Raw genomic sequence first — 115,343 nt, 5'->3', positions numbered from 1 at the left:
GAATTGGTGAATCGGAAGGATTTTTGCATATTTATCCTCATATATCTGATTGATATCATGAAAATAATATATATCTGAAGGTGTTTTTATTACGGGGCAGGATTGAAGAATGGAAAGGCTATTAGACGCGTACAAACGGATATTACAGGAAGTTGACGCCCGGTCATTTAACCTGAATGAAGATAAATACTCAGGCGTCTTTTTACCCGTGCCGTTTGAAGAATACTGGCATTCACCGATAAAAATCATGCTGGTTGGACGTGAAACCGCAGGCTGGAATACGCTGAATGGTAAGAATACGATATCACGGGTGTTGGGACTTATGCCTGACGTCACCATCGGGCAAGTGGTTGAAGAAGCTGTAGATCGTTACAGGAAACATCTTCCGGTACAAAATTATGGCACCACCAACCTCAAATCACGTAGCCGCTTCACGCAATATCATTTCAGGCTGGCCCGGGAGCTTAATATTCCTCCCCAGGCAATCGTGTATGCTAATCTACTGGCGTGGGATTACGACGGACTGACCCCTCTCAATCGCCCTCAAAATGAAGTGCAGGAAGTCATATTAGCCTCGCTAAAGCTGCTGGCGGTACAAATTAAACACCTTGAGCCTGATTTCATCATCTTTGCATCCGGAGCCCGGAGAACAGACTACATCATAAAACAGGTGCTTACTGAGCTAGGCGGCTATGAGACTTCTTCAGTCATTCCGGGGAAGCTGTGGGAGTTCAAAACAGGTAATACAATCTGTTTCAGAATTGCCCATCCAAGAGCTATGCACGGACACCAGAAGTACAGAGATGAGGTGGTTGCACGAATTAAGCAACTTTGTAGTAAGGGCGGCTAGAGCATTACAGCTTGCTCAGCAGGCCCCCTTCCCGGAAGAGTACCGGAAAACAGGCAAAGCGGCCTGGTTCTCTATGCTGGAGGCGACACGTTCGATTCGGCATTGCCAGGCTGGAGATTGCAGCTCATTGCACCCCGTGAGCACAGGATATGCACAGGGCGTGAATTTCAGGCACAAAAAAACCACCCGTAGGTGGTTTCACGACACTGCTTATTGCTTTGATTATTCTGCTTTTTCCCATGGTAGCCGGAGTGGGACTTGAACCCACACAGCGCGAACGCCGAGGGATTTTAAATCCCTTGTGTCTACCGATTCCACCATCCGGCCAGGGAAGAAAGTGGAGGCGCGTTCCGGAGTCGAACCGGACTAGACGGATTTGCAATCCGCTACATAACCGCTTTGCTAACGCGCCGTAAATCTTCTGTCTTTCGACCTGCACCCGCGATTGCCGATGCATTTTATCTGGAGCGGGAAACGAGACTCGAACTCGCGACCCCGACCTTGGCAAGGTCGTGCTCTACCAACTGAGCTATTCCCGCATGTCATCAAGTTGATATCTAACCACTTGATTTCATTATCGTCCGGCAAACCGTGCCGCCGTTCGATGCGTTGCATTCTACTGATATGACGTGGTGAGTCAACGTTATTTTTGCATCTCAGGATCGTTTGCTGAAAATTGCGCCGAAACGATCACTGTTCAAGCAAATCACCGCGTGCAGCGTTCAGATATTGCAGCATCGACCACAGCGTCAGCACAGCTGCAACCCACAGCAGACCGATTCCTGCCCACTCAACCCAGGCATTCGGACGCCACAACATCCATACCAGCGCAGCCATTTGCGCAGTGGTTTTGACTTTACCGATCCAGGAGACCGCCACGCTGCTGCGTTTACCCAATTCCGCCATCCACTCGCGCAGCGCGGAGATGATGATCTCGCGGCCAATCATTGTTGCCGCCGGCAGCGTTACCCACCAGGTGTGATAATGCTCAGCCACCAGCACCATCGCGATTGCAACCATCACTTTATCGGCGACCGGATCGAGGAAGGCGCCAAACCGCGTGCTCTGGTTCCAGCGACGCGCCAGATAACCGTCAAACCAGTCCGTGACCGCCGCCACGAGGAAGATGAGCGCACAGGCAAACGGTGCCCATACCACCGGCAGGTAAAATGCCAGCACAAAGAACGGGATAAGTACGACGCGAAAAAGGGTGAGCAACGTAGGGATATTAAATCGCATAATGACGGTAACTGTCTGTTGTCAGTAAAATTTAGCTCTATGTTGCTACAGAGCCCTCAATGTTTCAACGAGTAGTAGATCTTTTCTGCCAGCCCTTGCGAAATACCCGGCACTTTTGCAATTTCTTCCATGCTGGCATTGAGTAATCCTTGCAATCCGCCCATATACTTCAGCAGCATCTGACGACGCTTTGGCCCAACGCCCTCAATGGTTTCAAGGGTACTGGTGTTTTTAACCTTCGCTCTTTTCTTACGGTGCCCGCTGATCGCGTGATCGTGTGATTCATCGCGGATATGCTGGATCACGTGCAGCGCAGGAGAATCCGGCGGCAGGCTGAAGCCCTCTCCTTCAGGCTCAAAGAACAGCGTCTCCAGCCCGGCTTTGCGGTCCGCCCCTTTCGCCACGCCCAACAGCAGCGGATGGTTTTTGTCCCACTCCACATCGAGCGATTCAAATACCGCCTTCGCCTGGCCGAGCTGCCCTTTCCCGCCGTCGATCAGAATAACGTCCGGGATTTTGCTCTCTTCGATGGCTTTGCCGTAGCGCCGACGCAGTACCTGGTTCATCGCCGCATAGTCATCGCCCGGGGTGATCCCGGTAATATTATAGCGGCGATACTCTGCCCGCAGCGGACCATTTGCATCAAATACCACGCAGGAGGCGACCGTCTGTTCACCCATCGTATGGCTGATATCGAAACACTCCATACGTTTGATTTCCGGCAGCTTCAACTGCGTCGCCAGCGCGGTTAAACGCTGATGAACCGTCGACTGCTGAGAAAGTTTGGTCGTCAGGGCGGTGGCCGCATTGGTTCGGGCGAGCTTCAGATAACGCGCACGGTCGCCGCGCGGCCTGGTCTGAACGTTAACCCGACGTCCGGCGAGACTGGAAAGCGACTCTGAGAGCAGCGTTTTATCGTCCAGGTTAAAGTCGAGCAGGATCTCCGAGGGCAGCGTTCGCATCTGACTTCCCTGCAGGTAGAACTGACCAACAAACGTCTCGACCACTTCCCCCATCTCTGTACCGCCCGGTACCTTCGGGAAATAGCTTCGGCTGCCCAGCACTTTACCCTGACGTATAAAGAGCACGTGCACGCAGGCCAGACCGGCATCATAAGCAACGCCAATCACGTCGAGGTCGTCACCGGTGTTGGAGACAAACTGTTTCTCGGTGACGCGGCGTACGGCCTGAATTTGATCGCGGATGCGCCCCGCCTCTTCAAACTCCAGCGCGCCGCTGGCTTTTTCCATGCGCGCAATAAGCTGCGTCAGAACCTGATCGTCCTTCCCGGCTAAAAACAGACGTACGTATTCAACCTGCTGGGCATACTCTTCTTCACTGACCAGCCCCTCAACGCACGGCCCCAGGCAGCGACCAATCTGGTACTGCAGGCACGGGCGCGAACGGTTACGGTAGACGCTGTTCTCACACTGGCGGATAGGGAAGATTTTTTGCAGCAGTGCCAGCGTTTCGCGCACCGCATAGCCGTTAGGAAATGGCCCAAAATATTCACCCTTCGCATGTTTGGCACCACGGTGCATCGCCAGACGTGGGTGAGTGTCTCCGCTCAGGAAGATAAACGGATAGGACTTATCATCGCGCAGCAGGACGTTATAGCGCGGCTGATAAAGCTTAATGTAGTTGTGTTCAAGCAGCAGCGCTTCGGTCTCCGTATGGGTCACGGTGACATCAATATTATGTATTAATGCGACCAGCGCTTCGGTCTTACGGGAGGCAAGATTGCTTCGAAAGTAGCTGGAAAGGCGTTTTTTGAGGTCTTTTGCCTTACCCACATAAATAACCGTGCCGCCAGCGTCATACATACGATAGACGCCAGGCTGGCTCGTAACGGTTTTTAGAAATGATTTTGAATCGAACGCTTCATTCACTGACTTACTAACGACTCCGCATTGCACAGACCATGACGAATGGCCAGGTGAGTCAATTCGACATCACCATGAATGTTCAGTTTACTGAACATTCTATAGCGGTAGCTGTTGACCGTTTTCGGGCTGAGATTCAGTTGCTCGGAAATCTCATTCACCTTCTGACCTTTAGTGATCATTAGCATAATCTGCAATTCGCGCTCAGACAAACAGGCAAAGGGCGATGCCGTTTTTTCCGGTTCAATCTGACTCAACGCCATTTGTTGTGCAATGTCCGACGCGATGTAACGCTGCCCGGCATAAACAGAACGGATAGCATTGACCACTTCCTGAGGTGCGGCGCCTTTACTCAGGTATCCGGCAGCTCCCGCCTGCATCACTTTGGCAGGAAGCGGGTTTTCCGTATGCACGGTCAGCATGATGACTTTGGTATCAACAAAGGTGCGGGCAATTTTGCGCGTGGCCTCAAGCCCACCGATACCGGGCATGTTCATATCCATCAGCACAACGTCTGCCGAGTTAGCGCGGCACCATTTTACCGCGTCTTCGCCACAGCAGGCCTCACCGGCCACTTTGATGCCTTTTATATCTTCAAGAATGCGTCGTATCCCTGCGCGCACCAGTTCGTGGTCATCAACAAGAAGGACGTTGATCAAAGGAAATGTCTCCAGAATAGGGATAACGCTACTGACTGCTTATTGCCTTTATATTAACGGTTTTCCTCGCAAGATTAAATCGTTAAAAAAGCGGCTATTCGATTACGCTCTCGTTTTTGGAAATTAGCTTGTACAGCACGTGGAAAGCGAACCCGCATGGAATGGGCTTTTAAGACTATTTTTAAGCATCTGTATTCAAAAGGTTACAAAAAATTCGTGAATAACTTTCGCCCAAAAACAGTTCTTAACTTTTTGTAACAACAATTAACGACAGTCGAACCGGCGCTAAACAATTAATTGTCTTACGCGGATGGCCAGATTACTGCGACGTTCTGTTTACGCAAATAAACAAAATGCGGAAAAGTACAAAAAACAACCACTGCTTTTTTTGTCTCAGCTTGTGATATACTCCGGCGCCATAACTTTCATCGTCGCGCTCGCGCGCTGTTTTATATTGAGGAAAATAAATGAGCACACCTGAATTTGCCACTGCGGAGAATAACCAGGAACTGGCACAGGAAGTAAACTGTCTGAAATCGCTGCTGACGCTTATGCTACAGGCCATGGGTCAGGCGGACGCGGGACGTGTGATCATTAAAATGGAAAAACAGATCGCGCAGATGGAAGATCAGGCAGAGTCAGAGGTGTTTGCCAATACGGTTAAGCAGATCAAACAGGCTTACCGTCAGTAATAAAAAACGGCTGGATGCAAAGCATTCAGCCGTTGTCTTGTCTGCCACGCAGAACGTTTTTTCAGTCAAATCAGTCCTGTCGCCGCCGCGTAGCAAGCAATCTGCGTTTTGTTCGGCGCGTTGAATTTCTTCTGCATGTTCTTTTGATGGAAATTAACCGTGTTCTCCGAAATCGAGAGAATGATGGCTATTTCCGCCGAGGTTTTCCCTTCCGCTGTCCACTTCAGGATTTCACGCTCGCGCTTGCTGAATTTCATTTCGGGCGGCATGACCGTCTCATGTTCGAACCTCAGCAACGACGTCAGCGCCATTTGCACCAGCATTTGCAGTCGCAGTTCGATCTCTTCATGGTGGATCGCATTTTCGCGCAGGCTGGTTCGGGAGACCGAAAGGAACCCGAGCGCATGATTCGGCAGCATCAGACATTGCGTTATGCCTTTGCGAATGCCGTGGTCCTGCGCCCCGCCCCATAATTCCTGGGCATCCGCGAATAATTCATCGGTCCAGGGTAAATGGCCCTGGATAAAGTTCTCCGGTTTAAGCACCGGATCGACCGCGAAATAATTCTCAGACTTATATTGCGCCATCCACCGATCGGGATAACTGGAATGTACAGAAATCTTCGGGCGCGTAAACGGCACCGGATGTCGAACGCAGAGTGAGAAGTAATCAAATTCGAGCGCCTGTGTTTGCTGCTGAAGTTCTTGATAAACCTCGTCAGCACAGGTCAACTCCTGAAAGCGAAGGAAGCATTTCCGTCGCCACGTGAAAAAGTCTGAATCCCTCATACTTACTTAATGAAGCCCCTGATAAAGATAATCATTCTTATGGTGAATATAAACTACCACATAAATCTTATTTATAACTGCAAAATATCGGCAAATTCGCAATTACCTTCAGCTTTAATACGGTTTAACCGAACTGAATGGTATAAAAAAGTTTGCCGGGAGAGGTCAGTGGAGAATAATTTGCTCCAGCGGAAAATTCTGGAGCAAATTAGTGCAATATGCTACTGCATGAGGAACTTTTCCAGGAACTGCCGGGTTCGCGGCTGCTGAGGGTCAGCAAATAAGCGCTTAGCTGGCCCCTGCTCAACGATGCGGCCCTGATCCATAAAGATGGCCCGGTCGGCTACGTCACGCGCAAAGCTCATTTCATGCGTAACGATCACCATTGTGCGCTTCTCTTGTGCCAGCTGACGGATAGTATTCAGCACCTCCCCCACCAGTTCCGGGTCGAGCGCGGAAGTAGGTTCGTCGAATAATATCACCTCAGGGCGCATCGCCAGCGCACGGGCAATGGCCACGCGCTGCTGTTGTCCGCCGGACAAACGTCGCGGGTAGCTGGTCTCTTTTCCTGCCAGCCCCACTTTTGCCAGCAGCTCACGCGCGCGGGCTATGGCTTCTTCCTTCGGCTCGCCCTTCACAATGACCGGGCCTTCAATGATGTTCTCCAGCACCGTGCGGTGCGGGAAAAGATTGAAGCTTTGAAACACAAAACCCACATGCTGTCGCAAACGGCGGATCAACCCTTTCTGCTGCGCAAAAGATTTCCCGGTATCGATGGTGATATCACCCACGCGGATCGTCCCCCCTTCCGGCTGTTCGAGTAAATTAATACTGCGCAACAGCGTGGTTTTCCCTGAACCGCTGGGGCCGACGAACGCCACCACTTCACCCTCCTCCACTTCCAGGTCGATGCCATGAAGCACCGTCTGACCGTGGAATTTTTTCACCAGGTTTTTAACGTCGATAGCACTCATTTCGGATCTCGCTCCTGGCGGTTAAGCTGGTTTTCAAAGTAGTTCTGCAGCGCGGAGAGCACGGTCGCCATCACCCAGTAAATCAGCGAGGCCGCAAGATACATGGTGAAGACCTCCAGCGTGCGCGACGTAATGAGCTGCGCCTGACGAAACAGTTCCGGCACCTGGATCGTCGCGGCAAGCGAAGTATCTTTTACCAGGCTGATAAAACTGTTGCTGAGCGGAGGCAAGGCCACCCGCGCCGCCTGCGGTAGGATCGCCCTTCGCAGCGTCTGCCAGGGCGTCATCCCGATACTGGCAGCGGCTTCCCACTGTCCTTTATCGATGGACGAGATGGCCGCCCGCAGGGTTTCGGAGGTGTATGCCGCAGTGTTAAGCGACAGGCCAATCATCGCTGCGGGGATCGGATCAAGCTCGATACCGAACTGGGGCAAACCGTAGTAAATCATAAACAGCTGCGCGATAAGCGGCGTACCGCGAAACACGGAGATGTAGAACCGTGCCAGCCAGCGAATCGGCAGGACATGAGACATGCGCATCAATGCCAGCACAAACCCGAGCACCAGGCCGAAGAACATCCCGCCGATGCTGAGCTGGAGGGTAAACACCGCCCCCTTCAGCAGAAAGGGCAGTGAATCAATAACCAGTTGAATACTTTCTTGCATTATTATTTTTCGACCTGATTTTTAAACATGCGGATGATAGGCAAACAGCGCGGGCGCTCCGCCCGTGTGTACGAATAAAATCGGGCCTTCATCCTTAAAGCGCTTGCGGGTAATGCCGTCAATCAGGCCTGCCATCGCCTTGCCCGTGTAGACCGGGTCAAGCAGGATACCTTCCAGACGCGCCAGCAGTTTGACCGCTTCCATACCCTCTTCGTTTGGCGTGCCATAGCCCGGTGCAAAATAGTCATCCCACAGCAGGATCTCGGCTTTTGCCTTCAGCTCTAGCTGCTCAGCCACCGCCTGCTGTAATGTGACGACCTTCGGTTTTTGCTCGGCCACGCTACGGGACACCGTCACGCCAATCAGTTCAACGTCCGGCATCAGTTGTTCAAGCCCGACCGCCAGCCCGGCATGCGTGCCCGCGCTGCCGGAGGCAACCACCACCGAGGATAAGCTCACTGCGCCTTCACACTGCTGCGCGATTTCCAGCGCGCTCTCCACATAACCCAGCGCCCCCAGCGCATTCGAACCGCCGACCGGGATCACATAGGGCCGAAACCCCTGAGCTTCCAGCCGCGTGGCCAGTTCCTCGAGCTGCGCATTCGGATCGTTCAACGCATCGACCATTTCAACCTGCACGTTGAACAGATCCAGCAGCAGCCGGTTGCCGTTGGTCAGGTAGTTTTCCGCCTGCGTTCCGATAGGATTTTCCAGCAGTGCCACGCAGTGCAGCCCCAGCTTCGCCGCCACTGCGGCCGTCTGGCGAACGTGGTTCGACTGAATGGCCCCGGCGGTGATCAGCGTATCCGCCCCTTCGCGCAGGGCATCGGCGGCGAGGAATTCCAGCTTGCGCAGCTTGTTGCCGCCCATCGCCATTGGCGTCACGTCATCCCGTTTGATGAAAATATCGCGTCCTAAATAGTCAGAAAAACGCGGCAGGTACTCCAGCGGCGTGGGTGCCCCAATAAATTCCAGGCGGGGGAAGCGCGTTACATTCTGCAGTGACATGGGTTCTCCGTTAACGCATACAAGATTTGATATTTTTATTATGCACGTAGTCACGTCATAAATAAAAAAGGCGCTTTTAAAAGCGCCTTTTTTTGTCACACAAAGCTTATTTGGTCACGTCGGCGCCGAACCACTTCTCAGACAGCGCCTTCAGGCTGCCGTCTTTTTGCATCTCTGAAATCGCGCCATCGATGGCTTTCAGCAGATCGTCGTTACCTTTACGCACCGCCACACCAGACTCCTGACGAGAGAACGCATCACCCGCAACGGCCAGGGTATTGTTGGTTTTCTTCACCAGATCCAGCGCGGCCAGACGGTCTACCAGAATGGCATCGATACGGCCTACGCGGAGATCCTGATATTTCGTCGGATCGTCATCATAGGTACGGATATCCACGCCCTGAACGTTCTGACGCAGCCACTCTTCGTAGTTGGTCCCCAGACCGACGCCGACTTTTTTCCCTTTCAGGTCAGCCGCGGACTTGATGGTCCCTTCGTTGCCCTTCTTCACCAGCGCCTGGATACCCGACACGGTGTACGGCGTGGAGAAATCATATTTCTTCTTACGCTCATCAGAAATGGTCACCTGATTGATCACCACATCGATGCGTTTAGAGTCCAGCGAGGCCAGCATCCCGTCCCATTTGGTTGGCTTGAGGGAGGCTTTGACGCCCAGGTGCTTCGCCAGCTCTTCGGCAAACTCGACTTCAAAACCGGTCAGTTTACCGTCGTCACCCTGGAAGCTGAACGGAGGATAGGTCCCTTCCAGCCCAACCAGCAGCGTGCCGCGCTCTTTGACTTTATTCAGCAGATTTTCCGCCGCGAACGTTTTCACGCTCATCCCTGCGACCAGCGCAACGGCCATCACACCCATCAGCGCCTGACGACCCAGAAGTGCTAATTTCATATATACCCCGATACAGTGGAATTTTTGAGTAGTGTAGAGAAATCGCCTGCAAGGTCAAAGGCGACTGCGCTACATCTTATTCATTTTTAATATATATCAGAAGTTGTCTCGGCGTGGACTTTCTGCTGTAACGCCACCGGCATTTGTACCTTATATTGCGCGTACTTGCGCAGCGCAATGCGGTAGTTGTTGGTGCTGGTGGCAGGCAACCATGGTTCCAGATTCTCATCCAGATAACCGGTCTTCAGCAGATCAGGGGAAAGGTTCTGCAGAGTGAGATGCTGACCAAGACGGCGCAGGCGCACCACATATTCACGCACGGTGCCGTGGCTCATCTCGGTCTGCTCAAACAGGAACTGTTTGAAGCCGATGATATCAAAGAAGTCGCTTTGCTCTTTGCAATGGAGATCGCCACAGAAACGGCAAAGCGCTACCCACTCTTTTTGCTCTTCGCGCCAGGCGGCTTCATCCAGTAAGGTATCGAGGCGAGAGATCGCAATTTTATTCACGATTTCACCGCGACGTACCAGCGTGATACGGTCGAGTAGCTTGTTACAGTGGGCGCAATGCGTCTGGCTGTGTTTAAAGTCTTTCAGGTAGCGGCTTAGAGGCCGTCTTTTAGCGTGCTGCACCGTCATGATAACTCCTGGTTGTCAATACGTTGTGCGGCATTTTCAGGTGAATGAATCACCTACAACTTACCCAGTTTTGTCCGTAAGCGTTTTATGGCCTGGCTGTGCAGCTGGCTAACCCGCGACTCCCCTACTTCCAGCACCGCGCCAATCTCCTTGAGATTAAGCTCTTCCTGGTAATAAAGGGTCAACACCAGCTGTTCACGTTCTGGTAACGCTTCAATCGCTTCCATCACGCGCTGGCGTAAGTTACCTTCCATTAAATGGTGTAACGGGTTTTCTTGCTGATGCTCATCCGTCACCAGCTCGATACTGTCGCCATGCTCTTCGCGCCACTCGTCGTAAGAGAAGAGTTGGCTATTATTGGTATCGAGCAACATCTGACGATAGTCTTCAACAGCAATCCCCAGACGCTCCGCCACTTCCGTTTCCGTCGCGTTGCGCCCCAGTTCCTGTTCCAGCTGTCCCATTGCATGAGCCACTTCGCGCGCGTTGCGGCGAACGCTGCGCGGCACCCAATCGCGGCTGCGCAACTCGTCCAGCATCGCACCACGAATACGCTGAACTGCGTAAGTCGTAAATGCCGTTCCTTGCAGAGCGTCGTATCGGTCAACTGCATTTAATAACCCGATACCGCCCGCCTGTAGCAGATCGTCCAGTTCCACGCTCGCCGGCAACCGCACCTGGAGGCGCAATGCTTCGTGACGCACCAGCGGGACATAACGCTGCCACAGCGAGTGTTTATCCATTACACCTTCAGCGGTATAGAGTGAATTCACGATAAACAGCCCTGCGTTAGTTGAGTTATCGGCATGATTATCCGATTCTGGAGGGGTTTTAATCGGGTGAATAAGGGAACAAAAAGTGGGTTATTTGGCTAACGCCAGGGTAAGCGCCAGACAATTCGGGGCTAACCATCTAAAAAAGCGGGGGTTAAATTGCCATTAACATAAAACATGGCAGCATATGAGCAGGACTAAAACTCAAGCCGTTCCGTCTGACCCGAACGAAATAGTGTGTCCTTCGCGTGCAGATTTTCGCTGCACGCCAGGAACGCTCAAAACACATTGCAGCGCATTTAACAGGCCTGGTAAATGCGCTAACACCCCGTCTTAGCTATCAACTCGACGGAAAATATAGAAATCAGCAAACGACGTATTGTTTTGATCGTTAGCATCAAACTGATATTTATTAGGTATGTACTTATGTAACTCCCAGGATTCGCCTCTGTTTTTCAAGACCCAATCCGTGAATTTTCGATGATACACGTGCTGGGCATATTTCGAGATAGAAACGTTATATTCCTCATTGTTCGAGGCATAAACGATGACAAATCTCGATGCCGCAGAGAAAAGCGTCTGCATATACTTTTCAAAAATTTCATCTTCAATGAGATGATAAATCACGTCCAGGGAGAGGGTTAATTCTGCCTGCTGCCCTGTCCAGTCACCTACCGGATAAAAATCTTTTGTCGGGTCGTTGCTAAACCGATTCCGGCAGAGCTGTATCGCATGGTCAGAAACATCAAAACCCGTATAGCGAGGATAGTCAGCGAGAGACAACTGGTTACCATCACCGCAGCCGAACTCCATCACAGAACTCACCTGCTCCTCTTTCACGAACGCGTTAATAACCTCGGCCTTAAAGTCAGCCAGGCGACCATAAGAGCCCGCTCCGGAGTTGCCTTTTAAGCGGTAACGATCGTCCCAGTACTGGCCCGACTGACGGAAGGCCAGGGATTCTTTCTGAGAGTCGCGGTTATCAGCGGACTTCGTCGCAGAACGATCGATAACCGCTTTCGCCTCCGGCGCAAAGCCATAATGGGCAATCATGTTCTTAATATACTTGTCGTTCTCACCCTGCAGCAGGTTAGTTTGCCACAGACCATCTTCTGAGGTTCCTTTCCATTCCTCGGATTCCATATGTTCAGGAACAACGTTAAATTTCACTCCGTTCATACGACACATCCAGAACAGCCAGACATCGTCAGCGCCAGGCGCTAATTTCACAAAAATCTCTTTTTTGAGCACATCAGCATGGAAGCATTTTGGTGGATAAAGCGCACCGAATCCCGTGGTCGGAAAAATAAGGTTAGAAAGATCCGCGGTGACGGAGTAATTCCATTTCCACTCTTTATAAGGAACAGGTGTGTTATCGCTGCCAAGACGGATTTTATGTGCCCGGTGCGCAACCACCGTTTTATAATCCCCATCCCAACCGGCAATAAGTTTTTCCAGCCATTGCGGCTGATAGGCTAAATCATCATCGGCCGTCACGATGAAGGCATTCGGTTCCTCAATTAACGTCGGGACAATTTTCTTGTAAGAGCGAATATCGTCGCAATATTTTATCTCAATACCCTTAGACGCAAAGGCAAGGACGTTTTCTGGAACGAGATGGCGCTCCGACTCGGCAAGCCACAAAATAATACGATCCGCTTTAACGGTCTGTTTCAATAAACGTTGAAGGGTGTATTGCAGCGTAGCAAAACGCTTATGCCAGGAGGTTAAGCTGACAACAAGCTTTTGCGGTAAACCGTGTTTCCGCTGTTTTGCAGTAGTGAGCTGGTGGGGAAATAAAATCTCATTAATATAAGCCTCTGCACGCCCGGACGAGTGCGCCTGCAACAGCGTGGCCGCAACGTCATGCAGGCCATAAACCACATGCATAATAAAGGCTAATTTTTCATGCTGCGCACTACTGAGATTGCACAGCCTGTGCTCGCCCGGAATAAATATCGCTTTAGCCGACACCATCTGCGTTGAGGCCAGAGGCTCAGCGTTAGCAAAGACTTTTGGCGCACCGTACTCAACGTCCGTAAAGCTGTGGAAGTTAAAGCCGGAGTGCGCGAGTACGCTGCCAATCGCGTCCAGGGACATCTGGCCCTGATGAGTATTCGCAAAGGTAATTTTGACTTCGACGGTCAGACACTCTTGCAGAATGCGCGACCCATACTGGAAGACGGGTGCCAGATCGAATTTGTTGTCCAGCACCAACAGATCGACCTTTTCCAGCCCATGAATATTATCAAGCTGCGATGACTGAGATTTCAGCTCGACGAGAACTTCTGCGCCAGCGGCGTTCATCGTGTTCAGAGGTTTTAGCGTACTGCTCAGCCGATTATCCAAACACATATACACCGGCGTGAGTTCGCCGTTGCCTAAGGTGTGCAGTTTGATGTGCTGCATCGATTTTTTGCGCGGCGGCAGGTGTTTGTCTTCGACGATCCCGAGGGTATCCATAATGATAAAGAAGAATGAATCCAGCTCGGTCAGGCTGATAAATTTCTTACCCGTTGTGAAGCTGCCGCCAAAGTCCATGGTGATGACCTTACCCGCCAGTGCGAAGGAGAAGTCTTCACTTTCGATTCGCTTCGCGGCAACGTCAACCTCTGCCGGCATCTTCAGTTCGACCGGCTGGTTATCATCCAGGAAATAAGGCGCCTCGTCGCAGCGCAGGGTCAGCGCTTCGGGTTTTTTACCTTCACAATAACGCTGCCAGACGGCGCGCATTGCCTGCGAGAAATGTTTCGCAAAGCGCTGGCCGTCGCATACCGGCGAGGCCAGTAAAATCTCGCGCATGTTGCCGCGGATAATCTCCAGGCTGTTGAGGTCCTGAGTCAGGCCGACGGTAATATCAATAAAGTTCTGCCAGTCGCGGGCCACCAGTTCCTGCAGGCCCGCGTTAACCAGGTGAGAGGCGGAGTGACGCCCCGCAAAGGTTGGGCCCGGCAAGGTCACGACAGGCACGCCCATCGCCAGGGCTTCACAGGTGGTCAGCCCACCGGAGTACGGCCAGGGATCGAGGGCAATATCAACCTCGTTATAGCAGGCCAGTAGCTCCTGATGCGGTGCCATCCCTTCGATACGCACGCGTTCGCGCGCGATGCCGTGGCCTTCCAGGGTCGTCAATACACGCTCTTTTAAGTTCTCGTTATCAAAGTTGAAGCTTTTCAGGAACAGCCTGGAATCCGGCACGCTGTGCAATAGCACCGCCCACTGGTTTAATAAAAAATCATTGATTTTAGAGGCGTTATTAAAACAGCCGAAGGTGAAGTAGCCTTTGGTTTTAACCGGCATTTCGCTCACCGCCGGGAGGTAGAACGGCGGATCGTAGCAAATATAGTCATCCGGCATACGGATCAACTTTTCGGTATACAGCGAGTCCGCCCATTCAGGCGTTTCGATGGCGTCGCTGAGCAGGTAGTCCATGCCGGCCAACCCGGTGCTGCTGATTAACCCCCCTACCCACTTGATTTGAATCGGCGCGGGCTGCAGCTGGAAGGTTTGCATACGGCTGTTGGCGTTATAGCCGCAGAGGTCGAACAGAATATCAATCTCGTCTTCGCGGACAATCTTATCAAGCTCAGCAGCGCCAATATGCTCAACGACCCGCCAGCTGGCACACATGCGCTTTAAGCGGTGAGTCAGGTGATCTTCCTGGTAGTTGGTGCTGTAGGCGTAGAATTCAATCTGTGAGGCGGGAATGTGCTCCAGCCCCATCACAATCATCTGCCCGACCGGATGCAAGCGCAAGCCATCCGAGACAAGACCAATACGCAGGCACTTGTCTGGTGCTTTATTTTTGGCAACCGCACGCTTAACCGAGCGCGGGGGGAAATTTTCCTGCCAGCTTTTACACAGTTTAAGAATGTCTTCGGCGCTGCGCTCCGGATTATAGTGCGCACCAACGATACGGTTAAAATAGGGCGTAGGGTTATCTTTTGAGACTTCACAGCTGTGCTGGTACGCCTCATCCATCTCGTTGAACTGGCTCAGGTCTTGTTGGACCATCCCCAGATTATTCCAGTAGAGCCAGTTACCTGGCATTTCAGCGGTTAACTGTTTATAAAGCGCCTGCGCCTCTTCATATTTTTTCGATTTCTGTAAGACCGTAGCAAGAAGAAGTCGCAGCGGATTGGCCGCGTTTTTTTCAACCTGATGAATCGCCGTGGACAGATATTCTTCTGCTTCTGCTAAACGGTCGCTGCGATATAAAAGGTCCGATTTCGCGTAGATGGCTTCAACGTTATTTGAATCAATTTTAAGCGCTTTATCAACGCATTCGCCAGCCTGGAAAAACTGTCCCAACCTCTGATGTGCGCGTGCAGCAATAACCCAGAGCAGGTAGTTAGTAGCGTTTTCAACGAGTAATTCGTTAGCTACATTGAGTGATTTTTCTGGCTGAGTAGACAGCCATTCAACAGCAAGACGCATTTTTTCTTTGATCGAATGATCAATGGGTTGCTGACTGTTCTGAAAAGACTTGGCGGGTGATTTTTTCATAAAAGCACATTAATCCAGGTTTAACCGTCTGGCTGAGATTGGGCATTCAGTATAAAAAGCACAAAAAAAAATAACGGGTGAAATACCCGTTATTTTTTAGCTTAATTAGACAGATTGTAACTGAGCGATTAACGCAGCAGGGACAGAACGGTCTGAGGAACCTGGTTAGCCTGAGACAGTACAGAAGTACCAGCCTGCTGCAGGATCTGTGCGCGGCTCATGTTGGATACTTCGGTCGCGTAGTCAGCATCTTCAATGCGGCTCTTCGCAGCGGTGATGTTGGTCACGGTGCTGTTCAGGTTGTTAACGGTAGATTCGAAACGGTTCTGGCTCGCACCCAGGCTTGAACGCAGGGAGTCAACGTCAGAGATCGCTTTGTCGATTTCAGCCAGCAGGCCAGAAGCAACGGTTGCAGTCGCAGCGGTAGCAGCAGTCGCGCCGCTTGCAGCAGTACCTGCAGAGTAAGATGCCAGGATACCAACGGAACCTTTACCGGTGGTACCTTCGGTGATACCAGACATTTTGGCGTTGCCAGCGAACAGGGTAGAAGAGTCAATTTTCTTCAGGGAGATGCCGATAGTTTCGGAATCGTTCGCGCCAACCTGGATGTTCAGAGTCTGAGCGGTAGACAGAACCTTCACGCCGTTGAAGCTAGTCTGGCCAGCAACACGGTTGATCTCTTTCATACGGTCAACAACTTCGTTGTTGATGGAAACCAGGTCATCCGCAGAGTTAGTACCGTTCTGAGCCTGTACGGTCAGTTCACGGATACGCTGTAAGTTGGTGTTGATTTCGTTCAGTGCGCCTTCAGTAGTCTGTGCAACAGAGATACCGTCGTTTGCGTTACGTGCTGCCTGAGTCAGACCTTTAACTTGTGCAGTCATACGGTTGGCAATCGCCTGGCCAGCAGCGTCATCTTTCGCGCTGTTGATACGCAGACCAGAGGACAGACGCTCGATCGCAGTTCCCAGGGAAGACTGAGATTTGTTCAGGTTGTTCTGAGTAGTCAGGGACAACAGGTTAGTATTGATAACTGCCATAATTTTAATTCCTTCAAAAATGGGTTTAGGTTTCGGTGCCTAACACTCACGGCGTCTCTCACCGTCATCAAGGTTATCGACGCGTCCCAAAAAGACTTTAGAATCAATTTAGAAAAAAAATCATTTTATTGATTTATAAGCAATTATTTATCAAACCTGCTTTACAGTGACGCCTCCCAAAAGCAAATCCCCTCCTCTGTCAGTGCTTATTTACGCCTTCTCTTTCATGGCCGTAAGTAGCCCTTTTATTTACCTCAATGTGTAATCCAGCTATTAGCCCACGCCTCTGGTGGCTATTCCAGGGATTATTTTTTTGTCTCTGGCGTAAACTTTTCCACCAATGCGCCGATAAAGAGTCCTGATCTACCAACGCATTTAAGGAAAACAGTTATGGCTACTATCACTAACCTCGGGATAGGTTCTGCAGGACTCGGGGATTTGTATAATCAGTTAGATACAGCAGAAAGAACGAAGCTGAAAACCATTACAACCCAGCAGACGACCTATAACGCGCAATTAAGTGCGTACGGTAAGCTGCAGAGCGCCATGACAAATCTGCAAACTGCGACGGCTGCGCTGGCTAAACCTGCGACCTGGAACTCCACATCTGTCAGCAGTACGAATACCGCGTTTACGGCGACAACCTCGACCGAAGCGTCTACCGGCACGTTTACAGTCAACGTGAACCAAATGGCCAAAGCGCAGGTCCTGACCAGCGGCTCTATTTCCAGTAATACTGAAAAATTGGGTGAAGTAACGGGGGCTAAACGTACCATTACGATTACCCAGCCTGGTACGAAAAAGCCGCTGGAAGTTGAGCTCTCTGACGCAGACACGTCCCTGAGCGGTATCGCCAGCGCGATTAACAAAGCGAACGGCAACGTCACCGCCAGCGTCATCAAAGCTAAAGATGGCGATTACCGTCTGATGCTGACGTCGAAATCAACGGGTACCGACGGCCAGATGAGCATTAATGTCACCGGCGACGATACCTTACAGGCCGCGATCGGTTATGACTCTGCAAGCGCTACGGGTGCACTGACCGTACAGACGAAAGCGCAAAACGCCGTCCTGGTGGTGAATGACATCACCATCGAGCGTCAGAGCAACACGATTTCGGATGCGCTGCCGGGCGTGACCTTTACGGTCAAAGCGGAGAGTAAAGCAGACGAAACGCTGGATATTACCCGTGCAACCGATGCAAACCAGAAAGCAATCTCTGACTGGGTAACGGCGTATAACTCGCTGCAGTCCACCATCAACAGCGTTACCAAATATGTGGCTGTAGAAGCGGGTGAAGATCAGTCTGCCAGCAACGGGGCGTTAGTGGGTGACGGTAATGTCCGTGGGATCCAGGCGCAGCTGCGTAGCATGTTGACGGATGTTCAGAGCGGCTCCGTACAGATTATGGCGCAGTTAGGTATTACTCAGGACCCGGCGAAAGGTAGCGATGGCACCATGGGTAACCTGAAAATTGACAGTGATAAACTGAAAAAAGCACTTACAGACAACCCTGCCGGCGTACAGCAATACTTTATCGGCGACGGAAAAACCACCGGGCTCGCCACCCAAATGAGCAGCACGCTGGATTCTATGCTGAGTACCAGTGCCGGTAAAACCGGGGTCATCCAGAATGCCAAAGACGGTATCAATAAAACACTTAAGAGTCTGAGTGAGCGCTACGATGATATGGAAGCGTCTATCGATGCAACGATGGCGCGATACAAAACCCAGTTTACCCAGCTGGACGTACTGATGACGAAAATGACCAATACGGCGAACTATCTGACTCAGCAGTTCACGAAATCATCATAAATACAGGAGTAAGTATGTATAACACCTCTGGTGTCCAGTCCTATCAAAATATAGGAGTGGAAAGCGCGGTGATGAATGCCAGCCCTCACCAGTTGATTGTCATGCTCTTCGATGGGGCGCACAGCGCCCTTGTCCGAGCGCGCTTGTTTCTTGATGCAGGACAGCTTGCAGAGAAAGGCCTGGCGCTTTCAAAAGCAATCAATATCATCGACAACGGATTGAAAGCAGCGCTGAACATGGAGGCGGGGGGAGAACTGTCAGATAATCTGGCGTCTTTATATGAATATATGGTTCGGCGGTTATTAATTGCGAATTTGCATAACGACGTTGAGGCAATTGTTGAGGTTGAAAACCTGTTAAACAATATTGCGGATGCGTGGAAGCAAATTGGCCCCAATGCGTCCTCTATCTCAGGATAATTTTAATGAATATTCCCAGCGCAGCGCTTAGTCACTGGCACGCTTTACATGCTCAAAGCATAGCGATGCTAAATCTTGCTCATACCGGTAAGTGGGATGAGCTCATTGAGCAAGAGATGCATTACGTTCAACTGGTGGAAAGTATTTCCAGTAATCCCATTACGTCGTGCCCTCCTGCTCAAGTAGAGCAAGCGCGTTTCCTGTTGAAAAAGATCCTCGAAAATGAGAACGAACTTAAAGCACTGCTTCAGTCCCGAATGGATGAACTGCGCAATCTCATCGGCCAGACAGGCAAACAGCAATCCATAACATCAACCTATGGAAAGCTATCAGGGAATATTCTTTATCCGGAAAGTTTGACCCGCGACACACAATTATGATTTCTTCATCCATACTCCAGAAGTCAGCCAAACGGCTTCTGGAGCACGGACGATGAAAAACCCCACCCTATTACAATGTTTTCACTGGTACTACCCTACTGGCGGCGAGTTATGGCCCGAGGTCACGGCGTTAGCCCCAAATCTGAATGAAATTGGCATCAATATGGTCTGGCTGCCTCCGGCGTATAAAGGCGCATCCGGCGGCTATTCCGTGGGCTACGACTCGTATGATCTGTTCGACCTTGGCGAGTTTGACCAGAAAGGCAGCGTGGCCACGAAATATGGTGACAAGGCCCAGCTGCTTGAGGCCATCAGCGCCCTGAAAAGCAACGACATTGCGGTGCTGCTGGACGTGGTGGTTAACCACAAAATGGGGGCGGACGAGAAAGAGCCTGTTCGCGTGCAGCGCGTGAATCAGGAGGATCGCACGCAGATTGACGATGAAATCATCGAGTGTGAGGCCTGGACCCGCTACAGCTTCCCCGTTCGCGCGGGGCAGTATTCGCAGTTCGTCTGGGACTATAAATGTTTCAGCGGCATTGACCATATCGAAAACCCCAACGAAGACGGCATCTTTAAAATCGTTAACGATTACACCGGCGATGGCTGGAACGATCAGGTCGATAATGAGATGGGTAATTTCGACTACCTGATGGGCGAAAACATCGATTTTCGCAATCGTGCCGTTACCGAAGAGATCAAATACTGGGCACGCTGGGTGATGGAACAGACGCAGTGCGATGGCTTCCGTCTGGATGCGGTTAAGCACATTCCCGCCTGGTTCTATAAAGACTGGATTGAACACGTTCAGGAAGTGTCGGAAAAACCGCTGTTCGTGGTGGCAGAATACTGGTCACACGACGTCGACGCGCTGAAGAACTATATCGATCAGGTCGAAGGCAAAACCATGCTATTCGATGCCCCGCTGCAGATGAAATTCCACGAAGCGTCGCGCATGGGCCGCGAGTATGACATGAGCCAGATCTTTACCGGCACCCTGGTTGAAACGGATCCGTTCCACGCCGTCACCCTGGTGGCTAACCACGACACCCAGCCGCTGCAGGCGCTGGAAGCGCCGGTAGAAGCCTGGTTCAAACCGCTGGCGTATGCGCTTATTCTGCTGCGCGAGAACGGCGTTCCGAGCGTGTTCTATCCCGATTTGTTCGGTGCGACCTACGACGACACCGGCGGTGACGGCGAGACGTATCACATTGAGATGCCGGTCATTGAACAGCTTCACGAGCTGATCCTCGCCCGCCAGCGTTTTGCCCACGGGGTACAAACCCTGTTCTTCGATCATCCCAACTGCATTGCGTTTAGCCGCAGTGGAACCGAAGACGACCCCGGCTGCGTGGTGGTCCTTTCCAATGGCGATGACGGCGAGAAGACGATCTGCCTTGGCGAGAACTACGGCAACAAAACCTGGCGTGATTTTCTTGGCAATCGGGAAGAGACGGTGACTACCGCAGCGGATGGTGAAGGCACCTTTACCTGCAATGGCGGAAGCGTCAGCGTGTGGGTGATTGAGGACGCGTTGTAAATGCTTGCCAGGTGGCGCTAAGACCTTCCGGGCAAGGGTTTTGTGGGCCGGGTAAGGCGCAGCCGCCACCCGGCTAAAAACGCTAAGGAAGCTGACTCTCCAGCGGATGTTTGCTGAGGAAGTCAGCGCACTCGACCGTTGGACGGTCAACCCGGTGAAGCTCCATGCCGTCATACTCCAGCACGCCATCGTCAAGCTCAAGCGGATACACATCGCGCTTTTGGGTCACGTTATAGTAGTCATCCGAACGGAGCATCAGTTTGCCCGGCACCGCCAGAACGCGCTGCCACTGGCGGCAATCCAGCGTATCGCCCTCCTGCGTCACCACCAGCGTGGCAATCGCCTCCGGGCTTACCATGCTGCTTTGCGGCCCTTTTGACTGCCAGTACCCCGTCAGCTGCGCCGGAGCAGGATGCTTAATCACGTCCTGGTAATTCTCGACCTGTACACATCCGGTCAACGCCAGCAGTGCGCCAGCAAATGCTATTTTTTTCATCATCTTTCCCGCGTGCGAAGAAAAAAATATTGTGGCATTAAAGCGTTGAGGCCGCCAGCGTAAGATGCGTTGGTGCTACACCTGCATCGACATGACGTCCTGATAGGCCGAGATCAGCTTGTTACGTACCTGGATCCCCATCTGCAGGGAGACCGATGCTTTTTGCAAATCGGTCATCACATCGTTCAGCGCCACGCCCGGCTCGCCGAGGCTAAATTTCTCGGCCTGGGTACGCGCCGCCGTCTGGGTCTCGCTGATGCGGTCAAGCGCGGCGTGCAGTTGCCCCGCAAAACTGATGCCCGGCTGTTGTTCCGCCACGTTCTGACTGCGTGCCGACACCGCCGTCGCCTGCAGTTGACTGAGTACCCCTTCAATGCCCTGAATAGCCATGACTCTCCCCTGGATGGTTTTTTACGGGGTCAAGACTAACAGCTTGTCAATAAGATAATGGCGGTAAATAACGTGAAAAAACCAGGTTATTTGACGCATAGAAAATCCCGAATCATCAAATAATGGCAGTGCCATCAATATGGAACTTTTGTCGTGTTTGCCGACCCGGGAGTCAGTTTTGTTTCTCTACACGAATAACGTAAACCACCAGGATTTAAGAGGTGCGCAATGAGTGCAGCAGCATCGACAGCGCCACAAAATAAATCACTTGAGTGGATGAACCGCCTTCGCGCGAACCCTAAAATCCCGTTGATCGTGGCAGGCGCTGCCGCAATTGCGATCCTGGTAGCAATGGTCTTATGGGCGAAAAGCCCGGATTACCGCACCCTTTACAGTAACCTTTCCGATCAGGATGGCGGTGCCATCGTCACCCAGCTTACCCAGATGAATATCCCTTATCGCTTTGCCGATAACGGCGGCGCGCTGGAAGTGCCCGCAGATAAGGTGCATGAGCTTCGTCTGCGTCTGGCGCAGCAAGGGCTGCCGAAAGGCGGCGCGGTCGGTTTTGAACTGCTGGACCAGGAAAAATTCGGTATCAGTCAGTTCAGCGAGCAGGTGAACTACCAGCGCGCGCTGGAAGGCGAACTGGCCCGCACCATTGAAACCTTAGGTCCGGTCAAGAGTGCCCGCGTGCACCTGGCGATGCCGAAACCGTCCCTGTTCGTGCGTGAACAAAAGTCCCCTTCCGCTTCCGTGACCGTTAATCTCGAGCCGGGCCGCGCGCTCGACGAAGGACAAATCAGCGCCGTGACCCACCTGGTGTCCAGCGCGGTTGCCGGTCTGCCGCCGGGTAACGTTACTCTGGTCGATCAGAGCGGCCACCTGCTGACCCAGTCCAATAGCGCCGGTCGCGATCTGAACGACGCGCAGCTGAAATACGCCGCGGACGTCGAAGGCCGCCTCCAGCGTCGTATCGAAGCGATCCTTGGCCCGGTTGTGGGCAGCAGCAACGTGCACGCTCAGGTCACCGCGCAGATCGACTTCGCCAATAAAGAACAGACCGAAGAGCAGTACAGCCCGAACGGTAACCCGTCTCAGGCGGTGATGCGTTCGCGCCAGGTTAATGAGAATGAGCAGGTCGGCGGACCTTACCCTGGCGGCGTGCCGGGCGCACTCTCAAACCAGCCTGCACCGGCTAACGCAGCGCCGATTACTACGCCTGCGGCGAACCAGCAGAACGGCCAGCAAAACAACGCGCAAACCACCTCAACGGCGGCCAGTTCAGGCCCGCGCACCAGCAGCCGTAACGAAACCACCAACTATGAAGTCGACCGTACTATCCGCCACACCAAGCTGAACGTGGGCGATGTGCAGCGCCTGTCGGTTGCCGTGGTGGTGAACTATAAAACGCTGCCGGACGGCAAGCCGCTGCCGCTCACCACCGAGCAAATGAAGCAGATTGAAGATCTGACCCGTGAAGCCATGGGGTATTCAGAGAAGCGTGGCGACACCCTCAACGTGGTGAACTCGCCGTTCAGCTCGGTGGATGAAACCGGTGGTGAACTGCCGTTCTGGCAACAGCAGGCGTTTATCGACCAGCTGATGTCCGCAGGCCGCTGGCTGCTGGTGCTGATTGTCGCCTGGCTGCTGTGGCGTAAGGGCGTGCGTCCACAGCTCCAGCGCCGTGCAGAAGCCGAGAAGGCCGCGCAAGAGCAGCAGGTCACGCGTCAGGATACGGAAGAAGCCGTTGAAGTTCGCCTCAGCAAAGACGAACAGATCCAGCAGCGTCGCGCTAATCAGCGTATGGGTGCCGAGGTGATGAGCCAGCGCATTCGCGAAATGTCAGACAACGATCCGCGCGTCGTCGCGCTGGTCATCCGTCAGTGGATGGGTAACGAACATGAGTAATACGCTTACGGGCACCGATAAAAGCGTCATCCTGCTGATGACCATTGGCGAAGACCGCGCGGCGGAGGTGTTTAAACACCTCTCCCAGCGCGAAGTGCAGATCCTCAGCGCCGCGATGGCGAACGTGCGTCAGATCTCCAACAAGCAGCTGACCGAAGTGCTGGCGGAGTTTGAGCAGGAAGCCGAGCAGTTTGCGGCGCTCAACATCAACGCCAACGATTACCTGCGCTCCGTGCTGGTTAAAGCGCTCGGCGAAGAGCGTGCCGCCAGCCTGCTGGAAGATATTCTTGAAACCCGCGATACCGCCAGCGGCATCGAGACGCTCAACTTTATGGAGCCGCAGAGTGCCGCCGACCTTATTCGCGACGAGCACCCGCAGATTATCGCCACCATCCTGGTACACCTCAAACGGGGTCAGGCAGCCGATATTCTGGCGCTGTTCGACGAACGTCTGCGCCACGACGTGATGCTGCGTATCGCCACCTTCGGCGGCGTGCAGCCTGCCGCGCTGGCGGAACTGACGGAAGTGCTGAACAACCTGCTCGACGGTCAGAACCTCAAGCGCAGCAAAATGGGCGGCGTGAGAACCGCAGCCGAGATCATCAACCTGATGAAAACCCAGCAGGAAGAGGCGGTCATTACCGCGGTTCGCGAGTTCGATGGCGAGCTGGCGCAAAAGATCATCGACGAGATGTTCCTGTTCGAAAACCTGGTCGAAGTGGACGATCGCAGCATCCAGCGCCTGCTTCAGGAAGTGGACTCCGAATCGCTGCTTATCGCCCTCAAGGGTGCCGAACAGCCGCTGCGCGAGAAGTTCCTGCGCAACATGTCGCAGCGTGCAGCCGATATCCTGCGCGACGATCTGGCCAACCGTGGCCCGGTCCGTCTGTCTCAGGTGGAAAACGAACAGAAAGCCATCCTGCTTATCGTTCGCCGTCTGGCAGAGACCGGCGAGATGGTGATCGGCAGCGGAGACGACACCTATGTCTAATGAGCTGTCGTGGAAGCCCTGGACGCCAGACGATCTGGCCCCGCCTGTGGCGGAGTTCAGACCCGCTATGGCCGCGCCCGACGAGGATGATGCCGGGGCAGATGTCCCGGAACTGAGCGAAGAAGAGCAGCGGGCGCAAATGCTGGCCCAGCTGCAAATGCAGGCGCACGAACAGGGTTTTAACGCGGGCATGAACGAAGGCCGACAGAAAGGCCACGAACAGGGCTACCAGGAAGGGCTGGCGAAAGGCCTGGAAGCAGGTCAGGAGCAGGCGCGCCAGCAGCAGGCGCCGCTTCATGCCCGGATGCAGCAGCTGGTAAGCGAGTTCCAGCACACCCTGGACGCACTGGACAGCGTGATCGCCTCGCGCCTGATGCAGATGGCGCTGGAAGCCGCCCGCCAGGTCATTGGCCAGACGCCGGTGGTGGATAACTCGGCGCTGATTAAACAGATCCAGGGTCTGCTCCAGCAGGAGCCATTGTTCAGCGGCAAACCGCAGCTGCGCGTACACCCCGATGATTTACAGCGCGTTGAAGAGAGCCTCGGCGCGACCCTCAGCCTGCACGGCTGGCGTCTGCGCGGCGACCCTTCCCTGCATCACGGGGGCTGCAAAGTCTCTGCAGATGAAGGCGATCTGGATGCCAGCGTGGCGACGCGCTGGCAGGAACTGTGCCGTCTGGCGGCACCGGGAGTCGTCTGATGACCGCACGCCTCACCCGCTGGCTGAACACGCTCGATAACTTCGAGACAAAGATGACGCAACTCCCCTCGGTGCGTCGCTATGGCCGCTTAACGCGCGCCACCGGACTAGTGCTTGAGGCAACGGGCCTGCAGCTTCCGCTCGGTGCCACCTGCGTGATTGAGCGTCAGGACGGGCCGGAGATGCGTGAAGTGGAAAGCGAAGTGGTCGGCTTCAACGGCCAGCGCCTGTTCCTGATGCCGCTTGAAGAGGTGGAAGGCATTCTGCCCGGCGCGCGGGTTTACGCCAAAAATATGAGCGGCGACGGATTACAGAGCGGCAAACAGCTGCCGCTTGGCCCGGCGCTGCTGGGCCGCGTGCTGGACGGCGGCGGCAAACCGCTCGACGGCCTCCCCTCCCCGGATACCACGGAAACCGGCGCGCTGATCACCCAGCCGTTTAACCCCCTGCAACGTACCGCCATTGAACATGTTCTCGATACGGGCGTTCGCCCCATCAACGCCCTGCTGACCGTCGGTCGCGGTCAGCGTATGGGGCTTTTCGCCGGTTCCGGCGTGGGGAAATCGGTCCTGCTCGGCATGATGGCGCGCTATACCCAGGCCGACGTGATCGTGGTGGGCCTGATCGGCGAACGTGGTCGCGAGGTCAAAGACTTCATCGAGAACATCCTCGGCGCAGAGGGCCGCGCGCGCTCGGTGGTGATTGCCGCCCCGGCGGATGTCTCCCCGCTGCTGCGTATGCAGGGTGCCGCGTATGCCACCCGCATTGCGGAAGATTTTCGCGACCGCGGGCAGCACGTCCTGCTGATCATGGACTCCCTGACCCGTTATGCCATGGCGCAGCGTGAAATCGCGCTGGCCATCGGTGAACCCCCGGCGACCAAGGGCTACCCGCCCTCGGTGTTTGCCAAACTGCCCGCGCTGGTTGAACGCGCGGGGAACGGAATTACGGGCGGCGGCTCCATTACCGCGTTTTATACGGTGCTGACCGAAGGCGATGACCAGCAGGATCCGATTGCCGACTCCGCGCGCGCGATCCTCGACGGCCACATTGTGTTATCGCGCCGTCTCGCCGAAGCCGGGCACTATCCGGCTATCGATATTGAAGCATCCATCAGCCGTGCAATGACGGCCCTGATAACCGAGAAGCACTACGCCCGCGTGCGTAACTTCAAACAACTGCTCTCCAGCTTCCAGCGTAACCGCGATCTGGTCAGCGTCGGGGCGTATGCCAAAGGCAGCGACCCGATGCTCGATAAAGCGATTACCCTCTGGCCACAGCTGGAGGCGTTTCTGCAACAAGGTATTTTTGAACGCGCCGACTGGGAAGACTCGCTTCAGGCTCTGGAGCTGATTTTCCCGCAGGTGTAACACAGGTGGAGGGCGAAGGTCATGGCGCAAAACAGCGCGTTATCAACGCTAAAAGATCTGGCTGAAAAAGAAGTTGATGATGCCGCACTGCAGCTTGGCGCAATGCGGCGCGGATGTCAGCAGGCTGAAGAACAGTTGAAGATGTTAATCGACTATCAGCACGAGTATCGCACCAACCTTAATACCGACATGACGCAGGGCATCGGCAGCCAGCGCTGGATCAACTACCAGCAGTTTATTCAGACCCTGGAAAAAGCGATTGAACAGCATCGTCAGCAGCTTTTTCAGTGGACGGAAAAAGTCGACATCGCGCTCAACTTCTGGCGCGAGAAAAAACAACGACTGCAGGCCTGGCAAACCTTACAGGACCGGCAGATCGCCGCATCGACCCTGGCGGAGAACCGTCTGGATCAGAAAAAAATGGATGAGTTTGCCCAGCGCGCATCAATGAGGAAACCGGAATGATCACACTGCAACAACTGCTGATGACCGACAGCGACCTGTCAGGCGGCACGCAGACGGGGAAAGGCACCGAGGGTGCACAGGATTTTCTCTCCCTGCTGGCGGGCGCGCTGACGGAAACCGGCGGTCAGGGCAAAGATGCGCCGCTAACCCTGGCAGACCTGAATGCCGCCGGCAGCACGCTGTCGAAAGACGCGGCGAAAGGGGATAACACCCCGCTACAGGCAAAACTTGCCGACCTTCTTGCCCGCCAGGAGACTCTGGTCGAGGAGGACGCGCCGCACGCTACCGCGTTGCAAACCCTGGTGGCCGGTCTTGCGCCTGCGGCCCACGGTGACGCGCTGAAGTCGTTAACCACGGCGGCAGCGAAAGAAGAGACGAAAACCTCGCTCACTGACGAGGAGCTGGCCGGGCTTAGCGCGTTAATGGCCATGCTGCCGCACCAGCAGACGGCGGTTGCCGCGCAACCGAAGAGCGCCGAAGGCCTGAGCGCCCGCGCGTCCCTTCCCTCCGCCGCCCTGACGCCGTCCACTGCCGGGCGGCACGCGTTGACCGCTGACCTGCCGGGTCGCGATGAGGGCAAAACCGCCTCGCCATACCAGCCCCTTGCGCAAGGTGCTGACGCCTCTGTGCCCGTCGCGCCGGTCGCGAACGGCGTAGCGGAGAAACAGGATATCGCGGCGGCCTCGACGTCTACCGCCACCGCGCCAACCGCCACGCTTGCGCCGATGGTGACTACCCCTGCGCCTTCACAGCCTGCGGCAACCGTTGCGACGGCCCCGGTGTTGAGCCAGCCGCTCGGTACACCGGAATGGCAGCAAACGCTGAGCCAGCACATCACGCTGTTCACGAAGCAGGGACAACAGTCAGCGGAGCTGCGTCTGCATCCGGAAGATCTCGGTCAGGTACAGATTTCCCTTAAGCTCGATGATAACCAGGCGCAGCTGCAGCTGGTGTCGCCGCACAGCCACGTTCGCGCGGCGCTGGAAGCCGCGCTGCCAATGCTGCGCACCCAGCTTGCTGAAAACGGTATTCAGCTTTCCCAGAGCAGCGTCAGCAGCGAGAGTTTTGCCGGGCAGCAACAGTCTTCCTCTGAGCAGCAACAGCATGCCTCCCGCTCCGGCCAGCAGGGGGGCTTCAATGAAGAGAGTGACGACCTGCTTATTGCTCCCGCGTCCCTGCAATCCGCCGCGCGCGGTAACGGCGCGGTAGACATCTTCGCCTAAACGCCAGAGGTAACGTGATTATCCCCGTCTTTTCCACGCTTTGACCTAAGCCGGACACGGGATAATCACCGTATTAAGCTGTACCGAAACAGGAAGCTCGTATCAGATGACTGACTCCGCTATCACCAAAAAAAGTAAGCGTTCCATCTGGATCCCGCTGCTGGTGTTGATCACGCTCGCCGCCTGCGCCACCGCAGGCTACAGTTACTGGCGTATGCAGCAGGAACCGACCGGCGCTGCCGCCAAAGCAGAAGCACCGCCGCCACCGGCACCGGTCTTCTTCCCGCTGGATACGTTTACCGTGAACCTGGGCGATGCGGACCGCGTGCTGTACATCGGCATTACGCTGCGCCTGAAAGACGAAGCCACGCGCGCCCGTCTCAACGATTATCTGCCTGAAGTGCGCAGCCGCCTGCTGCTGCTGTTCTCGCGTCAGGACGCCTCGGCGCTGGCCTCCGATGACGGCAAGCAAAAGCTGGTCGATGCCATCAAGCAGACGCTGGCGACACCGCTGGTCCATGGTCAACCTAAGCAGGAAGTCACCGACGTTCTGTATACAGCTTTCATTTTGCGGTAACGACATGGGCGATAGCATTCTTTCTCAGGCAGAAATCGACGCGCTGCTTAACGGCGATAGCGATAAAAACGATGAGCCAAAGCCGGGTCTGGCCGGTGACGATAACATTCGTCCCTACGACCCGAATACCCAGCGTCGCGTGGTGCGCGAGCGTCTTCAGGCGCTGGAGATCATCAACGAACGTTTTGCGCGTCAGTTCCGTATGGGGCTGTTCAACCTGCTGCGTCGTAGCCCGGACATCACCGTTGGCGCGATCCGCATTCAGCCCTATCATGAGTTTGCCCGCAACCTGCCGGTGCCGACCAACCTTAACCTGATCCACCTCAAGCCGCTGCGCGGTACCGGTCTGGTGGTGTTTTCGCCAAGCCTGGTGTTTATCGCGGTTGATAACCTGTTTGGCGGCGATGGCCGCTTCCCGACGAAGGTGGAAGGTCGTGAATTTACCCACACCGAGCAGCGCGTAATCAACCGCATGCTGAAGCTGGCGCTGGAATCCTACAGCGACGCGTGGAAAGCGATTAACCCGCTGGAAGTGGAGTACGTGCGTTCCGAGATGCAGGTGAAGTTCACCAACATCACCACCTCGCCGAACGATATCGTGGTGAATACCCCGTTCCATGTGGAAATTGGCAACCTGACCGGCGAGTTCAATATCTGCCTGCCGTTCAGCATGATCGAGCCGCTTCGCGAGCTGCTGGTCAACCCGCCGCTGGAAAACTCACGCCATGAAGATCAGAACTGGCGCGAAAATCTGGTGCGTCAGGTTCAGCATTCGCAGCTGGAGCTGGTGGCTAACTTCGCCGACGTGTCGATGCGCTTATCCCAGATCCTGAAATTACAACCCGGCGATGTTCTGCCGATAGACAAACCCGACCGCATTATTGCCCATGTGGATGGCGTACCCGTGCTGACAAGCCAGTACGGCACGATAAACGGCCAGTATGCGCTACGCGTTGAGCACTTGATCAACCCGATTTTGAATTCGCTGAATGAGGAACAGCCCAAATGAGTGACATGAACAATCCGTCCGATGAAAACAGCGGAGCACTGGACGATCTGTGGGCTGATGCGTTGAACGAGCAAAAAACCACCCCGGGCAAAAGCGCGGCGGATGCCGTGTTCCAGCAGTTAGGCGGCGGTGACGTCAGCGGTACGCTGCAGGATATCGACCTGATCATGGATATCCCGGTCAAACTGACCGTGGAGCTGGGACGCACCCGGATGACCATTAAAGAGCTGCTGCGCCTGACGCAGGGTTCGGTTGTTGCCCTTGACGGCCTGGCCGGCGAGCCGCTGGATATTCTGATTAACGGTTATCTGATTGCCCAGGGGGAAGTGGTGGTCGTGGCGGATAAATACGGCGTGCGTATTACCGACATCATTACCCCGTCCGAACGTATGCGTCGTCTGAGCCGCTAACGATGAAAACCCAGGCAACAGTATCCCAACCCACAGCGGTACCGGGTTCGCCGCTGCTTCAGGTGAGCGGCGCCCTGTTCGGTATTATTGCCTTTATTCTTATTGCCGCATGGCTGGCAAAGCGCTTTGGCGTGGCGGGTAAAACCGCCGCCGGACGCGGTCTGAAGGTCAGTGCCAGCACCACGCTTGGGCCACGCGAGCGCGTGGTCATTGTTGACGTTGAAGATGCGCGCCTGGTTCTTGGCGTGACCGCCACGACGATCAACGTGCTCCATAAACTGCCTCCTGCGCCCGTCGCAGATGACGTGACGACAGACGCCCCGGCGGATTTTCAGTCCATCATGAAGAGTTTGCTTAAGCGTTCCGGGAGATCCTGATGCGCCGTTTGTTATCCCTTACGCTTGCTGGCCTTGGCCTGTTTGCCCCTGCCGTTTACGCCCAGCTGCCGGGCCTGATCTCCACCCCGATGGCGGGTGGCGGACAAAGCTGGTCCCTGCCGGTGCAGACGCTGGTGTTTATCACCTCGCTGACGTTTATTCCTGCAATCCTGCTGATGATGACCAGCTTCACCCGAATCATCATCGTCTTTGGTCTGCTGCGAAACGCCCTCGGCACGCCGTCCGCACCGCCTAACCAGGTGCTGCTCGGGCTGGCGCTGTTCCTGACCTTTTTCATTATGTCGCCGGTGATCGATAAAATTTACACCGACGCCTATCAGCCGTTCAGCGAAGATAAGATCTCGATGGAGGTCGCGCTGGAAAAAGGCGCTCAGCCATTGCGCGAATTTATGCTGCGCCAGACGCGTGAAGCGGATCTGGCACTGTTCGCCCGCCTGGCCAACACCGGCGAATTGCAGGGGCCGGAAGCCGTTCCAATGCGCATTCTGCTGCCAGCGTACGTGACCAGCGAGCTGAAAACGGCATTCCAGATTGGCTTTACGATCTTCATTCCGTTCCTGATCATCGACCTGGTGATCGCCAGCGTGCTGATGGCGCTGGGTATGATGATGGTTCCCCCCGCTACCATTGCCCTGCCCTTCAAAATCATGCTTTTTGTCCTGGTCGACGGCTGGCAGTTGCTGGTCAGTTCCCTCGCGCAAAGTTTCTACAGTTGAGGATCGCGCAATGACGCCAGAATCGGTCATGATGATGGGCACGGAGGCAATGCGCGTGGCGATTGCCGTAGCCGCGCCGCTGCTGCTGGTGGCGCTGGTCACCGGTCTGGTCATCAGTATCCTGCAGGCCGCGACGCAGATTAACGAAATGACGCTGTCCTTTATCCCGAAAATCATCGCGGTATTTGTGGCGATCATCGTGGCCGGGCCGTGGATGCTGAATCTGCTGCTGGATTACATGCGCACCCTGTTTACCAACCTTCCCTACATCATCGGCTGATAACAGGATGCTGCACTTTACCAGCGACCAGTGGATGCAGTGGCTTGGCCTCTATTTTTGGCCGATGCTGCGCGTTCTGGCGCTGATTTCCACCGCCCCTATCCTCAGCGAACGCACCATTCCCAAGCGCGTAAAGGTCGGGCTGGGCATTATTATCACCATTATTATTGCCCCTTCGCTGCCGCCGGTTGATATCCCGATTTTTTCCGCAAAAGCAGTCTGGGTGGCGCTGCAGCAGATCATGATTGGCGTGGCCGTCGGGTTTACCATGCAACTGGCGTTTGCCGCCGTGCGTACCGCCGGTGAGCTGATTGGCCTGCAGATGGGGCTCTCTTTCGCGACCTTCATCGACCCCGGCTCCCATCTGAATATGCCGGTGCTGGCGCGCATTATCGATATGCTGGCGATGCTGCTGTTCCTCACCTTCAACGGCCATCTGTGGTTGATCTCCATGCTGGTCGACACCTTTCACACGCTGCCGATAGGCGATAATCCCGTCAACAGCAACGCGTTTCTGGCGCTCACGCGGGCAGCGGGCCTGATCTTCCTTAACGGGCTGATGCTGGCGCTGCCGATCATCACCCTGCTGCTGACCGTCAACCTTTCGCTGGGGTTACTCAACAGAATGGCCCCGCAGCTCTCCGTATTTGTGATTGGTTTTCCGGTGACCCTGACCGTCGGTATTTTATTAATGTCATTGCTAATGCCACTTATCGCTCCGTTCTGCGAACATTTATTCAGCGAACTATTCAACCTGTTAGCGGATATTGTCAGCGAATTGCCACGAAAGTAATAACCCGCCTAACCGCAATGTCTTTCTGAGGATATTCCTAAAATAAAACTCGAAAAACATCTACCAGGATATATCTGACGCGGTTTAATTGTTTCTAACCACCTCACAATACTTAATATTTACTTTACTTTAAGAAGATTCCTGGCAAATTATACGTAACTTTACGGGATAGTGAGTCCGCCTGAAAGTCTTTGTGATGCTCACAGGTTTTATTACGTTTTTTCCATCCCGTATGGCTGTTTATGAGCTCTCAGGCAGATGGTGAATTATCGTTACGCATTGAGTGAGGGTATGCCATGTCAACGATCATTATGGATTTATGCAGTTACACCCGGCTAGGGTTAACCGGGTATCTGGCAAGCAGAGGGGTAAGAAAGAGAGACATCAACGATGCACACACCGTTGACGACCTTGCAGCCGCTTGTGACCAACACAGGCCCGGCGTGGTGTTTATTAATGAGGACTGTTTCATACACGATCCAGCCAACAGTCAGAAAATTAAGCTAATCATTAATCAGCATCCTAAGACTCTGTTTATTGTTTTTATGGCGATCGCGAATATTCACTTCGACGAATATTTGTTGGTTCGAAAAAATTTATTGATCAGTTCTAAGTCAATTAAACCCGAGTCGCTGGATGACATTTTGGGTGACTATTTGAATAAAGAAGTAAAAGATGTAGGCGCGGTTAACTTACCCACGCTTTCATTAAGCAGAACTGAATCGAGCATGTTAAGAATGTGGATGGCTGGGCAAGGGACAATTCAAATCTCAGACCAGATGAATATCAAAGCCAAAACCGTTTCGTCACATAAGGGAAATATTAAAAGGAAGATTAAAACGCATAATAAGCAAGTGATCTATCACGTCGTACGCCTGACGGATAATGTGACAAATGGAATTTTCGTCAATATGCGCTAACCCCTTTCAACATCTACTGTACCCTACCTTCGATCTCTGGCCTGGCCAGAGATTTTTGCGTTAAAGCAGCAAAGTCGGGCGCGTTGCCCGACGCCGCGTTATTCTGCCGTTTCCACAAAGATGCCATCCGGATGACCCAGTTCATTAAAGAACCAGATGCCGAGCGGGTAGTCTTCCAGTGACACCAGGTACATGGTGCCTTCGTTGAACTCCTCTATCGCCAGCACCACACCCGGGCGGCGCGGCCCACCGTCCGTTTTGACGGTTACCCGATCGTTGACCTTCATACATTCCTCCTGTGGTTTTGAGCCAGTGTAGAACAAAACGCATAAGCTGACATCGCTGGCGGATGCGAATGCCGTTTTTGTGTGCGGTCTATACTTAACTGTGGACACGTTTATATGAGGTACCCCGTAATGAAGACCAACAAAGAGTATAGCGACACCATCAAACGCGAAGTCGAAGTGGATGTCGATGCCCTGCTGGCCGCCATCAATGAGATCAGTGAGTCCGAAGTACGTCGTGCAGAGGATGATTCCGAAAGGGTGATGGTAAACGGGAGGGATTACCATACCTACCGCGAGCTGGCCGAAGCGTTCGAGCTGGATATTCATGACTTTAGCGTGTCGGAGGCGAACCGCTAGGGCGAAAAAAATCCCGGTCATGGGGATGACCGGGATCAAACTTGCTTTTGCAAGAAGCACTTGAAAATTCGTTACACCAGGAAATCTGATGTAGGAGAAACACTATCCTCAACGTATTTGCATGACAAGCATATATTCTTATGGCGCATATTATATTTTATGTCTGTACTTTTTGGTTATGAGTGTACAACTAGCGTCTTCTGTGGCTTGCGCGGGATCGGTTCCAAAACAGTGCACTAATTTTCAGAATTTTTTTAGGAAAATTCTTAGAGCGCCATCAACCTTTAATCAGGAGTAGTTATGATTTCACTGCAGGAGACGCTGGTCATCATCACCGATCTGGATGGAACGCTCCTTGATATTCACACCTATGACTGGCAGCCTGCAAAGCCATGGCTGGAGACGCTGCGCGACCGTCAAATCCCCGTGGTTCTGTGCAGCAGCAAGACCGCCGCAGAGATGACGGACATCCAGCGAGAGCTGGGTCTGGATGGCCTGCCGTTGATTGCCGAAAACGGCGCGGTTATTCAGCCTGACGTTCGCTGGGAAGACACCTCGCGAAGCCTCAGCGGAATGGCGCACCAGGACATTGCGCAGTGTCTTGCCCGGATACGTGCCAGCAGGCAATACAAATTCACGACGTTTGACGATGTGGATGTTCAGACCATTGGCGAATGGACGGGGCTTACCCGCCTTCGCGCCACCCTCGCCTGCAAGCATGAGGCGTCCGTGACCTTAATCTGGCGCGACAGCGACGCACAGATGGCGCAATTTGAAGAAGAACTGGCCCAGCACGGCCTTAAGCTGGTGCAGGGGGCACGCTTCTGGCACGTCCTGGACGTTCGCTGCGGTAAAGACGTGGCGGCCCGCTGGCTGGTTGAGCAGTACCGCCAGCATGAGAATATCGAACCCACGACGTTAGGCCTCGGGGATGGCCCCAACGACGCCCCGCTGCTGGAAAACGTTGATTATGCGGTGGTCATTAAAGGCATCAACCGCCAGGGCATTACGCTTGTGAACGACTCGCCGGAGCGGGTTTATCATACGCAACACGCGGGCCCGGAAGGCTGGCGCGAGGGGCTGGATCACTTCTTGTCGTGATCCTGCCACACCACCTGATTGCGTCCGCGCTGTTTCGCCTGGTAAAGGCGCAGGTCGGCGATTGACTGCAGCTGATCAAAATTGTAGTTCCCCTTCTCATGGGCGCAGCTCACGCCAAACGAGGCGCTGATGCGCAGCGTCGTACTCTTTTTCAACAGGATCTCTTTGCTGTCGATGCGCGAGCGAATGCGCTCGGCAATGGCGGCCGCTTGCGGAAGGGCAAGACCTGGCAGTACCACGCAGAACTCTTCCCCGCCCACGCGTCCGGCGACGTCGCAGGGCCGCAACCCGCCCGCAATCAGCCCTGCGGCGTGAGAGAGCACTTTATCCCCGGCCTGATGCCCGAAGCGGTCATTGATGTTCTTGAAGTGGTCAAGATCGATCTGGATAACCGAAAACGGCCGGGACTGCGCCTGACACTCTCTGGCAAGCCTGTTGGCACGCTCAAACAGCGCTCCGCGGTTGTGGAGCCGGGTCAGCGGGTCATGCCAGGCCTGCCACTGCAATGAGTGCTGAAGGGTGTACATGTTGCTGACCATCCGCCGAATAAGCAGCCAGGAGATCAGCAGCATGGCGCTGAACAGCGCCCACAGGAGCGCCAGCACGATACTGATGCTGCCGAATTCGCCACGCACGCCTTCATCAAGCGTGTGGACCCGCAGCATTACGCCGTCGAAATGTCCCAGCCTGACCCAGCTCACATAGCGACTGCCCATGCGCAGCCCCCCTTCCGTATCGCCCTCAATCGCCTTCGCAATCTGCGCAAGTTCAGCGGCGTCGAACTGATTAACGGTGGCTGACGAAAGCTCAGAGGAGGCAATCAGCTTTAGGCGGGTGTCGTACAGCTGATACTCCCCTTCCGTGCGGTCATCTACCGCCTCCATCAGCAAACGCCGCAGGGTTGCCTGGGTAAATTCCAGGGCAATGACGCCATACCAGTAGCGATCGTGATAGACCGGCACACTGGCGGTGATCGTTGAGTGTGGCTCGACGGCTGACGGGGTAGAAGCGTAAAACCAGCGCACTGCGCCCGCGCGGTTTTCGCGTTCGGACTGCCCGGCGAACCACGGCTGGGTCACGAACGCGTAGTAACGAGAAATGGCGTCAGTGATTTTCGCCGGTGCGTCGGTGGCGAGCCAGAATCCGGCGCGTGAAACGTACATCGCCCGCGATTCCCGGTGGGACGAAGAGGAGGCCAGGCGCAGTAAATACCCCACCTCAAGCGCGGCCGAGATTTCATGGTTAAGCAGCGCGTTATCCCGGTTCAGCAGCGTGGTTTTTTCAACAAAAACGTCGGAGACGCCGTTTACGGGCAAGGTTCGGGATTTATCGACGGCCAGTTGCCAGAAGGGTTTTGTCCGCAGTGCGTTAAAGCGCGAAACGGCATCCTGCAGAACGCCAAACGCCAGCGGGGTGCTCAGCGCCTCGTTCATGCTTTTGCGAAAAAAAAGCAGCTTATCCACGCTAAACTGCAGCTGCCGGTCCAGCGCATTCGCCACGATTTCCAGATGGTTTCGCTGGCTTGAGACATACGCCTCCTCCAGCACCACCACCTCACGCCACGTCAGCAGCGTAGAAAAGATCAGTACCACCAGAAAACAGACATTTACAATCAGGCCTGGATTGCTACGCGTGCGTAACCCGTGCAGAAAAGACCGTCTTACAACAAAGGTATCGCGTTGCACACACACTCCCTGATTGCCACTCTTTATCTACTACATTAAGCCCAGTAAAAACGCCCGGCCAGGCCGGGCGTTACGTGATCAAGCCTTATCGCGCTGCTGGCGTCGGTCACCGGGGAGAAGCTCGTCTTCACGAAACGCCTCCCGCTTAATGCCGTAACCATCATGCCATCGACACTCCACCATTCCGCTGGAATACCCGGTGACAATCATGCGCGGGCCGCCATTTTTTGGCTTAACTTCATCACTGACCAAAAAGACCATACCCGCCTCCTTATCAGGGTGAAACTGTTTCAATTTAGACGAGGACCGGCCTTTTTGCATCCTGGCGCGCGTAACAATTAATGCGAGGTGCCGCGCACTTTGCCCACCATCTTAACCACAAGAACCACAACGACGCCAATGATAAACCCGATAACCAGGTTAAGCAGCGTAGGCAGTATGGTCGCCACGAGTGACCCCTGCGCTGACGCAAAATGCTCGATCGCATGATGCAGCGGCGCAATGCCGTGGACCACGATCCCGCCGCCGACGAGGAACATCGCCAGGGTACCCACGATGGACAGGCTTTTCATTAGCCAGGGCGCAAGCACCAGCAGGCCTTTACCAATGCCTCTCGCGACCGCACTCGACTTCTCTTCAAGCCAGTAGCCAATGTCATCCAGCTTCACGATAAGCCCCACCAGGCCATACACGCCCACCGTCACCAGGATAGCGATGCCGGACAGGATAAGCACCTGATTGAGCAGCGGCGCGTCGGAGACAATCCCAAGGGTGATCGCCACAATTTCCGCCGACAGAATGAAGTCGGTACGGATAGCGCCTTTTACCTTATCGCGCTCGAAGGTTTTCGGATCCTGCGCGGCCAGAGCCTCCAGACGCTGCTGGCGCACCTCCGGCGTGTCGTTCTCTTTACGCGATGCAAACGAGTGCAGTATTTTTTCTGCCCCTTCGAAACAGAGAAAAGCCCCGCCAATCATCAGCAGCGGCGTGATCGCCCAGGGGATAAATGCGCTGATCAACAGCGCCAGCGGTACAAGAATAACCTTGTTGAGAAAAGATCCTTTCGCCACACCCCATACGACGGGCAGCTCCCGGTTCGCCCTGACCCCGCTGACCTGCTGGGCATTTAGCGATAAATCATCTCCCAGCACGCCGGCCGTCTTTTTCGCTGCCAGTTTTCCCATGACCGAAATGTCATCCAGCAAGGTGGCGATATCGTCCAGCAATGTTAATAAGCTACTTCCTGCCAAAATTTCTATCCTTCTTTTTTTGGTAATTAAGTAAATAGTATGGAGCAAAAGCGAAAACCCTGAAACAGGCACTTCAAGTCAACAATTATTTCACATCTATAACACAATTAAAGCGCTCGCCTGCGGGATAGTTTTGGCGTTTACTATGAGCGAACTTTTTATGTCGTCGTGAGGGATTATGCGTTTCCGGCACTTATTACCGCTCATTGGGGCGCTTTTTTCGCTGTATATCATCTGGGGTTCCACCTATTTTGTGATTCGAATTGGCGTCGAAAGCTGGCCGCCGCTGCTGATGGCCGGCGTTCGTTTCCTGTCGGCTGGCGTTCTGCTGTTGGCCTTTCTGCTGCTGCGCGGCCACAAGCTTCCACCGCTGCGCCCAATGCTCAACGCCGCCCTGATTGGCTTACTGCTTCTGGCGGTGGGCAATGGGTTCGTCACCATTGCGGAACACCGTAACGTACCCTCCGGCATTGCGGCGGTAGTTGTGGCGACCGTGCCGCTGTTTACGCTCTGCTTTAGCCGCCTGTTTGGCATTCGTACCCGCAAACTGGAGTGGCTGGGCATTGCTATTGGGCTTGCCGGGATCGTGATGCTGAACAGCGGCGGCAACCTGAGCGGCAACCCATGGGGCGCGGTGATTATTCTGATCGGCTCGATGAGCTGGGCGTTTGGGTCCGTGTACGGCTCGCGCATTGCGCTGCCGACCGGGATGATGGCAGGGGCCATTGAGATGCTGGCGGCAGGCATTGTGCTGCTTATCGCCTCGCTGTTAACCGGCGAGAAGCTGACGGCGATGCCGCCGCTTTCGGGCTTCCTTGCCGTGGGTTATCTGGCGCTTTTCGGCTCCATTATTGCGATCAACGCCTATATGTTCCTGATCCGCAACGTCTCCCCCGCCGTCGCCACCAGCTATGCCTATGTGAACCCGGTGGTTGCGGTGCTGCTGGGAACCGGTTTTGGCGGCGAAACGCTGTCCACCATCGAGTGGCTGGCGCTTGGGGTAATTGTATTTGCTGTGGTGCTGGTGACGCTGGGCAAATACCTGCTGCCCGCTAAGCCGGTGGTCGTGGCGTGTGAGGGGGAGAAACCGTAAGCGGGCGGATCCCCTGGGTATCGATCTGCGCGGCCTGACCGCCGCCGCAGATCCACTCTTCCAGCCGTTCGCTCAGCTCCGCATCCTTCAGCTTCAACCTGCCGCGCAGTGCACACTCCCAGACCACCAATACCCGCCAGTCCTGCGCGATAAGCGCGGCGATATCGCGACGATCGCGCAACACGTTCTTGCCGATTTTATCCAGCCAGAAGTCAGTCCGCGTGGCCGGGACTTTAAACAGATAGCAGTCGTGGTGATGCCAGAAGCAGCCGTGGGTAAAAATGATGCACGTGTAATCAGCGATAACGAAATCAGGACGCCCGGGAAGCGCCGCGTCCTGCACGCGAAAGTCGAAGCCAGCCTCGGTCAGCAGGCCGGCCAGCCGTTTTTCAATGGCGGTATCACGCGTGCCGATGGCCCGCATGTTTTTACTGCGGGTGGCCTTATTGTGAACATCCGTCATTGACGGCCTCGCTCTGACGTCGCGCAACGGCCTGCTGAATACGAGGAAGCAGCAGCTTCGCGACCGCAGCAAACGCCGGGACGACCACTGAATTGCCGAACTGACGATAGGCCTGGGTGTCCGACACAGGAATGCGGAAACTGTAGCCCTGTGGCGTTTCAAACCCCATCAGACGGGCACATTCACGCGGGGTCAGGCGACGCGGGCGGTGCTGCTGGTTGATCGGATCGTCGAAATCTTTTTCTCCCAGCGCTTTATCCCAGCCTCTGTCGATAAGGATCTCGGCACCGTCTTTGTAATAGCGCGCCGATAATGTCCGGGTAACGCTGTGCGGATCGTTCGGATTCACCATGCCAAAACCAAAGCCGTTACCCTTGGCCTGATGTTTTTTGGCATAGCGGTACAAATATTTCCACAGCACCGGGGTCAGAATAAATTTTGCGTCCACAGCGGGTTCCAGCAGGTCCGCAATGGTGGGACGGCGAGCCGGATAGAGGGCGGGAAGATTGCGCAGCGTGAAATCCCCCATCAGGTTGAGATCGCGGCGGAAGCCCACCAGCACAATACGCTCGCGGTGCTGCGGCAGGAAATGTTTGCCGTCGATAATTTTCGGGTCGTCGGCCCCCATGTCCTTCGAATCCGCCACGTCATAGCCCAGTTCGTCCAGGGTTTGCATGATGATGCGGAAGGTTTTCCCGCCGTCGTGACTTTTCAAATTCTTGACGTTTTCCAGCACAAAAATAGCCGGGCGGCGGGCGTCAATAATGCGTACTACGTCGAAAAACAGCGTTCCTTGGGTATCACAGGCGAAACCGTGGGCGCGCCCCAGCGCGTTCTTTTTCGAGACCCCTGCCAGAGAGAAAGGCTGACACGGAAAGCCCGCCAGCAGCACATCGTGCGCCGGGATAGCCTGGCGAATATGGTGGGCGGCCTCTTCATCGGTCACGCCGCTTTTGTGGCTCAGGGTGACGTCGCGGATATCTGCATTGAAATGATGTTCGTCGGGATCGCAATACCAGTTGGCTTTGTAGGTGCGCACCGCATGTTTATTCCACTCGCTGGTAAACACGCACTGGCCGCCAATCGCTTCAAAACCGTGGCGAATGCCGCCGATGCCCGCAAAGAGATCGATAAAGCGGAACGCATAGTTCGGGTGCGCGGCAGAGGGACGCGGGAGCAAATTTTGCAGGTAGCGGAACTCATCGTCGCTCAGGCGCTGGCCTGCCCGGTCGCTGATGAGCAGTCTTTTAACGATTGCCGGGCTCCAGTGGCTCCCGCCGTGGTTCTCCAGCTGGTTTGCCAGGGTTTTTGCATCATAGATATCCAGCAGCTGGCGCAGTAACGCCTGCACCGCTGCCGTTGATTTCTCAACCCGCTCGGGCGCGGGCTCAGTGACGAATTGATTTTCCTGCATTATTTTAACCGGACAATAAAGACGGGGAACAGATTACCACAGTTCAGGATCACAAACTGCGACGGAAGCGGTTCTGCACCTGGCTATCACGCCCCAGGCAATCACCCTGTAGTTCAGCGCTGAGTTTCGCCATAAAATCTATCAGGAAATCGGCGTTATGCCGCGCGAATTCGCGCCCGGCTGCGGTTTGCATTGTGTCAGGTAAACGGAGCAGCTTGGTCTGGAAGTGATCGAGCGCCCAGGCTTTGTCATCTAAGGTTCGGGCTTCGGCGAAAGGGTCCTCTGGATTAAAGAGTGCCGCGCCCAGCGCGCCGGAGACCGCAAAGACGCGCGCCAGGCCAATGGCTCCTAATGCTTCCAGCCGGTCAGCATCCTGAACGATTTTTGCCTCCAGGCTTTGCGGCGCAATTCCGGCGCTGAAGCTGTGCGCTTCGATAGCATGTTCCACGGCGGCGTAATGCTGCGCCGGGAAGTCGGGGAAATCGCGCTGCAGAATGTCCCGCGTTTTACGTGCCGCCAGCTGCGACGACTGACCGCGTTCAGGATGATTTTTCGGCAGGCTGACAATGTCATGAAAATAGCATGCGGTGAGGACCACCAGCGGATTGACCGGCTGGCCCGCCATCAGTTTTTGTGCCGTCATCCAGACGCGGCGAAAGTGCGACATATCATGGGCGGCGTCATCCGAAGTGTGGTTTTTGGTCAGCCACGCTTCGAAGCAGCGCTGCCAGGGTGCAAGTTCCATGGTCTTATCCTTTTTTAAACGCTAACCATAGCAATTTTCCCTGCAACCAGCACCCTTCCCTTACGAGGTACACATTCCCCTCATCCATTTATTACCTGAAGGCGTACGGAATATATAAGCATCAAAAATTAAACATCACGAATAATACAAAATAGAAATACTTAATAATAATTAGTCCTTATGCAGCAAGGAAATGCATTCACATGAAAAATAAAGAGATGAATAGAAATATTTTGTAATATTTATACCAGATTAATTACATTTATTTTTGAACCAAAAAAACAATCCTTAGAATAGTATCGACCCTGTAATTGCGGAGAGTGATTACATATATTCATATAAATTATCTTTAAAGGGAATATATAATGAAAAGAAAAGTTCTGGCAATTCTGGTACCCGCATTATTAATGGCAGGCGCAGCAAACGCGGCTGAAATGTACAACAAGAACGGCAACAAAGTTGACCTGTACGGCAAAGTCGACGCGCGTCATACCTTCTCTGATAACCCAGGCGATGATGGTGACGAAACCTACATGCAGGTTGGTTTCAAAGGCGAAACGCAGATCACTAACGACCTGACCGGCTACGGCCAGTGGGAATATAAGATCTTCGCCAACGACACCGAAGGCGCCAATAAATCCTATAACCGTCTGGCGTATGCCGGTCTGAAATATGGCGAATACGGTTCATTCGACTATGGCCGTAATTATGGCGTGGTGTATGACGTTGAAGCCTGGACCGATATGCTGCCGGTATTCGGTGGTGATTCTTACACCTGGACCGACAACTTCATGGTTGGCCGTGCCAATGGCCTTGCAACCTACCGCAACAATGATTTCTTCGGTCTGGTTGATGGCCTGAACTTTGCGCTGCAGTATCAGGGTGCGAACGAAGGCGCTAACGCTGAAGAAGACCAGGAAGGCACGAAAAATGGCCACAACGACATTCAGTTCCAGAACGGCGACGGCTACGGCATGTCTACCTCTTATGACTTCGCGGGCGATCTCGAAGGCCTGAGCCTGGGCGCGGCCTACTCTTCTTCCGATCGTACCAACAAACAGGTAGGTAAAGGGAAAAGCTACGAAAGCGTTGGTGTAGCTGCTGGCGAGCGTGCTGAAGCATGGACCGTTGGCGCGAAATACGACGCGAACAGCATCTATCTGGCCATGATGTATGCAGAAACCCGCAACATGACGCCATTCGGTGATATCGGTATCGCGAACAAGACTCAGAACTTCGAAGCGGTAGCTCAGTACCAGTTCGACTTCGGCCTGCGTCCTTCTCTGGCGTGGGTTTACTCAAAAGGCAAAGACCTGGATGGTCAGGGCTTCAGCAAAGACCTGGTTAACTACGTTGACCTGGGCATGACCTACAGCTTCAATAAAAACTTCTCTACTTATGTTGACTACAAAATCAACATGCTGGATGAAGACGAAGGCCTGTACAATGCATACGGTATTTCTACCGACGACATCGTTGGCGTTGGCATGACCTATCAGTTCTAATCCTGATAAATGATAAAGCCCGCGTATGCGGGCTTTTTTTTGTTATGGCGCTTCCTGCAACGCCACCCGGATAAACCCGTTATTTTGCGCCAGCAGCTCATGCGCCTGCCAGGCATCCAGCCCTGTCAGCACCATTAAGACCGCCGTTTTGCAATTCTGGTTACCGCCCTCCAGGGCCGCTTTCGCCACCGCCCGGGTGCAGCCCGCCGCCGCCATCACAATGGCGATTTGCCGCTCCGCCCATCGGGTATTTTTCGCCTCGATATCAACGCGCAGATTGCTGTAGACCCGCCCGGTACGAACGGCCAGTCCGGTCGTCACCTGATTGAGGATCATCTTTTGGGCAATTCCGGCTTTGGTATTGCCATACCCGGCCACCACGTCCGGACCCAGTTCAGGGGCGATCACCATGCCTGCCAGCTGCGCCGCTTCGCTTTGGGCGTCGCCCGTAATAACCGCGACAACAGCCCCCAGCGACCAGGCGTGGCGCATTGCCCCCCAGACCCAGGGCGTTTTGCCGCTGACGGTGAGGGCCAGCATCATGTCATGCTCGCCGAATGTGATCGCCTGAAGATCGGCCACGCCCTGCTCGTAGCTGTTGGCCTCCTCTCCCGCCGTAATGGCCAGGACAGGGTGTTTACCCGGCGCATACTCCGCCGCCGCCTGTTCCGCTATTCGCCCGGAAGGGCCAGCGCCCACGATCACCAGGCGACCGCCATGGCTTAGCGTGGCGGCGGCGTTATCGACCACGCGGGCAATGAGAGGTAAAAAGGGAGTAATGGCTTGTGAGATGTGGGCATCATCCTGGTGAATGACGTTCAGCATGTCCAGCGTGGACAATCGGTCGATATTCATCGTGCTGGCGTGCCGTCTTTCCTTGACCGAACCGGTAAGCATAATGCTCATAAACAGCCTCCTTATTATGAGTTCCCACACACTATAAAGTGTTTTATATGGATGACCTGCGAGGAGGGTCACGAAAGCGGCGCAACGGCCAGATTTACACGGCTTTAAGAAATGCCCATCATCGGTGATAATTACCCCCTTTCTCGATCATCGCGGAGCGGTAATGAGCGATTTGCAGCAACTTTCTCCGTCGCGCAAGCGTCCGATGAAACTCTACACTCTGGTCACGCTCATGGTATGCGCCATCATCGGCTCCGTTCTGCTGCTGGTATTTGCGCTCTACTCCATGCAAATCACCCGCGCCACGCGAGACGATGTCAAAGACACCGCCCTCGGCATTGCGCGCACCTTTGCCGACAGCCCGGACGTCCGGCGCGGTTTAATGGCATCGCCTCAGGATAATATTATTCAGCCCATCGCGCAGGCCGTCACCCGGCGCAACGATCTGCTGTTCACCGTTGTGACCGATATGCGCGGTATCCGCTACTCGCACCCAAACGAAGCGCTGCTGGGGCTGCATTTTATTGGTGACGATCTGACGCCCGCGCTGGAGGGGAAAGAGAACGTCTCCGTCAACCGGGGCGCGCTCGCCGAAGCGCTGCGCGTGTTTACCCCCGTCTACGATAGCCAGCACGATCAGATTGGCGTGGTGATCGTGGGGATCTCCCTGAAAAAGGTTGAGGATCAGATCACGCGCGGAAGGCTGAACGCGGTCTGGACGATCCTGTTCAGCATATTAATGAGTTCGCTGGCGATCTGGGGCCTGGTCCGGGTGCTGAAACGGATCCTGTTTGGGCTGGAGCCGTATGAAATTTCGGCCCTGTTTGAACAGCGGCAGGCGATGCTTCAGTCGCTGCGCGAAGGGGTTATCGCTGTGGATACCCATGGTCGCGTGACGATGGTGAACCACGCCGCGCGAGAAATTTTGCTGTTGCCGTCGGGCCAACAGTCGGAGAACGCCAGCGAACCGCTGCTGGCAAGCCTGCGCGAGGTGGCGAAAACCGGCGTGGCGCGTCAGGAGCGGGAGATCGGCTGCAACGGCAGGCTTCTGCTGTGTAACATGGTGCCGGTGAAAAGCCAGAACCGGGTTATCGGTGCGATCAGCACGTTCCGTGATAAAACAGAGGTCAGCCAGCTCATGCAGCGTATCGACGGCATGGTGAACTACGTGGACGCCCTGCGCGCCCATACCCATGAGTTTATGAACAAGCTGCACGTGATCCTGGGTCTGCTGCACATGAAACGCTATGACAAGCTGGAGGAGTATATCCTCCAGACCGCGAATAATTACCAGACCGATATCGGCGCGATCCAGCGCAAAATCAAATCACCGGTCATTGCGGGCTTCCTGTTTGGCAAAATCAATCGCGCCAAGGAGGCCGGGGTTACCCTGACGCTGGCCGAAGACTGTCACCTGCCCGATACGGCTAACGAAGAACAGGCCGCAGTGCTGGTCACCGTGCTCGGCAACCTGATTGAAAACGCGCTGGATGCCATGCACGATCAGCCAGAGGGCGAGATTGGCCTTTTATTGCACTATCAGGGCGGCTGGCTAAGCTGTGAAGTCAGCGACGACGGTCCCGGTATCGATCCCCTCCATCTGGAGGACGTTTTTACCAAAGGGTACTCAACGAAAGGTGAAAACCGCGGCGTTGGGCTATTCCTTGCACGCCAGCAGATCCAGAATCTGGGCGGTGACATTACCGTCGAGTCTGAGCCGGGCGTATTTACTCAATTTTTTGTTCACATCCCCTGGGATAGCGAGAGGAATATCGCGTGATAAATGTATTAATTGTCGATGATGACGCCATGGTAGCCGACCTCAACCGTCTGTATGTCAATCGTGTTGACGGGTTTAGCTGCTGCGGCGTCGCCTCCACGCTCAACCAGGCCGAGGCCATCATCAACAATCCCGACCAGCCTGTCGATCTGGTGCTGCTCGACGTCTATATGCAGCAGGATAACGGCCTGGATCTGCTGCCCGTGATCCGCGCGTCCGGCCGCCCGATTGACGTGATTATGATCTCTTCTGCGTCCGATGCCGCCACCATTCAGACCTCCATGCATTACGGCGTGGTGGATTACCTGATCAAACCGTTCCAGTTCCCGCGCTTTGAAGAGGCGTTGAACGGCTGGAAGGCGAAGCACAACCTGATGGGTTCACATCAGTACTATGAGCAGGCGGATGTGGACAGGCTGCTGCACGGCGGCGCGCCTGAGCTGGCGGACAGTAAAAAATTACCGAAGGGGCTGACGCCGCAAACGCTGCGCACCATTTGCCAGTGGATTGACGAACATCCCGAGACGGAGTTCTCCACCGACGATCTGGCCAACGCGGTCAATATTTCCCGCGTCTCCTGCCGCAAGTATCTGATTTGGCTGGCGCAGATCAACATCCTGTTCACCAGTATTCATTACGGTGCGACCGGGCGTCCGGTTTATCGCTACCGTCTGCAACCCGAGCAGATCGGGCTGCTTAAACAGTATTGTCAGTAACGCGGTAGGCGTTATCCAGTAAGGTGAAGCGGAAGTGGTGCATCGACGAGATCACCACGTCTTTGCTTTTGGTCACAAAGATGGCCTCAATGTCCGGGCGCGCACACAGCGCCTCGCAGCCTTTTTCTGCACCCATCCCGTATAACAGCGTGGTCCAGAGATCGCCATCCAGGGAATCTTTCGACACCACGGTGACGCTGTCCAGCGCGTTGTCCAGCGGGTAGCCGGTACGCGGGTCAAGAATGTGGTGATAGCGTTTGCCGTTTTGTTCAAAATAGCGTTCGTAAGTTCCTGAAGTCACCACTGACCGGTTCTCCACCACAATGGCACCAATCAGTGCATCGGTACTGAACGGTTTTTTCAGCCCCACGCTCCAGCCCCCCTCCGGCGAGCCGAGCGTCTGGATATTGCCGCCGAGGTTAATCAACCCCCGTTCAGCGCCCTCTCTTTGCAGATAATCACGCACGCGATCGGCAATGTAGCCCTTGGCAATGGCTCCCAGGTCGATCTCCATTCCGGCTTTGGTCAGAAATACGCTGGAGTCAGTTTCATCGAGCACCACCTCTTGCGGGCGGGTGATAGCCAGCAGCGCGGCAATATCATCGGCAGGCGGTACGCTGTCGCCCTTAAAGCCGATCTTCCAGCGCTTGACCAGGGGACCAATCGCGAGGTTGAACGCGCTGTTTTTAAGCAGGCTTGCCGCCCGCGCACAGCGGATCAGCTCAAACACCGGGCGGCTAACGGTAACCGGATGTTGGCCGGCAGCATGATTGATCGCCATCACCTCTGACTGAGCGCGGTTGACGGTAAACAGATCTTCATAGTGGCGGATCAGGCGAAAAACGCGGGAGGCGAGCGCTTCGTCATGGGAGAAGAGTTTCAGGAGGATGGGTGACCCCATCAGAACGGCGGAATAGCTGTAGACGCGATGGCCGTCGGGCATAGCATGTCTCCTCGATGTCGCCCCGGCAAGCACCGCGCCGCCGGGGAAAATGCCGGATGGCGCTGCGCTTATCCGGCCTGCAACACAGATACCTTAGGCATTTTTCGCGCGCATCGCCGCCTGATGTCCGGAAAGGGTACCAAAAATAATGATATCTGCCACGGCGTTACCGCCGATACGGTTACCCCCGTGGATCCCGCCGACCACTTCACCCGCCGCAAACGCCCCAGGCAGCACGTTGTGGTGAGTATCCAGCACGCAGGTTTCGGTGTTAATGGTCACGCCGCCCATGGTGTGGTGCACGCCCGGTGCAATCTGAATGGCGTAGAACGGCCCTTCGTTGATTGGCGCACGCAGCGCGGTGGTCCGGCCAAAATCATCGTCATGCTGTTTTTCGACAAAACCGTTGTAACGCGCCAGCGTCGTCAGGAAGGCCTCGCTGTTCATTCCCAGCTTCTCGGCCAGCGCCTCAGGCGAGCTGGCGCTGGTGACAAAGCCTTTAGCGATATACTCATCCGCCGCTTTGTTTTTGGTGCGAACATGCTCGTCAAAGACGATGTAAGCGTATTTCTCCGGCAGGGCAATAATCTGCGCGGAGACTTTATCACGGGTCTCCATTTCGTTGAAGAAGCGGTTACCCTGCTGGCTTACCAGAATCGCCCCGCCACCGCGAATGGATTCAGAAATCAGGTATGAGGTGTTCTGCTCAACGGTTGGGTGGATCTGAATTTCACCCATATCCACGGTGCCCGCGCCAATACGTTCCAGCAGGGCGATGCCGCCGCCGGTGGCCCCTTTATGGTTGGTGGTCACAAACCCGTCGAGGTCAGGACGGTATTTGACCACCATCTGGCTGTTGGCGCTAAAGCCACCGGTCGCCACAATGACGCTTTTCGCATCGACGGTGAAGGTTTCGTTCTCTTCGGTGGTCAGCCGTACGCCGGTCACTTCACCGTTTTCAAACAGGATGTCGCTGACGGAGGTGTCGAGCATCACGTCGATATTGCGTTTGTTGATATTGCGCACCAGGCCGCTGATCAGATAACCCCCCACCGCGGAGCCGTCTTTTGGACGGTGGGTGCGGTCGATGCTCATCCCGCCGGTGGTAGTGATGTCGTTCAGCATGATACCGCGCGTTGCCAGCCATTCGATGGCCTCAGGCGCGTTCTCAACGAAGCGATGCAGCAGTTCCGGGTTGTTCTTGTTGCCGCCGCCTTTCAGGGTCTCCTTGTAGAACAGCGCTTTGCTGTCCTGGATCCCTTTTACACGCTGGAAGCGGGTTTCTGCCGCGTTCATCCCGGCGGAGGCTTTGATGGTATTACCGCCAATGGTCGGCATTTTCTCGACGATCAGCACGCTCGCGCCTTCATCGTGGGCCTGAATGGCCGCTGCCAGCCCCGCACCGCCGCTGCCGATCACGACAACATCAAAGGATTTGGTTTCGTTCGGGTCCGCCCCCTCCTCTGCCGCCAGCGCTTTACTGGATTTCAGCATCGCTTTGGAAACGGCTTTTTTCACCGCTTCGCTCTGGCTGGTCGCGCCGGTAATGGCATCGACGTGCGGGGTGTTAGCATCAAGGATGCGGGTGCGGATCTCTTCGAAGCTGGTGACAAACTCAACGTTGTCCTCCGGGCCGGAGGCCAGTTCGATATCGGCAATGCGGTCGGTCTCAAGGCTAACGTTGATTACCAGCTCGTTGGTGTCATCCTGGACTTTCTCAACAAACGTGCCCGGTTTGAATTTGGATTCGCCCATGCTCATGTCGCGGATCATGGCTTCCACCAGCGAGAAACGCCACAGCGGTTCCGGGATGTTCAACGCTTCACGCTGTGTGCTGTCCATAAACAGCTCAAGGTTTTCGCCCGCGGCAATGCGGTCGGTCCAGTCCGGGTAGGCGATGGTCGCACGGCCTACGGCAATCAGATCGTAGCCGTGGTCCAGCGCTTCATTGACGTCAGACGCGTTCACCACGCCACCCACGCCCATCACCGGCACCTGAGCCAGAGTGTCAGAGCGCATCGCGAGATATTTTTCGATAAGCGGCGTTGGGTCCTGGGTATCCACGATGGACGGACGCAGGGTTGCGCCGACGGAGAAGTGCAGGTAATCCACGCCGCGCGCCGCCAGTTTTTCCAGCAGGTACAGGGTGTCGTCGAAGCGGATCCCGGGCACTTCCATCTCTTCGGGTGAGAAACGGTAGCCAATGATGAAAGCATCGTCCGCGTACTGGCGCACCATTTTATGGGTGATGTCCAGCACCGCCAGCGGGAATCTGGCGCGCTTATCGCGGCTGCCGCCCCACTCGTCGTCACGCTGGTTAGAGTTAGGGGAATAGAACTGTTGAATCAGGTAGGTGTTGGCACCGTGGATCTCGACGCCGTCAAAGCCGGCCTGAATCGCGCGACGCACCGCGTCGCCAAACTTAACGATCATCCCTTCCACTTCTTCGGTGGTCAGGGCAACCGGCGTTGCGGCCCCCTCACGCGGCGCGGCAACAGCGCTCGGCCCAACCGGCGTGCGGCCACCAATCAGCTTCGGGTCGACCATGCGGCCGCCGTGGTAGATCTGCAGTAACGCTCTGGAGCCTTTGGATTTGATGGCCTCCGCAATTTTTGCCAGCCCGGCAATTTTTTCGTCGTTATCGATACCAATCGCGCCGGGGAAAGCGAGGCCCAGATCGTCGACAAAACAGCACTCAACGATGATTGTGCCGATGCTTCCTGACCGCGCCCGGTAGTACTCCACCAGCTCGCTGGTCACGGAACCATCGTAATAGCCGGTGCAGGTGGTCATTGGCGCCATTAACAAACGGTTTTTCAGTTCGGTACCATTCGGCAGAGTGAAAGGACTCAACATGCGTTCGTTAGTGTTCATAATAAAAACTCCAAACTTTAGAAATTAAGAATTCGTTATCGGGCGCGGTTTTATTTCGTTTTTTATGCCGATGTCATAATACTAATATAAAGATTTTTTTAGTTACTAAAGCTATTACGTTAGTTATAAAACTATTTAATCCCTGAAATAACATTCGTAATACATTGGTGTTAGTAACATTGTTTCAGTCATTCACAATTATTTAAAACATGTTAAGCTACAAATGGCCTTACCATTAACCCACAATCAATAAAAAAACACTAAAATCAACAACATAAAACAGACCACACAAAATTTTGTTATCAATATGATAAATTTATCCTCAAAAACAAATAATACCCACATAAGCCGGAGTGGTTATTTTAAAAAGTTTAAAAATACTCCCTCAATTCCATTTATTTGATCGCGATCAATAGAATTGGACTCTAAAGGCGCAATATATAAATATCATCATTTTTTAATTTAGCGCATTCAGAAATGCGTTAAATCGCTATTACTGAATAGACAAACCGCACCTTAAATAACTAAAAAAAAGCGAACCACGAAAAGAGCGCGGAAGTGTGTATTCACCCTGAGCCGAATTTTTTACAACTTAAGACGTGACACTATGAATACAAAAACTGCTGTAACGCCTCCTGCGGCGAGTAAAGCATCTGACGGAAAGGCAAAACGTCTGCTGATGATGGCGCTGCCGATCGTGGTCGCCATACTTCTGCTGTTTGTTCCCGTCCCTGACGGGTTGCCTCCTTATGCCTGGCACTACTTCGCCATCTTCGTCGGCGTGATTGTCGGGTTAATCTTCGAGCCCCTGCCGGGCGCGGTTATTGGCCTGACTGGCGTAGTGGCGATTGCGCTATGCAGCCAGTGGGTACTGTTCAGTCCGGAACAGCTGGCGGACCCGAAATTCAAACTGGCGGGTGCCTCCTTTAAGTGGGCGGTGAGCGGGTTTGGTAACTCTACCGTGTGGCTGATTTTCGGCGCCTTTATGTTCGCCGCGGGCTACGACAAAACCCGCTTTGGCCGCCGTCTGGCGCTGATTCTGGTGAAGTATCTTGGCCGCCGCAGCCTGACGCTCGGTTACGCCATTACCTTCGCAGACCTGCTGCTGGCCCCGTTCACGCCGTCCAATACCGCGCGCAGCGGCGGGACCATCTACCCGATTATCGCTAACCTGCCACCGCTGTATGGTTCAAAACCAAACGACCCGAGCGCGCGCAAGATCGGCTCGTACCTGATGTGGGTTGCCATTACTGCGGCCTGTATCACCAGTTCCATGTTCCTTTCCGCGCTGGCACCCAACCTGCTGGCACTGGCCCTGGTGAAAAGTACGGTGGGTATTGATATCTCCTGGGGGTCCTGGTTCCTCGCCTTCCTGCCGCTGGGTATCCTGCTGATCCTGACCATGCCGCTGCTGGCCTACTGGTTCTACCCGCCAGAAGTGAAAGTGAACAACGAAGTGCCGCTGTGGGCGACCCGTGAACTGGAAAAACTGGGCAAACTGTCGCGCAACGAAATCCTGCTGCTGGTGTTCGTCTGCTGTGCGCTGATGATGTGGATCTTCGCGGCGGCGTGGATTGAACCGGCTATGGCGGCTCTGTTAATCGTCGGCCTGATGCTGTGGACAGGCGTGCTGGAGTGGAACGACATCACCGGCAACAAAGCGGCATGGAACACCTTCGTCTGGTTCGCTACCCTGGTGGCGCTGGCAGATGGCCTCTCCTCTACCGGCTTTATCAGCTGGCTGGGCAAAGAAGGCGGCATGCTGATGAGCGGTATTTCACCGGGCGTGGCGACCATCGTTCTGCTGCTGGCGTTCTACCTGCTGCACTATCTGTTTGCCAGCACCACCGCCCATACCACGGCGCTGCTGCCTGCAATGCTGACTATCGCCTCCACCATCCCGGGCATGAATATGGAAGTGTTTGTCCTGCTGATGGTCACCTCCCTGGGCGTGATGGGGATCATTACCCCATACGGTACGGGCCCAAGCCCGATTTACTACGGTAGCGGCTACCTGCCAACCAAAGACTACTGGCGTCTGGGCACCATCTTCGGTGCCATCTTCCTGGCGGCCCTGCTGCTGATTGGTTATCCGTGGATGTCCATGATGTTCTAAGAACAATGCCCGGTGGCGCAAGCATACCGGGCCTATCCGTTCTCATCATGCTTTGATGTTGTAGGCCTGATAAGCGAAGCGCCATCAGTCAAAAACAGATTTTGGAGTTGAGTATGTCGAATAAGCCCTTTGTGTACCAAAACCCCTTCCCGCTGTCTCACGACGACACCGAATACTATCTGCTGACCAAAGAGTATGTCTCCGTGGCCGACTTTGAGGGTCAGGAGATCCTGAAAGTTGAGCCGCAGGCGCTTACGCTGCTGGCGCAACACGCCTTCCACGATGCCGCGTTCATGCTGCGTCCGTCGCACCAGCGGCAGGTCGCGGCCATTCTTAACGACCCTGAGGCCAGCGAAAACGACAAATACGTCGCCCTGCAGTTCCTGCGCAATTCTGAAATCGCGGCCAAAGGCGTGCTGCCAACCTGTCAGGACACCGGCACCGCCATCATCATGGGGAAAAAAGGCCAGCGCGTGTGGACCGGAGGCGGCGATGAAGCCGCGCTGAGCCAGGGCGTCTACAACACCTACATCGAGGATAACCTGCGCTATTCCCAGAACGCGGCGCTGGATATGTATCAGGAGGTCAACACCGGCACTAACCTGCCAGCGCAGATCGATCTGTATAGCGTCGATGGCGACGAGTATAAATTCCTGTGCATGGCGAAAGGCGGCGGTTCAGCCAACAAAACCTACCTTTATCAGGAAACCAAGGCGCTGATTACCCCGGCGAAGCTGAAAAACTACCTGGTTGAGAAAATGCGGACCCTGGGCACGGCGGCCTGCCCGCCTTACCACATTGCGTTCGTGATTGGCGGCACGTCGGCGGAAAGCACGCTGAAAACCGTCAAACTGGCCTCAACCCGCTACTACGACGGTCTGCCTGTCGAAGGGAACGCGCACGGTCAGGCGTTCCGCGACGTTCAGCTTGAACAGGAACTGCTTCAGGAAGCCCAAAACCTCGGCCTTGGCGCGCAGTTCGGCGGGAAATACTTCGCCCACGATATCCGCGTGATCCGCCTGCCGCGCCACGGCGCATCCTGCCCGATCGGCATGGGCGTTTCCTGTTCGGCAGATCGCAACATCAAGGCGAAAATCAACCGCGACGGGATTTGGATCGAGAAGCTGGAACATAATCCGGGCCAGTATATTCCTGAATCGCTGCGCCAGCAGGGTGAAGGCGACGTGGTCAGCATCGATCTGAACAAGCCGATGGCTGAGATCCTCGCGCAGCTCTCGGCTCATCCGGTTTCAACCCGCCTGTCGCTGAGCGGTACCATTATTGTGGCGCGCGACATCGCCCACGCGAAGCTGAAAGAGCTGCTCGACAACGGTGAAGAACTGCCGCAGTACGTGAAAGATCACCCGATCTACTACGCGGGCCCGGCCAAAACGCCGGAAGGCTACGCGTCAGGCTCGCTTGGACCAACGACCGCAGGCCGTATGGACTCGTATGTGGATTTACTGCAATCCCACGGCGCGAGCATGATCATGCTGGCGAAAGGCAACCGCAGCCAGCAGGTGACGGATGCCTGCCACCAGCACGGCGGGTTCTACCTGGGCAGCATCGGCGGCCCGGCGGCGGTGCTGGCGCAAAACAGCATCAAAAGCCTGGAGTGCGTGGCGTATCCTGAACTGGGTATGGAGGCTATCTGGAAAATTGAGGTCGAGAACTTCCCGGCGTTTATCCTTGTGGATGACAAAGGCAACGACTTCTTCCAGCAGATCCAGAACCAACAGTGCAAAGGTTGTTCACAGCGCTGAGCATAATGCCGGGTAGCGCCGCGCTTACCCGGCCTGGCGCATGCTTTTTTGCCACAGCGTCGGCAGCAGCGACAGCGTACGATCAATAGTCCCGCGCTTGTCGCTGCCCGGTTTCCAGATGGTGACCATCGTCTGGCTGATTCCCTGGCTGCCCACTTCGGTGTGCAGCCTTTTGACGTTTTTCCACTGTGTCGCCTGCAGGTGCGTCGGCAAAAATCCCCAGCCGCATCCCTGCTCCAGCAGGCCGCGAAGCATCTCCAGTTCATTGGTAAAAATCGTATGCCCGGAGATTTGCAGGCGACGTGCCACCGGTTCGTCAGAGGCGTCGTGCATCACGATCTGCGGCACAAGAGAGAGGTCAAGCAGCGAAAGCGGCGGCGAGGCCGACGCAAAACGCCCCTTCGAGGCATAGAAATCCATATCGATTGCGCCCAGAGCGCGCCACTCCATGTCACTGCCCACGCTGCGGTTGCGCGCCTGGCAGATCCCCAGATCGGCCTGGCCGCTGGCCAGCATCGCCTCGGCCTCATCCCGCGAGGCACTCTTCAGGCTCAACCGGACGTTTTGCCCGGCCATCACGCCTATCAGTGCCTGCAAAAACGCCCTGGGCGTAAAGGGATCGTAGACAAGGGAAATTTCCTGCGTGGCGCTTTCAGGCACCTCTTTCGCAAAGGCCTCAAAGGCTTTTACCTGGCGCATCAGCAGGTGCGCCTGCCGTCGGAGTTGCTCCCCTTCCGGGGTTAACCGCAGCGTGCGCCCTTCCCGCTCGAAGAGCGTGTAGCCCAGCCCATCTTCGAGAAAATCAATCAGATCGCGCAGGGTCGTCCGGTCTTTACCCAGTTTGCCCGCCGCCTTCATCAGGCTCCCGTGCTCCGCCACGGCGGTGAACGCCTCCAGTTGAGCAAAGGAATAGAGTAACGTCGCCACGTTGCATCCTTATCAAAAATACGGGGGATTTTCCCCCATTACGCGCTTTTTATTATAGGCCGCAGGTTCTTAAACTGAAGGCATTCTTAACCCATACGAGAAAACCATGAAAAATAAATCGTTAAATTTCACACTGCTCGCGGGCCTTGTCTTCACCAGCCTGCTCTCTCCTGTCGCCATGGCGGCCTGTGAAGGCACCGACCTGGCGACCTGTCCGGCCCCGTTTGACGCAAAACTGCCTGACACGCATAGCATGCTCACCTGGAGCCAAAGCGATCGCGTTGTCGGCTTTCGCAATGACTACCGCAACTACGCGGGCGACGTGTTCCGTCACGGTAATGCCACCCCGCTGCTGGCCGCAGAAAAACCGCTGAAAGACGCCAGCTATCAGGTGAATGGCAAAACCTACAATCTTCAGGATTACCTTAAGCGCCAGAACGTCAGCGGTATGCTGGTGCTGAAAGACGGCAAAGTGGCGTGGAAATATCTGGGTGAAGGCAATACCGACTCCACGCTCTGGACGTCTCGTTCTGTAGGGAAATCGGTCGTTTCGGCGCTGGTAGGCGTGGCGATTAAAGAAGGCAAGATCCACTCGCTCGACGATCTTGTTACGCAGTACGAACCGGATTTAAAAGGCACCGCCTGGGACGGCGTGACGTTAAAACAGCTGATCACCCATACCTCCGGCGTGGCGTGGAACGAGGATTACACCAACCCGAAATCGGATTTCGCCCAGCTCACCGAATGCGAAGCCAAACCTGGCACCTATGACTGCGTGCGTAAGCTGGTCTCCGGTTTACATCGTGAACACCCTGCCGGGGAAAACTGGTCTTACTCATCCGGCGGCGCATGGCTGCTGGGGGATGTCCTTGAGCGCGCCACCGGCATGACGCTGGCGGCGTACCTCGAGAAAAGCATCTGGCAACCATACGGCATGGCGAGCGACGGCGTGTGGCACGCCTACAGTAAGGGCCAGCACGACGTCGGCGCGCATGGCTTTAACGCCACGCTGGAAGACTGGGGTCGCTTCGGGGAGTTTATCCTGCACAACGGCACCCTGCCAGACGGCAAACAGATCCTGCCGGACAACTGGGTTCAGCACTCGTCCGACTGGACGCACGCGAAAGGCTCGGTATCTGACGCCCATCCAGACGGCCTTTACGGCTACCAGTGGTGGAACAATGAGGTTCCCGCCAATGCCCAACACGTCAGCTCTGCGGTTCAGGATTCACTGAAAGGCTCTCTGTGGGCGCTGGGGATCTTCGGTCAGATGATCATGGTGAACCCAACGGAGAATCTGGTGATCGTTCAATGGTCAACCTGGCCGCAGGCGGAACCGTCGTTCAGCGCGCAGCCGCTTGAGGCATCCCTGATGTTCAGTGCGATTGCCAACGCATTGCGATAAGTTATGGTAAAAAGTCAGGCATCGCCTGGCTTTTGTCTTCTTTGCTGCCCATGTCGCCTCTGCGCGATGTCACAAAACAGCATTATCAGGGGCGCGCCCAAATTGGTGAATAAAAAATCAATTAATTGTTAAGTTGTTGTTACGACAATCCCTCCCGATCGGCTCTTCACCATTGATGCGTCAAATGCATCAGTCCTTGTATTAATTGCGCTTATAAATTTGGGGTAGTTGATCCAGTTTTCAGAAACAGACGAGCAAAACGTCAACAATAAACTGGAGATAACCATGTTTTCCTCAACCTCACCTGCAGCCCTTCGCACGAAAGCAGGCGCGATATTTCGCGTTACGTCCGGCAACTTTCTCGAGCAATTCGACTTCTTTCTCTTCGGCTTTTATGCGACCTACATCGCGCATACCTTTTTCCCGGCGAGCAGTGAATTTGCTTCCCTGATGATGACGTTCGCCGTCTTCGGCGCGGGTTTTTTAATGCGTCCCATCGGGGCAATCGTACTGGGTGCCTATATCGACAAGGTTGGACGAAGAAAAGGATTGATCGTGACCCTGTCGATTATGGCGGCGGGAACCTTCCTGATCGTGCTTATTCCGTCTTATCACAGCATAGGTCTGTGGGCACCGTTACTGGTGCTGTCAGGCCGACTATTGCAGGGGTTTTCTGCCGGAGCGGAGCTGGGTGGCGTGTCGGTCTATCTGGCTGAAATTGCCACACCCGGCCGCAAAGGTTTCTACACCAGCTGGCAGTCCGGCAGCCAGCAGGTCGCGATTATGGTTGCGGCAGCCATGGGGTTTGCCCTGAACGCGCTAATGGCAGAGAGCGCCATTCGTGAATGGGGCTGGCGTATTCCGTTCCTGGTCGGCTGTTTAATCGTACCCTTTATCTTTTTCCTGCGCCGCAAGCTGGAGGAGACAGAGGAGTTCAGCGCGCGCCGCCATCATCTGGAGATGCATCAGGTCTTTAGAACCCTGCTCGGTAACTGGCAGGTGGTCATTGCCGGCATGCTGATGGTGGCGATGACCACTACGGCCTTTTATCTGATCACCGTTTACGCGCCGACTTTCGGGAAAAAAGTACTGATGCTCAGCGCCTCGGACAGCCTGCTGGTCACGCTTCTGGTGGCAATTTCTAACTTTATCTGGCTGCCGGTGGGCGGAGCGCTGTCGGACCGCTTTGGGCGTAAACCGGTGCTTATCGCCATGACGCTGCTGGCACTGGCGACAAGCTACCCGGCGCTGACGCTGCTGGCGCAGGCACCGAGCTTCTCAATGATGCTAAGCGTCCTGCTGTGGCTCTCTTTCCTCTATGGCCTTTACAATGGTGCGATGATCCCGGCACTCACGGAGATCATGCCTTCTGAAGTTCGGGTGGCGGGGTTCTCTCTGGCCTACAGTCTTGCAACGGCGGTATTTGGGGGATTCACCCCGGTGATGTCTACCGCGCTGATTGAATATACCGGGGATAAAGCCTCTCCCGGATACTGGATGAGTTTCGCCGCAGTGTGTGCCCTGCTGGCCACACTCTACCTGTATCGTCGTCGTGCAGTGACGCTGCAAAATACCGTGAAATCAGAGGGGGCGGCATGAGACCGATCCCTCGACTGACCACCAGCGCGTTGATAATGACCGCCCTGAGCTTCTGCGCCTCCGCAAAAGAGGTGACGGTCATGATCTCAGGCGGTTTTAAAGCCGCCCTTGAAAAGCTGGCACCGGAATATGAACGCCAGACCGGAGATAACATTGTGCTCGTTCCCGGCCCGTCTATGGGGACGACTCCGCAGGCAATTCCTAACCGACTTGCGCGCGGGGAAAAAGCCGACGTGGTAATCATGGTGGGCGATGCGCTGGCAACGCTCGAAAAGGACAACCTGACTCAGCCTGGCTCACGCACGGAACTTGCTGACTCCCCTGTCGGTATGGTGGTAAAAAAAGGCGCTGACGTCCCGGATATCGGTAATGAGGCGAAACTTCGCCACACGCTGCTTCAGGCCGGATCTATCGCCTACTCCGACAGCGCCAGCGGCAGATACGTCAGCCAGAAGCTGTTCAAAACGCTGGGGATTGAAAAAGAGGTGATGGGTAAAGCAACGAAGGTTGAGCGCACCCCCGTCGCCGAAGAAGTGGCGAAAGGGAAATACGCGGTGGGTTTCCAGCAGGTCAGCGAACTGTTGCCGGTTCCGGGGGTTACGTTTATCGGCAAACTCCCGGACAACCTGCAATACATCACCCGCTTTGCTGGCGCCGTGACCCGCCACGCCGACCATCCTGGCGAAGGGAAAGCGCTGCTGAGTTACCTTTCATCGACACAGTCCAGTGCCGTGATCCGCGACACGGGATTGAGCCCCGTCACGTCCCGCGGTACTGCTCAGTAATGTGTTTTTCCAGTTCAGCCGCAATGTAAGACTGGATGCGCCCCCGGCGTCGGATAAGCCCCACAGTGCGTTTCACTTCCGGCGCCACCAGCGGGACAGATGTCAACAGCGAGTGCTCTGACGTTGGCATCGACATGGCGGGAACGGCAGCAATGCCGATCCCCGCCTCTACCATGCCGAGCATCGTGGTCACATGGCGCGTTTCGCAGACGCTGGGACGCGCAGGAACCCTGTCCCCCAACAACCGGTCGAGCAGGTTACGGTTACCTGACGTTTTGTCGAGGATGATATAGTCCTGCTCATAAAACGCCTGCCATGTCAGGTGCGTTTTTTTTGCCAGAGGGTCATCGCGCCTGCATGCGGCGACATAGCTATCTTCCACAAGCGGGAAAAACTCTATTTCAGAGGGCAAACTCCCGGCGAAACAGATCCCGAAATCCGCCTGGCTACGGGCAACAGCGTCAAGGACATTCCCTGCGCTGCTGTCGATGAGCTTAATCCGGACACGCGGGTAGCGGGACTGAAAACGACGTATAACATCCGGCATAAAGTAACAGGCTGCAGACGGTACCGTAGCGACGGTAACCAGCCCGGTGCGCTCTTCGCTCACTTTATCGATATCCGCCAGCATGGACTCAACGTTATCAAGCAACTGCGCTGAGCGTTCAGCAAAGTTCTGCCCGTACAACGTCAGAGCCACGTGGCGGGTGGTCCGGTCAAACAGCTTTGTTCCCAGCGCCGCCTCCAGTTTTTCAATCCTGCGGCTCAGTGCTGACGGGGACAAACAGATAGATTCAGCAGCAACCCGAAAGTTGCCGTATTCCACTAACGCTCTGAAAGCATAAAGATCGTTAAGGTCAAAATTTACGGGCATAGTATCGACATTTCTCCGTTTTGTTGACGGTCATCATGACGGGTAGACGCACATTTTAACAGTCCCTTAACGTTTCAACCTGACGCTCAGGGCAGCGAGTTATCTCAAGCCCGGTCTTCAGCGGGGTTTTATCAATGGGAGTTTTGTCACTGAAAGGAAACGGGATAAGTGGTTGAATAATGGCAGAGAGGCTGGCCTTTTCTGCCATTCCGACATCTCAACGTTTTGTAGTTGCTTTCATGCCGGGTTCTTTGGCATGTTAGCCTGACCTTTCAATTTTGTTCACGTGACGAGTTTGCGAGCAAAGCGATGATTAAGTGGCCCTGGAAATCGAATGACGCTGGTCGAAATATGGCACAGCCATGGGAAGAGGCGCTGGCGATCCCGGTTCTGGCTAACCTCGAGCCGGATGAACAGCGAGTGCTGATTCAACTGGCGGACCGTTTTCTGCAGCAAAAACGTCTGGTTCCGTTACAGGGTTTCGAACTCGATCCCCTTAAAAATACGCGTATTGCCCTGCTGTTCTGCCTGCCCGTTTTGGCGCTCGGCATTGAATGGCTGGACGGCTTTCACGAAGTGCTTATCTACCCTGCCCCGTTCGTGGTGGATGACGAATGGGAAGATGACATCGGTCTGGTGCACAGCCAGCGCGTTGTGCAGTCCGGGCAGAGCTGGCAACAGGGGCCTATTGTGCTCAACTGGCTGGATATTCAGGATTCGTTTGATGCCTCCGGCTTCAACCTGATTATCCATGAAGTGGCGCACAAGCTTGATACCCGCAACGGCGATCGCGCCAGCGGCGTGCCGCTCATCCCGCTGCGCGAAGTGGCCGGATGGGAGCACGATCTGCATGCGGCCATGGACAACATTCAGGATGAAATTGATCTTGTCGGTGAAAGCGCCGCGAGCATCGACGCCTATGCTGCTACCGATCCAGCCGAATGTTTTGCGGTTCTGTCGGAATATTTCTTTAGCGCGCCGGAGCTGTTCGCACCCCGCTTCCCGGCGTTGTGGCAGCGTTTTTGCCAGTTCTACCAGCAGGACCCGCTTCAGCGTTTACGTAAGAATGGCGACAGCGGCGAGTATGCCACCGCGCACGTTCACTAAAACAGCAGTTTGCAGCTTAATTAATCAATTGAATCAGCACCTTAAATTTAGTGTTGACACATTTTAGCGAGGCCATTAACATGCGCCTCGTTCACACGATTCCTCTGTAGTTCAGTCGGTAGAACGGCGGACTGTTAATCCGTATGTCACTGGTTCGAGTCCAGTCAGAGGAGCCAAATTTTAGTTTCAGGACATCCCAGCGAGTCCGGAGACGTTTAAAAAACAAGAAGTTATTTTTAACCGGTTGTCCTGCAAAGGATTACTGGGTTTCTTGATACCCATAGTTTTTGGGGGCTTAATCGGGGGCCTCACGGTTCGTTGAACGAACGGAGCCCCCCGCTATGTCACTCACTGATACCGCCATCCGCAAGATCATACCCTCTCATAAATCCTTCAAACTGGCAGACAGTTCAGGACTGTACCTGCTGATCAAACCCAACGGCTAAAAGCTCTGGTACATCAAGTACCGCATCGATGGAAAAGAGAATCGGAATAATAGTTACCTAAGCAATATAGATAATGTGCTTCGTATATTGGATGTGGGAACTCGAAATCCTGTTTAGTAAACCTCTCAACGAGCGTAGCTAACGACACATGATCGCTGTTTATAATGAATTGATCTGCTAACGTACCGAACTCATCTGGTTCATTCTTTGTGATTAACAAAACGACTCCTTAGCTACAAAATTAATAAATAAAATGGGGCATTCTAGCCCCTCCGTAATTTAAGCTACTGTATCTAATATTTCTGATAGAAAATCTGTAAAGTTCGAAAATGAACCAAAGACATTTTCAGTACCTACATTATCTCTAATTTCAAACAGATTTGTTTTACTGTCGTAGGTAAATACAGAAATGCTGTCATTGCCAATAACTAATCGCTCACTTAAATCAGGATTGATGTAATCATTATTATTCCTGTAAAAATCATTCATCACAAACAAGTTTCTTACTAATGGCTCTGGTATGGATAGACTAAACAAGATCAGCCCATCAAATTCAAATCCATCCATTGTTTCTAAGAAAGTAACATAATCAGGCTGATTTACGAATAATAGACAAACTTCATCACCTAGCTTTTCAAGCATTGGGCTTAAGCTAGAAGTTGATTTTCGCCTGGTTATACTCTCTATGTATTGGTCTGTGATAGGCTCCTCTATTGGATAATTCCAATTAGTCATTTTGCTTTTTAAATCATTCAGAATTTCACTAATATTATTACTCATTTTTAATTCCTAATAATTATTTTAGCGGATAAATTGAACCAGTTGGCACAGCCCACGGTGTTACTTTGCTCTCACCTGCTATCATATCTCTTGTTACGGATGATTGCATATTGGTAAGCACTTTATGGAATGGTTCATTTTCAATCAATGACAGGTTATCAAAAGCGTTAGTACCACCATCATCTAACGGTAACTTGTGGTGAACGCTCCAACCGCCAGGTACACCACCTTCTGACATACGCAATAAATCGGTCGGATTAAACTTGCTTGCAGCTTCCGGTGTACCAGCTATATCTTTAAGGAATCTCTTCCTGATAGAGCAATTAAACTCGCGTCTTAAAGCTGCTGCTTCAGCAGGATCGCGCTTAATATAGTTAATTTGCTTAATTTCTAATCCATCAAGCAACTTAATTTCACCTCTTAACTTTCCTAAATAACTATTCATATCTTCAAATAGTTTAGTATTAGGTCTTTTAGCAAAAAGGATTGAAGCCGCTGCTATCACTGTACCTGCTGTTTTTTCATTTAATACCTGGTCATAACCCTCAACAGCGTCACCGTCTAATTGCTCTGCCGTTTTCCTGAATCCTTCAATGTTTCCATTATAAACACCGCCAGCAGCTAACAAACGTCCTGCTGCTTCACTGTTAATCGTTTTGGCGGCTTGAGCGTGTTTTATAGGAGCATCTGAATAATGAATCTTTTGTGTTGGTGCTGGTTTCCTTCCCTGATGGCTGTCTAAACACTTTCGGTAAGCACCTCTAACTTCCATCTCAAACCATTCATGCCAATGACTCATAAAGCAATCATAGATAAGATCACCTTTCTCATCAAAATAGAATGGATGCTTAAAGTAATCCCATTGTTCACATTCCTCTATTCCAATAAACCAGCCGATATCTATATTATGCTGTGTATGATCATAAGCACCGTCATACATACCCTTACGTTAGCGATCATACTTAGTTGAAAAGGGGGAGATAAATCCGCTCTTCCGCTTTGGCATTTGTTGGAGGCTAAAGTGAGAGTAGTTGTCAGAATCAAGATCGTAGTAAATTCTTGCTCTTTCAAAAGCTACTTCTGGCCTCAGTATGTATTGGAAATCTTCCGGGCTAAGCTCTTTTGCTGCATCCCATACCATCAATAATCTGAAATCGTGCATGTAGATCCCTCACAATGCTAAGGGGTTATGTTAGCATTGCTCGCTATGCGGTCAATTATTTAGATTGTGAATGCGCGTAACTAAGACATTTATTATCTGCATATGTAATGTCGCCACAAGCGGGAAGTAACTGGTAGGTGGAAAGGCATAATAACTTACTTTCAATTCTTCTCGTATGCGGTTTTAGATGTTTTCTTTCTTCTATCGGTGCTTTTGGCTTTATCTTTTGGGTGCTGAAAAACTTGCTTATTTGCTAATGCTCTTATCTGATTATCAAACTAGTGTGTATCCAATGCCTGCATCTCATCATCTGCAGGCTTCTCGCTTATCCGTCGTCGCAGTTCAAATCTGATAATCAATCGCCACGTCTTCTGGCTCCATCACGTGGCGCTTAATCTCATCCACCGACAGCCCGGCATTACACAGTTCGATAAACCGCCATACGTAGTTGCGCTGCAGTTGCCCGCGCTTGAGACCCAGCCATACGGTATTGGCATCGAACAGATGGCGGGTATCAAGCCGCACAAGATTGCCCTCCTCGCGCTCACCGCCCGACTGTTCCGCCACCAGACCAATGCCCAGCCCAAGCTCAACGTAGGTTTTAATCACGTCGGAATCCTGCGCGCTGAGGACCACATCCGGCGTCAGCCCCTTGCGGCTAAAGGCTTCATCGATACGTGAACGCCCGGTAATGCCCTGGCGGTAGGTGATCAGCGGCCACTTAACGATATCGTCAAGCGTAAGCGGTGACACCTGGTTGAGGGGGTGATCGTCCGGCAGAAGCAGACTGTGGTGCCAGCGGAACCACGGGAAAGCCACCAGCAGCGGGTCGGTACTGAGGCGTTCACTGGCGATACCGATATCCGCCCCGCCGTTTTGCAACAGCACGTCGATCTCCTGCGGCGTTCCCTGGATCAGCTCCAGCCGCACATCCGGGAAGAGTTCACGGAAGGCTTTAATGACCGGCGGCAGGCTGTAACGCGCCTGGGTGTGGGTCGTCGCGATGGTGAGCACGCCGGAAGCATCGTTGGTAAAGAGGTCCGCAAGACGGCGAACGTTGCTGGCTTCGTTGAGGATCCGCTCCGCAATGGCCAGCAGCGCTTTTCCCGGCTCGGTCATCCCGAGCAGACGCTTGCCGCGACGTATGAAAATCTCAATACCCAGCTCTTCTTCCAGCTCGCGAATATGGCGACTGACGCCCGACTGGGAGGTATACAGCATGTTGGCGACCTCGGTCAGGTTGTAGTCCCGCCTGGCCGCCTCACGGATAATTTTAAGTTGCTGGAAATTCACGTTTCGCTCCGGCCTGTCTGACATAACGCTATTGTTAGAGTCAGCGGGGCTACAGAACAAATAATAAAAACCAGCAACTTATGCTTTTATGGAATATCAGCTGACCAGCTGCAGCTCGCGGTTCTCCAGCGATGGTTTGCTTACCAGCGACATCAGGATCTCTTTCACCGCCTGCGCCTGCGGCGTGAGCGAGCCGCGTGCAGACATATTGAGCGACAGCGGTAAGCTCATGGACGGCGTGGTGATCCGCGCCATCCAGCCGTTTGCCGCGCTGCACAGCGAGCGTGCCGCAGACTCCGGCAGCACGGTGACCCCCATCCCGCTGGCAATCGCGGCGGTCAGCGTGGAGATAGAGTCGATCTCGCCGATGATTTTGGCCGTCAGGCGACGCAGGGAAAACGCTTCGTCCACCCGCACGCGCACGGCGCTGTAATCACGCGGCAGGAACAGGTTCATCTCGGCGACGGCCGTCAGGTCAACGCTTTGACCCGGACAGTCGCGCGTACCGACCAGATAGAGATCTTCTTTCAGCAGCGGCTGGCTGGTGATCCCGGCGATGGGCGAGCGGTCGTACAGCACCGCCATGTCCAGCTGCCCGTTGAGCAGTTTATCATTCAGCACGGAACCGCTGTTCTCATGCAGGTAAACCAGCACGTCGGGCAGCTCGGCACGTACCGCCTGCAGCAGCGGCATGGTAATGGATGATGCGGCGGTCCCCGGTGCAAGGCCGATAGAGACCGTGCCGCTCAGCGTCTGGCCGACGTTATTGACCGCCAGCTGCGCCTGTTCGCACTGGCGCAAAATGGTGCGGGCATGGGTATAAAGAATTTTCCCGGCTTCGGTTGGCGTCACGCCGCGCTTGGTGCGGATCAGCAACTGTTGATCCAGCTCCCCTTCAAGCGTGGCAACCTGCTGGCTCAGCGCGGGCTGCGCAATATGCAACACTTCCGCTGCCTGAGTCAGGCTGCCGATATCGACGATTTTTACGAAGTATTTGAGTCGTCTGAAATTCATATTGCCCCCTGTAACAAATAACTGTGCCTTTAACGGCTTCGAGTGTTGAACAGGTATTGCAATATGAATGCCACTTTTTAAACCTGAGTAGATCCATGCCTAACGCCCTGAAAATAAGGAAATCTAATCATCGCTGGTGACTTTATGAGTGAAACAGCGGTTTATGATCTGCCCCATAAGGGGTATATCTGCACAATGACGGTGCAAAGCGTTGCCAAAAGCACCACTTTGCTGAATTTGTCAGCAAACGAACAAAATCGTCTGATACACCCTTTGACAACCACAGCCGACGTCGATAATATGCGCCCCGTTCACACGATTCCTCTGTAGTTCAGTCGGTAGAACGGCGGACTGTTAATCCGTATGTCACTGGTTCGAGTCCAGTCAGAGGAGCCAAATTTAAAAAGCCTGCTTTTAAAGCAGGCTTTTTGCTTTTCTGCGCTCGGTTACATTGTCGGGTGGCGGCTTCGCCTTACCCGACCGACAAATTTCATTGGACCGCAGCCGTCACCCGGCGACAATGCCTCCGTTGCCGACCTTAACCGGCATCCCTGACCGACGTTCCAGTTCAGCGCCCGCCCCCTCGTTTATCAGCTGCGTTCGCTGCGTGGCGGAAATGGGCAGTGGCACTTTCTTTGTCGATTCAAACTCGGCACGGTTACGCGACAGCGGCTCGTGGACTTCTACCCAGCGGCTGCCGTCCGGCTCCGTGGACATTTTAACCGGGCGATCGATAAGTTCGACGCGCGTGCCGACCGGGACGTTATCGAAAAGATATTTGATATCCGCGTTTCGCAGACGAATACAGCCCTGGCTTACGCGCAGCCCGATACCAAAATTCGAGTTAGTGCCGTGAATGGCGTACAGCCTGCCAATATAGATGGCGTAGAGGCCCATGGGGTTATCCGGCCCGGCAGGCACAAACGCCGGCAGGGTTTTCCCCTCTTTTGCGTATTCGCGGCGCGTGTTTGGCGTAGGCGTCCAGGTTGGCCCATCCTGCTTGCGCTCCACGGCAGTAACCCAGTTACGCGGGGTTTCACGTCCGGCCTGACCGATCCCGATCGGCAGTACCTCCACGGTATTGCTACCCGGCGGGTAATAGTAGAGGCGCATTTCCGCCACGTTCACCACAATGCCCTCCCGCACGGTGGAGGGCAGGATCAGCTGTTGCGGCACCACGAGTTGCGTTCCTGCTTTAGGCAAAAAGGGATCGACACCCGGGTTGGCTTCAAGCATGTTGCTCAACCCTTGCCCATACTGCGCGGCAAAGGCTTCCAGCGGCAGGGTGTTCCCTTCCGGCACGGTGATGGTTATCGGCGCGCCAACCAGGCGGCTGCCCTCAGGCGGAAGCGGATAAGTTACAGCCCATGCACTTTGGGTCACGGCGGCCAGCGCTAACGCCAGCAAGCGGGTTCGGATCATAATGTCCCTATAATTAACGATGTTGAGCACAGAGTAACTATAACCCCTGCCAGCCATTTCGTGAGAAAAGCCTGCTGTTATAAAGGCTTTTCTCAATGTTGCCTTACTTTTTGCGCCATCTGCGGGTCAACGGTTTTTCCACTTCAACGATCAGGAACATTGCGAAACCAATCAGGAAGGTAATGACCCAGTAACGGAACGGCAGCGCCTCGGTGCCGAACAGCATTTGCATAAACGGCGCATAGATGATCAGCAATTGGAGGATCAGCAGCACAGCGCTCACAATCCAGATCCCCTTGTTCGCCAGCAGCCCTTTGCTCAGCGAGAAACCATCCGTTACGCGGCAGTTCAGCATGTAGAACCACTGCGCGGTCACCAGCATTTGCAGCAGCACGGTGCGGATAAACTCCGGCGAGTAGCCGCGCGGCTGCAGCCAGGCCTCCAGCACGAAGGCGCTGATGGCAATCATCAGCCCGACAAACACCACGCGCCAGATGGCGAAACCGTCCATAACGTGCAGGTTAGACTTGCGCGGTGGCCGGTTCATGATGTCCCGCTCACCCGCTTCAAATGCCAGGCCAAACGACAGAGTGGCCGACGTCGCCATGTTCATCCACAGGATCAGCACCGGCGTTAACGGGATCAGGTTGCCCGCCAGCAGCGCAATGATGATCAGTAACGCCTGGGCAATGTTGCTCGGGATGATGAACAAAATGGTCTTTTTCAGGTTGTCATAAACTCGCCGCCCCTCGTGCACCGCTCTGGCGATGGTGGCAAAGTTATCATCCGTTAACACCATGTCGGCCGCCTCCTTGGTCACCTCGGTGCCTTTGATCCCCATGGCGATACCGACGTCAGCGCGCTTCAGCGCCGGAGCATCGTTCACGCCGTCTCCGGTCATCCCCACCACTTCCTGTCGGCTTTGCAGCGCCTGCACCAGGCGGAATTTATCTTCCGGGCTGGTTCGCGCGAAGATATCGTATTTTTGCGCGGCTTCGCTCAGCTGCGGATCGTCCATCGCCTCCAGTTCGCGTCCTGTAATAGCGCTGGCGGCATTGCCGATCCCCAGCATCTGGCCAATGCTCATCGCCGTTTGCGGGTGATCGCCGGTGATCATCTTCACCCGAATTCCGGCCTGCAGGCAGTCGGCAATGGCGGTAATCGCTTCCGGCCGCGGGGGATCCATCATGCCGGCAATCCCGAGCAGGATAACTCCGTCCTGTAAATCTGCATGATCCAGCTCGCGCTGGCCGTCGGCGGCGGGCTTCCAGGCGGCAGCCACCATGCGCAGCCCCTCACGGGCGTATTCTTCAATCTTCCCTTCCCAGTAGGGTTGATCGAACGGCTGCAGCCCGGTCTCCGTCTGCTGATACTGGCAGAGGCGGAACAGCACGTCTGGCGCACCGGTAATGAGGATCGCCTCTTCATCGCCCAGGCGGTACAGCGTGGACATGTATTTGTATTGCGAATCGAACGGGATTTTACTGCGCATTTCCGTATCCAGCGCCGGGAGCGGTATTTTCGCCGCCAGCACCTTCAGCGCACCTTCGGTCGGCCCGCCGGTGATTTTCCACAGGCCCTGCTCATCCTTCATCAGCTGGCTGTCGTTACACAGATCGATGGTGCGCAGATAGCGCTCCAGCAGCGAGCCAGGGGTGACGGTGACGGGCGTTGGGTCGTCAATCGGATGAATATTGCCTACCGGCTCGTAGCTGTCTCCCTCCACGCGGTAGGTCGTCTCGGCGGTGATCACCGCTTTGACCGTCATTTCGTTCATGGTCAGGGTGCCGGTTTTATCCGAGCAGATCACCGTCATTGCGCCCAGTGTTTCGACGGTAGGCAGTTTACGAATAATCGCCTTCCGGCGGGCCATCGCCTGTACGCCAAGCGAAAGGATAATAGAGATAATGGCCGGCAGCCCTTCGGGCACCGCCGCCACCGCAAGGCTTATCAACGACAGCACCAGCTCAGAAACCGGCATGTCGCGGAACAGGAGGCTGAAGACAAACAGCACCACCATCATCACCAGGATGGTGATAAAGATGGTTTTACCGAGCTTGTCCATCTGCACCATCAGCGGCGTGCGGTGTTTTTCGATGTCCGACATCATCTGGTTGATGTGACCGAGCTCGGTCTCGCCCCCGGTCGCGACCACCAGCCCTTTTCCGCCGCCGGCGCTCACGGTGGTGCCGGAGTAAAGCAAGTTATAGCGGTCGCCGAGCGGCAGTTCGCCGCTCAACGCGTCGGTGTTCTTTTCAACAACGGTGGATTCCCCGGTGAGAATCGCCTCTTCGACGCGCAGGTTATGGGCCTCAATCACGCGCAGATCGGCAGGAATGCGATCCCCGGCGCGGATCACCACGATATCGCCGGGCACCAGCGCCGTGGTGGGGATGGTTTCATGGTTGCCCTGCCGTATTACCACGGCTTCACTGGAGAGCATATTGCGAATGCTTTGCAGCGATTTTTCGGCATTACTTTCCTGGATATGACCAATCAGGGCGTTAATGATGGCGACCCCGAGGATCACGAACATATCAACCCAGTGGCCCATGATCAGCTTAAGCAGCGCGGCCACCAGCAGAACATAAATTAGGACGTCGTTGAAATGGGCCAGAAAGCGCAGCCAGGCAGGCTTACCCGGTTTTTGCGGTAAGGCGTTCTCACCGTATTGCTGTAGTCGGGCGGCTGCCTCGGTACTGCTCAGTCCATCCACCGTGGAATGGTTTGCAGCCAGCGACTCTTCAACGCTTTGCTGATAAAACGGACGGCCAGGTTTCTCTGTTTTCATTGTTCCTTCCTCAGGTTCTTTCAGAAATCACCTTGGTACTCATGCAATTAACCGATAAATAAAAGAAACAGACGCACGGGAAACTCGGGACAGGGTTATACATAGCAAGCTTCCGTGTTTGTTTTATTACCCCAAACGCCAGCATATGAATCAGGAGGGAATGTATAAAACGTAGCACAGGAATATCAGAATTAACCTTTGATTGTTAATTTTATGAATTATCATGATGTTGCTTTGCGCATTCACCCCCTCAGCCCTGCGGGGCTCAACACGCGCCCGGCCCACCGAAGTCGGTTATTTAACATTTGTTTTATCTGCGTCTATGCTCAGTGAGTGCATCCATTGCGTTGGTTTCATTGACGCTATCGCCTTTTCCCGGCCCATGGAGAAGAGAATGTTCGGTTATAGCCTGATTCGTCTTGGTTTTTATATTGCGCTCGCCATTATTGCCAGCACCGCGATCGGTTTATTCACCTATATTGTGGTGTCGACTTTCGCAGAATAGCGTTGCCCCGGTTATGGCGAGGGAATAAATAAAACAATTATTTATTAGGGGAATACCGTGAACCGCTACCTCTTTTTATTGCCGTGGGTGATTTTCACGCTCGCGGCCTGCGATCGCAAGGCTGAGGAAAATACGCCGCTGCCCCGCATGGTGAAAGTTACCGAGGTGAAAGCAGCAGGCACTGCCCGCCAGCGCGTTTTCCCGGCACGGATTGAATCCGGTGACGCAACCGACCTCGCCTTCAAACGCCCGGGACAAATAGAAGCCCTGGACATTCGCCAGGGCGCGACCATCAAGCAGGGCCAGCAGCTTGCCAGGCTTAATGCCCGCGACGCCCGGCAGCGCCTGAACGACAGGCAGGCGGCAGCTACACTGGCGCAACGCCAGTTTGACCGCTTTCAGACGCTGGCAGGCCGTCAGGCGATTTCAAAAGCCGAGATGGACGTTCAGCGCGCAAACCGCGATTCGGCAAATGCCGCGCTCCAGATTGCCCGGGAAGAGCTGAACCAGATGACGCTTGTCGCCCCGTTCAGCGGCACGGTAGCGAGCGTCCACGTGCGTAACCATCAGGTCGTTTCAGCGGGCCAGCCCATTGCGACGTTAACCCGCAGCGATCTGCTGGATGTCGTCTTTAGCATCCCGGAAAACCTGTTTAAGGCGCTGGATATGCGCAACGCCCGGTATCAGCCCATCGTTAAAATTAACGCCTTCCCTGACCGGGAATTTACCGCCGTTTATAAAGAACATTCGGGAAGCAGCGACAGCAATACGCTCACCTGGCAGGTGATACTCACCATGCCGCGCCCGGCCGACTTTCCTGCCGTCGGCGGCGTGAGCGGAACGGTAACCGTCAACCTGGCGAATTTGCCCGCCGGGGCGGGTGACAGCGTGCTGGTGGTGCCGGTTGAAGCAGTCTTTAACCCGGACAACAGCCCGCGCAACGAGCCGCACGTCTGGGTGGTGGCGGGCAAAGGCGATGACCTGCATCTGGAGGACCGAAAGGTCAGCGTCGGGCAGGTCGGTAACGAAGGCGTTGCAATCGTCAGCGGTCTCACTGCGGGTGAGCGTGTGGTCACGGCAGGCGTAAATGAACTTCACGCCGGGCAGCCGGTACGCATCTGGACGCGTGAGCGGGGGCTGTAATGGATATCTCACGCCAGTTTATCAATAACCCTATTCGCGTCTGGCTGACGATACTCCTGCTGGGCGTGGGGGGGATTTTCGCCCTGCTGAACATTGGTCGGCTGGAAGACCCCGCATTCACCATTAAAACCGCGGTGGTGATCACCCATTACCCCGGCGCATCGGCCCAGCAGGTCGAAGAAGAGGTGACACTGCCGCTGGAAAATGCGCTTCAGCAACTCCCCTATCTCGATAACGTCAGCTCAATCTCATCGAACGGACTGTCCCAAATTACCGTCAATATTGCGTCGCGCTACCACTCGAGCGAGCTTCCGCAAATCTGGGATGAGCTGCGCCGCCGCGTGGGTGACGCCGCGCGGCAGTTTCCGCCAGGCGTAGTGACTCCGTTCGTCAACGATGATTTCGGCGATGTCTTCGGCTTCTTCTTTGCCATTTCCGGAGATGCGTTCAGCAACCCGGAACTGGTGCAGTATGCCGAGCAGCTTCGCCGCGAGCTGGTGCTGGTGCCCGGTGTCGGCAAGGTCGCCATCGGCGGGGTGATTAGCCCGCAGATCAACATTGATATCTCGTTGACCAAAATGGCGGCACGCGGCATTACGCTGAACCAGCTTTCTGCCCTGCTCAGCCGGCTTAACGTGGTTTCCAGCGCCGGTGAAATCACCGCAGGCACCGAGTCCATCCGCCTGCATCCTACAGGTGAGTTTGAGAATATCGACGAGCTGGCCGACCTGATCGTCACCCCGTCCGGCACGGGAGCCGCGACGCGTCTGCGCGACATCGCCACGCTGTCGCGCGGGCTGAATGAATCCCCGGCCAGCATTTACCATGCTAATGGCCGAAAAGCCGTCACCATGGGCGTCTCCTTTATCCCTGGCGTAAACGTCATTGACGTCGGTCACGCGCTGGAAGCGAAGCTGGAGCGGATGTCGGCAGAAAAACCCGCGGGTATCCATCTCGATCTCTTTTACGATCAGGCGGCGGAAGTCGGCCATTCGGTTAACGGGTTTATTGTGAACTTCCTGATGGCGCTGGCGATTGTCATCGGGGTGCTGCTGATTTTTATGGGCGTGCGCAGCGGGATTATCATCGCCTTCTCCCTGGCGCTCAACGTGCTGGGCACCCTGCTTATCATGTACCTGTGGGGCATTGAGCTGCAGCGTATCTCGCTCGGGGCGCTGATTATTGCCCTTAGCATGCTGGTGGATAACGCCATCGTGATTGTTGAAGGGGTCCTGATCGCCCGGCAGCAGGGCTCCCCGCTGTTAACGGCGATTAACTACATTATCCGCCGCTCGGCCCTCCCCCTGCTGGGAGCGACGGTGATCGCCATTCTGGCTTTTGCACCGATTGGCCTGTCGCAGGACTCCACCGGTGAATACTGCAAATCGCTGTTCCAGGTGCTGCTCATTTCGCTGATGCTGAGCTGGTTTTCCGCACTCACCATCACGCCGGTACTGATCACGTGGTGGTTGTTCAAACACGACAGCGCGCCGGAAAAAACGCAGGCGGCCGATCCCTACGACAAAGCGTTTTACCGGCTTTACCAGCGTCTGCTCAACGCCCTGTTACGGCGCAAAGCGCCCACGCTTATCGTGATGGCCGCGCTGCTGGCGGCGGCTATCTGGGGGTTTGGCTCGGTACGCCAGAACTTCTTTCCGTCGTCCAATACCCCGATTTTCTTTGTCGACCTCTGGTTACCCTACGGTACCGATATTAACTGGACCGAAAAAATGACCAGCGATATCGAAAAAACCCTCAACGACCAGCCGGGCGTGGAAACCACCGTCTCCACCATTGGGCAGGGGAGTATGCGTTTCATCCTGACCTACAGCGGGCAGCGCCAGTACAGCAACTACGCGCAAATCATGGTCAGGATGGACGATCGGCGCAGCATCGCGCCGCTGACGCGTCACGTTGAGGAGTACATCGCGCGAAATTATCCCCAGGTCAATGCCAGCACGAAACGCGTGGCGTTTGGTCCCTCCGGCGACAGTGCAATTGAGGTGCGTATCAAAGGGCCAGACCCGGACAGGCTCCGTCTGATTGCCAGCCAGGTTGACGATATCCTCAGCCGCGACCCGGCCACCGACAGCGTCAGAAACGACTGGCAGAACCGCAGCAAAGTGATCCGTCCCCAGTATGTGCCTGCCCTTGGCCGTGAACTGGGCGTGGATAAACAGGATGTCGATAACGCGCTGGAGATGAACTTCTCCGGCAGCCGCGCGGGGCTGTACCGGGAAGGCAGCGACCTGCTGCCGGTGATCGTCCGGCCGCCGGAGAGTGAACGTCAGGACGCGAATCATCTTAATAATGTGCTGGTGTGGAGCCAGACCCGTCAGCAGTACATCCCGCTGAGCAACGTGGTAAGCGGATTTGCGCTGGAGTGGGAAGATCCGCTGATCCTGCGCCGCGACCGCATGCGCGTGCTCACCGTGCAGACCGACCCGACCCCGCAGAGCCAACAAACGTCCGGCGACATCCTTGCCCGCGTGCAGCCGAAAATCGACGCCCTCCCCCTTCCCGCAGGCTACAGCATTGAGTGGGGCGGAGACGCGGAGAACGCCAGCGAAGCACAGCAAGGGGTGTTTACCACCCTGCCGCTGGGATACCTGGTGATGTTTGTGATAACCGTGCTGATGTTCAGCTCGGTGAAAAATGCCGTGGCTATCTGGCTGACCGTGCCGCTGGCCCTTATTGGCGTCACCCCCGGTTTTTTAATCACCGGGATCCCGTTTGGCTTTATGGCGCTGATTGGCCTGCTGAGCCTGAGCGGGATGTTGATCCGCAACGGCATTGTGCTGGTCGAAGAGATTGAGCAGCAGAAGGGGCTGAAAAATCAGCATGATGCCATTATGTATGCGGCCACCTCGCGTCTGCGCCCAATTTTGTTGACCGCCTTCACCACCGTGCTCGGGCTGGCTCCGCTACTTCTGGATGTTTTCTTCCAGAGCATGGCTGTTGTCATTATGTTTGGACTGGGATTTGCTACAATCCTGACGCTGCTGGTTCTCCCGGTAATTTATGCGTGTTTCCATCGTAAGGACAAAGCTGAACAACAATGAATGCCACAGGACTGAATATCATTAAAACGCTGGGGTGTATGACGGCGGTGACGTTCTTCACTATCTACAATACCTGGGATCGCTACGACTATGACTATCACTGGATCCTCGGGTTTTTGACCTTTATATCGACCATCGCCACGCCGCTTTTCTTTGTGGTCGCGGGCTATCTTGACGGGCAATCCCGACACGGCCCCCGCTGGCAGCTGGATAAAATCAAAAGTCTGGTCACGGTGTTTCTGTTCTGGGTAACCCTTTATTACCTGTGGGAACCCTATCAGCGCGGCTATTTAATTCAGCCATGGTTCGTCTTTGCGTTCATTGTCATCTATACCTTCCACCCGGTGATAGAGTGGTTAAGCCAGCGTCGGACGCTTTTTTGCACCCTTATCGCAGGCCTGCTGCTCTTTTCCTACGGGTACGATTTACTGTCAGTGCTGTACCCACAAATCCATGTCTTCTCGCTCTCTCCCCAGTATCGCCTGTGGACGTGGCTGCTCTTTTATCTGACGGGGCAGCTGTTTTGCGATCCGCAGATCGCCGCGTGGATCGCCCGCAGAAACGTGGTCAGAGCAGCGCTTGTGGCGATCCCGTTTATTTACCTGTTCACCTGGTTTTATGAGCGGCACTTCTTTTTTGCGCTGTTCAAAGCGGACAGAAACGCTTTTATTCTGACCGGCTCGCAGATCTATATCCTGATTGTCGCGCTGGTGATTGCGGCTAACGGCGTGCGTTTTCGTCGCAACGTCGAATTTAAAGAGGCTATTCTCGCCGCGATCAGCAAAACGATGACCGGGGTGTATATTCTGCACTATTCCGTTTTTCATCTGCTCACGGCGCTGATACCGGTGACATCGCTCAGCACAAAACTGATGCTGATAGTGCTGACCTTTATCACCTCCGTGCTCTTTTCCCTGCTGGTTCTGGCGAACCCGGTGGCGAAAAAGGTCATTACGCTTTAGAAGCCCAGGCGCAGCCAGGCGAACAGCACGTTACCGTTATTGTAGGTGCCGGGAATGTAGGTGAACTGGACGGTGGCGCGCTTATAGCCCGCCGAGAATAGCGGGAAGATAAACGGCAGCGGCACGTAGTTGGCAAAATCGTCTCGCGCGGTGATCCCTGCTGCCGCCCCCAGACCCAGGCGAAAATCTTTGGCGTTATCGAGATACCAGCCCTTCTCCCAGCCATAGCCCATCGCGGGTTGCCACTCGTTATGGGAATCTTTAAACATCATGGCGAAGAGCGCGCTCCAGTTGCCCTCCTCGTTATAGCGGGAAATACCCAGCCCACCGCCCCACGGCATTTCGTTATACTTGTCGGTTTTTTCCTTGTCGTACATAAAGCGAGCGTGCCAGCTCAGAAACGGCAGATAGAGATCGTAGCGTTCTGGCTGTTCCCACGTTTGGGAAATATCGTCCGTCACGGCATCCCACCAGCGGCTGATGCGTTGTTCACCGTAGACGGTGGGTTCAGCTCGAAGGGGAAATGCGATGATAAACAGGGCCATCCAGAGTGCCGGAAAAAGGCGTTGCATAGTAAATTCCTCAGCATCATTCACGCAGGGTTAGTAATACTGTAATCCATCCATTCATAACCGCAGCCAAACGCGCGGATTTATGTAGCACCCGGTGAGATGAAATTTGCTTATTCAGAGCCTTCAGGAAAGATAAAAACGTTTTCTCCGCTTTCATGTCGCGGTAGTCTCATACGTTCCGTCACAGGACGGAGGCAATGTGAGTGACCTTTTCTTATACCAATAATTAAAAATCAGTACAGACAGGACAACTATGGACTCCACCCTCATCTCCGATCGTCCCGACGAGGAGACCCCTTCGCTTAACCGCGCCCGCCGCGCCGCTCTGGGCAGCTTTGCCGGGGCCGTCGTCGACTGGTATGACTTTCTGCTTTATGGCATCACCGCCGCGCTGGTGTTTAACCGCGAGTTCTTCCCCCAGATAAGCCCGGCGATGGGCACGCTCGCCGCCTTTGCAACCTTTGGTGTCGGCTTCCTGTTTCGCCCCCTCGGCGGCGTGATCTTCGGCCACTTTGGCGACCGTCTGGGGCGCAAACGCATGCTGATGCTGACCGTGTGGATGATGGGCATTGCCACGGCGCTGATTGGTATTTTGCCGTCGTTTGCCACCATCGGCTGGTGGGCACCCGTCCTGCTGGTGACGCTTCGCGCGGTGCAGGGCTTTGCCGTCGGCGGCGAATGGGGCGGCGCGGCGCTGCTCTCCGTTGAAAGCGCGCCGAAAAACCGCAAAGCCTTCTACAGCAGCGGCGTACAGGTGGGGTATGGCGTCGGCCTGTTGCTCTCCACCGGGCTGGTGTCGCTGATTAGCCAACTCACCACCGACGAACAGTTCCTGAGCTGGGGCTGGCGCATTCCGTTTATCTTCAGCATTGTGCTGGTGATTGCCGCCCTGTGGGTTCGAAACGGCATGGAAGAATCCGCCGAGTTTGAACAACAGCGGCGCGAAAAGCCGGAGGCAAAAAAACGGCTGCCGGTGATGGAGGCGCTGATACAGCATCCGGGGGCGTTTTTGAAGATCATCGCCCTGCGGCTGTGCGAACTTCTGACGATGTATATCGTGACCGCCTTCGCCCTGAACTATTCGACGCAAAACCTCGGCCTGCCGCGCGAGCTGTTTCTGAATATCGGCCTGCTGGTCGGCGGCATAAGCTGTCTGACTATCCCCTGCTTTGCCTGGCTGGCAGACAGGTTTGGGCGCCGACGGGTCTACATCACCGGTGCGCTGGTTGGCACTCTTAGCGCCTGGCCGTTCTTTATGGCCCTGGAGGCGCAATCCGTCTTCTGGATTGTCTTCTTCGCCATCATGCTGGCAAACATTGCTCACGACATGGTGGTGTGCGTCCAGCAACCGATGTTTACCGAACTGTTCGGCGCGAGCTATCGCTACAGCGGCGCTGGCGTGGGGTATCAGGTGGCGAGCGTGGTGGGCGGCGGATTCACGCCGTTTATAGCCGCCGCGCTGGTGACCTTCTCCGGCGGCAACTGGCACAGCGTGGCGATCTATCTGCTGGCAGGCTGCTTGCTCTCGGCCCTCACCGCACTGCTGATGAAAGAGCCGAAGCCGCATTAATCAGCAGCGTTTGTCCTAAACTGCATGGCTGTCTTTTGTTTCACAATCGTGTGACATACTATCGGTGAATGCCGCACACCTGTGGAACAAGGAGACAGACATGCATAATAAGGGCTCCAGCCTGACCCCGGCTCAGGCGCTGGACACACTCGACGCGCTGTATGAGCAATCCGTTAACGCGCTGCGCAGCGCCATTAGCGACTATATTGAAAGCGGCAAACTGCCCGACGAAAAGGCCAGAAGTGAGGGCCTTTTTGTTTATCCATCGATCTCCGTGACCTGGGACGGTAGCGCCAGCTCCACCCCGAAAACTCGCGCTTACGCCCGCTTTACCCACGCCGGTTGTTACAGCACAACCGTCACCCGCCCGGGGCTGTTTCGCCCCTACCTGGAAGAACAGCTTACGCTGCTGTATCAGGATTACGGCGCGCACATTTCGGTGGAACCGTCGCGGCATGAGATCCCCTATCCGTACGTGATCGACGGCTCCGAGCTGACGCTTGACCGATCCATGAGCGCGGGGCTGACGCGCCACTTCCCGACGACTGAGCTATCTCAGATTGGCGACGAGACGGCTGACGGGATCTATCACCCCGCCGAGTTTTCCCCGCTGTCGCATTTCGATGCCCGCCGCGTCGATTTCTCGCTGGCGCGCCTGCGTCACTACACCGGCACGCCCGCAGAGCATTTCCAGCCTTTCGTGCTGTTCACCAACTACACCCGCTACGTTGACGAGTTTGTCCGCTGGGGCTGTAGCCAGATCCTCGACCCCGACAGCCCGTACATCGCCCTCTCCTGCGCGGGCGGTATCTGGATCACCGCCGAAACCGAAGCGCCGGAGCAGGCCATTTCAGACCTGGCGTGGAAAAAGCACCAGATGCCTGCCTGGCACCTGATCACGGCTGACGGCCAGGGCATTACGCTGATTAACATTGGCGTGGGGCCGTCCAACGCGAAAACGATCTGCGATCACCTGGCAGTGCTTCGCCCGGACGTCTGGCTGATGATCGGCCACTGCGGCGGCCTGCGTGAAAGCCAGCTGATTGGGGACTATGTGCTCGCCCATGCGTATCTGCGTGACGACCACGTGCTTGACGCAGTGCTGCCGCCGGATATCCCGATCCCGAGCATTGCCGAGGTTCAGCGCGCGCTATACGACGCGACTAAAGAGGTGAGCGGCATGCCGGGCGAAGAGGTGAAGCAGCGCCTGCGCACCGGGACGGTGGTCACCACCGACGATCGCAACTGGGAGCTGCGCTACTCCGCCTCTGCGCTGCGTTTTAACCTGAGCCGTGCGGTCGCCATCGATATGGAGAGCGCCACCATTGCCGCGCAGGGATACCGCTTCCGCGTGCCTTACGGCACGCTGCTGTGCGTCTCGGATAAACCTCTGCATGGTGAAATCAAGCTCCCGGGCCAGGCCAACCGTTTCTACGAAGGGGCGATTTCGGAGCATTTGCAAATCGGCATCCGTGCCATCGATTTGCTGCGTGCGGAAGGCGATAAGCTGCACTCCCGTAAGCTGCGCACTTTCAACGAACCGCCGTTCCGCTAAGAACGATAAGGAAAAACCATGCACACACCCTCTCCGCTCTCTGCCCTGCGGCAGTGGCTACAGGAAAACCATCTCGACGGGATGATCGTCCCGCGCGCCGATGCCTGGCAAAGCGAATACTGCGCGCCCTACGATGAAAAGCTGGCCTGGCTGACGGGCTTCGACGGTTCCGCCGGGCTGGCGCTGGTGTTGAAAGACAGAGCGCTGCTGTTCGTTGATGGCCGTTATCAGGTGCAGGCGCGGGTTCAGGTCAATATGGACGAGGTGGAGATCCACCACCTGCACAACGAACCGCTGGCCGGGTGGCTGGCGGAAAACGTGGCTGCGGGCACACGCATCGGGTTTGAGGCGATGCTGATGACCCACGCAGACGTTACTCAACTGTCGGCCACCGCGTGTGAGCTGGTGCCGCTGAGCAGCTCGCCGTTCGATACGCTCTGGACCGACCGCCCTGCCGCCCCCGCAGGGCCAATCCGCGAGATGCCGCTGGCGGTCAGCGGCGAAAGCAGCGCCGACAAACGCCAGCGCGTCGCAGCTGTTCTTGCCGACAACGAGGCCGATTATCTGGCGGTGACCTTGCCGGATAACATCGCCTGGCTGCTGAACGTCCGCGGGTCCGACATTCCGACCAGCCCGGTTCCGCTGTCGTTTGCCCTGCAGAGCCGTGACGGCTCGGTTGAGTGGTTTGTCGATGACGTTAAGCTCAGCGGATTACCGGCCCCGGTACGTGACGCGTTTAGCGTTTCACCGCAGGATACCTTTATCGATCGCTGCCAGCAGCTCGCTCAGGGCAAGCGGGTCATCGTCGACCCTGACACCGCTCCGGTCGCCCTGCGTTACGCCATCGAGCCGCAGGGAGAGATTATCTGGCTGACCGATCCTATCACCCTGATGAAAGCCCATAAAAACCCGATTGAGCTGGCGGGATATCGGGAGTGTCATCATCAGGACGGTGCGGCGTGGGTGAACTTCCTGGCCTGGCTGAGCCGCGAAGTGCCTGAGCGCGCCGCGTGCGGCCAACCGCTGACCGAACGGGAAGTTCAGGCAAAGCAACTCGCTTTTCGCAAGCAGCAGCCGGGGTTTGTTGAGCCGAGCTTTGCGACGATCTCAGCCTCCGCCAGCAACGCGGCGATGTGCCATTACCACGCGAGCGAAGCCAGCAACAAGCCGATTGGCCATAACCATTTTTATCTGAATGATTCCGGCGGTCAGTACCACAACGGCACTACAGACGCCACGCGCACCCTGGCATGGGGCAACGTGGAGCCGCAACAGCGCCTGCACTATACCGCCGTACTCAGAGGCTTTTTATCGCTGATGACGCTGCAATTCCCATCCGGCAGCCACGGGCACCAGCTGGATGCATTTGCGCGCCGTCCGCTGTGGGAAATGGGGCTGGATTACGATCACGGGACCGGGCACGGCGTGGGGCACCAGTTGTTGATCCATGAAAACCCGCACCGTATCGCGAAAAAGGTCAACCCGTGGCCGCTGGTGGCGGGCAACATTATGACCATTGAGCCAGGGTACTATCTGGCTGAAAGCCATGGGATACGCATTGAGAATCAGGTGGAAATCACAGAAAGCCGTCCGGGTTTCTGTCAATTTGCCTCGCTGACGCTGATCCCGATTGACCTGAACCAGGTTGAACTGCAGTTGTTAACCGAGCAGGAGAAAGAGTGGCTGGATGAGTATCACCAGCAGGTTCGGGAGGCGCTCTCCCCGCTCGTGGAGAGTGATGCACGACCGTGGCTGTTTGAAGCAACAGCACCGATTCGGGTGAACCGCTAGCGCGGTTTGTTGCCCGGTGGCGCGACGCTTACCCGACGATATCACCGAGCGCAGAAAAGCAAAAAGCCTGCTTTAAAAGCAGGCTTTTTAAATTTGGCTCCTCTGACTGGACTCGAACCAGTGACATACGGATTAACAGTCCGCCGTTCTACCGACTGAACTACAGAGGAATCGTGTGAACGGGGCGCATATTATCGATGCTCCCCGATGATGTCAAAGGCAGAATGCAGATTTCCGATCGTTTGCCGATTTATTCTCCACTTCGTGCATTTGTCAGACGTTCTTCAGGCTCTGAGAGAGCACGCTCTGCTTTTTTGCGCGGGTATTTCCACAACCAGCGCCCGCTTACCATCCGCCAGTAAAACAGCGCGCCGCGCACCGCCCAGTCGAGGAACATCCCCAGCCAGACGCCGACCACGCCCATGCCGAGCACAATCCCGAGCGTGTAACCCGCCACCACGCGACAGCCCCACATCCCGAGCATCGAGACCCACATCGCAAAGCGGGCATCGCGTGCGCCTTTCAGCCCGGCGGGCAGCACCCAGGATGCCGCCCAGATAGGCATAAACGCGGCGTTGAGCCAAATCAGGATCTTCACGACCTCTTTGACATCATTTTCATGGGTGTAAAACGAGGCCATGAGTCCGGCGAAAGGCGCGGTCCCCCAGGCTATCGCCGTCAGGCCGATGGTAGAGAGCCAAAAAACGTGTCGCAGCTGCCGTTCCGCCTGCGCAATTTGCCCTTTTCCGAGCCGTTTCCCGGTAATGATGGTCGACGCGGAGCCCAGGGCGTTACCCGGCAGGTTAATGAGCGAGGCGATGGAGAACGCGATAAAGTTACCGGCGATCACATCGGTGCCCATGCCCGCAACAAACATCTGGGTCAGCAACTTACCGCCGTTGAACAGCACCGACTCGATGCTGGCCGGGATCCCAATCCCCATCACTTCCCAGATAATGGCGAAATTGAGCGGACGAAAATAGCTTTTGAGCGTCAGGCGCAGCGACGGCGTAATGCCGGTCATCAGCACACCGACGATCGCCGCCGCGCCGATATAGCGTGAAATCGTCAGCCCCAGTCCGGCACCGACGAAGCCCAGCCCGTCCCAGGAGAAAATCCCGTAGATAAGTACGCTACTGATGATGATATTCAGGATGTTCATCCCGCCATTGATCAGCAGCGGAATTTTGGTGTTGCCCGCCCCGCGCAGCGCACCGCTGCCGATTAAGGCGATAGCGGCAGCCGGGTAGCTTAAGACCGTCATTTCCAGGTAGGTGAGCGCGAGCTCCTTAACCTCGTTTGTCGCCTCGCCTGCGACGATATCGATAATTTCCTTGCCGTAATAGTGGATCACCGCCGCCAGAATTATCGAAAACAGGGTCATGATCATCAGCGACTGCCGGGCCGCCTCGCGGGCGCGCTTCGGATCGAGCTTGCCGAGGCTGAAGGCCACGACAACCGTGGTACCCAGATCGATAGCGGCAAAAAAGGACATCACCACCATATTGAAGCTGTCTGCCAGGCCGACCCCTGCCATCGCCTCTTTGCCTAACCAGCTCACCAGGAAGGTGCTCAGCACGCCCATCAGCAGAACGCAGGTATTTTCCAGGAAAATGGGAACGGCAAGGGGGGTGATTTCTCGCCAGAACAGAACACGATAACTTTTACGTTTTGCATACCATGGCGTACGCATGATCGCCTGGCGTAGGGGGGCGGTGACGTTCAAAATGGACCTTAGCGAGAAAGTTGAAACTCCATTTCAAATGATGAGGCAGAAAAGGCTATCCTGCAAAGTATTTTCCATAAAAAATTTGTTTGAATTTACAACTAACTGACGACAGAATCAGCAATCAACCGCGGTTTGCAAAGAACAGGTTTGACAAAAGTTTTTTCGCCGTTAATATGTGCCTCCACAACGATTCCTCTGTAGTTCAGTCGGTAGAACGGCGGACTGTTAATCCGTATGTCACTGGTTCGAGTCCAGTCAGAGGAGCCACATTCTGAAAAGCCTGCTTTTAAAGCAGGCTTTTTGCTTTTCTGCGTTCGGTTACATTGTCGGGTAAGCATCGCGCCACCGGGCATCACCCCATGCACAGGGGAAATAAAAAAGGCCCTCTGTCACCAGAGAGCCTTTTTAACACCTGTCAGGGATTACTCGCTTTTAACTTCAGGGTTTTTCATTTCACCCATCGCTTTCAGCTTTTTAGAGATCTCACGACGTTCTTTTGAGATCTCAGCATTTTTGATGATGTAGTCATCAACACGGTCTTCGTAATCGCTTTTCATGCTGGCGATGATGCCCTGAATGGCTTCCACGCTCATGCCTGGCTTGATGTAGTCGCTCAGGTTGTCCAGCAGCAGTACGCGTTTTTGGTTGTCACGGATCTTCTTCTCAACGTCCTGGATTTCACGCTGCAGTTTGTTTTTGCGGCGGAACAGGCGGACGAATTCCAGAACATCCTGGAACGAAGGCTTGGTAGTTTCCATTTTTACACCCCTGATAATGTGAGAGTCGGATTCGTTAATGCCACCGTTGTAACAGACAGCGACGGCGAATGACAATGAGTATATCGTTTAAGACTATCATAACCCCAATTGATGCTGAATCGAAGCAGCAGGCATCGCATATGGCGATGGCTGCTTTTTATTTGCGCAGTGCCCGGCAGATAAGATGCGAGAGCAACTCCAGCTGCCGCGCCAGTTCCATGCTGAGCCAGACATAGCCATGAATCGGCGTTTCTGCCACGTTGTCCCCCTGCCGCTCGTTCATCAGCACCTTCAGCTCGGCCACGATCTCATTCAGGCGCTCGCTGTTCGCCAGAATCGGCTGCGGATTCCCTTCGTAAAGCGCATGAGCGATGGTGAGCAGCGTTTGCTGGGTCATCTGCTGCGTCTCTCTCAGTGTGTGTGCGTTGAGCATCAGCAGATGGCTGGGACGCGACGCCCAGTGGGCATTGATTTGCAGTTCGAGCATGCACACCAGGTTGCGGCTCACCGTCTGGATAGCTTCGAAAATGGCTTTCTGAATATGGGTTTCTTTGCTGGCAGGCGTAATCAGGCCGCGCATCTTAACCACGTCATTCAGGATTTTTTGCAGATGTTTTTCCAGACGCGGACGCTCGACCAGGTTGGGGGAAAACCCCGCCTGATACACCCGGTTGAACGCGGTAACGTAGTTGGCCATCTGGATACGCCAGTGAAGAAAGGCGCGCTGCGGCCAGATACCGGTAAACAGCATAGCCAGAAGTGACCCGAGGATGACATCTCCGCTTCGCCACAGTGCGGTCGTCATGTCACCTGCCGGCGCACCGACAACCACCGAAAGGGTTATACCGATTAGCAGTGCCTGATATGGTTTTTTCCCCAACGCCAGCCAGCCGCAAAGAAACATCGCCGCGGCACACCACAGCAGCATAACGGGGAAGGAGATCAGCTCCAGTTTGAGCGCGATAAGTCCCAGCGCAGAACCAAGAACCGTGCCGCCAATACGTTCAAACGCGCGTGGTACCACGTTCCCCCAGAAGGAGATAGGCCCCATGATAACCACCAGCGTAATCAGCGGCCATGTCCCTTCCGGAACATCCAACAAACGCACCAGCACAAAGGTCAGAATAAACGCCAGCGCGATACGAAGGCCATGCACCACGCGGTAATGTTTGTACAAGCGAATTTCAAAAGGCGTTAAAGATTTGTCGGGACGCACACCCGCTCTCCAGCTAAACGGCAAACCGCGATTGTACTGTGTTTTCAGCCGGGCGAAACGCCCCCGGCTGAAAAAACCCTGCGTTTACTGGGTCAACCCGCCTTGTGCTCTACCGGGACATACATTTCGATGTCCCAGTAGCCATCCGCGTTGCCATCGTTCAGGTAACGTTCAAAACAGGGTTTGGGTGCAATTTGGTAGTGACGATCCTGCAAAAGAGAATTGAAGAACTGGTACCAGGGCGTCGCGAAATCATGCTCCTCAACGCGGGCGCTTGCCACCGCGTAGTCCCCGGCGGCGATTTCGGTCAGCATCACCCCTTCACTGTTGTCAGGAATGACGAACGCCTCCGGCACCGTAACGGCCGTGTCGCATCGCAGTTTTTCCGCCGGGACTTCGTCCGGATTGTCATAGTACACGGCCACCCACTCGAGCGGCTGGATTTGACGCCCCTCGACCCACATGCCTAACTGCTCAAAGCCCTGCTTAACGGTTTTCTCCCATGGCCCCACCAGGTGAAAGCCCGCGATTTTACGTTTCTGCTGCTGCGTGATGCTGTAGTCCATGCCGCCTCCGGTTTCACTGTATATTCATACACTGTAAAGCAAATGGCCTGTTTTCGACAAACACGGAGTGTTTATTATGCGAGCAGACTCGCAACCCTGCCAGTCTGCCCGGGGGACGTTCGGTGTGGGGTTAAAGCGTGTGGTGCAGGTAATCCCCTAAACGGGAGAAGAATCCGCCTTTATTCACCGGCTCCAGCGTTACTAATGGCCAGTGGGCCACCACTTTGTCACGATCGTACAGTTGGATCTCCCCTACCCGCTGATGGGCCGCAAGCGGAGCCTCCAGCTCTTTTTTGTCCAGGACGTATTTGGCCTTGATGTTAGGCACTTCCGTCTTCGGCAGGGCCAGCCAGAAATCCTGATCCGTTCCCAGCTCCACCTGCTCTTTATCTCCGTACCAGATGCGCTCGGTCCCGACTTTTTTTCCGTTATGCAGGATCTGCACCGTATCGAAATTTTGCTGGCCCCAGTGCAGCAATTTACGCGCCTGATCTTCACGCCCTTTTGGGCTGTCGGCCCCCATGATGACCGCAATAAGACGGCGCTGACCGTCCACCGCCGAGGCGATCAGGTTAAAGCCTGCTCCGGACGTATGCCCTGTTTTCAGGCCGTCGACGTTCATGGTTTTATCCCACAGCAGGCCGTTACGATTCTGCTGGGTAATGCCGTTCCAGGTCAGGCTCTTTTCGCTGTACATATGGTAGAACTCAGGCTCGCCGTGAATGATGGCCCGGGAAAGCACGGCAAGGTCGTACGCTGAGCTGTGCTGGCCGGGGGCATCCAGCCCATGCACCGTTTCGAAGTGGGTATCGCGCAGGTTTAGCTTTTGCACGTAGTCGTTCATCATGTTCACGAACTGCGGCTGACCGCCCGCGACGTGATCCGCCAGCGCGACGCAGGCGTCGTTACCGGAATCCACGATCAGCCCGCGGCTTAAGTCACGCACCGTGACGCGATCACCGGGTTTCAGGAACATCAGCGAGGAGCCGTCAAACACCGGGTTACCCTTCGCCCACGCGTCACGGCCCACGGTAACGATGTCATCAGGCGTAATACGATGGCTATCAATGGCGCGATCGACGACATATCCCGTCATCAGCTTGGTCAGGCTCGCCGGGTTGCGCTGCTGGTGTTCATTGCCTGCCGTTAAAATCTGACCCGTGGTGTAATCCATCAATACCCAGGACCCGGCCTGAATGGCGGGAGGCTGCGGCGAAAAATCCAGCGGATCGGCAGCCAGCGCAGATGAAATGCTCGAAGCGAGCAAAGAAACAGCAATAAACAGACGGCGTTTCAACGGTATATCCTCAGGTCATTAAAAATCGTTGACCTTTTTACGGGAGTTCTGATGTCGTTACTTGCCTTAATTGCAAAAAAATGTGACAGAGAGCATATTTTTCCTCAGGCCCGCTCGCAAATTTCATCCCTGACGGCGCTTTTTATTCGGCCTCTCCCCTGCGATCGTTTACCATAGAGACGTCAATTTTTAACAGGATGGTATCACTGGTGTCTGACTCTGACGCGCGCCCTACTTTTTTATTCCACGACTACGAAACCTTCGGCACGCACCCGGCGCTTGACCGCCCGGCGCAGTTCGCCGCCATCCGCACCGATGAGGATTTCAACATCATCGGCGAGCCGGAGGTCTTTTACTGCAAGCCCGCCGATGACTACCTGCCACAGCCTGGCGCGGTGATGGTGACCGGCATTACGCCCCAGGAAGCGCGGGACAAAGGGGTTAACGAGGCCGAATTTGCTCGCCGTATTCACGCCCTTTTCACCGTTCCGAATACCTGCGTGGTGGGCTATAACAACATCCGTTTCGATGACGAAGTGACGCGCAATATCTTCTATCGCAACTTCTACGATCCCTACGCCTGGAGCTGGCAGAATCGCAACTCGCGCTGGGATTTACTGGATATCATGCGTGCCTGCCATGCGCTGCGCCCCGAGGGGATCACCTGGCCAGAAAATGAAGAAGGGTTAACCAGCTTCAGGCTGGAACACCTGACGCGCGCAAACGGCATTGAACACAGCAATGCCCACGACGCCATGGCCGATGTTTATGCCACGATTGCCATGGCGAAGCTGGTAAAAACGGCGCAGCCGCGTCTGTTTGACTATCTGCTGAGCCATCGCAGCAAGCAGAAACTCATCACCCTGATTGATGTGCCGCAGATGAAACCGCTGGTCCACATTTCCGGCATGTTTGGCGCATGGCGGGGGAATACCAGCTGGGTCGCTCCGCTGGCATGGCATCCCGATAACCGAAATGCGGTCATTATGGTCGATCTGGCGGGCGATATTTCTCCGCTGCTGGAACTCAACAGCGATACATTGCGCGAACGGCTGTATACCCCGAAAGACGCGTTGGGTGACGTGCCCGCCGTTCCGGTGAAACTGGTGCATATTAATAAATGCCCGGTGCTGGCACAGGCCAATACGCTGCGCCCGGAAGACGCCGACAGGCTGGGCATTAATCGCCAGCACTGCCTGGATAATTTGAAAGTGCTGCGCGATAACCCGCAGGTGCGCGAGAAAGTCGTCGCCATCTTTGCCGAGGCAGAGCCGTTCGTGCCGTCTGAAAACGTGGATGCGCAGCTCTATAACGGCTTCTTCAGCGATGCTGACCGTGCAGCAATGAACATTGTTTTGCAAACCGAGCCGCGTAATCTGCCGGCGCTGGATATTACCTTCGCTGACAAGCGCATCGAGAAACTGATGTTTAACTATCGGGCGCGTAATTACCCTGGCACGCTGGATGAGGCAGAGCAGGAACGCTGGTTGCAGCATCGTCGTAATATCTTCACGCCGGAATTCCTGCAACGCTACGCAGAAGAGCTGGAGATGCTGTACAGCCACTATAACGGGGATGCTGAAAAACAGGCGCAGCTGAAAGCGCTGTATCAGTATGTGCAGGAAATTGTCTGAGGAAATGCAGGCATAAAAAAACCGGAGGCAATGGTCTCCGGTTTTTTTTATGGGTTACGTATCAGGCAACGTCTTCGTACTGAGGTACGGGATTACGGAAGCTTTTGGTTACGCAGGCCAGGTAGATTAAACCAATAGCCGCCCAAATCAGACCCAGAACCATTGAGCTCTCTTCCAGGTTCACCCACAGCGCACCCACGGTCAGCGCGCCGCACATTGGCAGGAACAGGTACTGGAAGTGGTCTTTCAGCGTCTTGTTACGCTTCTCGCGGATCCAGAACTGCGAAATCACGGAGAGGTTTACAAAGGTAAACGCCACCAGTGCCCCGAAGTTGATCAGCGCCGTCGCCATCACGAGGTCGAAGTTAATCGCTAACAGCGCGATAGCCCCAACCAGAATGATGTTCATTGCTGGCGTGCGCCATGTCGGGTGGACATAGCCAAAGAAGCTTTTCGGGAACACGCCGTCACGGCCCATTACGTACATCAGACGCGCAACGCCCGCATGTGCAGCCATGCCCGACGCCAGAACGGTGATGGTAGAGAAAATCAGCGCCCCGACCTGGAACACTTTACCCGCCACGTAGAGCATGATTTCCGGCTGAGACGCATCCGGATCCTTAAAGCGCGAGATATCCGGGAAGTACAGCTGCAGGAAATAGGTGGCGAAGATAAAGATCAGTCCACCGATCAGCGCGGTCAGGAAGATAGCGCGCGGAATAACACGCTCTGCGTCTTTCGTCTCTTCCGACAGGTTGCTGATGCCGTCAAATCCGGTAAAGGAGAAGCACAGGATCGTCGCCCCGGTAATCATCGGAATGACATGCGCATCACCAGACCAGAACGGTTTGCTGCTCGCCAGGGTTCCCGCACCTTCACCGTGGAAGACGCCATAGATCACCATACCGAGAATAACGGCAATCAGCACTACCTGAAGCACCACGATAACAGAGTTAAAGTTGGCAACAGACTTGATGCTACGCAGGTTAAAAGCGGTCATAAAGGCCACCAGCGCAATCACGAATACCCACGAAGGTATCGATGGCACCAGGGCTTCAAAATAAATTTTTGCCAGTAAGATGTTGATCATCGGTGCGAACAGATAGTCGAGCAGCGAAGACCAACCCACCATAAAGCCAACGGTCGGGCTAATGGATTTCTGGGCATAGGTGTAGGCGGAACCGGCAGACGGATAGCGACGCACCAGCTTACCGTAGCTCAGCGCGGTAAACAGGATCGCGATCAGCGCGAAGGCGTAAGCCGTCGGAACGTGACCGTCTGTGAGGCCTGAAACGATACCAAATGTATCGAACAGCGTCATTGGTTGCATATAGGCAAGGCCCATCATAACAACCGGAAATAGCGTAAGCGTCTTACGTAATTCCACGCGAGAGGTGTTTGGAGTTGCATTATGCGACATTGGATGTCTCCTTAATGGTGATACCCGCCGCGTAAGCGAATGATTGCCCCATTTTCTGTATTCCTCAGCGACAACAACTGTCGGATTTTAGTAAATATCTATCCGGTACGAAGCCCGGCCTCTTGGTTTTTAGTTTCGTTTCGTACATGCAAAAAAAAATAACCGACGCCTTTTATATCGTCGATTATTCATTTGTTTGCAGCGGCGGCATTTTGCCCTATTCAAGAGGCAAAAGGCAATAGATTGAGAAACCCATCAATAAAATAATTTAACTAATTGCTTGAATTACCTTACTCAGGCTGAGTGTAAACGGCAGCAATAGCACTATTTGCTAAAATTTCATCCCGCCACCAGGCGCTCGCCAGCCCGGCGGTTTGTTCATTCCAGCCAACCCACACCGACTCATTACTGTTTTGGGCGATAACCTGCTTCTCAACCAGCGCCCCGCTTTCGATAAACCGCTGCGCGAGATAGCGCGGGAGGTATCCGCAACCCAGGCCGCTAATTTGCAGCTCGAGCTTGGTTTTAAAATCAAACACGGTGATTGCCTCCTGCTCGTCCAGCAGCTGCGACGATATAGCGCACTCCGCACGGGAGCTGTCCCCAACCACGATAGCGCGGAATCCTTTAATCACCCGTCGGTTGATGGGGTCAGGTTCGTTCGCCAGCGGGTGATGCGGTGCGACGACAAACACCTGGTCGAGCACGCCCAGACGGGCAAAACCGAAATCGCTGAGCTGGGGAGGTTCATGCAGCGCTCCGACGATGATATCCGCCCTGCCCTGGGTTAACGCATCCCAGGAGCCGCCCAGCACGCCGTTTATAAATACCAGCCGCGTCACGCTATGGCGTTCATAGAACGCTTCGATAAGCGGGTTCAGAAGAGAAAACGGAAAGGTATCATCAACGCCAATGACCAGCTCATTTTCCCAGCCCTGATGCAGTTTAATCGCCTGCTTTTCAAGCTCGCGAACGGTATGGAGCACGTCGCGCCCCTTCTCCAGCAGCATTTGCCCCGTACGGGTAAAACGCGCGCGGTGACCGGAGCGGTCGAGAATCTGGATATTGAGATCGCTCTCCAGCTTGTGAACGGTGTAACTCAGCGCAGAAGGCGTTTTAAAGAGCTTCGCTGACGCCGCAGCGAAGCTCCCCTCTTTTTCCAGCGCGTCCAGAATAATGAGAACATCCAGCAGCGGTTTCATGTTCGCCCCCTTGCGGTGTGCGAGTAACCCCGCTGATGGCATTACTCCATGGGCATAACCATCGGGTCGGGGTACTGATACTCAAACCCCAGTTCATGGCATATACGGTTGCCATCAATGATTTTGCCTTTCCCTTCTCCCCCTTCACTGCTGAAGACCGGGGGCGCCAGGCCAAGCTGGCGAGCCATGAGCGGATAAAATGTCTGACGCGCCGGATGAGAAGGCGCACATATATTATAGATGTGACCGCCTTTTGGAGCCTGTAACAACAGTTCGATTGCGCCAATAACGTCATCAAGATGCACCAGATTGACGCCCTGCTGCCCGTCCGGGGCTGATTTTCCGGCAAAGAAACGGCCCGGGTGACGTCCCGGCCCCACCAGCCCGGCAAGGCGCAAAATATCGACCTGGGTGCCCGGCAGGTTATGCAGCCAGTCTTCCAGCTCCTTCAGCACCTGACCACTGGCGGTGACAGGATGACGTTCTGTGGTCTCCTTCGCCGTCCCGTCGATGTTCCCGTAAACGGAGGTCGAGCTGGTAAACAGAATGCGCGGAATATGATGCGCGAGCGCGCTATCGACAATCTCCTGTACCGCCTGGCGGTAAAAGGTCTCTCCAGGCCCACTGCGGCGCGCCGGTAAGGTGATCACCAGCGCGTCGACGTTCATCAGGGCGTCCAGATCATCGGTATCACAGATCAACTCCGGTTCAAGGCGCAACTCGACGCCCTCTATCCCGCACATTCTGGCAGCTTCCACCCCATCCAGCGTGGTTTTACTGCCGGTCACCTGCCAGCCTTTCGCGGCTAATGACATCGCCAGCGGCATTCCCAACCACCCTAAACCGACAATTGCGACCTTTTTCATGTCCATTCTCCAGGCTTACTCACGTTTCTATTAAGGCTACGCCAGCACCGCTGATCACACAATTCATAGCATCAATATGAAATGAATTAATGATTAAAAAAAGCCCTTGCAAAGCAGCGTATAAGTGGTTTAGGTTAAAAGACATTACATGAATAAGCATTCATAGAGAAATTACATGACACGCGTTCAATTTAAACACCACCATCATCACCATCATCCTGACTAGTCTTTCAGGCGATGTGTGCTGGAAGACGTTTGGATCTTCCAGTGGTGCATGAACGCAATAAAAAGCCCCCGGAAGATCCTCTTCCGGGGGCTTTTTTTTGGACCAAATTCGGACAGGTTAACGAGGAATAAAGAATGTTAGATAACTCACGTTTACGCATAGCTATTCAAAAATCAGGCCGTTTGAGCGACGATTCACGCGAACTGCTGGCTCGCTGCGGAATTAAAATCAATTTACACACCCAGCGTCTGATTGCTCTGGCTGAAAATATGCCTATCGATATTCTGCGCGTACGTGATGACGATATTCCCGGGCTGGTAATGGATGGCGTGGTTGACCTCGGTATCATTGGTGAAAACGTGCTGGAGGAAGAACTGCTGACCCGCCGCGCGCAGGGCGAAGATCCACGCTATTTCACGCTCCGCCGCCTCGATTTCGGTGGTTGCCGCCTGTCGCTGGCTACACCGGCGGACGAAGCCTGGGACGGCCCGGCCGCGCTTAATGGCAAACGTATCGCCACCTCTTACCCGCACCTGCTCAAGCGTTACCTCGACCAGAAAGGCGTGCAGTTTAAATCCTGCCTGCTGAATGGCTCCGTTGAAGTCGCCCCGCGTGCGGGCCTGGCAGACGCCATCTGTGACCTCGTCTCTACCGGCGCAACCCTTGAAGCAAACGGCCTGCGTGAAGTGGAAGTGATTTACCGCTCCAAAGCCTGCTTGATCCAGCGTGACGGCGAGATGGACGATGCCAAGCAGCAGCTCATCGACCGCCTGTTAACCCGTATTCAGGGAGTGATTCAGGCCCGAGAATCAAAATACATCATGATGCATGCACCAACCGAACGCCTGGATGAAGTCATTGCTCTGCTGCCGGGCGCTGAACGCCCAACCATTCTGCCGCTGGCGGGGGATCAGCAACGCGTCGCCATGCACATGGTCAGCAGCGAAACCCTGTTCTGGGAAACCATGGAAAAACTCAAGGCGCTGGGGGCAAGCTCCATTCTGGTGCTGCCCATTGAGAAGATGATGGAGTAACGGCCATGAGCTTTAATACCATTATCGACTGGAATAGCTGCACTGAAGAGCAGCAAAGTGAATTACTGATGCGCCCGGCTATTTCTGCCTCTGAGGGTATCACCCGCACCGTCGCGGAGATCCTCAACAACGTCAAAACCCGTGGTGACGACGCGCTGCGCGAATACAGCGCAAAGTTCGACAAAACCGAGGTTGGCGCGTTAAAGGTGACCGAACAGGAAATCGCCGAGGCGGAAAAGCGCCTCGGCGACGAGATTAAACAGGCGATGGCGGTGGCGGTAAAAAACATCGACACCTTCCACACCGCGCAAAAACTGCAGACGGTGGACGTAGAAACGCTGCCAGGCGTTCGTTGCCAGCAGGTTACGCGTCCGGTTGCCTCGGTTGGCCTCTATATTCCTGGCGGCTCCGCCCCGCTGTTTTCCACCGTATTAATGCTGGCTACCCCGGCGCGTATCGCCGGTTGTCAGAAAGTGGTGCTCTGCTCCCCACCTCCGATTGCCGATGAAATTCTGTATGCCGCTAAGCTCTGCGGCGTGCAGGAAGTGTTTAAAGTGGGCGGTGCGCAGGCCATCTCGGCCCTGGCGTTTGGTACGCAATCCGTTCCCCGGGTCGATAAAATTTTCGGGCCAGGAAATGCGTACGTCACCGAAGCCAAGCGTCAGGTGAGCCAGCGTTTCGACGGCGCGGCCATTGATATGCCTGCGGGTCCATCAGAAGTGCTGGTGATTGCCGACAGCGGGGCCACGCCGGATTTTGTTGCCTCTGACTTGTTGTCTCAGGCGGAACACGGCCCGGATTCGCAGGTGATTTTGCTGACGCCGGATGCCGATATGGCAAAACGCGTGGGTGAAGCCGTTGATCGCCAGCTTGCCGATCTGCCCCGCGCCGAAACGGCCCGCCAGGCGTTATCCGCCAGCCGCCTGATTGTGGCCCGCGATGTTGAACAGTGTATTGCCATTTCTAACCAGTACGGCCCTGAGCACCTGATCGTTCAGACCCGCAACGCGCGCGAGCTGGTCGACAGCATTACCAGCGCCGGCTCGGTCTTCCTCGGCGACTGGTCCCCGGAATCCGCGGGTGATTATGCGTCAGGAACCAACCACGTGCTGCCGACGTACGGCTATACCGCAACCTGCTCCAGCCTCGGCCTGGCAGATTTTCAGAAACGTATGACCGTGCAGGAGCTTTCCCGCGAGGGCTTTGCCTCGCTGGCCTCGACCATTGAGACGCTGGCTGCCGCCGAGCGCCTGACCGCCCACAAAAACGCCGTTACGCTACGCGTGGCCGCCCTGAAGGAGCAAGCATGAACATTGAAGATTTAGCCCGTGAAAATGTCCGTCGACTGACGCCCTATCAGTCCGCGCGTCGTCTGGGCGGCAAAGGTGACGTCTGGCTAAACGCCAACGAATTTCCGACGGCGGTCGCCTTCGAGCTGTCTCAGCAGACGCTGAACCGCTACCCGGAGTGTCAGCCCAAAGCGGTGATTGAGAACTACGCTCAGTACGCAGGCGTCAAGCCCGAGCAGGTGCTGGTCAGCCGCGGGGCCGATGAAGGGATTGAACTGCTGATCCGCGCCTTCTGCGAGCCGGGCAACGATGCGGTGATGTTTTGTCAGCCTACCTACGGCATGTACAGCGTAAGCGCGGAAACCTTTGGCGTGGCGTGCCGCAACGTGCAGGCGCTGGACGACTGGCAGTTGGATCTGCAGGGCATCGCCGATAATCTTGAGGGCGTGAAGGTGGTCTTTGTTTGCAGCCCCAATAACCCAACCGGGCAAATTATCAATCCTCAGGATATCCGCACCCTGCTTGAGTTGACCCGCGGCAAAGCGCTGGTGGTGGCCGATGAAGCTTACATTGAGTTTTGCCCGCAGGCGACGCTGGCCGGCTGGCTTGCAGAGTATCCACACCTGGTAGTGCTGCGTACGCTGTCGAAAGCCTTCGCCCTGGCCGGCCTGCGCTGCGGCTTTACGCTGGCCAACAAAGAGGTGATCGACCTGCTGCTGAAAGTCATCGCCCCCTATCCGCTTTCTACGCCGGTGGCGGATATCGCCGCTCAGGCGCTGACCCCGCAGGGCATCAACGCCATGCGTGAGCGCGTGGCGCAGATCCTTGAAGAACGTCAGTACCTGATGACGGCCCTGAAGGCTATTCCATGCGTAGAGCAGGTGTTCGACTCCGAAACCAATTACATCCTGGCCCGCTTTACCGCCTCAAGTGCCGTATTTAAATCTTTATGGGATCAGGGCATTATCTTACGTGACCAAAACAAACAACCCTCCTTAAGCGGCTGCCTGCGTATTACCGTGGGGACCCGTGAAGAGAGCCAGCGCGTTATTGACGCCCTGAAAGCGGAGACAGTATGAGCCAGAAGTATCTCTTTATCGATCGAGACGGGACCCTTATCTCGGAACCCCCTGCCGATTTTCAGGTCGATCGTTTCGACAAGCTGGCTTTTGAACCCGACGTCATCCCGGTTCTGCTCCGGCTGCAAAAAGCGGGCTTTAAGCTGGTGATGATCACGAACCAGGACGGTCTGGGTACCGACAGCTTCCCGCAGGCAGACTTTGATGGCCCGCATAACCTGATGATGCAGATCCTGACCTCGCAGGGCGTGGCGTTTGATGAAGTACTCATCTGTCCGCACCTGCCTGCCGACGAATGCGACTGCCGTAAGCCTAAAGTGAAGCTGGTTGAACGTTATCTTGCCGAAGAGGCGCTGGATAAGGCCAACAGCTATGTGATCGGCGACCGCATCACCGACATCACACTGGCCGAAAACATGGGTATTACGGGGCTGCGCTACGACCGCGCCAGCCTCAACTGGGCAACGATTGGCGAGCAGTTAACCCAACGTGACCGCTACTCGCACGTGGAACGCAACACCAAAGAAACCCAGATTGACGTAAAGGTCTGGCTCGATCGCGAAGGCGGCAGCAAGATCCACACCGGCGTGGGTTTCTTCGATCATATGCTGGATCAGATTGCGACCCATGGCGGCTTTCGCATGGAAATCACCGTCAAAGGTGACCTGTACATCGACGATCACCACACCGTGGAAGATACCGGCCTGGCGCTGGGCGAAGCGCTGAAGCTGGCGCTGGGTGACAAGCGCGGCATTAATCGCTTTGGTTTTGTCCTGCCGATGGACGAATGTCTGGCGCGCTGTGCGATGGATATCTCCGGTCGCCCGCATCTGGAATATAAAGCAGACTTTACCTATCAGCGCGTCGGCGATCTGAGCACTGAGATGGTTGAGCACTTCTTCCGCTCGCTCACCTACACCATGGGTCTGACGCTGCACCTTAAAACCAAAGGCAAGAACGACCATCACCGCGTGGAAAGCCTGTTCAAAGCCTTTGGCCGCACGCTGCGCCAGGCCATTCGTGTCGACGGCGATGCACTGCCCTCGTCGAAAGGAGTGTTGTAATGAACGTGGTGATTCTGGATACCGGATGCGCCAACCTGAACTCGGTGAAATCGGCAATTATGCGCCACGACTACGAGCCGCAGGTCAGCCGCGATCCTGAAGTGGTGTTACGCGCAGACAAACTTTTCCTGCCGGGCGTGGGGACCGCGCAGGCGGCGATGGACCAAATCCACGAGCGTGAACTCGCGGACCTGATCAAAGCCTGTACTCAGCCGGTACTGGGGATTTGCCTGGGTATGCAGCTTCTCGGGCGTCGCAGCGATGAGTCGAACGGTGTCGACCTGCTGGGCATTATTGAAGAGGATGTGCCTAAGATGACCGACCACGGTCTGCCCTTGCCGCACATGGGCTGGAACCGCGTCTATCCAAAAGCGGGCGATCGGCTGTTTCGCGGTATCGACGACGGCGCGTACTTTTACTTCGTGCACAGCTATGCCATGCCGGTAAATACGTACACCATCGCCCAGTGCAGCTACGGCGAGGCGTTCACCGCCGCGGTGCAAAAAGATAACTTCTTTGGCGTGCAGTTTCATCCGGAGCGCTCCGGCGCTGCAGGCGCGCAGCTGCTGAAAAACTTCCTGGAGATGTGATGATTATTCCCGCTTTAGATTTGATTGACGGCACGGTTGTGCGTCTCCACCAGGGCGATTACGGCCAGCAGCGCGACTACGGTAACGACCCGCTGCCGCGCCTGCAGGATTATGCGACCCAGGGGGCTGAAGTTTTACACCTCGTCGATCTGACCGGCGCAAAAGATCCGGACAAGCGTCAGATACCCTTGCTCAAGAAACTGGTCGCCGGTGTGGCTGTCCCGGTGCAGGTTGGCGGCGGCGTGCGTACGGAAGAGGACGTTGCGGCCTTGCTGGACGCGGGCGTGGCGCGCGTGGTGGTGGGTTCAACCGCAGTGAAAGATCCTGAAACCGTCAAAGGCTGGTTCCGCCGCTTTGGCGCGGATGCGCTGGTGCTGGCGCTGGACGTGCGTATCGATGCAGAAGGCAATAAACAGGTTGCCGTCAGCGGCTGGCAGGAAAACTCCGGCGTAACGCTGGAGGCGCTGGTCGAGACATATCTCCCTGTTGGCCTGAAGCACGTGTTGTGTACGGATATTTCCCGCGACGGGACGCTGGCAGGCTCCAACGTCGGGTTATATGAAGAGGTCTGCGCCCGTTATCCGCAGGTCGCGTTCCAGTCTTCTGGCGGTATCGGTGATATCGGTGACGTTGCCGCCCTGCGCGGCACCGGCGTGCAGGGCGTGATTGTAGGACGCGCTTTACTGGAAGGTAAGTTTACGGTGACGGAGGCAATTCAATGCTGGCAAAACGGATAATCCCCTGCCTGGACGTGCGTAACGGCCAGGTGGTAAAAGGCGTGCAGTTCCGCAATCACGAGATCATCGGCGACATCGTGCCGCTGGCAAAACGCTACGCCGAAGAAGGCGCAGACGAACTGGTCTTTTACGATATCACCGCCTCCAGCGATGGACGCGTCGTCGACAAAAGCTGGGTGGCACGCGTGGCGGAAGTGATTGATATTCCCTTCTGCGTGGCGGGCGGGATTAAATCCGCGGACGATGCGGCCAAAACTCTCTCTTTCGGCGCTGACAAGATTTCAATCAACTCCCCCGCTCTGGCTGACCCGGACCTCATTACCCGCCTGGCTGACCGCTTTGGCGTGCAGTGTATTGTGGTAGGGATCGACACCTGGTACGACGATGCAACGGGCAAATATCACGTCAACCAGTACACCGGTGACGAAAGCCGGACCCGCATCACCCAATGGGAAACGCTGGACTGGGTGGAAGAAGTGCAGAGACGTGGCGCGGGCGAGATCGTGCTCAACATGATGAACCAGGACGGCGTGCGTAACGGCTACGATCTGGAGCAGCTCAAAAAGGTGCGTGCGGTATGCAACGTCCCGCTGATTGCCTCCGGCGGCGCGGGAACTCAGGAGCACTTCCTGGACGCCTTCCGCGTGGCGAACGTCGACGGCGCGCTGGCTGCCTCCGTGTTCCACAAACAGATTATCAATATTGGTGAGTTAAAAGCGTACCTGGCAGCTCAGGGCGTGGAGATCAGGGTATGTTAACAGAACAACAACAGAAACAGCTGGACTGGGAAAAAACGGATGGCTTACTGCCCGTAGTTGTGCAGCATGCCGTATCAGGCGAAGTGTTGATGCTGGGCTATATGAACAAGGACGCGCTGGCGAAAACCATCGACAGCGGAAAAGTGACCTTTTTCTCACGGACAAAACAGCGCCTGTGGACCAAAGGGGAAACCTCCGGTCATTTCCTCAATGTTGTCAGCATCACGCCGGACTGCGATAACGACACGCTGCTGGTGCTGGTAAACCCGATTGGCCCGACCTGCCATAAAGGCACCAGCAGCTGCTTCGGCGAAGCGAGCCACCAGTGGTTGTTCTTATACCAGCTGGAGCAATTGCTCGCCGAGCGTAAAACGGCCGATCCTGAAAGTTCCTACACGGCGAAGCTTTACGCGAGCGGAACCAAGCGTATTGCGCAGAAGGTGGGCGAAGAAGGCGTTGAGACCGCGCTGGCCGCGACGGTGCATGACCGGGATGAGCTGACCAACGAGGCGTCTGATTTGATGTATCACCTGCTGGTCCTACTACAGGATCAAGAGCTGGATTTAACGGCGGTGATAGAGAATCTCCGCAAGAGACATAAATAAAAAAGACCGGGGAGACCCGGTCTTTTTTTTGCCTGTGAATCAGGCTTTTGGTTTGTAGTTTCGCAGCGCGTTGCGGCCCAGTACTACTGCTGAACCGATAATCCCGCCAAGCAGTACGGCGAGGATCAGGGTGATGGCTTTTTTCGGGCTATCGCGACGGACGGGCAGGTTAGGCTTCATAACGTAGCGATAAACGTGAATGCTGTCTGGATTCACATTGAGGTTCTGAATATCCAGCAAGTTCTGTTTAGTCTGGTAGTAAGCACCAGAGAAGACCAGCGGACGCGAGGCTTCGTTATCAATCATGGATTTCAGCGCTTCGCTGCCCAGCAGGAACATCGTTTCCTGAGTGACATCCTGAGTTTGCTGAATTTGCGGGGTGGTAATTTTCGCCGCTTCAGCGTTTTTAAGCGCCTCAGAGATCTGTTTGATGCGCAGATCTTTCTGCTCCTGAGAAACCTTCTCCTGGTTTTCCAGAGAGTCGTTCAGGGTGGTGATCTGCTGCTTGATGTTGTCTTTAAGGTCGACGGTCAGCTCTTTTGCGGTCTGCTCATCAACCTGCTGAATGTACTGGGCTAGCTGCTTTTGTGCGGCTTCCGCAGACTCACCCTCATAACTTACCGTCAAAGGCAGGGCTTGCCCTTTAACCGTCGGCTCAATGGTCAGTTTTTCAGGTTGGTCCTGATTTTCAAGCGCCTGAGATAACGCGGAGAAGGAGGAGTTGAATCGACCGATCGCGCGAGTCTGAATATCGAGCATTGACGGCGCTGCGCCGCCGTAAAGGATATTCAACGCATTAGTGTACGTGGCGATTTGTGCCGCATCAGGCTGGGCAATGATGGCGGATGAGGTCCATTTCTCTTTTGCGACCGTGATATATACGCCAGCTAAAACGATAAAAACAGCGATAAATGCCCCGATTACCCACTTTCCGCGCCAAAGTTGCAGCACTAAATCAAGTAAATCAATTTGCTCCGGGTCCGTACTGCGCGTGACCAGGCTATTGTTGTTTTGCGTCATACAATCCCTAACAGATAAAAGGGCAAAAAAAATATGTTTATGTAGTTTATCTGTTACTGCGGATTTTTCTATAGGAATTCGATGAGTTATATCGTAAAGATGCGTTATGTAACTTACCAGCAACGCGTTATCATAGACACATTCTGGTGCCCTGAGCATCAACAAGAACGAAGCGTTAACGAGGAAAGATATGAAATTTTTGGTAACGGGCGCAGCAGGTTTTATCGGTTCGCATGTCAGCAAGCGACTTCTGGATGCTGGCCATCAGGTCGTAGGTATTGATAACCTGAATGACTACTATGACGTTAACCTTAAGCTGGCGCGTCTGGATCTGCTCAAATCCGACAATTTCTCTTTCCATAAACTGGATTTAGCCGACCGTGAAGGAATGGCTGCGCTCTTCGCCGATGAGAAGTTTGACCGTGTGATCCACCTGGCCGCTCAGGCAGGGGTTCGCTACTCGCTGGATAATCCCCATGCTTATGCGGATGCCAACCTGGTGGGTCATCTTAACGTGCTGGAAGGCTGTCGCCACAATAAGGTTCAACACCTGCTTTATGCCTCTTCCAGCTCCGTTTATGGGCTCAACCGTAAGATGCCTTTCTCTACGGACGATTCAGTGGATCACCCTGTTTCGCTGTACGCGGCAACCAAAAAGGCCAATGAGCTGATGTCGCATACCTACTCTCATTTGTACAACCTGCCAACGACCGGCCTGCGCTTCTTTACCGTGTACGGCCCGTGGGGACGCCCGGACATGGCCTTGTTCAAATTTACCAAAGCGATGATCGAAGGTAACCCGATTGATGTTTACAACTACGGTAAGATGAAACGAGACTTCACCTATATCGATGATATCGCCGAAGCCATCATCCGCCTGCAGGACGTTATCCCTCAAGCCAATGCGCAATGGACCGTTGAAAGCGGTTCGCCAGCGACCAGCTCTGCACCGTATCGCGTCTATAACATCGGCAACAGCTCTCCTGTTGAACTGATGGATTACATTACCGCGCTGGAAGATGCGCTCGGGAAAGAGGCCGAGAAAAATATGATGCCAATCCAGCCGGGTGACGTGCTGGAAACCAGCGCCGATACTCAGGCGCTGTATGAGGTAATTGGTTTTAAACCACAGACGTCAGTGAAAGATGGGGTGAAGAACTTTGTCGACTGGTACCGAAATTTCTATCAGGTTTAAAACAGAAAACCCGGCGTAATAGCCGGTTTTTTTATTGGGCAACAAAGTAAAACTCAGTCGCTTCCGAACAGATCGCGGGTATAAACCTTATCCTCTACATCCGCCAACTCTTCCGCCATACGGTTCGAGATAATCACATCCGCTTCTTTCTTAAAGGCATCCAGATCGCGAATCACGCGTGAGTGGAAGAACTCATCTTCCTGCATCGCAGGTTCATAGATAATAACCTGAACGCCTTTAGCCTTAATACGCTTCATGATCCCCTGAATGGAAGACGCGCGGAAGTTATCAGACCCGCTCTTCATGATCAGACGATAGACACCCACCACCTTCGGCTGACGCGCAAGGATCGAATCGGAGATGAAGTCTTTACGCGTGCGGTTGGCATCAACGATGGCAGAGATCAGGTTGTTCGGCACCGCCTGATAGTTAGCCAGCAACTGCTTGGTATCTTTTGGCAAGCAGTAGCCACCATAGCCAAACGACGGGTTGTTGTAGTGGTTGCCAATGCGCGGGTCGAGGCACACGCCTTCGATAATCTGGCGCGTATTCAGGCCCAGGCTCTCTGCATAGCTGTCTAACTCGTTGAAGTACGCTACGCGCATAGCCAGATAGGTATTCGCGAACAGCTTAATCGCTTCTGCTTCGGTGGAGTCCGTAAACAGAACCGGGATATCCTTCTTGATTGCGCCTTCCTGGAGCAACGCAGCAAAACGCTCCGCACGCTCAGAGCGCTCACCAATCACGATACGGGAGGGGTGCAGGTTATCGTATAACGCCCTGCCCTCACGCAGGAACTCTGGCGAGAAGAAGACATTATCAATACCCAACTCTTCTTTGATAGATTTGGTAAAGCCGACAGGAATGGTCGACTTGATGATCATCACGGCGTTAGGGTTGATTGAGATGACGTCCTTGATAACGGCTTCAACGGTAGAGGTGTTGAAATAGTTCGTTTTAGGATCGTAATCCGTTGGCGTCGCGATGATGACATAATCCGCGTCGCGGTAGGCATCCTCTTTGTCCGTGGTGGCGCGGAAGTTCAGCGGTTTGTTCGCCAGGTAATCCTGGATCTCTGTATCAACAATCGGGGACTTCTTCTGATTAAGCATGTCCACTTTAGACTGGACGATATCAAGCGCTACCACTTCGTGGTTCTGCGCAATCAGAATACCGTTTGATAGGCCAACGTAGCCGGTTCCGGAGATTGTTATTTTCATTCGTTCACTTCTTGCAGTTTGAGTGTCTGGTGCTCTTTCAGAGTCACCAAAATGAGAGCTGGGGATTTTTTATCGCTAATACGGATGGAGTGTCAAGGTGAATGCCTGAAGGGGCGAAGAGGTGTCCTGGGTCGAATCAAGGTAACAGAATGGTGGATCGACCCCCGATACACGACAAAACGGGCCCTTAACATGCGTTTCATAAAAAAAGTGAAACGAAAAGAACCCGTACTGTCGAGGATCAAATCAGACTAATCCCTTGGTTAGATTTAACAAATATTGACCGTAACCCGTCTTGTTCAGTGGCTCAGCCAGTTTTCTAAGCTGCTCTGCATCAATAAAGTTTCTGCGGTATGCAATCTCTTCAGGGCAGGAAACTTTTAACCCCTGGCGTTCTTCAATCGTGGCAATGAAATTACTCGCCTCAATCATACTCTGGTGCGTTCCGGTATCCAGCCATGCATAACCGCGTCTCATCATCGCCACGGACAATCGGCCCTGCTCCATATAGAGGCGATTTATATCGGTGATTTCCAATTCTCCGCGTTCAGATGGGCGCAAACTTTTCGCCATCGCGATCACATCGTTATCGTAAAAATAGAGACCGGTAATAGCATAGTTGCTCTTGGGCTGCTTTGGTTTCTCTTCAAGTCCAATCGCGGTCCCCTCTTTGTCAAACTCAACAACGCCGTAGCGTTCAGGATCGCTCACATGGTAAGCGAAAACCGTCGCCCCATCTTCCTGGCAGGCTGCGCTTTCGAGCAGCCTCGGCAAATCGTGTCCGTAGAAAATGTTATCCCCAAGCACAAGGGCACAGTTGTCCTCACCGATAAATTCTTCCCCCAGAATAAAGGCCTGCGCCAGGCCATCAGGGCTTGGTTGCACTTTATATTGCAGGCGCAGCCCCCACTGGCTACCATCACCAAGCAACTGTTCAAAACGAGGCGTGTCCTGCGGTGTGCTAATGATCAGGATATCTCTTATCCCTGCTAGCATTAGCGTAGAGAGCGGATAATAGATCATGGGCTTATCGTAAATCGGCAGCAGTTGCTTGCTAACAGCCATCGTTACGGGGTAAAGGCGTGTTCCCGACCCCCCCGCCAGTATAATACCCTTACGCTTGGTCATTAATTACGCTCCCCATAATTCTGCTCAATCCAACTTTTATAGGCACCACTTTTAACATGAGAGACCCACTCCGCATTGTTCAAATACCACTCGACAGTTTTACGTATTCCACTCTCGAAGGTCTCTAGCGGTTTCCATCCTAATTGGCTACTGATCTTACGGGAATCTATTGCATAGCGGCGGTCATGTCCTGGGCGGTCGGCTACATAGGTGATTTGTTCACGATAGGAACCGGCTTTGGGTACAATCTCATCAAGCAGATCGCAGATGGAGTGAACAACTTCAATGTTCTTTTTCTCGTTAAACCCACCAATATTATAGGTTTCCCCGACCTGCCCTGTCGTTAAGACGGTATAAAGCGCGCGGGCATGATCTTCAACATAGAGCCAGTCACGAATCTGATCACCTTTACCGTAAATTGGCAGTGGCTTATTTTCCAGCGCATTTAAGATGACAAGCGGAATAAGTTTTTCAGGAAAGTGGTAAGGCCCGTAGTTATTCGAACAGTTGGTCACGATTCCCGGCAACCCATACGTACGTATCCAGGCACGAACTAAATGATCACTCGATGCTTTTGACGCGGAATAAGGACTGCTTGGTGCGTAGGCCGTTTCCTCCGTGAAGAGCGGTAACGCTCTTCCCCCTTCTGATTCGTCTGGATGAGGCAAATCACCATAAACTTCATCTGTTGAAATATGGTGGAAACGAAACACGGATTTAGACATCTCATCCATCGAAGACCAGTACGCACGGCACGTCTCCAGCAGAACATAGGTGCCAACAATATTGGTTTCAATAAACGCTGCGGGGCCAGTAATTGAACGATCAACATGGCTTTCTGCAGCAAGATGCATTACTGCATCCGGTTGGTGGGTCGCAAAAATGCGCTCTATTGTGGCTTTATCGCAGATATCTGCGTGTTCAAAAAAATAGCGCTCGCTGGTGCTCACTTCACTCAATGATTCGAGATTTCCGGCATAGGTCAATTTATCAACGTTAACAACGCTATCCTGTGTATTGCCAATAATATGTCGTATAACCGCAGAACCAATAAAACCGGCACCGCCAGTAACAAGAATTTTCACGCAATCTATTCCGTTAAAGTGAGTTGAGTGGAGTGTACAAGATAAAAAAGCCCGGTATCGCTACCGGGCTTGATGGAATGGAAGATTCAGATTAATCCAGCCATTCGGTGTGGAACACACCTTCTTTATCAGTGCGCTTATAGGTGTGCGCGCCGAAATAGTCGCGCTGCGCCTGAATCAGGTTCGCAGGCAGTACGGCTGCACGATAGCTATCGTAATATGCGACAGCAGCAGAGAAGGTAGGTACCGGAATGCCGTTCTGCACGGCATAAGCAACCACGTCACGCAGCGCCTGCTGGTATTCGTCGGCAATTTTCTTGAAGTACGGCGCCAACAGTAGGTTTGCGATACCCGCATTTTCAGAATAGGCATCGGTGATTTTCTGCAGGAACTGGGCGCGAATGATGCAGCCAGCGCGGAAGATCTTCGCGATTTCGCCGTAGTTCAGATCCCAGTTATTTTCGTCTGAAGCGGCGCGCAGCTGCGAGAAGCCTTGTGCATAAGAGACGATTTTACCGAGATACAACGCACGACGAACTTTCTCAACGAACTCGGCTTTATCACCGGCGGGTTTCGCCTGCGGGCCAGACAGCACTTTAGATGCTGCAACGCGCTGCTCTTTCAGAGAAGAGATGTAACGCGCGAAGACGGACTCGGTGATCAGGGACAGCGGCTCGCCCAGATCCAGCGAGCTCTGGCTGGTCCACTTACCGGTACCTTTGTTAGCAGCTTCATCCAGAATCACATCGACCAGGTATTTACCTTCTTCATCTTTCTTAGTGAAGATATCTTTGGTGATGTCGATCAGGTAGCTGTTCAGCTCGCCTTTATTCCACTCGGTAAAGGTCTCAGCCAGCTCTTCATTGGAGAGGTTCAGGCCGCCTTTCAACAAGGAGTACGCTTCAGCAATAAGCTGCATGTCGCCATATTCGATGCCGTTGTGAACCATCTTCACATAGTGGCCCGCACCGTCAGCACCGATATAGGTCACGCATGGCTCACCATCTTCGGCGACAGCTGCAATTTTGGTCAGAATTGGAGCAACCAGCTCATACGCTTCTTTCTGGCCACCCGGCATGATAGATGGGCCTTTCAGGGCACCCTCTTCACCACCGGACACACCGGTACCGATGAAGTTGAAGCCTTCAGCTGACAATTCACGGTTACGACGAATGGTGTCCTGGAAGAAGGTGTTACCGCCATCAATGATGATGTCGCCTTTATCCAGATAAGGCTTCAGGGAGTCGATTGCAGCATCGGTACCCGCGCCCGCTTTTACCATTAACAGGATACGACGTGGCGTTTCGAGAGACTCAACAAACTCTTTAACCGTATAGAAAGGAACCAGTTTCTTGCCTGGGTTCTCGGCAATCACTTCTTCGGTTTTTTCACGGGAGCGGTTGAAAACGGAGACGGTATAACCACGGCTTTCGATGTTGAGCGCCAGGTTGCGCCCCATCACTGCCATACCGACAACGCCGATCTGTTGCTTGGACATTACATACTCCTGTCAGGTGTGGTCGCCGCGACTATGCGCGGCTTGAAATGTGGCTTAGATGTTAACTCAGGATGAGCCTGAGTAGATAGCGGAAGATGCGATTCAGAGGGGCGTTAGATGAACGCCTTGGCAAAGGAAGGATCAAAAGGCCCCTCTTTCACTTCCATCATTAGTGCTCTCGGAGAGAGACATTCGACACTGTGTATATCACCCGGAGAAAACTCGACTACGTTTATTGCGGTATTCTCTCCTGCGACAAATTGATTAATGATTCCGCCATCTTTGCCATACAAGCAAACCTGCACTTGCCCTTGCATAACGATGAACATCTCCCATTGATGAGGGAGTTCGTGGAAATGCGGGTCGACATAACTGCCCTTAACCAGAGCAATGAGCAACCTCTGCACTTTATCCTGGTGCGAATTATGCATTAGAAGGTGAGCGCGCAAGCGTGCAGAATGCTCGGCTTGTTCGTATAAGGCTTCAAGCTGATGAGTATCAATTAGTCGCATTACATGCCTCTAACCTCATTTCGATAGTCTGTGCCGCAGACTCGACTGAGAATTTTTCTTTCAACAATACATTCGCACCTAAGCCGAATTGGCGACGCGCGGCAACATCTTTAAGCATTAGCAGTGCGGACTCATGAAGTTTATCATCCTCACCATTTATATGAATTAATCCGGCATTATTTTGATTAACGACATCAAGCAAATCATTACCAGCATTCACACTGCCTAATATAGGTAAGGACTGAACCATATATCCTAACAATTTCCCAGGAAAATTGTGAGATGAGTGTCTGGCAGAAAGCGAAAAAAGGCCAACATCCATTTCCGACAGGATAAATTTGAATTCATCCTGATTGACAGAGGCCATATACGTGAAGTTAGGCAAAGCCCACTCGGCAGCCAAAGAATTGATTAATTCAACCTCATCTCCCTGCCCGACAAATAAAAAGTGAGCCTGGGGATGCTCAGCCATTTTTCGGGCAAGACGCATCAGATTCCCCATATCCTGCGCATGACCGATATTCCCTCCATAGAAGAAAATAACTTTATCTTCAAGGCCAAGACGCTGACGCAATGGTATATAACCCTGGGGTAGTACCGTCGGCGTGAGAGAAGCCCAGTTACGCAAAACCTCACAAGGATAACCTTTATTGGTCATCCGAAAGACGTCAAGATTCTTATCTGACATCAGCCCGATACGGTTTGCCTGACGATAAGACATTCTTTCGAAAAGACGGAAATAACGTTCGATGAGAGAACCGGCTTTTAACATTCCAGCGTCTATCACCCATTGCGGAAACATATCTCTCAAAATCAGGTAAGCCGGACACTGGCAACGGAATTTAATTTTCTTAACTAAGTGCCCCCAGAAAATGGAGGGTGAGTAATAAACGACCCCATCGAAAGTTTCTTTTTTTATCTGGCCTTTAATGGAGTTCCAGGCCCGAAATGAAAGAAACGTTTCATTAATGGCACGTTGAATTTTACTCACATCCTTGAGAGGCCCGCTTTTGAAACGCCATGTTTTGACCCCTTGGAAGGTGTCAAAAGACACATCTTCCTGGAGACGGGTATCAGGTGTAATTACCGTAACATCATGCCCACGGCGAATAAATTCCTGAGCCAACTCATGAAACATTTTTGCACCAACTCGAGTACTATTGGGCAGGTAATCATCTATGATTAAAGCAAGTTTCATCAGTATTCTTTCCAGACGACTCGCTTGACATAATCGGTATAAGAGTGAACGATTCTGACGACTTTATCCGACACATTAGGCATGCTGTAGTCACTGACTTGTCGTAAAAGACGGTTTTCGCCACGAGGCTGTGTTGCCAGAATATCCAGTGCCTGTAGAACGCGTTCACACTCCAGACCCACCATCATGACAGAGGCTTCTTCAAAGCCCTCTGGACGCTCATGTGCTTCCCGAATATTTACCGCCGGGAAATTCATAATGGAGGATTCTTCAGTGATCGTACCGCTGTCAGACAGCACAGCGCGTGAGTTTTTCTGCAAATGATTGTAATCATGGAAACCTAACGGTTTCAGCAGATTAATATTTGGATGGAATTCAATCCCTTGCTCATTAATACGGTTACGTGTCCGCGGATGAGTGGATACAATAACCGGCAAATCATATTTTTCAGCAATAGTATTGAGAATGGTCGCAAGCTTGACAAGCTGTTTGGGAGAATCAACATTCTCTTCACGATGCGCGCTGACGACGAAAAATCCGCCCGGACGCAGGTTCAGTCGCGAGAGTACATCCGAATTATCGATTTGAGGCATGTAATGCGTAAGTACCTCAAACATTGGGCTACCGGTTTTGATAATTCGGTCTGCGGGGAGGCCTTCAGCCAGAAGATATTCACGTGCAATATCACTATAGGTCATATTGATGTCAGCGGTATGGTCGACGATACGTCGATTGGTCTCTTCCGGGACTCGCTGATCGAAACAACGGTTGCCGGCTTCCATATGGAAGATAGGCACTTTACGGCGCTTGGCCGGGATAGCAGAAATACAGGAGTTAGTATCACCTAGCACCAACATTGCTTCAGGCTTTTCGGATTCGAGTACCTCATCAACTTTGATGATAACCTGACCGATAGTTTCTGCAGCATTTTTCCCGGCAGCATTTAAAAAGTAATCGGGTTTTCGTACACCAAGGTCATTAAAGAACACTTCGTTTAGCTCATAATCATAGTTTTGACCAGTATGGACAAGAATATGTTCGCAGTGTTCATCAAGCTTTGCGAGAACGCGTGACAGACGGATAATCTCAGGGCGCGTACCAACAACAGACATAATTTTTAATTTTTTCATTACAGAGGTCTCGCAATAGTATCAGGCTCATCACGATTGAAAATTTCGTTTGCCCAGAGCATGACTATCAACTCATCATTTCCAATATTTGTAACATCATGCGTCCAGCCGGGGACTGTTTCAACGATTTTGAAATCATCTGATGAAACATTCAGCTCATATCGCTCACCGGTAATCACATGTTCAAACTTGAAGCATGCCTGGCCCCGAATGACCAGAAACTTTTCATTTTTGGTGTGATGATAATGACCACCACGTGTAATGCCGGGATGTGCGGTGAAAAATGAAAACTGCCCCGCTGAAGGGGTTTTTAACATCTCGCAAAAGACCCCTCGGGCGTCCCCATAGGAGGGAACTGAGTACGCAAACATATCGGCAGGGAGATAACTTAACCACGTCGAATAAAGCGCACGGGAGAACCCTGTACCTACAGCCTCAGTGACAAGAGTGGTACGGCTTTCTTTGAAGCGATATAGTAATTCAGCCACCTCACCTACTGTCGTCGAATATACTGGCTCAACAGTTTTGTACCCGCTTTCAACCTTTTCAGACAAGAGCTTTATCGCATCAGTACAGACATCATCAATATATACAAGATTAACAGGCGCGGAAGAATCATTGATAGTAATATCGATGTTGTTGGCAATATTATGGCAGAAGGTTGCCACGAACGAATTGTAATTTGGCTTACACCATTTGCCAAAAACATTCGGGTAACGATAAATAAAGTATGCTGCACCGCTTTCAGCTGCATAGCGTTCAATTTGTTTTTCAGCTGCAGCTTTACTTTGACCATAAGCATTATCCAATTCAGCCTGAATGGAAGAACTGATCATAATGGGTATACTTTTATGCTTGGCTAAAAGAGAATCCACTATCTGTTGAGTTAGATTGCTATTCCCCTCGGCAAACTCTTCGACGTTTTTAGGTCGATTGATACCCGCGAGATGATAGACAAATTCAGCTTCTTGCAGGCCATTTTCCAGCTCAGCCGCATTTGAATCGCGGTCAATCTTTACAAGGTCACTGTACCCTGCTTCCTGAAGGCGTAAGCACAGGTTACGTCCGATAAAGCCATCAGCTCCAGTAATCAGGATTTTCATGTCAGGCGTCCAGATCGTAATGTTCACCCGCGCGCAGTGCGCGAATAAAAGGTAATTTCAGAAGAAGTGTTTTCATCCCTTCAACATCCAGTCTCTGCGTATTGTGCGAGTTATAATCCTCTACAACAGAGATACGGCTATCACCTTGTTCAACATATTTCCCATAGTTAAGATCGCGCAGGTCAGGTGGAACACGGTAATAATCCCCCATGTCGATGGCGGCAATCATCTCTTCACGGCTAAGCAGCGCTTCATAAAGCTTCTCACCATGGCGCGTTCCGATGACATTGACAGGATGTTGCTCAACGTTAAGAAGCTCTTTCAGAGCAATAGCTAATGTTTCAATCGTTGCGGCTGGCGCTTTTTGAACAAAAATATCGCCATTATTGCCATGCTCAAACGCATATAGGACCAAATCGACAGCATCTTCAAGCGTCATCATGAAACGAGTCATATTTGGGTCAGTGATCGTTAGCGCTTTACCCGCTTTGATCAGATCTACGAACAAGGGAATGACAGAACCACGGGAAGCCATCACGTTGCCGTAACGAGTACCGCAAATCACAGTTTTGTCGCTATTAACATTACGTGATTTTGCGACCATCACTTTTTCCATCATTGCCTTCGAAATACCCATAGCATTGATAGGATAAACTGCTTTATCAGTGCTTAAGCAAACGACACGTTTAACTTGGTTGGCGATTGCTGCTTCAAGAACATTTTCTGTACCTAGTACGTTTGTTTTTACTGCTTCCAGTGGATGAAATTCACATGAAGGAACTTGTTTTAATGCAGCTGCATGATAGATAAAATCGACGCCTCGCGCAGCACTCAGGATACTGGAATAATCCCTTACATCACCAATATAAAATTTCAACTTTGAGTTATTGTATTTTTTCCGCATGTCGTCTTGTTTTTTTTCATCGCGGGAAAAAATTCGTATTTCTTTTATATCTGTTTCAAGAAAACGGTTAAGCACAGCGTTACCAAAAGAGCCGGTCCCGCCAGTAATAAGTAAAACTTTATCTTTAAACATGTTCAACACCTCAATATCAAATAAATTATAGCAAATTGGATTTTATAATATCCATATACCGTAATGCTCTTGCTTTCGCAGAAGGGAATTGTTCATAAATGATGGCCCCCATAGAGACTTTATGGGCAAGAGCTTCTTTATTTTGAAAGCCATTGACAAGGGTATCCCTTATATTTTTGACATCATGAGGACAAAAATAAAATGCTGCATCCTGGCAAACTGTATGAGCAAATGGTAGATCAGATGTGAAGATAATCTTTTTCATGTACATCGCCTCCAGATAAGATGCACTAAAGCATTCTAATAAAGTTGGCATGAATAATCCATCACTTACTTCATACAATGGAGCACACTGACCAATAGTGACATTACCTATTGTTATGATTCGTTCTTTAAATTCTTTAGGAACTACTTGCAGAAAATCACTTGAAACTGTTAAAACAAACTTATAATGAGAAGGCAGAATTTTTACTAGTTCACTAATAACGCCAAGATTCTTATGTGGATAGTTATGCGATATAGTAACTAGCCATATGTCATTAACATTTTTTTTAGGCAATTTATCTAAGATGCTATAATCATAACCGCTTGAATCAGTAAACAATCCATTCAGCGTATTCGAGACAGTATATACTTTCTCTTTGTCAAAGCTAAGTAGCTTCGCTACACGTTTATTAACGTCATCAGTTTCGGTAAAAATTAAATCAGCATTTTTCTTAAAGAAATATGGTTGCAGAAACCTCAAGATACTGAATTTTAATTGAGCTTTTACATCTAATTTTTTAAAAATATATTTTATATCATAAATCAACCATGGAAGAGCAAAGCCAACGGCATGTTTAACATTTTTGGGAGACCAATAACTAGGACCAAATATTGTGAAAACTACGGAAATATTGTTTTCAGTGACTATATTATCAAGCTTTTTTCTTACTTTGAGATTAAGTAATTTTGATGGTGAAGATCCTATCAAAATACAATGTAACAAGGCATTTTTACTTAATTGTGAATAAACTACAGGAGAAACAGCCGCAATAAAATCAACTGCTGAATCAGATAGCTCTTCCAACACAGAAACAGCTACCTGCACCCCCCCTCCAACATACAGATTACTCGCATTAATCAAAAGCTTCACTGCAACAATTCCTTATTGCTGAAATAATATTTCACATCCCATCCTCTGTCATTATAACTACCTGGATTTAGAAATTCATATATGTAGTTTTGATAAGGACTATAAAAAGTTTCGAAATAATATCCATTCATTATGCTGAAATAATTCACAGCGAAATAAATCATGATAACGCAAAAGAAGGCGAAACGACTTATACCTTGCTTGAATTCATTAAATAAATAACTCAAAGCGACTAAAAAGCATGGTATGAAATAAACATCTATCCTTGTGCTGATCGTGCCGAATCGGCCAAGGTAAACGTCGAAAAATAACATCAAGAACACAGAGGTATAAATTATATGATACATTCTTGCGTTAGTAATACTAACTTCATTAGATTTAATATAATTAAATCTATAATCAAATAAAAACGCAGTAATAAGTTTAAATATCAATGAAAATGTCAGTACCGTCCCGGCATAATCATCTTGGCTATACCATTTTATTTTTTCTATATAACCGCCAGCTGGTAGTGCTGAAATTAATTTAATAATATACTCGATCGGATAAATATTTAATACAGCGAGAGGAATACCGATTATTGTCAGGATCTTTAATACCCTCACATTTCCACGTCTTAAAAATGGAATGATCGCGAATACGATAATAGCAGACACATGAAAAATAACAGCTAGTGTAGAAAGCACATAAAATTGAAAATTCCTTTTTTGATATAGTTTTTTATATGCTATTAAAATAATTGACAAAGCGATTATCTGCCGTAATGCTTCCGTTACAAATATGAACTGATATAAGAAAAAAATCCCAATACAAAATATATAATTTTTAGTATGTTCTTTGAAGTAATTGTGTAGACATATTAAAAGAAAAGCAGTAATAAATGCTTGATAAATCCAGTATCCCATCAGAAAGGATGAAACATAGGAAAGTAAATAATATCCTGGTTCTATCGCTAATGAAAAAGACTCTCCATTATAGAGATCAGTATAAAATAACCAGTCAAGTCCAGTCTGATACCTTAAACCTATGAACACTACGATTAGCGTAAATAATATTGTATTGAGAACAACACGTATCTTAGTATCTGCAACAATGAAAACATCCAAAAATATGAGCAGGAATACGAAAGAGATAAATAGATGATATATTGACACTATCATTCCTTCAATTCATTATGAATTCTAGTCTTCATTACTATAATGAAGATAACAATACAAATTATTGCCTTTGAGACTAAGGAAAACCACAAAGGTAACGAATCAAGATAAATCACAAAGAAATATGAAGCCAACAATATCGCTGAATACCATAACAGCAGGAAACATGAAACTGGATTAGACTTTAATATTTTTGTCGCTATAAGATAATGGAAAAATGCGAGCATCAAATATGCAATCACAGTAGCCCATGCGGCGCCATGAATCCCATACTTAGGTATAAGAAGATAATTGAGTGAAATGTTAATTGTTACGGCAAGCAATGTTCCGATTGAAACTAGTACCGTTTTCTTTTTATAAAAGGTAAAGTTTACATAGCTTAGATATATATGTATAAAAGAGTTTCCAATTAATATGATCGGAACTACAGTTATACTTTCTCTATAGCGATCATCAGCCAATATTTCGACCATATACTTTGAAAAAAGAATAGTCAAAAAAGATATTACAAGCATTAATATCGAACTTTTATTTATAATTTTAATTATTTTTTCATTATCATTTGCATCGAGCAATTTATATAATTTAGGTTGCCATGAAGAATTCCAGGCCATAACGACAACCAATACACACATCCCGATATTATATGCAAAAGAATAGATACCAGCTTGCGCTTCACCTAACATTTTTGCAATAAACAATCTGTCGACTTGAGAAAGCAGCGCATTTGAAAGAACATGTATAATTAAAGGAGAACTAAATGCTAAAGCAGAAACAAAATATCTAATATTAAACTTAAAAATTGCTATTTTTTTCAGTTGCATCACAACATAAATTAATAGAATTATACTAACAACCAACTGAGCATATACTTTTGCAAGATATTTATCTTTAGTTAAGAACCATGCAAAAACAAAAATAACCAAAACTTCAGATACTTTACTCACTATATTTAGTTTAACGAAACCAGAGCTAAGTCGAGCCCCTTGCAGGTAACTTGTATATATATATATGTAACTTAATAAGATACATATGGTGACAACCCAATAAACATCGAATTTGCTAATGCTTAGTAAAACTCCAAGTGGTGCAGCAAAGTATATACATATAGCTACTAATATTAGCTGGGCCGCTGTTAGTCCCCATAATATGGTTCCAAGATATACAGGAAAATCAACATCATTTTTCATATAGGCATTGATAACTGCATTTTGAAGATTCAAACTAATGAAAACATATAAAATCATAACAGCAGAATTTATAAGAGACATCCGCCCATAATCTTCCGGGGACATTATCCTAGAAAGCAATGGTAGCGAGATGAACATAAACCCTTTAACGAAAAGATCACCTAAAAAATAATTTAAAAAATCTTTAAATGTTTTGTTTTTATTACTCATTAGATGCTACCTATATAAGCATCTACCTGTGCTTTTGCTATTTCTTTTGCATTATATTGGCTAGCGCCACAGGCATAGTGTTCGTAATTTTCATCCATTGTCTTTAAAGCATCAATAAAGGATTGCTTATTGTTTACATCGAAAACAATACCATTTCTATCATTGATTAAATCGCTATGACAACCCACATGATTGCTAACTATTACAGGAAGGCCTAATGTTAAAGCTTCTTCCACAACTAATCCCCATGGTTCAGATAAAGAAGGAAGAA

Annotated in this window: 105 protein-coding genes, 7 tRNA genes, 2 pseudogenes and 1 other annotated feature (2 of these 115 only partly in view); of the genes and pseudogenes, 54 read left to right on the top strand and 60 right to left on the bottom strand. The window is 53.5% G+C overall.

All coding sequences use genetic code 11. The features are described 5' to 3' along the window. Positions 1-29, bottom strand: the 5' portion of a protein-coding gene (locus tag ACWKX3_RS02615) for a tyrosine-type recombinase/integrase (protein WP_454541217.1). The gene continues 1,174 nt to the left of window position 1, outside the view; only the first 29 of its 1,203 coding nucleotides appear in the window; it begins with the start codon at positions 27-29; the stop codon falls past the left edge of the window. 80 nt (positions 30-109) lie between these two features. On the opposite strand from ACWKX3_RS02615, the gene ACWKX3_RS02610 reads away from it, so the two are divergent. Continuing rightward, a complete protein-coding gene (locus ACWKX3_RS02610) occupies positions 110-850 on the top strand; it encodes a hypothetical protein (RefSeq protein WP_265460283.1) in 741 nt (246 codons plus the stop codon). 240 nt (positions 851-1,090) lie between these two features. On the opposite strand, the gene ACWKX3_RS02605 is transcribed toward ACWKX3_RS02610, so the two are convergent. The 6 genes from ACWKX3_RS02605 to uvrY form a co-directional block, all read right to left on the bottom strand. After that, a tRNA-Leu gene (locus ACWKX3_RS02605) sits at positions 1,091-1,177 on the bottom strand. 11 nt (positions 1,178-1,188) lie between these two features. Beyond that, a tRNA-Cys gene (locus ACWKX3_RS02600) sits at positions 1,189-1,262 on the bottom strand. 51 nt (positions 1,263-1,313) lie between these two features. Next, positions 1,314-1,389 (bottom strand) — tRNA-Gly (locus ACWKX3_RS02595). A gap of 151 nt (positions 1,390-1,540) precedes the next feature. Beyond that, on the bottom strand, positions 1,541-2,089 hold the full coding sequence (gene pgsA / locus ACWKX3_RS02590) for a CDP-diacylglycerol--glycerol-3-phosphate 3-phosphatidyltransferase (RefSeq protein ID WP_006176115.1): 549 nt from the start codon (positions 2,087-2,089) through the stop codon (positions 1,541-1,543). A 56-nt stretch (positions 2,090-2,145) separates the two neighbouring features. Further along, positions 2,146-3,978: an excinuclease ABC subunit UvrC gene (gene uvrC, locus ACWKX3_RS02585; RefSeq protein ID WP_042320104.1), complete on the bottom strand. Its 1,833-nt coding sequence runs from the start codon at positions 3,976-3,978 to the stop codon at positions 2,146-2,148. Beyond that, positions 3,975-4,631 (bottom strand): UvrY/SirA/GacA family response regulator transcription factor, encoded by a 657-nt coding sequence (gene uvrY, locus ACWKX3_RS02580; RefSeq protein WP_006176117.1) that lies wholly within the window; start codon positions 4,629-4,631, stop codon positions 3,975-3,977. Before uvrY ends, uvrC begins: the two co-directional genes overlap by 4 nt. 310 nt (positions 4,632-4,941) lie before the next feature. On the opposite strand from uvrY, the gene ACWKX3_RS02575 reads away from it, so the two are divergent. Together ACWKX3_RS02575 and ACWKX3_RS02570 are read left to right on the top strand one after the other, a co-directional pair. Next, on the top strand, positions 4,942-5,112 hold the full coding sequence (locus tag ACWKX3_RS02575; protein WP_420025983.1) for a hypothetical protein: 171 nt from the start codon (positions 4,942-4,944) through the stop codon (positions 5,110-5,112). After that, positions 5,099-5,323, top strand: coding sequence for a DUF2594 family protein (locus tag ACWKX3_RS02570; RefSeq protein WP_006176119.1), 225 nt, complete (start codon positions 5,099-5,101; stop codon positions 5,321-5,323). Before ACWKX3_RS02575 ends, ACWKX3_RS02570 begins: the two co-directional genes overlap by 14 nt. 65 nt (positions 5,324-5,388) lie before the next feature. Here the strand turns inward: ACWKX3_RS02570 and sdiA are convergent, their stop codons facing one another. The 9 genes from sdiA to ACWKX3_RS02525 form a co-directional block, all read right to left on the bottom strand. Then, positions 5,389-6,111 carry a transcriptional regulator SdiA gene (sdiA, locus tag ACWKX3_RS02565; protein WP_006176120.1) on the bottom strand — a complete coding sequence of 241 codons (723 nt, stop codon included), beginning with the start codon at positions 6,109-6,111 and terminating at the stop codon, positions 5,389-5,391. A 221-nt stretch (positions 6,112-6,332) separates the two neighbouring features. Continuing rightward, positions 6,333-7,085 (bottom strand): L-cystine ABC transporter ATP-binding protein TcyN, encoded by a 753-nt coding sequence (gene tcyN, locus ACWKX3_RS02560; RefSeq protein ID WP_454541216.1) that lies wholly within the window; start codon positions 7,083-7,085, stop codon positions 6,333-6,335. Then, positions 7,082-7,750 carry a cystine ABC transporter permease gene (gene tcyL / locus ACWKX3_RS02555; protein ID WP_006176122.1) on the bottom strand — a complete coding sequence of 223 codons (669 nt, stop codon included), beginning with the start codon at positions 7,748-7,750 and terminating at the stop codon, positions 7,082-7,084. The genes tcyN and tcyL overlap by 4 nt, the downstream gene beginning before the upstream one ends. Positions 7,751-7,771: 21 nt before the next feature. Continuing rightward, positions 7,772-8,758 carry a D-cysteine desulfhydrase gene (dcyD, locus tag ACWKX3_RS02550; RefSeq protein WP_088208199.1) on the bottom strand — a complete coding sequence of 329 codons (987 nt, stop codon included), beginning with the start codon at positions 8,756-8,758 and terminating at the stop codon, positions 7,772-7,774. 106 nt (positions 8,759-8,864) lie between these two features. Then, complete coding sequence (gene tcyJ / locus ACWKX3_RS02545; protein WP_236346204.1) at positions 8,865-9,665, bottom strand: cystine ABC transporter substrate-binding protein; 801 nt, start codon at positions 9,663-9,665, stop codon at positions 8,865-8,867. A gap of 86 nt (positions 9,666-9,751) precedes the next feature. Beyond that, positions 9,752-10,303, bottom strand: coding sequence for a flagella biosynthesis regulatory protein FliZ (gene fliZ, locus ACWKX3_RS02540; protein ID WP_058610161.1), 552 nt, complete (start codon positions 10,301-10,303; stop codon positions 9,752-9,754). 53 nt (positions 10,304-10,356) lie between these two features. Beyond that, positions 10,357-11,076, bottom strand: a complete 720-nt coding sequence (locus ACWKX3_RS02535) for an RNA polymerase sigma factor FliA (protein ID WP_042320109.1) — start codon at positions 11,074-11,076, stop codon at positions 10,357-10,359. A 333-nt stretch (positions 11,077-11,409) separates the two neighbouring features. Then, on the bottom strand, positions 11,410-15,582 hold the full coding sequence (locus tag ACWKX3_RS02530) for an O-linked N-acetylglucosamine transferase family protein (protein WP_454541215.1): 4,173 nt from the start codon (positions 15,580-15,582) through the stop codon (positions 11,410-11,412). A 128-nt stretch (positions 15,583-15,710) separates the two neighbouring features. Next, positions 15,711-16,622, bottom strand: coding sequence for a flagellin N-terminal helical domain-containing protein (locus tag ACWKX3_RS02525; RefSeq protein ID WP_058610159.1), 912 nt, complete (start codon positions 16,620-16,622; stop codon positions 15,711-15,713). 390 nt (positions 16,623-17,012) lie between these two features. Between ACWKX3_RS02525 and fliD the strand changes: the two genes are divergently transcribed. The 4 genes from fliD to amyA are packed head-to-tail and all read left to right on the top strand — an operon-like array spanning position 17,013 to position 20,776. Continuing rightward, entirely contained in the window at positions 17,013-18,437 is a 1,425-nt protein-coding gene (gene fliD / locus ACWKX3_RS02520) for a flagellar filament capping protein FliD (RefSeq protein WP_153681788.1), read from the top strand. Between the two features lie 14 nt (positions 18,438-18,451). Next, entirely contained in the window at positions 18,452-18,856 is a 405-nt protein-coding gene (gene fliS, locus ACWKX3_RS02515; protein ID WP_006176130.1) for a flagellar export chaperone FliS, read from the top strand. Positions 18,857-18,861: 5 nt separating this feature from the next. Then, positions 18,862-19,236: a flagella biosynthesis regulatory protein FliT gene (gene fliT / locus ACWKX3_RS02510; RefSeq protein ID WP_042320116.1), complete on the top strand. Its 375-nt coding sequence runs from the start codon at positions 18,862-18,864 to the stop codon at positions 19,234-19,236. Positions 19,237-19,288: 52 nt separating this feature from the next. Then, complete coding sequence (amyA, locus tag ACWKX3_RS02505; RefSeq protein ID WP_400444530.1) at positions 19,289-20,776, top strand: alpha-amylase; 1,488 nt, start codon at positions 19,289-19,291, stop codon at positions 20,774-20,776. Positions 20,777-20,858: 82 nt separating this feature from the next. Here the strand turns inward: amyA and yedD are convergent, their stop codons facing one another. Both yedD and fliE read right to left on the bottom strand, forming a co-directional pair. Beyond that, a complete protein-coding gene (gene yedD, locus ACWKX3_RS02500; protein ID WP_102890552.1) occupies positions 20,859-21,272 on the bottom strand; it encodes a lipoprotein YedD in 414 nt (137 codons plus the stop codon). 75 nt (positions 21,273-21,347) lie between these two features. Then, on the bottom strand, positions 21,348-21,662 hold the full coding sequence (gene fliE / locus ACWKX3_RS02495; RefSeq protein WP_006176207.1) for a flagellar hook-basal body complex protein FliE: 315 nt from the start codon (positions 21,660-21,662) through the stop codon (positions 21,348-21,350). A gap of 228 nt (positions 21,663-21,890) precedes the next feature. Here fliE and fliF point away from each other — a divergent pair, with 228 nt between their 5' ends. From fliF to rcsA, 14 genes are all read left to right on the top strand, one after another. Continuing rightward, positions 21,891-23,570, top strand: coding sequence for a flagellar basal-body MS-ring/collar protein FliF (gene fliF / locus ACWKX3_RS02490; RefSeq protein ID WP_058610154.1), 1,680 nt, complete (start codon positions 21,891-21,893; stop codon positions 23,568-23,570). After that, positions 23,563-24,561 (top strand): flagellar motor switch protein FliG, encoded by a 999-nt coding sequence (gene fliG / locus ACWKX3_RS02485; RefSeq protein ID WP_006176209.1) that lies wholly within the window; start codon positions 23,563-23,565, stop codon positions 24,559-24,561. The genes fliF and fliG overlap by 8 nt, the downstream gene beginning before the upstream one ends. Then, positions 24,554-25,261: a flagellar assembly protein FliH gene (gene fliH / locus ACWKX3_RS02480; RefSeq protein ID WP_058610153.1), complete on the top strand. Its 708-nt coding sequence runs from the start codon at positions 24,554-24,556 to the stop codon at positions 25,259-25,261. The genes fliG and fliH overlap by 8 nt, the downstream gene beginning before the upstream one ends. Then, positions 25,261-26,631, top strand: a complete 1,371-nt coding sequence (fliI, locus tag ACWKX3_RS02475) for a flagellar protein export ATPase FliI (RefSeq protein WP_006176211.1) — start codon at positions 25,261-25,263, stop codon at positions 26,629-26,631. The genes fliH and fliI overlap by 1 nt, the downstream gene beginning before the upstream one ends. 21 nt (positions 26,632-26,652) lie before the next feature. After that, positions 26,653-27,096: a flagellar export protein FliJ gene (gene fliJ, locus ACWKX3_RS02470; protein ID WP_006176212.1), complete on the top strand. Its 444-nt coding sequence runs from the start codon at positions 26,653-26,655 to the stop codon at positions 27,094-27,096. Beyond that, entirely contained in the window at positions 27,093-28,319 is a 1,227-nt protein-coding gene (gene fliK / locus ACWKX3_RS02465) for a flagellar hook length control protein FliK (protein ID WP_454541214.1), read from the top strand. Before fliJ ends, fliK begins: the two co-directional genes overlap by 4 nt. A gap of 106 nt (positions 28,320-28,425) precedes the next feature. Then, positions 28,426-28,896: a flagellar basal body-associated protein FliL gene (fliL, locus tag ACWKX3_RS02460; RefSeq protein ID WP_006176214.1), complete on the top strand. Its 471-nt coding sequence runs from the start codon at positions 28,426-28,428 to the stop codon at positions 28,894-28,896. 4 nt (positions 28,897-28,900) lie between these two features. Beyond that, entirely contained in the window at positions 28,901-29,905 is a 1,005-nt protein-coding gene (fliM, locus tag ACWKX3_RS02455; RefSeq protein WP_006176215.1) for a flagellar motor switch protein FliM, read from the top strand. Then, positions 29,902-30,315, top strand: coding sequence for a flagellar motor switch protein FliN (gene fliN, locus ACWKX3_RS02450; protein WP_006176216.1), 414 nt, complete (start codon positions 29,902-29,904; stop codon positions 30,313-30,315). Before fliM ends, fliN begins: the two co-directional genes overlap by 4 nt. A 2-nt stretch (positions 30,316-30,317) precedes the next feature. Beyond that, positions 30,318-30,692 carry a flagellar biosynthetic protein FliO gene (gene fliO / locus ACWKX3_RS02445; protein ID WP_454541213.1) on the top strand — a complete coding sequence of 125 codons (375 nt, stop codon included), beginning with the start codon at positions 30,318-30,320 and terminating at the stop codon, positions 30,690-30,692. After that, positions 30,692-31,429, top strand: a complete 738-nt coding sequence (gene fliP, locus ACWKX3_RS02440; protein WP_006176218.1) for a flagellar type III secretion system pore protein FliP — start codon at positions 30,692-30,694, stop codon at positions 31,427-31,429. Before fliO ends, fliP begins: the two co-directional genes overlap by 1 nt. A gap of 10 nt (positions 31,430-31,439) precedes the next feature. Then, positions 31,440-31,709 (top strand): flagellar biosynthesis protein FliQ, encoded by a 270-nt coding sequence (fliQ, locus tag ACWKX3_RS02435; RefSeq protein WP_006176219.1) that lies wholly within the window; start codon positions 31,440-31,442, stop codon positions 31,707-31,709. Positions 31,710-31,716: 7 nt separating this feature from the next. Further along, a complete protein-coding gene (gene fliR / locus ACWKX3_RS02430; protein ID WP_006176220.1) occupies positions 31,717-32,502 on the top strand; it encodes a flagellar biosynthetic protein FliR in 786 nt (261 codons plus the stop codon). Positions 32,503-32,798: 296 nt separating this feature from the next. Further along, complete coding sequence (gene rcsA / locus ACWKX3_RS02425; RefSeq protein WP_006176221.1) at positions 32,799-33,422, top strand: transcriptional regulator RcsA; 624 nt, start codon at positions 32,799-32,801, stop codon at positions 33,420-33,422. Between the two features lie 98 nt (positions 33,423-33,520). Here the strand turns inward: rcsA and dsrB are convergent, their stop codons facing one another. Further along, a complete protein-coding gene (gene dsrB / locus ACWKX3_RS02420) occupies positions 33,521-33,709 on the bottom strand; it encodes a protein DsrB (RefSeq protein WP_003859583.1) in 189 nt (62 codons plus the stop codon). Positions 33,710-33,838: 129 nt separating this feature from the next. Between dsrB and yodD the strand changes: the two genes are divergently transcribed. Both yodD and ACWKX3_RS02410 read left to right on the top strand, forming a co-directional pair. After that, positions 33,839-34,066 carry a YodD family peroxide/acid resistance protein gene (gene yodD, locus ACWKX3_RS02415; RefSeq protein ID WP_042320145.1) on the top strand — a complete coding sequence of 76 codons (228 nt, stop codon included), beginning with the start codon at positions 33,839-33,841 and terminating at the stop codon, positions 34,064-34,066. A gap of 300 nt (positions 34,067-34,366) precedes the next feature. Next, positions 34,367-35,167: a mannosyl-3-phosphoglycerate phosphatase-related protein gene (locus ACWKX3_RS02410; protein WP_006176223.1), complete on the top strand. Its 801-nt coding sequence runs from the start codon at positions 34,367-34,369 to the stop codon at positions 35,165-35,167. Here the strand turns inward: ACWKX3_RS02410 and dgcQ are convergent. From dgcQ to ACWKX3_RS02395, 3 genes are all read right to left on the bottom strand, one after another. Next, complete coding sequence (gene dgcQ, locus ACWKX3_RS02405) at positions 35,152-36,852, bottom strand: cellulose biosynthesis regulator diguanylate cyclase DgcQ (RefSeq protein WP_454541212.1); 1,701 nt, start codon at positions 36,850-36,852, stop codon at positions 35,152-35,154. The genes ACWKX3_RS02410 and dgcQ overlap by 16 nt on opposite strands. Positions 36,853-36,930: 78 nt before the next feature. Beyond that, the gene (locus ACWKX3_RS02400) at positions 36,931-37,113 is read right to left on the bottom strand and encodes a YodC family protein (RefSeq protein ID WP_042320149.1); all 183 of its coding nucleotides are present in this window, start codon (positions 37,111-37,113) and stop codon (positions 36,931-36,933) included. Between the two features lie 77 nt (positions 37,114-37,190). Continuing rightward, positions 37,191-38,102, bottom strand: a complete 912-nt coding sequence (locus ACWKX3_RS02395; RefSeq protein ID WP_042320151.1) for a DUF808 domain-containing protein — start codon at positions 38,100-38,102, stop codon at positions 37,191-37,193. Positions 38,103-38,280: 178 nt separating this feature from the next. On the opposite strand from ACWKX3_RS02395, the gene yedA reads away from it, so the two are divergent. Beyond that, entirely contained in the window at positions 38,281-39,195 is a 915-nt protein-coding gene (gene yedA / locus ACWKX3_RS02390; RefSeq protein WP_006176227.1) for a drug/metabolite exporter YedA, read from the top strand. Here yedA and ACWKX3_RS02385 read toward each other — a convergent pair. The 3 genes from ACWKX3_RS02385 to ACWKX3_RS02375 are packed head-to-tail and all read right to left on the bottom strand — an operon-like array spanning position 39,155 to position 41,817. Next, positions 39,155-39,658, bottom strand: coding sequence for a very short patch repair endonuclease (locus ACWKX3_RS02385; protein WP_454541211.1), 504 nt, complete (start codon positions 39,656-39,658; stop codon positions 39,155-39,157). The genes yedA and ACWKX3_RS02385 overlap by 41 nt on opposite strands. After that, on the bottom strand, positions 39,639-41,072 hold the full coding sequence (locus ACWKX3_RS02380; protein ID WP_006176229.1) for a DNA cytosine methyltransferase: 1,434 nt from the start codon (positions 41,070-41,072) through the stop codon (positions 39,639-39,641). Before ACWKX3_RS02380 ends, ACWKX3_RS02385 begins: the two co-directional genes overlap by 20 nt. 49 nt (positions 41,073-41,121) lie before the next feature. After that, entirely contained in the window at positions 41,122-41,817 is a 696-nt protein-coding gene (locus tag ACWKX3_RS02375; protein WP_454541210.1) for a phosphohydrolase, read from the bottom strand. Between the two features lie 365 nt (positions 41,818-42,182). Between ACWKX3_RS02375 and ompC the strand changes: the two genes are divergently transcribed. After that, complete coding sequence (gene ompC / locus ACWKX3_RS02370) at positions 42,183-43,322, top strand: porin OmpC (RefSeq protein ID WP_454541209.1); 1,140 nt, start codon at positions 42,183-42,185, stop codon at positions 43,320-43,322. A 42-nt stretch (positions 43,323-43,364) separates the two neighbouring features. On the opposite strand, the gene ACWKX3_RS02365 is transcribed toward ompC, so the two are convergent. Continuing rightward, on the bottom strand, positions 43,365-44,228 hold the full coding sequence (locus ACWKX3_RS02365) for an N-acetylmuramic acid 6-phosphate etherase (protein WP_313826926.1): 864 nt from the start codon (positions 44,226-44,228) through the stop codon (positions 43,365-43,367). 163 nt (positions 44,229-44,391) lie between these two features. Between ACWKX3_RS02365 and ACWKX3_RS02360 the strand changes: the two genes are divergently transcribed. Then, positions 44,392-46,008, top strand: coding sequence for a sensor histidine kinase (locus ACWKX3_RS02360; RefSeq protein ID WP_454541208.1), 1,617 nt, complete (start codon positions 44,392-44,394; stop codon positions 46,006-46,008). Continuing rightward, positions 46,005-46,724, top strand: a complete 720-nt coding sequence (gene dcuR / locus ACWKX3_RS02355; protein WP_102890543.1) for a two-component system response regulator DcuR — start codon at positions 46,005-46,007, stop codon at positions 46,722-46,724. Before ACWKX3_RS02360 ends, dcuR begins: the two co-directional genes overlap by 4 nt. Here dcuR and ACWKX3_RS02350 read toward each other — a convergent pair. Together ACWKX3_RS02350 and ACWKX3_RS02345 are read right to left on the bottom strand one after the other, a co-directional pair. Next, positions 46,705-47,667 (bottom strand): FAD:protein FMN transferase, encoded by a 963-nt coding sequence (locus ACWKX3_RS02350; protein WP_454541207.1) that lies wholly within the window; start codon positions 47,665-47,667, stop codon positions 46,705-46,707. The two genes, dcuR and ACWKX3_RS02350, sit on opposite strands and share 20 nt — an antisense overlap. Positions 47,668-47,760: 93 nt before the next feature. Continuing rightward, a complete protein-coding gene (locus tag ACWKX3_RS02345; RefSeq protein WP_454541206.1) occupies positions 47,761-50,541 on the bottom strand; it encodes a flavocytochrome c in 2,781 nt (926 codons plus the stop codon). Positions 50,542-51,148: 607 nt separating this feature from the next. On the opposite strand from ACWKX3_RS02345, the gene ACWKX3_RS02340 reads away from it, so the two are divergent. Both ACWKX3_RS02340 and fumA read left to right on the top strand, forming a co-directional pair. Then, positions 51,149-52,657 carry an anion permease gene (locus ACWKX3_RS02340; protein ID WP_454541205.1) on the top strand — a complete coding sequence of 503 codons (1,509 nt, stop codon included), beginning with the start codon at positions 51,149-51,151 and terminating at the stop codon, positions 52,655-52,657. 113 nt (positions 52,658-52,770) lie between these two features. Continuing rightward, on the top strand, positions 52,771-54,420 hold the full coding sequence (gene fumA, locus ACWKX3_RS02335) for a class I fumarate hydratase FumA (protein WP_102890539.1): 1,650 nt from the start codon (positions 52,771-52,773) through the stop codon (positions 54,418-54,420). 24 nt (positions 54,421-54,444) lie between these two features. On the opposite strand, the gene ACWKX3_RS02330 is transcribed toward fumA, so the two are convergent. Further along, positions 54,445-55,347: a LysR family transcriptional regulator gene (locus tag ACWKX3_RS02330; protein WP_454541204.1), complete on the bottom strand. Its 903-nt coding sequence runs from the start codon at positions 55,345-55,347 to the stop codon at positions 54,445-54,447. A 106-nt stretch (positions 55,348-55,453) separates the two neighbouring features. On the opposite strand from ACWKX3_RS02330, the gene ACWKX3_RS02325 reads away from it, so the two are divergent. The 3 genes from ACWKX3_RS02325 (at position 55,454) to ACWKX3_RS02315 (ending at position 59,136) form a co-directional block, all read left to right on the top strand. Beyond that, complete coding sequence (locus ACWKX3_RS02325; protein WP_454541203.1) at positions 55,454-56,752, top strand: serine hydrolase domain-containing protein; 1,299 nt, start codon at positions 55,454-55,456, stop codon at positions 56,750-56,752. 285 nt (positions 56,753-57,037) lie between these two features. Continuing rightward, positions 57,038-58,351, top strand: coding sequence for an MFS transporter (tcuC, locus tag ACWKX3_RS02320; RefSeq protein WP_220710329.1), 1,314 nt, complete (start codon positions 57,038-57,040; stop codon positions 58,349-58,351). Further along, complete coding sequence (locus ACWKX3_RS02315) at positions 58,348-59,136, top strand: substrate-binding domain-containing protein (RefSeq protein WP_220710330.1); 789 nt, start codon at positions 58,348-58,350, stop codon at positions 59,134-59,136. The genes tcuC and ACWKX3_RS02315 overlap by 4 nt, the downstream gene beginning before the upstream one ends. Here ACWKX3_RS02315 and ACWKX3_RS02310 read toward each other — a convergent pair. Continuing rightward, positions 59,111-60,010 (bottom strand): LysR family transcriptional regulator, encoded by a 900-nt coding sequence (locus tag ACWKX3_RS02310; protein ID WP_220710331.1) that lies wholly within the window; start codon positions 60,008-60,010, stop codon positions 59,111-59,113. The two genes, ACWKX3_RS02315 and ACWKX3_RS02310, sit on opposite strands and share 26 nt — an antisense overlap. Positions 60,011-60,319: 309 nt before the next feature. On the opposite strand from ACWKX3_RS02310, the gene mtfA reads away from it, so the two are divergent. The 3 genes and pseudogenes from mtfA to ACWKX3_RS02295 all read left to right on the top strand — a co-directional run. Continuing rightward, on the top strand, positions 60,320-61,117 hold the full coding sequence (gene mtfA / locus ACWKX3_RS02305; RefSeq protein ID WP_006176245.1) for a DgsA anti-repressor MtfA: 798 nt from the start codon (positions 60,320-60,322) through the stop codon (positions 61,115-61,117). A gap of 100 nt (positions 61,118-61,217) precedes the next feature. Next, a tRNA-Asn gene (locus ACWKX3_RS02300) sits at positions 61,218-61,293 on the top strand. Positions 61,294-61,458: 165 nt separating this feature from the next. Beyond that, positions 61,459-61,560, top strand: a pseudogene (locus ACWKX3_RS02295) (Arm DNA-binding domain-containing protein); the annotation flags it as partial. 282 nt (positions 61,561-61,842) lie between these two features. Here the strand turns inward: ACWKX3_RS02295 and ACWKX3_RS02290 are convergent. From ACWKX3_RS02290 to nac, 4 genes are all read right to left on the bottom strand, one after another. Beyond that, positions 61,843-62,343 carry a YrhA family protein gene (locus tag ACWKX3_RS02290; protein ID WP_006176246.1) on the bottom strand — a complete coding sequence of 167 codons (501 nt, stop codon included), beginning with the start codon at positions 62,341-62,343 and terminating at the stop codon, positions 61,843-61,845. 16 nt (positions 62,344-62,359) lie between these two features. Further along, a complete protein-coding gene (locus ACWKX3_RS02285) occupies positions 62,360-63,283 on the bottom strand; it encodes an HNH endonuclease signature motif containing protein (protein WP_454541202.1) in 924 nt (307 codons plus the stop codon). A 564-nt stretch (positions 63,284-63,847) separates the two neighbouring features. Next, a complete protein-coding gene (gene cbl / locus ACWKX3_RS02280; RefSeq protein WP_058610133.1) occupies positions 63,848-64,798 on the bottom strand; it encodes an HTH-type transcriptional regulator Cbl in 951 nt (316 codons plus the stop codon). Between the two features lie 96 nt (positions 64,799-64,894). Beyond that, positions 64,895-65,812 (bottom strand): nitrogen assimilation transcriptional regulator NAC, encoded by a 918-nt coding sequence (gene nac, locus ACWKX3_RS02275; RefSeq protein WP_058610132.1) that lies wholly within the window; start codon positions 65,810-65,812, stop codon positions 64,895-64,897. Positions 65,813-66,132: 320 nt separating this feature from the next. Here nac and ACWKX3_RS02270 point away from each other — a divergent pair. Further along, positions 66,133-66,208: transfer RNA gene (locus ACWKX3_RS02270), tRNA-Asn, on the top strand. Between the two features lie 111 nt (positions 66,209-66,319). On the opposite strand, the gene ldtA is transcribed toward ACWKX3_RS02270, so the two are convergent. Beyond that, complete coding sequence (gene ldtA, locus ACWKX3_RS02265) at positions 66,320-67,234, bottom strand: L,D-transpeptidase (protein WP_454541201.1); 915 nt, start codon at positions 67,232-67,234, stop codon at positions 66,320-66,322. 103 nt (positions 67,235-67,337) lie between these two features. Continuing rightward, positions 67,338-70,025, bottom strand: a complete 2,688-nt coding sequence (locus ACWKX3_RS02260) for a cation-transporting P-type ATPase (RefSeq protein WP_454541200.1) — start codon at positions 70,023-70,025, stop codon at positions 67,338-67,340. Between the two features lie 562 nt (positions 70,026-70,587). Between ACWKX3_RS02260 and ACWKX3_RS02255 the strand changes: the two genes are divergently transcribed. From ACWKX3_RS02255 to ACWKX3_RS02245, 3 genes are read left to right on the top strand one after another with little or no spacing between them, the layout of a single operon-like run. Continuing rightward, entirely contained in the window at positions 70,588-71,673 is a 1,086-nt protein-coding gene (locus ACWKX3_RS02255; protein ID WP_400444578.1) for an efflux RND transporter periplasmic adaptor subunit, read from the top strand. Further along, complete coding sequence (locus ACWKX3_RS02250; protein WP_454541199.1) at positions 71,673-74,735, top strand: efflux RND transporter permease subunit; 3,063 nt, start codon at positions 71,673-71,675, stop codon at positions 74,733-74,735. The genes ACWKX3_RS02255 and ACWKX3_RS02250 overlap by 1 nt, the downstream gene beginning before the upstream one ends. Positions 74,736-74,773: 38 nt before the next feature. Beyond that, on the top strand, positions 74,774-75,697 hold the full coding sequence (locus tag ACWKX3_RS02245; protein ID WP_187370424.1) for an acyltransferase: 924 nt from the start codon (positions 74,774-74,776) through the stop codon (positions 75,695-75,697). Here the strand turns inward: ACWKX3_RS02245 and pagP are convergent. Continuing rightward, on the bottom strand, positions 75,694-76,269 hold the full coding sequence (gene pagP / locus ACWKX3_RS02240) for a lipid IV(A) palmitoyltransferase PagP (RefSeq protein WP_058610126.1): 576 nt from the start codon (positions 76,267-76,269) through the stop codon (positions 75,694-75,696). The two genes, ACWKX3_RS02245 and pagP, sit on opposite strands and share 4 nt — an antisense overlap. Positions 76,270-76,522: 253 nt before the next feature. On the opposite strand from pagP, the gene shiA reads away from it, so the two are divergent. The 3 genes from shiA to ACWKX3_RS02225 all read left to right on the top strand — a co-directional run bounded on the left by shiA (position 76,523) and on the right by ACWKX3_RS02225 (position 81,185). Then, positions 76,523-77,839 (top strand): shikimate transporter, encoded by a 1,317-nt coding sequence (gene shiA / locus ACWKX3_RS02235; RefSeq protein WP_058610125.1) that lies wholly within the window; start codon positions 76,523-76,525, stop codon positions 77,837-77,839. 100 nt (positions 77,840-77,939) lie between these two features. Further along, positions 77,940-79,394: an AMP nucleosidase gene (locus ACWKX3_RS02230; protein WP_101737363.1), complete on the top strand. Its 1,455-nt coding sequence runs from the start codon at positions 77,940-77,942 to the stop codon at positions 79,392-79,394. Between the two features lie 18 nt (positions 79,395-79,412). After that, complete coding sequence (locus ACWKX3_RS02225; protein WP_454541198.1) at positions 79,413-81,185, top strand: aminopeptidase P family protein; 1,773 nt, start codon at positions 79,413-79,415, stop codon at positions 81,183-81,185. A 94-nt stretch (positions 81,186-81,279) separates the two neighbouring features. Here ACWKX3_RS02225 and ACWKX3_RS02220 read toward each other — a convergent pair. After that, positions 81,280-81,355: transfer RNA gene (locus ACWKX3_RS02220), tRNA-Asn, on the bottom strand. Between the two features lie 80 nt (positions 81,356-81,435). Continuing rightward, positions 81,436-82,943 (bottom strand): annotated as a pseudogene (emmdR, locus tag ACWKX3_RS02215) (multidrug efflux MATE transporter EmmdR). A gap of 162 nt (positions 82,944-83,105) precedes the next feature. Here emmdR and ACWKX3_RS02210 point away from each other — a divergent pair. Then, a tRNA-Asn gene (locus tag ACWKX3_RS02210) sits at positions 83,106-83,181 on the top strand. A 155-nt stretch (positions 83,182-83,336) separates the two neighbouring features. Here the strand turns inward: ACWKX3_RS02210 and ACWKX3_RS02205 are convergent. From ACWKX3_RS02205 to dacD, 4 genes are all read right to left on the bottom strand, one after another. Further along, positions 83,337-83,672, bottom strand: coding sequence for a DUF496 family protein (locus tag ACWKX3_RS02205; protein WP_006176265.1), 336 nt, complete (start codon positions 83,670-83,672; stop codon positions 83,337-83,339). A 157-nt stretch (positions 83,673-83,829) separates the two neighbouring features. Further along, on the bottom strand, positions 83,830-84,888 hold the full coding sequence (locus tag ACWKX3_RS02200) for an FUSC family protein (RefSeq protein ID WP_137272412.1): 1,059 nt from the start codon (positions 84,886-84,888) through the stop codon (positions 83,830-83,832). Positions 84,889-84,980: 92 nt separating this feature from the next. After that, a complete protein-coding gene (gene sbmC / locus ACWKX3_RS02195; protein ID WP_137849306.1) occupies positions 84,981-85,454 on the bottom strand; it encodes a DNA gyrase inhibitor SbmC in 474 nt (157 codons plus the stop codon). A gap of 130 nt (positions 85,455-85,584) precedes the next feature. Continuing rightward, the gene (gene dacD / locus ACWKX3_RS02190; protein WP_454541197.1) at positions 85,585-86,751 is read right to left on the bottom strand and encodes a serine-type D-Ala-D-Ala carboxypeptidase DacD; all 1,167 of its coding nucleotides are present in this window, start codon (positions 86,749-86,751) and stop codon (positions 85,585-85,587) included. Between the two features lie 197 nt (positions 86,752-86,948). Here dacD and sbcB point away from each other — a divergent pair, with 197 nt between their 5' ends. Beyond that, a complete protein-coding gene (sbcB, locus tag ACWKX3_RS02185; RefSeq protein WP_454541196.1) occupies positions 86,949-88,385 on the top strand; it encodes an exodeoxyribonuclease I in 1,437 nt (478 codons plus the stop codon). Between the two features lie 61 nt (positions 88,386-88,446). Here sbcB and plaP read toward each other — a convergent pair whose 3' ends face one another. The 3 genes from plaP to ACWKX3_RS02170 form a co-directional block, all read right to left on the bottom strand. After that, positions 88,447-89,805 carry a putrescine/proton symporter PlaP gene (gene plaP, locus ACWKX3_RS02180; RefSeq protein ID WP_042320177.1) on the bottom strand — a complete coding sequence of 453 codons (1,359 nt, stop codon included), beginning with the start codon at positions 89,803-89,805 and terminating at the stop codon, positions 88,447-88,449. Positions 89,806-90,095: 290 nt separating this feature from the next. Continuing rightward, positions 90,096-91,007, bottom strand: coding sequence for a LysR family transcriptional regulator (locus tag ACWKX3_RS02175; RefSeq protein WP_454541195.1), 912 nt, complete (start codon positions 91,005-91,007; stop codon positions 90,096-90,098). A gap of 41 nt (positions 91,008-91,048) precedes the next feature. Next, positions 91,049-91,873 carry an SDR family oxidoreductase gene (locus tag ACWKX3_RS02170; RefSeq protein ID WP_058610117.1) on the bottom strand — a complete coding sequence of 275 codons (825 nt, stop codon included), beginning with the start codon at positions 91,871-91,873 and terminating at the stop codon, positions 91,049-91,051. 175 nt (positions 91,874-92,048) lie between these two features. Here ACWKX3_RS02170 and hisL point away from each other — a divergent pair, with 175 nt between their 5' ends. The 9 genes from hisL (at position 92,049) to hisIE (ending at position 99,255) form a co-directional block, all read left to right on the top strand. Continuing rightward, positions 92,049-92,099, top strand: coding sequence for a his operon leader peptide (gene hisL, locus ACWKX3_RS02165; RefSeq protein WP_001364200.1), 51 nt, complete (start codon positions 92,049-92,051; stop codon positions 92,097-92,099). Next, positions 92,075-92,198 (top strand) — a sequence feature (His leader region). Its footprint overlaps the gene before it by 25 nt. A gap of 35 nt (positions 92,199-92,233) precedes the next feature. Continuing rightward, positions 92,234-93,133: an ATP phosphoribosyltransferase gene (gene hisG, locus ACWKX3_RS02160; RefSeq protein WP_006176273.1), complete on the top strand. Its 900-nt coding sequence runs from the start codon at positions 92,234-92,236 to the stop codon at positions 93,131-93,133. Between the two features lie 5 nt (positions 93,134-93,138). Further along, positions 93,139-94,443 (top strand): histidinol dehydrogenase, encoded by a 1,305-nt coding sequence (gene hisD, locus ACWKX3_RS02155; protein ID WP_454541194.1) that lies wholly within the window; start codon positions 93,139-93,141, stop codon positions 94,441-94,443. After that, complete coding sequence (gene hisC / locus ACWKX3_RS02150) at positions 94,440-95,501, top strand: histidinol-phosphate transaminase (protein WP_220710340.1); 1,062 nt, start codon at positions 94,440-94,442, stop codon at positions 95,499-95,501. Before hisD ends, hisC begins: the two co-directional genes overlap by 4 nt. Further along, positions 95,498-96,565 (top strand): bifunctional histidinol-phosphatase/imidazoleglycerol-phosphate dehydratase HisB, encoded by a 1,068-nt coding sequence (gene hisB / locus ACWKX3_RS02145; RefSeq protein ID WP_006176276.1) that lies wholly within the window; start codon positions 95,498-95,500, stop codon positions 96,563-96,565. Before hisC ends, hisB begins: the two co-directional genes overlap by 4 nt. Further along, positions 96,565-97,155: an imidazole glycerol phosphate synthase subunit HisH gene (gene hisH / locus ACWKX3_RS02140; RefSeq protein WP_088208157.1), complete on the top strand. Its 591-nt coding sequence runs from the start codon at positions 96,565-96,567 to the stop codon at positions 97,153-97,155. Before hisB ends, hisH begins: the two co-directional genes overlap by 1 nt. Further along, a complete protein-coding gene (gene hisA / locus ACWKX3_RS02135) occupies positions 97,155-97,892 on the top strand; it encodes a 1-(5-phosphoribosyl)-5-[(5-phosphoribosylamino)methylideneamino]imidazole-4-carboxamide isomerase (RefSeq protein WP_058610112.1) in 738 nt (245 codons plus the stop codon). The genes hisH and hisA overlap by 1 nt, the downstream gene beginning before the upstream one ends. Next, positions 97,874-98,650 carry an imidazole glycerol phosphate synthase subunit HisF gene (gene hisF / locus ACWKX3_RS02130; protein WP_454541193.1) on the top strand — a complete coding sequence of 259 codons (777 nt, stop codon included), beginning with the start codon at positions 97,874-97,876 and terminating at the stop codon, positions 98,648-98,650. Before hisA ends, hisF begins: the two co-directional genes overlap by 19 nt. Beyond that, complete coding sequence (hisIE, locus tag ACWKX3_RS02125; protein WP_454541192.1) at positions 98,644-99,255, top strand: bifunctional phosphoribosyl-AMP cyclohydrolase/phosphoribosyl-ATP diphosphatase HisIE; 612 nt, start codon at positions 98,644-98,646, stop codon at positions 99,253-99,255. The genes hisF and hisIE overlap by 7 nt, the downstream gene beginning before the upstream one ends. A 39-nt stretch (positions 99,256-99,294) precedes the next feature. Here hisIE and wzzB read toward each other — a convergent pair whose 3' ends face one another. Further along, complete coding sequence (gene wzzB, locus ACWKX3_RS02120; protein WP_454541191.1) at positions 99,295-100,275, bottom strand: LPS O-antigen chain length determinant protein WzzB; 981 nt, start codon at positions 100,273-100,275, stop codon at positions 99,295-99,297. Between the two features lie 190 nt (positions 100,276-100,465). Between wzzB and ACWKX3_RS02115 the strand changes: the two genes are divergently transcribed. Beyond that, on the top strand, positions 100,466-101,470 hold the full coding sequence (locus ACWKX3_RS02115; protein ID WP_442779799.1) for an NAD-dependent epimerase: 1,005 nt from the start codon (positions 100,466-100,468) through the stop codon (positions 101,468-101,470). 53 nt (positions 101,471-101,523) lie between these two features. Here the strand turns inward: ACWKX3_RS02115 and ugd are convergent, their stop codons facing one another. The 13 genes from ugd to ACWKX3_RS02050 form a co-directional block, all read right to left on the bottom strand. Continuing rightward, complete coding sequence (gene ugd / locus ACWKX3_RS02110) at positions 101,524-102,690, bottom strand: UDP-glucose 6-dehydrogenase (protein ID WP_101737349.1); 1,167 nt, start codon at positions 102,688-102,690, stop codon at positions 101,524-101,526. Between the two features lie 246 nt (positions 102,691-102,936). Beyond that, positions 102,937-103,818, bottom strand: coding sequence for a glucose-1-phosphate thymidylyltransferase RfbA (gene rfbA, locus ACWKX3_RS02105; protein WP_101737348.1), 882 nt, complete (start codon positions 103,816-103,818; stop codon positions 102,937-102,939). Further along, complete coding sequence (rfbB, locus tag ACWKX3_RS02100; RefSeq protein ID WP_101737347.1) at positions 103,818-104,903, bottom strand: dTDP-glucose 4,6-dehydratase; 1,086 nt, start codon at positions 104,901-104,903, stop codon at positions 103,818-103,820. Before rfbB ends, rfbA begins: the two co-directional genes overlap by 1 nt. 91 nt (positions 104,904-104,994) lie before the next feature. Next, complete coding sequence (gene gndA, locus ACWKX3_RS02095; protein WP_058610104.1) at positions 104,995-106,401, bottom strand: NADP-dependent phosphogluconate dehydrogenase; 1,407 nt, start codon at positions 106,399-106,401, stop codon at positions 104,995-104,997. A 113-nt stretch (positions 106,402-106,514) separates the two neighbouring features. Further along, on the bottom strand, positions 106,515-106,913 hold the full coding sequence (locus ACWKX3_RS02090) for a WbuC family cupin fold metalloprotein (RefSeq protein WP_101737346.1): 399 nt from the start codon (positions 106,911-106,913) through the stop codon (positions 106,515-106,517). Beyond that, on the bottom strand, positions 106,900-108,111 hold the full coding sequence (locus tag ACWKX3_RS02085; protein WP_454541190.1) for a glycosyltransferase family 4 protein: 1,212 nt from the start codon (positions 108,109-108,111) through the stop codon (positions 106,900-106,902). Before ACWKX3_RS02085 ends, ACWKX3_RS02090 begins: the two co-directional genes overlap by 14 nt. Next, a complete protein-coding gene (wecB, locus tag ACWKX3_RS02080) occupies positions 108,111-109,241 on the bottom strand; it encodes a non-hydrolyzing UDP-N-acetylglucosamine 2-epimerase (protein ID WP_101737344.1) in 1,131 nt (376 codons plus the stop codon). Before wecB ends, ACWKX3_RS02085 begins: the two co-directional genes overlap by 1 nt. Further along, the gene (gene wbjC, locus ACWKX3_RS02075) at positions 109,241-110,344 is read right to left on the bottom strand and encodes a UDP-2-acetamido-2,6-beta-L-arabino-hexul-4-ose reductase (protein ID WP_101737343.1); all 1,104 of its coding nucleotides are present in this window, start codon (positions 110,342-110,344) and stop codon (positions 109,241-109,243) included. Before wbjC ends, wecB begins: the two co-directional genes overlap by 1 nt. Position 110,345: 1 nt before the next feature. Continuing rightward, on the bottom strand, positions 110,346-111,380 hold the full coding sequence (gene fnlA, locus ACWKX3_RS02070; RefSeq protein WP_454541189.1) for a UDP-N-acetylglucosamine 4,6-dehydratase/5-epimerase: 1,035 nt from the start codon (positions 111,378-111,380) through the stop codon (positions 110,346-110,348). 25 nt (positions 111,381-111,405) lie between these two features. After that, the gene (locus ACWKX3_RS02065) at positions 111,406-112,515 is read right to left on the bottom strand and encodes a hypothetical protein (RefSeq protein WP_454541188.1); all 1,110 of its coding nucleotides are present in this window, start codon (positions 112,513-112,515) and stop codon (positions 111,406-111,408) included. After that, positions 112,512-113,669, bottom strand: a complete 1,158-nt coding sequence (locus ACWKX3_RS02060; RefSeq protein ID WP_275544402.1) for an EpsG family protein — start codon at positions 113,667-113,669, stop codon at positions 112,512-112,514. The genes ACWKX3_RS02065 and ACWKX3_RS02060 overlap by 4 nt, the downstream gene beginning before the upstream one ends. Positions 113,670-113,671: 2 nt before the next feature. After that, a complete protein-coding gene (locus ACWKX3_RS02055; protein WP_454541187.1) occupies positions 113,672-115,072 on the bottom strand; it encodes an oligosaccharide flippase family protein in 1,401 nt (466 codons plus the stop codon). Continuing rightward, a protein-coding gene (locus ACWKX3_RS02050; RefSeq protein ID WP_454541186.1) for a glycosyltransferase family 4 protein crosses the window boundary here: on the bottom strand, positions 115,072-115,343 show its final stretch. 781 nt of this gene lie beyond the right edge of the window; the window shows 272 of its 1,053 coding nt (coding positions 782-1,053); its start codon lies beyond the right edge, outside the window; it ends in the stop codon at positions 115,072-115,074. The genes ACWKX3_RS02055 and ACWKX3_RS02050 overlap by 1 nt, the downstream gene beginning before the upstream one ends.

This window comes from Enterobacter sp. UPMP2052, from assembly GCF_053709675.1.
The sequence above is the reverse complement of the archived record's forward strand: the minus strand, read 5'-3'. Positions and strand labels throughout refer to the sequence as shown.

What these genes read in the sequence shown, in the direction of transcription:
- gndA (WP_058610104.1), bottom strand. Translation starts at nt 106,401, where the DNA reads ATGTCCAAGCAACAGATCGGCGTTGTCGGTATGGCAGTGATGGGGCGC.
- tcyJ (WP_236346204.1), bottom strand. Translation starts at nt 9,665, where the DNA reads ATGAAATTAGCACTTCTGGGTCGTCAGGCGCTGATGGGTGTGATGGCC.
- hisF (WP_454541193.1), top strand. Translation starts at nt 97,874, where the DNA reads ATGCTGGCAAAACGGATAATCCCCTGCCTGGACGTGCGTAACGGCCAG.
- ACWKX3_RS02360 (WP_454541208.1), top strand. Translation starts at nt 44,392, where the DNA reads ATGAGCGATTTGCAGCAACTTTCTCCGTCGCGCAAGCGTCCGATGAAA.
- yedD (WP_102890552.1), bottom strand. Translation starts at nt 21,272, where the DNA reads ATGAAAAAAATAGCATTTGCTGGCGCACTGCTGGCGTTGACCGGATGT.
- ACWKX3_RS02380 (WP_006176229.1), bottom strand. Translation starts at nt 41,072, where the DNA reads ATGCAGGAAAATCAATTCGTCACTGAGCCCGCGCCCGAGCGGGTTGAG.
- fliN (WP_006176216.1), top strand. Translation starts at nt 29,902, where the DNA reads ATGAGTGACATGAACAATCCGTCCGATGAAAACAGCGGAGCACTGGAC.
- fliR (WP_006176220.1), top strand. Translation starts at nt 31,717, where the DNA reads ATGCTGCACTTTACCAGCGACCAGTGGATGCAGTGGCTTGGCCTCTAT.
- mtfA (WP_006176245.1), top strand. Translation starts at nt 60,320, where the DNA reads ATGATTAAGTGGCCCTGGAAATCGAATGACGCTGGTCGAAATATGGCA.
- rfbA (WP_101737348.1), bottom strand. Translation starts at nt 103,818, where the DNA reads ATGACCAAGCGTAAGGGTATTATACTGGCGGGGGGGTCGGGAACACGC.
- shiA (WP_058610125.1), top strand. Translation starts at nt 76,523, where the DNA reads ATGGACTCCACCCTCATCTCCGATCGTCCCGACGAGGAGACCCCTTCG.
- nac (WP_058610132.1), bottom strand. Translation starts at nt 65,812, where the DNA reads ATGAATTTCAGACGACTCAAATACTTCGTAAAAATCGTCGATATCGGC.
- tcuC (WP_220710329.1), top strand. Translation starts at nt 57,038, where the DNA reads ATGTTTTCCTCAACCTCACCTGCAGCCCTTCGCACGAAAGCAGGCGCG.
- yodD (WP_042320145.1), top strand. Translation starts at nt 33,839, where the DNA reads ATGAAGACCAACAAAGAGTATAGCGACACCATCAAACGCGAAGTCGAA.
- ACWKX3_RS02250 (WP_454541199.1), top strand. Translation starts at nt 71,673, where the DNA reads ATGGATATCTCACGCCAGTTTATCAATAACCCTATTCGCGTCTGGCTG.
- ACWKX3_RS02410 (WP_006176223.1), top strand. Translation starts at nt 34,367, where the DNA reads ATGATTTCACTGCAGGAGACGCTGGTCATCATCACCGATCTGGATGGA.
- ACWKX3_RS02325 (WP_454541203.1), top strand. Translation starts at nt 55,454, where the DNA reads ATGAAAAATAAATCGTTAAATTTCACACTGCTCGCGGGCCTTGTCTTC.
- sdiA (WP_006176120.1), bottom strand. Translation starts at nt 6,111, where the DNA reads ATGAGGGATTCAGACTTTTTCACGTGGCGACGGAAATGCTTCCTTCGC.
- dcyD (WP_088208199.1), bottom strand. Translation starts at nt 8,758, where the DNA reads ATGTCACTGCAGAATGTAACGCGCTTCCCCCGCCTGGAATTTATTGGG.
- fliG (WP_006176209.1), top strand. Translation starts at nt 23,563, where the DNA reads ATGAGTAATACGCTTACGGGCACCGATAAAAGCGTCATCCTGCTGATG.
- ACWKX3_RS02170 (WP_058610117.1), bottom strand. Translation starts at nt 91,873, where the DNA reads ATGAAAAAGGTCGCAATTGTCGGTTTAGGGTGGTTGGGAATGCCGCTG.
- ACWKX3_RS02225 (WP_454541198.1), top strand. Translation starts at nt 79,413, where the DNA reads ATGCACACACCCTCTCCGCTCTCTGCCCTGCGGCAGTGGCTACAGGAA.
- fliK (WP_454541214.1), top strand. Translation starts at nt 27,093, where the DNA reads ATGATCACACTGCAACAACTGCTGATGACCGACAGCGACCTGTCAGGC.
- fliL (WP_006176214.1), top strand. Translation starts at nt 28,426, where the DNA reads ATGACTGACTCCGCTATCACCAAAAAAAGTAAGCGTTCCATCTGGATC.
- hisC (WP_220710340.1), top strand. Translation starts at nt 94,440, where the DNA reads ATGAACATTGAAGATTTAGCCCGTGAAAATGTCCGTCGACTGACGCCC.
- pgsA (WP_006176115.1), bottom strand. Translation starts at nt 2,089, where the DNA reads ATGCGATTTAATATCCCTACGTTGCTCACCCTTTTTCGCGTCGTACTT.
- ACWKX3_RS02285 (WP_454541202.1), bottom strand. Translation starts at nt 63,283, where the DNA reads ATGTATGACGGTGCTTATGATCATACACAGCATAATATAGATATCGGC.
- ACWKX3_RS02400 (WP_042320149.1), bottom strand. Translation starts at nt 37,113, where the DNA reads ATGGTCTTTTTGGTCAGTGATGAAGTTAAGCCAAAAAATGGCGGCCCG.
- wbjC (WP_101737343.1), bottom strand. Translation starts at nt 110,344, where the DNA reads ATGAAAATCCTGATTACTGGAGCTGATGGCTTTATCGGACGTAACCTG.
- ACWKX3_RS02310 (WP_220710331.1), bottom strand. Translation starts at nt 60,010, where the DNA reads ATGCCCGTAAATTTTGACCTTAACGATCTTTATGCTTTCAGAGCGTTA.
- ACWKX3_RS02365 (WP_313826926.1), bottom strand. Translation starts at nt 44,228, where the DNA reads ATGAGCATTATGCTTACCGGTTCGGTCAAGGAAAGACGGCACGCCAGC.
- ACWKX3_RS02385 (WP_454541211.1), bottom strand. Translation starts at nt 39,658, where the DNA reads ATGACGGATGTTCACAATAAGGCCACCCGCAGTAAAAACATGCGGGCC.
- fnlA (WP_454541189.1), bottom strand. Translation starts at nt 111,380, where the DNA reads ATGTTTAAAGATAAAGTTTTACTTATTACTGGCGGGACCGGCTCTTTT.
- hisG (WP_006176273.1), top strand. Translation starts at nt 92,234, where the DNA reads ATGTTAGATAACTCACGTTTACGCATAGCTATTCAAAAATCAGGCCGT.
- ugd (WP_101737349.1), bottom strand. Translation starts at nt 102,690, where the DNA reads ATGAAAATAACAATCTCCGGAACCGGCTACGTTGGCCTATCAAACGGT.
- plaP (WP_042320177.1), bottom strand. Translation starts at nt 89,805, where the DNA reads ATGTCGCATAATGCAACTCCAAACACCTCTCGCGTGGAATTACGTAAG.
- hisD (WP_454541194.1), top strand. Translation starts at nt 93,139, where the DNA reads ATGAGCTTTAATACCATTATCGACTGGAATAGCTGCACTGAAGAGCAG.
- ACWKX3_RS02245 (WP_187370424.1), top strand. Translation starts at nt 74,774, where the DNA reads ATGACGGCGGTGACGTTCTTCACTATCTACAATACCTGGGATCGCTAC.
- ACWKX3_RS02570 (WP_006176119.1), top strand. Translation starts at nt 5,099, where the DNA reads ATGAGCACACCTGAATTTGCCACTGCGGAGAATAACCAGGAACTGGCA.
- fliJ (WP_006176212.1), top strand. Translation starts at nt 26,653, where the DNA reads ATGGCGCAAAACAGCGCGTTATCAACGCTAAAAGATCTGGCTGAAAAA.
- ACWKX3_RS02340 (WP_454541205.1), top strand. Translation starts at nt 51,149, where the DNA reads ATGAATACAAAAACTGCTGTAACGCCTCCTGCGGCGAGTAAAGCATCT.
- fliI (WP_006176211.1), top strand. Translation starts at nt 25,261, where the DNA reads ATGACCGCACGCCTCACCCGCTGGCTGAACACGCTCGATAACTTCGAG.
- rcsA (WP_006176221.1), top strand. Translation starts at nt 32,799, where the DNA reads ATGTCAACGATCATTATGGATTTATGCAGTTACACCCGGCTAGGGTTA.
- fliQ (WP_006176219.1), top strand. Translation starts at nt 31,440, where the DNA reads ATGACGCCAGAATCGGTCATGATGATGGGCACGGAGGCAATGCGCGTG.
- sbmC (WP_137849306.1), bottom strand. Translation starts at nt 85,454, where the DNA reads ATGGACTACAGCATCACGCAGCAGCAGAAACGTAAAATCGCGGGCTTT.
- ACWKX3_RS02530 (WP_454541215.1), bottom strand. Translation starts at nt 15,582, where the DNA reads ATGAAAAAATCACCCGCCAAGTCTTTTCAGAACAGTCAGCAACCCATT.
- ACWKX3_RS02260 (WP_454541200.1), bottom strand. Translation starts at nt 70,025, where the DNA reads ATGAAAACAGAGAAACCTGGCCGTCCGTTTTATCAGCAAAGCGTTGAA.
- ACWKX3_RS02085 (WP_454541190.1), bottom strand. Translation starts at nt 108,111, where the DNA reads ATGAAACTTGCTTTAATCATAGATGATTACCTGCCCAATAGTACTCGA.
- fliE (WP_006176207.1), bottom strand. Translation starts at nt 21,662, where the DNA reads ATGGCTATTCAGGGCATTGAAGGGGTACTCAGTCAACTGCAGGCGACG.
- hisB (WP_006176276.1), top strand. Translation starts at nt 95,498, where the DNA reads ATGAGCCAGAAGTATCTCTTTATCGATCGAGACGGGACCCTTATCTCG.
- ACWKX3_RS02230 (WP_101737363.1), top strand. Translation starts at nt 77,940, where the DNA reads ATGCATAATAAGGGCTCCAGCCTGACCCCGGCTCAGGCGCTGGACACA.
- ACWKX3_RS02350 (WP_454541207.1), bottom strand. Translation starts at nt 47,667, where the DNA reads ATGCCCGACGGCCATCGCGTCTACAGCTATTCCGCCGTTCTGATGGGG.
- tcyN (WP_454541216.1), bottom strand. Translation starts at nt 7,085, where the DNA reads ATGAGTGCTATCGACGTTAAAAACCTGGTGAAAAAATTCCACGGTCAG.
- hisH (WP_088208157.1), top strand. Translation starts at nt 96,565, where the DNA reads ATGAACGTGGTGATTCTGGATACCGGATGCGCCAACCTGAACTCGGTG.
- ACWKX3_RS02375 (WP_454541210.1), bottom strand. Translation starts at nt 41,817, where the DNA reads ATGGAACTTGCACCCTGGCAGCGCTGCTTCGAAGCGTGGCTGACCAAA.
- fliO (WP_454541213.1), top strand. Translation starts at nt 30,318, where the DNA reads ATGAAAACCCAGGCAACAGTATCCCAACCCACAGCGGTACCGGGTTCG.
- ACWKX3_RS02175 (WP_454541195.1), bottom strand. Translation starts at nt 91,007, where the DNA reads ATGAAACCGCTGCTGGATGTTCTCATTATTCTGGACGCGCTGGAAAAA.
- ACWKX3_RS02315 (WP_220710330.1), top strand. Translation starts at nt 58,348, where the DNA reads ATGAGACCGATCCCTCGACTGACCACCAGCGCGTTGATAATGACCGCC.
- wzzB (WP_454541191.1), bottom strand. Translation starts at nt 100,275, where the DNA reads ATGACGCAAAACAACAATAGCCTGGTCACGCGCAGTACGGACCCGGAG.
- ACWKX3_RS02205 (WP_006176265.1), bottom strand. Translation starts at nt 83,672, where the DNA reads ATGGAAACTACCAAGCCTTCGTTCCAGGATGTTCTGGAATTCGTCCGC.
- hisA (WP_058610112.1), top strand. Translation starts at nt 97,155, where the DNA reads ATGATTATTCCCGCTTTAGATTTGATTGACGGCACGGTTGTGCGTCTC.
- pagP (WP_058610126.1), bottom strand. Translation starts at nt 76,269, where the DNA reads ATGCAACGCCTTTTTCCGGCACTCTGGATGGCCCTGTTTATCATCGCA.
- sbcB (WP_454541196.1), top strand. Translation starts at nt 86,949, where the DNA reads ATGGTATCACTGGTGTCTGACTCTGACGCGCGCCCTACTTTTTTATTC.
- ACWKX3_RS02090 (WP_101737346.1), bottom strand. Translation starts at nt 106,913, where the DNA reads ATGCGACTAATTGATACTCATCAGCTTGAAGCCTTATACGAACAAGCC.
- ACWKX3_RS02610 (WP_265460283.1), top strand. Translation starts at nt 110, where the DNA reads ATGGAAAGGCTATTAGACGCGTACAAACGGATATTACAGGAAGTTGAC.
- ACWKX3_RS02115 (WP_442779799.1), top strand. Translation starts at nt 100,466, where the DNA reads ATGAAATTTTTGGTAACGGGCGCAGCAGGTTTTATCGGTTCGCATGTC.
- ompC (WP_454541209.1), top strand. Translation starts at nt 42,183, where the DNA reads ATGAAAAGAAAAGTTCTGGCAATTCTGGTACCCGCATTATTAATGGCA.
- fliD (WP_153681788.1), top strand. Translation starts at nt 17,013, where the DNA reads ATGGCTACTATCACTAACCTCGGGATAGGTTCTGCAGGACTCGGGGAT.
- tcyL (WP_006176122.1), bottom strand. Translation starts at nt 7,750, where the DNA reads ATGCAAGAAAGTATTCAACTGGTTATTGATTCACTGCCCTTTCTGCTG.
- fliS (WP_006176130.1), top strand. Translation starts at nt 18,452, where the DNA reads ATGTATAACACCTCTGGTGTCCAGTCCTATCAAAATATAGGAGTGGAA.
- fliM (WP_006176215.1), top strand. Translation starts at nt 28,901, where the DNA reads ATGGGCGATAGCATTCTTTCTCAGGCAGAAATCGACGCGCTGCTTAAC.
- fliT (WP_042320116.1), top strand. Translation starts at nt 18,862, where the DNA reads ATGAATATTCCCAGCGCAGCGCTTAGTCACTGGCACGCTTTACATGCT.
- fliH (WP_058610153.1), top strand. Translation starts at nt 24,554, where the DNA reads ATGTCTAATGAGCTGTCGTGGAAGCCCTGGACGCCAGACGATCTGGCC.
- hisIE (WP_454541192.1), top strand. Translation starts at nt 98,644, where the DNA reads ATGTTAACAGAACAACAACAGAAACAGCTGGACTGGGAAAAAACGGAT.
- fliF (WP_058610154.1), top strand. Translation starts at nt 21,891, where the DNA reads ATGAGTGCAGCAGCATCGACAGCGCCACAAAATAAATCACTTGAGTGG.
- fliP (WP_006176218.1), top strand. Translation starts at nt 30,692, where the DNA reads ATGCGCCGTTTGTTATCCCTTACGCTTGCTGGCCTTGGCCTGTTTGCC.
- ACWKX3_RS02525 (WP_058610159.1), bottom strand. Translation starts at nt 16,622, where the DNA reads ATGGCAGTTATCAATACTAACCTGTTGTCCCTGACTACTCAGAACAAC.
- ACWKX3_RS02575 (WP_420025983.1), top strand. Translation starts at nt 4,942, where the DNA reads ATGGCCAGATTACTGCGACGTTCTGTTTACGCAAATAAACAAAATGCG.
- ACWKX3_RS02345 (WP_454541206.1), bottom strand. Translation starts at nt 50,541, where the DNA reads ATGAACACTAACGAACGCATGTTGAGTCCTTTCACTCTGCCGAATGGT.
- ldtA (WP_454541201.1), bottom strand. Translation starts at nt 67,234, where the DNA reads ATGATCCGAACCCGCTTGCTGGCGTTAGCGCTGGCCGCCGTGACCCAA.
- ACWKX3_RS02055 (WP_454541187.1), bottom strand. Translation starts at nt 115,072, where the DNA reads ATGAGTAATAAAAACAAAACATTTAAAGATTTTTTAAATTATTTTTTA.
- dsrB (WP_003859583.1), bottom strand. Translation starts at nt 33,709, where the DNA reads ATGAAGGTCAACGATCGGGTAACCGTCAAAACGGACGGTGGGCCGCGC.
- wecB (WP_101737344.1), bottom strand. Translation starts at nt 109,241, where the DNA reads ATGAAAAAATTAAAAATTATGTCTGTTGTTGGTACGCGCCCTGAGATT.
- fliZ (WP_058610161.1), bottom strand. Translation starts at nt 10,303, where the DNA reads ATGACGGTGCAGCACGCTAAAAGACGGCCTCTAAGCCGCTACCTGAAA.
- ACWKX3_RS02290 (WP_006176246.1), bottom strand. Translation starts at nt 62,343, where the DNA reads ATGAGTAATAATATTAGTGAAATTCTGAATGATTTAAAAAGCAAAATG.
- yedA (WP_006176227.1), top strand. Translation starts at nt 38,281, where the DNA reads ATGCGTTTCCGGCACTTATTACCGCTCATTGGGGCGCTTTTTTCGCTG.
- fumA (WP_102890539.1), top strand. Translation starts at nt 52,771, where the DNA reads ATGTCGAATAAGCCCTTTGTGTACCAAAACCCCTTCCCGCTGTCTCAC.
- amyA (WP_400444530.1), top strand. Translation starts at nt 19,289, where the DNA reads ATGAAAAACCCCACCCTATTACAATGTTTTCACTGGTACTACCCTACT.